Origin of the sequence: Acinetobacter bouvetii DSM 14964 = CIP 107468 (genome assembly GCF_000368865.1) — a bacterium.
GTDB lineage: Bacteria > Pseudomonadota > Gammaproteobacteria > Pseudomonadales > Moraxellaceae > Acinetobacter > Acinetobacter bouvetii.
The window spans coordinates 672,745-788,087 of sequence record NZ_KB849727.1; the positions used below are offsets into that span (position 1 = coordinate 672,745).

Consider the following 115,343-nt stretch of genomic DNA (forward strand, 5'->3'; position numbering starts at 1 on the left):
GCCGTGACTTGCAGTGTTTCGCCATTCTTTTGCGCAGGATTCAACGCTACTTCGAAATTGCCATTTGCATCCGCTGTGCCAGAGCCGATCACATTGCCATTGGCATCTTTGACTTCAATTTTAGAACCCGGCTCCGCCTTTCCTGTCACCTTAGTGCCGTCATTACTAATCAGAAGATTCTTTGGAGATTCAGGCGGAGTATGATCTCTATTATCACCATCATCACCAGAAGAAGATGATGAGTTTGCAGCAATTGCCGCCACACCACCTACAACTCCAGCGCCAATCAGCCACGGCTGTATGGATGAAGCAGTCTCGCCATACAGTAATGGCGTAATCTCATTTAAAGGATTATATACAATTGAAGGGGTTACATTACCTGCAGCATCTGTAAACTGAACCCAATAAAGTCCATCTTTACCCTCAAGTACAATACTGTTGGCATCAATAGAGCCATTGAAAAAATTTTCAATAACAATAGTTTCACCATTTTTCAGCTTGACTACGGCAGAGTTCCCATCACGTGTGATGCTTTCCACCAACTCTTTATCAACATTTATTTTTACAACTGAATTCTCCGTTAAGAGAACTTTATTATCGAGTGTCTTGTCCAAAACCTTATGGCTTTGCTTGGACACAACCTGAATATTAGCCATAAAAATACTCCCTCTGATTGTTATATGACTTTTATAAATTTATGAATTATGTTTAATCAGTTTTTATTAACGTTATATATTTAGCTATTTTCGTAAAGGGATTGAATTGCAAAAAAAATGAAGGCAATCAAACTCACAAACCACACACACCTTGAAAGCTATTGGAAAAAATAAGATTTTGTTAATTAATGATTTTTTTTAAAAAAACACACATAAAATAATTGTTATTTTATGTATACTTAATTGGTCGGAATATAAATCCACTATTTTTATTGTATCTTTTTACAAAAAATTGAATCTTATTAAAGGAAATATTATATAATCGGCGGATTATGCAAACAAAATCACAATATATTTAAAATATGCAAATATGGTCGATAATTATCCAAACTATTAACTTTTCCTAAAAAAATAATTAAAATTTATTTACAAAATTTAATTCATATTTTTTTTATGGTTTTTTTTAGATTGGTATATTTTGCCAATCGCATGCAGAGCCTGTCTGCGATAAGACTCAATCTAAAAAATATCTTATTGCCAATTGGACTTTTTACATGAGCAGCATGTCATGGAGAATTATAATTTGGTTTGACTCCTGTACTTGGTAGGTATGCAAAATTAAGGCAGGAAACTAGATAGAAATTAGACCTATTTAATGCAGTTTAATGATTAGTCACTGATAAGGATGACGAATACTGCTGCCTTTTTTTATATGGCATGCCCAAACAAATTTAAAACTAACACATTGTTTTTAATAAAAAATACAAAATAAATATCAGAATAAAACGTTTAAATGCTGTCTTTTTCAATCAATCCAACTCTTTTTATTCCGTGTAATGGTCAAGTAAAATCAGTCACATTAATAATTAAATTTTAATGATTTTTTCTAATTGAGCACGACATTATAACGGCTCAAATTTGAGTTATAACTCGGCTATGTGGTCTGCCTCATTCTGTAAATTTATTGAGGACTGCCCCTCATTCATGTACCTCATTCACCGGACTTCAAAAGTTCCTTGCGCTAAGCTTGCCGCTCAATAAGTTAATGCAATGCATCTTGGTTTCAACCAAGCTTCGCGCTGATAACCCAGTCCTTTTTTCCAGATTGCCCTACCTGAGAAGCGCCGCTTCGCAAAATTTATGGTCATAAAAAATTCATTTTGTTTAATAGAACTCGCCCTTGTATCTCTCTAAGGCTAAGCATCATCAGCTCCATCAGTATAGACAGAATCAATTCATTCATCTTGCGGAAGCTAATCAAGTAAATTTCCGAGTACTTGTGAATCACATACCTTATTCGCTGTGAGCCGAATTGCCTGTATTTGAAAGGTCTCTGTATCAATACCAATGTGAAATTTATGCCATTTCCAGCGAGATTCAGCTCGGTTGCGACAAGCAATATAATCCATCACATTACTTTTCTGGCAGCTAGCCGCAACAGCTATCTGCTTTTGTCCGCAGCAGAGTTAACAATCTGCTGCGGTCCGAGCAAGCCCACACAATTTAATCAAACTTTGAACAAAATCTGCGGCCATTAAAAAATTCAGAATACCATTACGAATACAGAACGTGTTTTGATAAGGGTTTATCCAAGGCAATAAAAAACCCTTAATTCTTTTTAAATTAAGGGTTTGAAAATCAGATAAAGCGATATAAGTATAAAATTTGGTGGGCCCAGACAGACTTGAACTGTCGACCAACGGATTATGAGTCCGCTGCTCTAACCAACTGAGCTATAGGCCCTATAGGCTGAACTCGTTATATATCAATAAGTTCAAGCGGAAAGAATAGTATCGGAGATTATTTTAAAATACAAGCATTTTTAAGACTGCTTGCACATTAAGACAACAATCCAAAAAAAATGGCCAATCTATAGCAAAAGAGTGAACAGCAGCCTTTTCAAAAATCAAAAAAAATGATGATAAATAAAGCAATAAACAATCAAGAAAAAAGATAAAAACCGCGGCCAATTGCAGCATTGATACTTTATAAGTATCAGAACATCACACACCAATAAGGTTGATTATTTCAGAAATAAGATCCGCGATTTAAATTTAAATCCCGCTGATCTCCAGAATTAGAGATCAAACTGTTCCTGCTTTTTTGATTCTGCATAAAACTCAACCAGCGACCATACCAGCACTAAAGCAAAAATTACTGATGCAAACAAAAAAGCAGTCAAATAAGTCATTTTTCTCAGCCTCTGCAGAATATTCATGACTTAAAAAATCATCGTACATTTTTCAAGCCCTACGACAAAAGTCTAATAAGAATTAGGCTGTCTGAATAGACATGAGGCATTTTTTTTAATACTCTTTTTCTATGTTTTGAGACTAATTTTATATCAATACAAATAGAATTATCGTTTTAAAGTCTTAGTTAGCTTCCTGCATCTCTATTTGCAATAGACTATAAAAATGCAAATGTATTTTATTTATCTGCTTTCGCAAATTTCCTATTGACTGTCCTCTGAAACAGGCAGAAATTAGCGCAGATTGCCTTTGCAGAAACTGTAATTTTGTATGTTGAAAAAATTTATCGGTGAAACCTCATTCAAATTGGCTGGCTGGACTTATGAAGTAAAGCCGGATGTGCTTGAAAATAAGCAAGTCATTGTCGGCTTTGAACACACCTCTATGATGGATGCGGTGCTGTCTCTAGCCCTCTTCCAAATTTATGACCTAAAAATTCATACCCTGATTAAAAAAGAACTGTTTAAAGGGCCTTTAAAGCCTTTTTTAACGGCGGTTGGCGGCATTCCTGTAGACCGCAAGTCGAGCAAAGATATTGTTTCACAAATGGTTGAGCATTTTGAAAAAAATGAAAAATTCAATCTGGTGATTGCGCCTGAGGCGACACGTGCAGAGCGCGGTGAAGCCCGAAAACCCATCCGCACTGGGTTCTGGCACATTGCTAAAGCGGCTGGCGTCCCCATTGTTTTAATGTATGCCAACTCTAAAACCAAGCAAGGCGGCATCTTTGGAAAAATTTATCCAACAGAACTCGACCATGACCTCGCTTTGATGAAAAAACTGTATAAAGAAAATGTTGGACTGGACATTATTATTCCAGAACCCAAAAATCAGGCATGATTGTTTAAAAACTCGAAGGCTAGCCCTTTATCAAAAAAAAGGGCTTATGGTAGAATTTGCACAATCTGATAGGCATAAAGCCAATCTACAAGGAGCATATTTCGCATGGCGGGTCATTCCAAGTGGGCTAACACAAAGCATCGTAAAGCAAAACAAGATGCGAGCCGCGCTAAAGTATTCACAAAATTTATTCGTGAAATCGTTACAGCTGCCCGTTTAGGCGGCGGTGATGTTGCGTCTAACCCACGTTTACGTGCTGTCGTTGAGAAAGCCTTAGTTGCAAACATGACACGTGACACCATCAACCGCGCAGTTCAGCGCGGTGTTGGCGGTGAAGAAAATGCTGATTTAAAAGAAGTCACTTACGAAGGTTATGGCGTTGGCGGCGTTGCGGTTATTATTGAAACAATGACTGACAACTTAAACCGTACAGTGCCTGATGTACGCCATTGTTTCTCTAAAACGGACGGTAACTTAGGTACTGCTGGTTCAGTGGCATATATGTTTACTAAACGCGGGGAAATTACGTTTGAAGATGTGTCTTTAGAAGACAAAATCATGGACGTCGCTTTAGAAGCCGGCGCAGAAGATATTGAAGTGGCTGAAGATGAAATTTTAGTCATCACTACACCTGAAACTTTTGGTGAAGTTCAAGATGCGCTTACAGCGGCAGGTTTAAAGTCTGACAATGCTGAAGTAGTAATGAACCCTTCAACCAAAGCCTTAATTTCAGATGTTGATCAAGCGAAAAAAATCGTAAAAATGATTGATATGTTTGAAGATTTAGATGATGTGCAAAACGTTTATACAAACGTTGAATTCACAGAAGAAGTTTTAGCTCAGCTTGATGAGTAATCTTTCAAAAAATAAAAAAACGCGCCTATAAGCGCGTTTTTTTATGCCTGCCTGTAATCAACAGGCTGATGATGATAAATGATGCTGATCAGCCGCTGCTTTTTTAAGCTTTGCTCAGCAAACCTGTGCAGTTAAATACATTGTATTCTTTAATCACAAAGCTCGAATGCAGCGCCACGACATGTTCAATTTTACCAATGCGCTTAAGCAGGACATCACTGTAATTTTCCATATCCTTCGCAACAACTTCCACAATAAAATCAGCCGACTGCCCCGTGACTAAAAATGCATTTATCACCTCAGGAATGCTTTCCAGTTCTTCTAAAAATTTTGCAAAGGTGTCTGTATCATGCTTACTCAGCGACACCTGCAAAAGCACATGCAGGCTAAACCCCAGCTTTTGATAATTCAGTTCCCGTTTCAGTCCAGAAATCACCCCCGCATCAATAAGATGCTTAATTCGGCGGTGCACAGAACTGACTGAAAGATTGATGCGTTCAGATAATTCATTCAGATTTAAATCTTCATGCGTTAAAATTTCTAAGATTTGCTTATCAAAACGATCCAATTCCATTTTTTCTCCAGTCACTGCCCGACGCATATGCATGTTTCAATGCATTGAATAAATAACTTTGAACAGCCGATGGGGATTCCCCCCGATCAAGGCCATTTAAATTATTCTTAAAATGCCTGACAGTTTTTAAAATTTATTTTCATGTATCCTCCATATATAAAAAATATATTTATATTTTGCAAATTATTTTGACTTATTTTTTCTTTTTGATTGCTGTTAACCGTAAAATTTCCTACTTTCAACCCGCTTATCCGTTCTGTGAATTTCACACCTCAAACTGTAGATTTTTTATACCGCTCATCCGCAAAACCTTATCATCCGATGAATATTTTTTTGTTTAAAAATAATTGATTATAAATAGGACCAAACCTAAAGAGAGACTTATATCACATTAAACTGCGGACGGATGTGTCATGCAAATTTTACTTTCCTTTAGAAATGCTTTAAAAAATTTCAGTTTGAAAAAGAACAATAAATCTTAAAACAATAAGGAATAAGTACACATGGCGATCAAGTCTCTTAGCGCTCTGACCTCTAAACTCAGTTCAGCTCTCAGTCCTGCTTTTCAGCTGAATTCAGCATCGGCGCAATTAAAGCTGAACAGCACGGCGCTCAGCAGCCTGCTAAACCCTGACAAAATCAGCAGCACCCTCTCAAACTTATTTAGCGCTGCCAGCGCACCTAAATCCAGTGCAATTGACCTAAGCAGCTTGACCAATTCATTGCCTAAAATTATGGATCTGATGCAAAGCATTCTCGCTAATCAAACTTCAAGCAGCAATTCAAATACACTGAATACGTTGATGCAGACCTTACAGCCGTTGCTTCAATCCTTGAACGGAACAGGCTCGGCACAGCAAGGCGAAGTGCTTCAGGCTTTGCCGGCTGTAGTCAGCAGCGTGCAGACGCTGATCAGCAGCTTTAATGGTCAAAGCAATCTGCCGGACAATCTTTCATCGGCCTTAACCGCCATTAAACCGCTGCTGAATGTGCTAAGCAGTGCGGCAGCAAATACCGATGCTGCGCAAATTATTTCAACATTGAATCAAGTTTTAGAACACGCGCAGCCTTTAATTCAAGCGGCCGGTTCAATCGCTGCTGGCCATACAGACTTAGGGGATATTGCTCAAGGCACAGCGCAGGCCCTAATGCCTCTGCTGGCATCAATTGATACAGGCAATACAAATATTGATATGGCCAAGCTGCAGCAAGCGCTTCCAGCGGTGATTGGCAGTGTGACAACTTTGATTGCCACGATGACCCAAGCCAATCAAGGCAATATTCCTGAAACCATTTCTGGCGTGATTAAGGGCATTAATCCCCTGCTTAAAATTTTGGAAAACAGCGGCGCCTTAGACAGCACCCAGGCGGATACAGTGCACAAAGTTTATGATGTCTTAAACAGCGTGAAAACTGTTTTAGACTTTGTCAATGATCCTTCCTTGCTGACGCTGTCTAAAGATTTAAACCAAGTGATCGACTCACTGAAGCCTGTCATTGCCATGATTGACCAAAAAGGCGATTTCAGCGCGCTGCTGGATCACATTGAAATTCCTGACTTAAGCGGCCTGCTGACCGGCGCCTATAAACCTGAGCTGTTAGCAGGCAGCACGAAAAGCGCATTAGGAGACCTGCTGAATGGAACAGAAAATCATCTTCCCAATATTAGTGACTTGTTTCAGAATACCAGCAGCCTAGGCACAATCAATTTAAGCGATCTCATTCCGCAAGCGCCTGCATCGGCTGTAGCCCCAAATACCGCTCAAACTGCGCCGCAAGACTATACGGCATTGCCGAATCCAGCGGTCCAGTTAGATCTTGAACAGGCCGCACACTACATTTGATTGCAGCTTGCTGCTTTAGCGCAATAAAAAACGCACCTTAACGTGCGTTTTTTATTGTGGCATTGAACGATTAAACCCCGCGCCAATCCACCCGTGAATTGCGTTCAGTCTGATAAATACGCAGCACATACTGGCCAAGCGGCAAATCCGTTAAATATGCTTTATAGGCTTTAAAATCTTCAGATAAATTGTCGGAATGCTCTTTTTCCCAAGGCGTTCCAGCAATTTCCAAAATCGGTGCGAGCATTGAACAAACCGCTATATCCGCCAAGCCTAAGCGGTCGCCAACCAAATAGCGGCAGCCATGCTGAATGAGCCGCCCATTTAATTCTTCAATAATGCCTTGCATCGCCTCTTTCGAGTGTTCAACCCGGTCAGAGTCTAATTGATACCCTTTCGAGACCAGCGCCTTAATCAACGGTTTTGAATATTTTTCAAATTGGCGCAAATAGCCCTTCTCGCCAATTAAAATATCTAAAGATTCTTCATTTTCTTTCAGCACATGCGACAGCGCCCAGCGGCGCACATGGCGGCCTAATTCAACAGATAGTTCATTGATCTCCAGCGCCTGCTGACGGAGGTCTGCATCCGCACGCAGCAAGGCATGTTCAGGATACTGTTCATCCAGATACAGCGCGATTTGGGTGGAGTCTGCAATCCACTGCTCCCCATCACGTAAAATAGGCAATTTGTTCTGCCCGGTTTTTAATTGCGCAAAGGCCCGGTGCACACCGGGCATCAAATTATGAGCGGTATATTCCAGTTCTTTGTAATCCAGCAGCCAGCGCGCTTTTTCACAGAAGTGTGATAACGGAAACTGGTATAACGTACGCATAAATGCTCCGAATTTATTGTTTTACACGACCCAGCATTGCTAAGTATTTTAGTGGGATACTTTAGACATACCGTTTTAGAAAAACAATGGACTTTTTACCTTAAATTAAATATTAAAAGCATTTGCTAATGAATACATTTATACATATTTAGCGCATGAATATATTAAAAGATGATATTAAATTTATAATTTTAATTTCAAATTAAATAAATTTAATATTTTTCATAATCTTAACATATAAAAATACAATACATATTAATCAATAATTCTCTAAAAGACATTTTTTGATATTTAAATCTGAATCCATCATTTAATTTTTCTACACTGAACAGTTAGCGTTTTGATATCTAGTACAGGTGTCATTATGTCTCGTTTAACTGCTGAAAATATTCATATAATCGAAAGCGATCAAGATGCCATTACGGCTGCCTATCATGTGGCAGATTTTGCCTTGGAAGGCCGCAATGGGCGTGATCAAAACCGTCAGCTTCCCTTTGCCGAAATTGATTTATTCAGTCAAAAAGGCTTAGGCGGCATCCGCATTCCGCAAGCATTCGGCGGCGCGTTTGTTAGCAACAAAACCCTCGCACAAGTCTTCCGTATTTTAAACAAAGCCGACTCCAGTGTCGGGCAAATTCCGCAAAATCAAATTGCCCTGCTGAACATGATTGACATCATAGGAACAGCTGAGCAAAAAACCTTTATTTTCAATGAAATTTTAAAAGGAAAGCGCTTGGCCAATGGCGGCCCTGAACGCAATACCAAAGATACAAAAACCTTAAGCACTTTTTTGCAGATTGAAGATGGCAAATATTTTATAGACGGTGAAAAATTCTATTCAACCGGCAGCAGTTTTGCGCATTGGCTGGCCATCAAAGCCATTCATCCTGAAGGCCATGTGGTTTTAACCATTGTTGACCGCCAGTCTCCAGGCGTATCTGTAATTGATAATTGGGATGGCTTTGGACAGCGCACAACGTCAAGCGGCACGGTTAAACTCAATCATGTTGAAGTGGATGCTTTTTTAATTTTTGATGAACGCAAACTGGCGTCGCAGCCGAGTTACCGCGGCGCTTTCTCACAGCTGCTTCAAGTTGCCATTGATGTCGGCATTGCCGAAGCGGCTTTTGCAGATACCGTTGCAGCCGTCAAAAAAGCGCGGCCTATTGCCGATGCGCAGGTGGAAAAAGCCAGTGAAGAGCATTACACCCTGCAGGAAGTCGGCAAATCTGCTGTGCTGCTGGATGCCGCCATCTTGCTGCTGGATGAAGCTGCTGAATATTTAGATGAGCTGGATCTGCTGAAAAATGTCAGTGATGAGCAGGCCGCCAAAGCCTCGATTTTAGTGGCGGAAGCCAAAGTCTATGCCAATGATGCCGCATTGCAGATCTCTGAAAAACTCTTAGAGCTGGGCGGCAGCCGCTCCAGCTTAAATGTGCACAATTTTGACCAGCACTGGCGCAACGCCCGCGTGCATACCCTGCATGACCCAATCCGCTGGAAACTGCATGCTCTAGGCGACTATTACCTGAACCATACCTTGCCCGCCCGCCACGCTTGGATTTAAGGAGAACACGATGACTTCATTTCAAAATATTGTGCCGTTTAAATCGGGTACTGCCTCTGAAACAGCGCATGCGCATATTATTCGCTCTGATGCTGAAGCTTTGGAAATCGCGCAGCGTTTGGCTGAAGAATTCAAACAGACCGCCGTGGCCCGAGATGCACAGCGCATTTTGCCGTTTGAGGAAATTGAAGCGTACAGCCAATCTGGCTTATGGGCCATTACCGTGCCGAAAGCATACGGCGGCGCCGATGTTTCCAGCTATACCGTCGCGCAAGTCATTGCGATAATGAGCGGTGCAGACGGTTCAATCGGCCAAATTCCGCAAAACCACTTTTATGCGCTGGAAGTGCTGCGCAATACCGGGACTGAACAGCAGAAACAAAAACTGTATGCAGAAGTGCTGCAAGGCGCACGATTTGGCAATGCCTTAGCGGAATTTAAAACCAAAAGCGCATCTCAAAAACAAACCGTAATTTCACCCAAAGCGGATGGCTATGAAATCAATGGCGAAAAATTCTACTGCACAGGCAGCCTGTTTGCGCACCGCATTCCCACATTAGTCAAAGATGCGGAGGGCAATGAGTTTTTAGCTTTTCTTCCGCGTGACAGCCAAGGCTTAGAACTGATTGATGACTGGTCTGGCTTTGGGCAGCGCACCACAGGCAGCGGCACAGTAAAGTTTCATCGTGTCCCCGTCGCTGCTGAAGATGTCATTCCATTCAGCACCGCTTTTTCTGAACCCACCCTGGTTGGCCCATTTGCGCAGATTATGCATGCGGCGATTGAAACCGGCATAGCCCGCGCCGCTTTTGAAGAAACCCTTGTCCGTGTCCGTCAAGCCCGCCCATGGATTGATTCTGGTGTCGAACATGCGGCCGATGACCCGCTGACCAAATTTGAACTTGGACGCATTATTGCCGATGTGCGCGCCAGCGAAGTGTTACTGAAACAGGCCGGACGCTCAATTGATGCTGCCCGCCCTCAGCCGACTGCTGAAAATGTCGCCAAAGCCTCTTTAGATGTGGCCAAAGTCCGCGCGCACAGCTCAGAAACTGCACTCAAAGCATCTTCCAAGCTGATTGAACTGGCAGGCAGCCGCGGCAGCCAGCGTGCAGACGGCTTAGACCGATTTTGGCGCAATGCCCGCGTGCATACCCTGCACGATGCCTCACGCTGGAAATATTATTTTATTGCCAATTATTTGTTAAACGGTGTCCTGCCGCCGCGCAGAGGGACATTGTAATGACAAATAACCACACTGCAGATACATCAAAACAAATCATCCTGAATGCCTTTGACATGAATTGTGCAGGCCATATCAATCATGGCCTATGGACGCACCCGCGTGATGAATCGCACCGCTTCAATGAACTCAGCTATTGGACAGACCTTGCCAAGACCTTGGAACAAGGCCTATTTGACGGCTTATTCATTGCGGACATTACCGGCGTGTATGACGTCTATCAGGGCAATATCGACCTGACGTTGAAAGAGTCCATCCAGCTGCCGAGCCATGATCCAAGTACTTTAGTCTCCGCGATGGCAGCCGTGACGGAACATCTCGGCTTTGGCGTCACGGTGAATTTAAGCTATGAAACGCCCTATCAATTTGCACGGCGCTTGGCCAGCTTGGATCATCTGACCCAAGGCCGCATTGGCTGGAACATTGTCACCGGCTATTTAGACAGCGCTGAACGGCTGATTGGACAAAAAGGCCTAAAAGATCATGACCTGCGCTATGAACAAGCCGAAGAGTTTCTAGAACTTTGCTATAAGTTCTGGGAAGGCTCTTGGGAAGATGATGCCGTGCGCAAAGACAAAACCCGGCGGATTTTCTCTGACCCGGCCAAAGTGCATGCCATTCAGCATCAAGGGCAGTTTTATCAAAGCCAGGGCGTGTTCCAGGTGTCGCCTTCTCTCCAGCGGACACCAGTACTGTATCAGGCAGGCGCTTCCCCGCGAGGCCTTGCATTTGCCACACAGCATGCAGAAGGAATGTTTATCGGCGCAGACAAGCCTGAAAAAATAAAGCAGCAGGTGGATAAAATCCGCGCCCAAGCGCTGGAACAAGGCCGTGACCCGCATGCCATCAAGCTGTTTGTCGGCATCAGCGTGGTAACGGCAGAAACCGATGAACTGGCGCAGGAGAAGCTGGCTGAATATATCCGCTATGCCAGCCCGGAAGCTGGCCTCGCGCATTTTTCCAGCTCGGTCGGCATGGACCTGAGCAAATTTTCAGATGATGAAGCGATTCCTTATCAGAAAACCAACAGCATTGCCTCAGTCAACAGCAAATTCAAAGAACAGAAAATCACACCAAAGGATTTAAAGGCGCAGCTCAAACTCGGCGGGCGCTACCCCCTGATTGTCGGCAGCGGCGCTTCGGTTGCCGAGCAGCTTATTGATCTATTGGATGAGACTGGAGTCGACGGCTTTAACCTCACCCGCACGGTTGCGCCAGAATCACATCAGGATTTTATCCGTTGGGTCATTCCAGAGCTGCAGCAGCGCGGGCGCTACAAAACTGAGTATGCGCATGGCAGCTTGCGCAACAAGCTGTTCCAAAACGGCAACCGCCTGTCTGCTCCGCACCCTGCTGACCAATACCGGTTGCACAGCGCAGCGCAAAAGCTGGCGCCGCAATCTGCCGAGCACACTGAATAAACACATTACACAGACTTAAAAATTTCGAGGAAACCTATGGCGCTTAATTCAAAATCCAAACTGACATTGATCGGCGCAATTGCAGCCGTCTTGATTATCGGACTGCTGGTTTGGAATCATCAGAAAAAATCAGTTGCAGATGAATTGGTGATTGGCATCAGCCCATCATTTGCCAAACCGCTGCAGGCGGCTGCAGAAGAAGCTAAACAGCAAGGGCTGAATGTCAAATTGGTGGAATTTTCCGATTGGAATACCCCCAATATTACTTTAGATCATGGCGATATAGACGCCAACTTTTTCCAGCATCAGCCATTTTTAGACAATGCAAAAAAAGAAACTGATTTTAAAATCAAAGCCTTTGATGTCGGCGCTGCCACACATGTGGGCCTGTATTCAAAAAAAGTTAAAAGCTTTGACGAACTTCAGCAAAATGCAAAAGTTGTCATTCCAAATGACCCTGTTAACCAAGGCCGCGCCCTGCAGCTGCTGCAGCAAGCCAAACTGATTACGCTGAAACAGCCGGATAACTTCCTGTCTGGTGTAAATGATATTGCTGAAAATCCGAAAAAACTGCAGTTTATTGAAGTTGAAGGCCCGCAAACTGCCCGCGCTATTGACGATGCCGACTTGGCTTTTGGCTACCCGCATTACTTGCGTCTGGCCAAAACGGCAGATCCGGAAAGCGCATTGCTGTTTGACTCTAATACTGACAAACGCTTTGCCATTTTATTTGCGGTGCGTGACGACTACCAAGACACCAACGGCAAGCTGCGCAAATTTGTTGATATTTACCAAAATTCTCCAAAAGTAAAACAGGCGCTGGATGCTGACTTTGGCGCAAAACTTTGGTTCCCAGGCTGGAAATAAGGGTTGCACGATGCCAAGTTTACTCCGCAAAAACCGTAAAATTTGGACAATCGCCATTGCGGCGGCTGTCCTCGCGCTCAGCCTCATTGCTTACCGCTGGTCAACGCAGCACACGCAGCGCAATACGCTGAAAATCGGCATTAGTCCGCCCTATGCTGAACTGCTGCAAAGTGTCGCGGATGACCTTAAACCGCAAGGCATCCATGTGGAGCTGATTGAATTCTCCGACTGGCAAGCGCCAAATGTTGCCGTGCAAAATGGCGATATTGACGCCAACTTTTTCCAGCAAAGCGTGTTTCTTGCCAATGCAGTGCAGCAAACCGGCTATAAGCTGCATGCTTTTGCCACAGGTAGCGGCAGCCATGTTGGCCTGTATTCCAAACACTATAAAACACTGGACGCACTGCCGCAAAAAGCGCGCGTGGTCATACCAAGCGACCCGGTCAATTCCGCCCGCGCTTTAATTCTATTGAATCGCGCCGGACTGATTCAGCTCAAAGATATCAAGAATGAACATTCAACCCTTGCCGATATTGTTTCCAACCCGAAACTGCTGCAGTTCCTTGAAGTTGAAGGCCCGCAAACTGCGCTCGCCTATGACGATGCCGATTTAATCTTTGGCTTTCCGCATTACTTAAACATGGCAAAAAAAGCGGACCCGCACAGCGCGCTGTTTTTAGACCCGATTGATAAAAAATACGCGATCCTTTTTGTCACGCGCAAAGACTATGCGGATGAAAACCAAAAATTGGCCGCCTTTGTCAGCACCTTTCAGAACTCTGAAAAAGTGAAAGCGATTTTAGACCGCGACTTTGGCAAAGGCATGTGGTTTGCAGGCTGGAAATAAGGAGAATGACCATGGTTAGTTTTGGCGCACATACGGAATTTTCCGTTCCCTATATTAAAATCCGCAACCTGAATAAATATTATACTGTTCAAGGAACACAGGTCCATGCATTGAAGGATATCAATTTAGATATTCCTAAAGGCTCCATTTTCGGCATTATCGGCAAAAGCGGCGCAGGCAAATCCTCCCTGATCCGCACACTGAATGGTTTGGAAAGCGTGAGTGACGGCAGTATTCATATTCACCAGCAAGATTTAGCTCAGCTCAATCACGCAGAGCTGATTCAGCTGCGTCAAAAAACCGGCATGATCTTTCAGCACTTCAATTTAATGTCAGCCAAAACAGTCTATGAAAATGTCGCGCTGCCGTTAAAAGTCGCGTCCTATCCGAAAGATCAGATTGATGCGCGTGTCAATGAAGTGCTCAATTTAGTTGGACTGAGCAATAAAGCTGACAGTTACCCCTCTCAGCTGTCCGGCGGTCAGAAACAGCGTGTCGGCATTGCCCGCGCGCTGGTGCATCACCCGGAAGTGCTGCTGTGTGATGAAGCAACCTCTGCGCTTGACCCGGAAAGCACCTCGGTTGTCCTGTCTTTACTGAAAGAAATTAATCAGACGTTAGGTATTACCATTGTACTCATCACCCATGAAATGCAGGTGATCCGTGAAATCTGCGATCAGGTCGTGGTGATTGATCACGGTGAAATTGCAGAATCAGGCCAAGTCTGGTCAGTGTTTTCATCACCGCAGCAAAAAATCACGCAGGAATTGCTGAATCTGGAACAGCTGGATCTTCCGATTGATTATCTGCCGGACATACAGCCAGACAGCGCTTACAGCATTTTAAAATTGCGCTATGAATCTGCCGTTGATCAATCCCCCAATTTAAAGACGATTTTTGAACAGTTTGATGCGCCTGTGCATTTACTGCAAAGCCATGTCGATACCATTCAAAACTATCTGATTGGTTCATTCATTATTGCTTTGAAGCAAACCGATGCTGATTTCAACGCATTGTCTGCCAAATTAAAACCGTCTATTGCACAGCTGGAGGTGCTGGGTTATGCAAAATCAGCTTATTGATTTATTAGTGACTGGCCTGATCGACACCCTCTTGATGGTTGGGTCTTCGGCCATTCTGGCGTTTTTAATTGGCCTGCCGTTGGCTATTCTGCTGGTTATCAGCTCTGAACATGGCATCTACCCATCTAAAGGCATTAACCAAAGCTTAGGATGGATCGTGAACGTAACGCGCTCTGTGCCATTTTTAATTTTGATGGTTGCGCTGATTCCCCTGACCCGCTGGATTGTCGGCACCAGTTATGGCGTTTGGGCCGCCGTTGTGCCGCTGACTTTAGCTGCGACGCCATTTTTTGCCCGTATCGCTGAAGTCAGCCTGCGCGAAGTGGATCATGGCCTGATTGAAGCCGCGCAAGCCATCGGCTGCAACCGCAAGCAAATTATCTGGCATGTGCTGCTGCCTGAAGCGCTGCCGGGCATTGTCGCAGGCTTTACCGTCACCCTCGTCACCATGATTAATTCATCTGCCATTGCAGGCGCAATTGGCGCAGGCGGCTTGGGCGATATTGCCTACCGTTATGGCTATCAGCGCTTTGATATGCACATCATGCTGGCGGTGATTGTGGTGCTGGTCATTTTAGTCATGCTGGTGCAGGCTGCCGGAGATACCATTTCCGCACAGCTGGATAAGCGCAAGATTTGAGCCTAACGTATTTGCCTGCTCCCGCAGCTCAACCAAGCCATGACTTTGTCATGGCTTTCATGTAAAATCATCGGCAATTTTTATATAACACTGTGTGAGTCATTTCATGGGTTTTAATTGCGGTATTGTCGGCTTGCCGAACGTTGGTAAATCTACACTTTTCAATGCATTGACTAAAGCTGCGATTGCTGCAGAAAACTTCCCATTCTGTACCATCGAACCAAACACAGGCATCGTGCCTGTACCTGACCCACGATTGGATAAACTGACTGCTATTGTTAAACCGCAGCGCGTCATCCCAACCACGATGGAATTCGTCGACATCGCAGGCCTTGTAGCCGGCGCATCTAAAGGCGAAGGCTTGGGCAACCAGTTCCTTGCAAATATCCGTGAAACCGATGCAATTGCTCATGTAGTGCGCTGTTTTGAAGATGAAAACGTGATTCACGTAAATGGCAAAATTGACCCGCTGGACGATATTGCCACCATCAACACAGAACTGGCGCTGGCTGACTTAGATACAATTACTAAAGCAATCACACGTTTAGCAAAATCTGCCAAAGGCGGCGACAAAGACGCGATTGCAACCAAAGCGGTTTTAGACAAGATCTTGCCTTTACTTGAAGAAGGCAAACCTGCCCGCGCTGCGGACTTAGACGATGATGAACGCAAGCTAGTACGCGGTTTCGGCTTAATGACTTTAAAACCGACAATGTACATTGCCAACGTGGCGGAAGACGGTTTTGAAAACAACCCTCACCTTGATGCTGTAAAAAAGTTAGCTGCTGAAGAAAATGCAATTGTGGTGCCGCTGTGCAACCAAATTGAAGCTGAAATTTCATTGCTTGAAGATGAAGACCGTGCTGAATTCTTAGAAGCTTTAGGTATGGCAGAACCAGGCTTAAATGTCGTAATCCGCGCAGGTTATGGCTTACTTGGCCTGCAAACATACTTTACGGCTGGCGTACAGGAAGTCCGCGCTTGGACAGTTAAAATTGGCGCAACGGCACCGCAAGCGGCTGGCGTTATTCACACTGACTTCGAAAAAGGCTTTATCCGCGCTGAATGCATAGCGTATGATGACTTTGTTCAGTACAACGGTGAAGCTGGCGCGAAAGAGGCTGGCAAATGGCGTTTAGAAGGCAAAACATATATCGTTCAAGACGGTGATGTATTGCACTTCCGTTTTAACGTTTAAACCCAATTGGAAAAGCCAGCGTTAAGCTGGCTTTTTTATTTTCAAAATTTTTGCATTGCCCATCTTTCATAAACGCTGCGATGCGCAGCATGTGCGTTCGTTATGCTAGATTCTTTTCTTTCTATGTTCTGCGGTATTTTGATTAAAATTCATAAAAAATGATGCTCTTTGATTAATTTTCTGATTGTTATTTTTTGATCAATACAAGCTTAAATCCTGCTTAAAATCTCAAAAAAACCCACAATTTCACTGCAGTTGATTGCGTTTCAGCAACCGCATTGCAACTGAATCATGAATCATATTTGCCTAATTTGGAAACAGGCGCTGATGCCTGTTTCCAAAGAATAACAGCAATGAAAAAACTCAGCACAATCCTGACTGCAGCAATCCTCACCATGCTTAGCGCAACAGCATTTGCATGCCCTAAAGGAACAACCGCTACCGGCGGCACAGGCCCCAATCATAAAGGCGGCACCTGTGTTCCAGCCAAAATGCATGCCGCTAAACCGCATGAAAAAGCCAAAAGCCAGGCTGCTAAAGAACACGCCAATATGATGAAACCTGCAGAGCAAAATATGCACAATGCCAATATGAAAATGAACAAGCCGGCAACAGATATGAATAAAACCCATACCGAGATGAATAAGACCAAACCATAAGGTTAAAAAAGCCGGTTCAATAAACCGGCTTTTTTATCATTCAGCTTTTTAAATTAAGAGATGTTCATGATTTTGGCATCCATCAATGCCCGCTGCTTTCTTGCTTCTTCCAGCATGCGCTGTTCTATCTCTTTTCTAAAGCCCAGCATAAACACCACTTCCGCTAACACAAATAACGGCCCTATGGCTAAGCCAATCACATCATCCATAAAGGCTGGTTTTTTCTTTTCATAAAAGTGCCCGATAAACTGAATAATCCAGCCGACAACAAAAAAACCGATGCTGGCAAGCAGCCATGCGGCCAAGGGCCATTGCGCAATTGAGTATGCCAGCGGATAAGCCAGCGCAAAAATGGCCAGCATAATCAGTCCGAAAATTTTATCCAGACTTAAATAATAAATAATGGTGATGGCCATAATCACTAAAGCCAGTGTTAATTCAAATCCAGACAGCATCACGCCCGCCCGAGCCGTTAAACACATGATAGAAAAAACAATCAGGGGAATACCGGCAAAATGGCTCACAATATTTTTGTGGTTCAAATGATAAGCCGCATACTGGCTCAGCAGCTGTTCGAGTTTAGTCATGGTGATGCATCCTTGTACCGATTATGCTTTCACTATATAAGAATAATGGTAAGCAAGATGTCGCTCAGCCGACAACTGAAGTCAAAAAATATAAATGGAATTTACCCTAATGCTCGATCCGCAATATTTGCCGCATTTAAAGAATAATTTCTGGTATGCGCAGCTCAGCCCAGCTTATCAGCACTATATTTTAGAACATGCTCAGCTGCTTCAAGTGCAAAAGGATCAAAATATTTTCCTTTCAGGTGATTCTTTTGATGGCTTATATGCAGTTTTGGAAGGCGCTGTACGCTTAGGCTACATTAATATTCACGGCAAAGAAGCGCTGGCTGCCATTGCAGAACCGATTATGTGGTTCGGTGAGATTTCACTGGTCGATCAGCGGCCCCGCTCACATGACGCCATTGCCATGCAAAAATCCACGATTCTGCATTTGCCCAGCAGCAGCATTCAGCAGCTTGTGACTCTGCATCCGCAATTTTGGTTTCATATCGCGCAGCTCACCAGCCAGAAACTGCGTTTCGCATTTTTAGAACTGATTTCCATACAGACGCAAAATATCACACAGCGTTTAGCGCAGCGCCTGCTGTTTATTTTAAATGGCTATGGCAATCACATTGAAATCGCGCAGCACAGCATACATCTATCACAAGAGCGGCTGGCGCAGCTGCTGGTATGCTCCAGACAGACGGTTAACCAAGAGCTGCAAGAACTGGAAAGGCTTGGCGTGCTGAAAGTGGCTTTTCGTAAAATTGAAATACTGGATGCTGCTCTGCTGCATCGGATTGCGCATGCATTGCCTCAAACTTAATGATTCAATTCTGAATTTGACACAGCATCTGTGTGCAATTTCAGTGCAGTATTGCGCACTCTTTCGGAACGATTTTTTTTTGTGATTTAAAACAGTGCTTTTAGTATGTCACTAGAAAATTTTAAGACAATAACTCGCAGACATTAACGCTATCAAAACCATTGGTACAGGCCGCTACTTCTTGGGAGCTGGAATCGGCTTGTCCTTTTGTATTTGCCTGTACATTTGCAGCTGCGGTCATAACGGCAAATAGAACTAGCATCACTAATGCTTTTTTCATATTAATCACCCATTCATCTTCTTTAAATTTACTGATACAACTCATCTTTTACGAGGATATTTTTACACATTTTATCAAATAGCGATAATTTTCATTTTTTATAATGTTATTGTATTTTTATATTACTCAGCGTTTTAAGATATTAAATAAAACCATTCCCACTTTAGGATTCATATTTTTTATATTGATAAATTAATAATTTAGACTAAATACAAAAGATAAAACAACGCTAACCAAGCAAGTTCATCATACTCATTAAGATGCAAGACTTATTAAATAAAAAATATTTTTAATATGAGATTTCTTAAATTAATGATTATCTATTTCTACAGATTTATTTTTTATGATGATTCAAAAAGCCGCAATGGAATTGCCTTTGCGGCCTGAAAAAAACTCAAACACCCACTTTTTTCGGATCTGTATTGCCTAAATCCGGGTTTTCAATTGCACCCTGGCACTGCTTTTTATCTCTCTCATAATCCACCTGCTTTTGTGCCGCTGTATCAGTCTGTTCCATGGTTTCCCTGGCCCAAATTTCCAAACTGGTCAGCGCTTTACGGCAAAGCGCATATTTGCCTTCAGTCACCGAATCCGTCATTTTGACATTAATGCGCCAGTCTGTGCTGAGCTTGCGAGCCGGCTTGCGGACGTGCTCTTCCAGCTGATCAAGCTTCTTGCTGTAAACTAGCCCGTCTACTTGATTAATGAATTTCCATGCTTCATTTGCATAAGTCGTTGCGTCATTGCTGAGTTTTGGTGCAGGCTTGATCACAACCTTTTCTTCTGCCTGATCTGACGGTTTGCCGCAGGCTTGCAGGAACAGCACACTGCTGGCCAAAATGACTGCTTTAAAAGCATTCGAAGTAAAGCTGAACATCTTAAGTTTACTCATACAAACATTTCGGCACTATGCTAGTAAATTCAGCTACAATACACAATCTTATTTGACCCATTGATCAACTCTCCCGCTAAGGTGTGTCGTGTCAGAGTACAGTCCTTCTCCAGTACAGCCTGCTGGCTTTTGGCAAGGCGCTAAAGACAGCCAAGCCATTATTTTTACCTATCTTCCTGTTTCTTTTGCCTTTGGCGTATCTGCAACCCAATTCGGCTTCAGCGCATGGGAAGCTTTGTTTCTCTCCTGTTCTATGTATGCGGGCGCCAGTCAATTTTTAGTGGTTGCATTATTGGGCAGCGGCACATCCATTTGGATGACGGCGCTTACTGTCATCGCGCTGGATATCCGCCATTTACTTTACGGCCCAGCCTTGCAAAACCTGATTCAAGACCGCTTAAACCTAAAGAAAACAGCCGTTTGGGCATGGGGTTTGACTGACGAGGTTTTTGCTTCCGGCATGATCAAGCTGTCACAGCGCCGTCAGGAATGGTCTGAATCATGGATGCTGGGACTCAGCCTTTTCAGCTGGATGTCATGGGCGCTAGGGTCTTTTTTAGGCGGCTTGTTTGCCGATCAAGTCAGCAATCTGCCTCAGTTTTTGCAAGCTGCACTGGATTTCCTGCTGCCAGCACTGTTCCTCAGCTTCTTATTGGCTGCCTTTGAGAAAAAGCATACCTTTGTCGTCGCAGTGACTATCATCGTTTCTGCCGTTGCCTGTTATTTTATCGATTTATCTGCCGCCATTTTCATTGGCATTTCATCGGGTATCTGTGCAGGATTATTTAAGCATTATGTGCTGAAACAACCAGACCCAGAGCATATTGGAGGCTAGGATGAGCTTAGAAATTATTTTAGTTGGCCTCCTGGTTGGCATTGCCAATTTTGCTTCACGCTTTGGACCATTTTATTTTATTCAAAAATTCCAGCAAGGCACTCAGCAGCGCGGCTCATTATGGCTAAAAATCGCTCTAGGATCGATTGGCATTTCAGCCATTAGCTCCATGCTGGTGGTTGCTACTTTACCCCCACTTTTAGAAACACCGAATAAAAGCATGGCGATGCTGGCGGGCTTTATCGTGCTTGCTGGCTTATATTTTAAATTCAAGAAAATTGTTCCCGCCACGCTGACCGCAGCACTCACCTATGGTTTGGTCTATACCTATGTGCCTTTCAATTTTTAAGCCTTTAACGCACTCGCATTATGCACAGCGCCTGTGATGATCATAGGCGCTGCGCGGCCATCCTTTCCCAGCGTTTCTTCATAAATAAAATTGTTGGACAATATCATTTATTTCTGTGAATCGGCGCTTAATCCATCAGTCAGTTCTGTTATGCTAAAAGCCCATAAAATCAAGCATGGATGATTCACATGAGCGTGACTATTGGTACCCCACTTCAATCTTCTGCTTTTAAGGTTTTACTTTTAGGCTCTGGCGAACTGGGTAAGGAAGTGGTGATTTCTTTGCAGCGTTTAGGTGTAGAAGTCCACGCTGCAGACCGTTATGAACACGCCCCAGCCATGCAAGTTGCGCATTTCTCTTATGCGCTGAATATGGCCGATCCAGTTGCACTGAAAGCGCTGATTAATCAAGTACAGCCCAATCTGATTGTTCCTGAAATTGAAGCAATTGCAACGCAGGTTTTAGTCGAAATTGAAGAGCAGAATATTGCCACGGTGATTCCTTCCGCCAAAGCGGTTAATCTCACCATGAACCGTGAAGGCATACGCCGCCTTGCTGCTGAAGAATTAGGCCTTCCAACATCTGCTTACCGTTTTGCCGATACACTGGAATCTTTCCGCGCCGCTTGCGACGATATTGGCTACCCAAATTTTGTAAAACCCGTGATGTCTTCTTCAGGCAAAGGCCAATCCCGCGTAAAAAGCTTTGCAGAAGTGGATGCCGCTTGGGAATATGCGCAAACAGGCGGACGGGTGAATCAAGGCAAAGTCATTGTGGAATCGCAAATTGATTTTGATTTTGAAATTACCCTGCTGACCGTGCGCGCTAAAAATGCTGAAACAGGTGAAATAGAAACATCATTCTGCGATCCGATTGGCCACCGCCAAGACGCTGGCGATTACGTTGAAAGCTGGCAGCCGCAAGCCATGGCACCTGCCGCTCTGGAAGAATCTAAACGCATTGCCAATAAAGTGACCGTTGCGCTTGGCGGCTGCGGCATTTTTGGCGTTGAACTATTTGTCAAAGGCGACAAAGTGTGGTTTAGTGAAGTATCCCCCCGCCCGCATGATACAGGCCTTGTCACGCTTGCCTCTCAATTCCAAAGCGAATTTGAACTGCATGCGCGCGCAATCTTAGGTTTGCCGGTAAATACTGCACGCCATAGTACAGCAGCCAGCGCGGTCATTTATGCGGGGGTTGATGACACGAATTTATCATTTTCTGGCTTAAATCTTGCTTTGGCAAATCCAAATACTGATTTGCGCCTCTTTGGCAAACCAGAAGGTTTTAAACGCCGCCGCATGGGTGTCGCAACTGCACGTGCAGAAACAACAGATCAGGCGCGCGAACTTGCCGAATTTACTGCGCAGCAAGTCAGTGTTCATCAAAACTAAGCTTGCAACACCATAACGGACCACTGTTCATGATCAATACTTTACCGCTGCTGAATTACATTAAAAGTAATCAAGACATTCAAGCAATCAATCAATGGCGCACAGATGTTGAAAATCAGCTGCAGGAATATTTTGACAATGGACAGTCTATCCGTGATGTGATTTTGGCGCGTTCCAATATTATTGATGAAGCGCTGCAATTTTTATGGACACATGCCCACTTAGACCAGACAAATTTAGGTTTGTTTGCAGTTGGCGGTTATGGCCGCCGCGAAATGCTGCCTTACTCTGACGTCGACATCATGATTCTGTCAGAAGACAGTATTTCTGAAGAAGATGAAAAACTGATTTCAACGTTTATCTCATCTCTTTGGGATGTCGGTAACTTCAAACCCGGCATTAGTGTGCGCACCATTGCTGACTGCGTAACACAAGCGACCAATGATTTAACCGTAGCAACAGCACTGATCGAATCGCGTTTAATCAGCGGCAATCAGCATTTAGCCAAATGGCCGCGTCGCATTGTTTCGCAAACATGGACAGACAAAACGTTCTATGATGCCAAAATGCAGGAACAGCTTAAACGCCATGCACAGCACAACAACACAGAAAGCAACCTAGAACCCGATATTAAAAATGCGCCGGGCGGCATCCGCGACATCAACCAGATTGGCTGGATCGCCAAGCGCCATTTCCGTGTTAACCGCATTTATGATCTTGTACATTTGGGTTTTATTTCCGAATTTGAACTGGGCGTACTAGAGGCGGCTGAAAGTTTCCTTTGGGAAATCCGCCATCATCTGCACCGTTTAACCAAACGCGATGAAAACCGCTTACTGTTTGATTATCAGCGTGAAATCGCAGCGAAATTCGGCTATGTGCGCGAAGAGGATAAATCGCCGAATTATCCAATTGAACAGTTCATGAAGCGCTATTACCGCAATGCGCAGCAAGTATCCACCTTAAATGAAATGCTGCTGGCGTATTTCAATGAATCGGTTATTACTCCGCGCCTGCCGGACTATAGCCGCAGCATTGAAGAGATTAACAGCAACTTTAAGCTGGTTGACGGCAAACTGGCTGTGCAGCATCACAAAATTTTTTCAGAAAATCCAAGCGCGATTTTAGAAATTTTCTATCTGCTGGCGAACCGTCCTGAAATTACTGGCATCCGCGCGCGCACACTGCGCCTGCTGACTTTGGCTGCAAAACGCATCAATCAAAATTTCAGGGATAACCCAGAACACCAAGCCATGTTTATGGCTATTATCCGCTCGCCTTACCGTCTGTATGACACTATGGTTGCCATGAAGCGCTACGGTGTTTTAGGCAATTACATTCCTGCTTTTGGGCAAATCATGGGGCTGATGCAGTATGATTTATTCCATATTTATACGGTTGATGCGCATACTTTATTGCTGATCCGTAATTTAAACCGCTTTAAAGAACCTGAATTTGCTAAGGATTTTCCTGTAGTCAGCTCAGTCTTCCAGCGCCTTGCCCGCAGAGACATTGTTTACCTCGCGGCTATTTTCCATGACATTGCCAAAGGCCGCGGCGGCGATCACAGCGAGCTGGGCGCAGCCGATGCGATTAAATTCTGCATGACGCATGGCTTTAGCGAGCGCGAAGCCAATCTTGTCGCCTGGCTCGTCAACAATCATTTGCAAATGTCGGTGACAGCACAGAAAAAAGATATTTCAGACCCTGATGTTGTGCGCACATTCGCAGAGAAAATGGGCGACATGGAACACTTGGATTATCTGTATGCCCTGACGGTGGCAGATATCAACGCCACCAATCCAACATTATGGAATACATGGCGCGCATCATTGATGCGCCAGCTGTACACCCAAGCGCGCGATGTGATCCGTTCCGGCCTTGGCCGTCCAGTCGACTATCAAATGCTGATTGAAGACACAAAATTTGCGGCCAGCGAACAGCTGGTCGAAGAATTCTCATTGGACGAAGTGGAAAAAGTCTGGCAGGAATTAGGCGATGAATACTTCATTAAGGAATCTGCTGATGAAATTGCATGGCACACCCGCGCGATTCTGAAACACGGCGATAATCCTGAACCGCTGGTACTGATGCGCGCGCACCGCAAATATGCGCAAGATGCCGTGCAGATTTTTATTTACACGCAAGATCAGCCTAACCTCTTTGCCACAACAGTGGCCATTCTAGACCGCATGAATTTAGACGTGCAGGATGCACGGATTATTACCGCATTAAAAGCATTCAGTCTGGATACCTATGTGGTCTTGGACCGTTTTGGCACCCTGCTGAATGACCCTGAACGGCAGGAAACCGTGATTCAAGCGCTGGTGAAAGCACTCAGCCAGTCTGATAAATATCCAGGCCTGATGCAGCGCCGCATTCCGCGCCAGCTGCGCCACTTTGATATTGAAAATACAGTAGATATCTCACTGAACGAAGCCTTGCAGCAAAATATGGTTGAAATTGCGACACTTGACCACCCTGGCCTACTTGCCAAAGTCGGCGGTTTATTTATGATGCAGGGGCTGGATATTCACTCTGCAAGAATTGCTACTTTAGGCGAACGCGCTGAAGATATTTTCTTTGTGACTAAAAAAGATGGCACGCCAATGAATGCTGATGAAGCCGAAACCTTCGCTGCTCAGCTGAAGTCCGCGCTGGACGAAGCCTCGCATTTAGTTTGCGGCCATCATTAACTTATTTGAACCGGTAACCATTCCATGAACTCTAGTTTGTCATTATTGCACCCATATCCATTCGAAAAGCTGAATAAGCTTTTTCAGGACGTTACACCTGCAGATTTGCCTTTGATTCCACTATCTATTGGTGAACCAAAGCATCCTGCACCTGAATTTGTGAAGCAGGCAATTATTGACAACTTCCAGCATCTCTCCACTTATCCAAACAGCAAAGGCTTACCAGAACTTCGCTGCAACATTGCCAACTGGCTAACACGCCGTTTCAAGCTCAACAGCATCAGTGCTGAAAATCATGTGCTGCCTGTTTCCGGCACACGTGAAGCCATCTTCTCGTTTGTGCAGGCTTTGGTAAACCGTGAAGATGCGCCTTATGTCGTGATGCCGAATCCGTTTTATCAAATTTATGAAGGCGCGGCACTGCTTGCTGGCGCTACGCCTTATTTCATCAACTGCACTGAAGAAAATAACTACATAGGCGATTTCGATGCCGTTCCAGCTGAAGTATGGGAAAAAACAGCCTTGCTTTTTGTCTGCACACCGGGCAACCCTACAGGTGCGGTATTGTCTAAAGAACAGTTTAAAAAGCTGATTGCGCTTTCTGACCAATACAACTTTGTTATTGCATCAGATGAATGTTATTCAGAGTTATGGTTTGATGAAGCGCCTGCAGGCTTATTGGAAGTTTGCGCCGAAATCGGCCGGGATGACTATAAAAACTGTGTCGTCTTTCACTCCCTGTCTAAGCGCTCCAACTTGCCGGGCATGCGTTCTGGCTTTGTCGCGGGCGATGCAGCGCTGCTGAAGCCTTTTTTGAAATACCGTACTTATCACGGCGCAGCTATGCCGGTGCAGCATCAAATAGCATCGATTGCAGCATGGGATGATGAAACCCATGTCGAAGAGAACCGTAAGCTCTACCGCGCGAAATTTGAATTATTCCAAACTGAATTAGGCCACTTATTACCGCTTAAAAAACCCGATGCTGGTTTTTATTACTGGCTCAAAGTAGACAATGATGAAGCTTTTGCAAAGATGCTGATGGAAAAAGCGCATATTAAAGTGCTTCCTGGCCGTTATTTGTCACGTGAAACACCTGAAGGAAATCCAGGTGAAAACCATGTCCGCATGGCATTGGTTGCCGATATTGCGCAATGTGATGAAGCCATTCAGCGCCTGAAAGCAATTTTGTAATGCTTTAAGATTCGCATTGACAGGCTGCTTTGACATTGTCGGAGCAATGCTTATGAAATGTGATCCAGATTAAATAAAACCCGCTTTACTCAGCGGGTTTTATTTTTTTAAACATCAGGCGGAAAGAAAATAATAAAGGCGCTTATGCGCCTTTAAATCTTATATTTGGAAAATTTTAACCAGCTAAAGCCTTTTCAATATCTTCCTGCAAGGCTTCCGGCTTGGTTGTCGGCGCATAACGGTTTAATACCTTGCCATCTTTGCCAATTAAAAATTTAGTGAAATTCCATTTAATGCCATTTCCCAATACGCCTTTAGAATTATTGGTTAAGTAACGGAAAATCGCATGCGCTTCAGGGCCTTTTACATCCACTTTGGCAAACATTGGAAAATCTACGCCATAGTTTTTTTGGCAAAAAGCGCCGATCTGATCATTGCTGCCCGGATCCTGCCCGCCAAATTGATTGCATGGAAAACCCAGCACCAGAAATCCTTGGTCTTTATACTGCTGATACAGTTTTTCCAATCCTGCAAATTGCGGGGTAAAACCGCATTTGCTTGCGGTATTCACAACCAGTAAAACTTTCCCTTCGTAATCTGCGAAAGATTTATTTTTACCGTCCAACAACTCAGCTTCAAACTGATAAATGCTTGTCATGGATAAGTTTCCTCGTCATTTTTTTCTTGTGTTTTTAAGTCTAATGAAGCCGAATTCACGCAATAGCGCAATCCTGTCGGCTGCGGACCATCTGGGAAAACATGCCCTAAATGTGCGTCACAATGATGACAGACAATTTCTGTTCTCAGCATGCCGTGCGATGTATCTTGATGCTCCTCAATCACTGTCCCATTTACAGGGCGGAAAAAACTTGGCCAGCCGCATCCGCTGTCAAACTTTGTTTCAGAAGTAAATAATGGCTCTCCGCAGCAGCGGCAAACATATGTGCCTTCTTGCTTAGTATTCCAGTATTTTCCCGTAAAAGCCGGTTCAGTTCCCTTCTGACGTGTAATGCGAAACTCTTCTGGCGATAACTCTCGTTGCCATTCTCTTTCTGTTTTATTGAGTTTTCCCATGATGACGTCCCTTTATATTGTGCTATTTAAAATAGGATAATCGTATATTTACGTCATTCAATCTTAAATTTCTAGTCTTTATTCAACAATTTACAAAATCAATATAATGCTCAAAAAAGCAAAAGGTAAGCAAATATAAAATCAAGGTAAGCAATTCTAAAAATTAAATGCTTTTTTGTGAGCAAATTTAGTGTTAGGCTTGGTCTGACTCTTGCTCAGGATTAAAAAATGTCGCAGAAAAAGAGCGTAATTTTTAAAAATCTGCTGCCCGTGATTAAACAATATCAACAGGCAGGGTTTACGCATGAAAAAATTGTTGCTTTACTCAGAGATGAACATCATCTCGATTTGGTAACAACCGAGACATTTAAAAGCTATTTATACCGTTATGCAAAAGTGACCTCCACTCTTTCCGAGAACATTAAAATGCCGAACACTTTCCACACCCCACGCGAAATTAAGAAATCGTCTAAGCTCGAGCATGTATGCTACGACATTCGCGGGCCAGTGTTGCGAGCGGCCAACGAAATGGAAGAGGCTGGACACAAAATCATTAAGCTGAATATTGGCAACCCTGCCCCATTCGGTTTTGAAGCCCCTCAAGAAATCATCAATGATGTTGCATTGAACCTGCCAAATGCGATTGGCTATACAGATTCAAAAGGCATCTTCCCTGCGCGTAAAGCCATTTGCCAGTATTACCAGCAAAAAGGCATTCTGAACATGCATGTAAACGACGTGTATGTGGGCAATGGCGTATCAGAACTGATTGTAATGGCGATGCAGGGCCTGCTGGATGACGGCGATGAAATGCTGGTGCCCATGCCGGATTATCCGCTTTGGACTGCTGCCGTTAACTTATCTGGCGGCACCGCCATTCACTACAAATGCGATGAAGAAAACTACTGGTATCCAGACATTGCGGATATGGAAAGCAAAATCACGCCCAATACCCGCGGTATTGTGATTATCAATCCAAACAATCCGACTGGTGCGGTATACCCTCGCCATGTGCTGGAACAAATTGTTGCCTTAGCCAAAAAATATGACTTAATTTTGTTTGCTGACGAAATTTACGACAAAATTATTTATGACGGCATTGAGCATGTATCCGTAGCAGCTTTAGCCGGTGATCAGCTGTGCATTTCTTTTAATGGTTTGTCCAAAGCGTACCGCATTGCAGGCTACCGTTCAGGCTGGATGGCCATCACTGGCGATAAATCCCGCGCCATGGATTATATTGAAGGTTTGGACATGCTGGCGTCTATGCGCCTGTGCGCCAACCATCAAGCGCAATATGCGATTCAAACCGCTCTTGGCGGTTATCAGTCTATTAATGATCTGATCCGCCCAGGCGGCCGTTTATACGAACAGCGCAACATTGCATGGGAAATGCTGAATGAGATTCCTGGCGTATCTTGTGTGAAGCCGGAAGGCGCAATGTACTGCTTCCCTAAATTAGACCCTGAAGTTTATCCAATTGAAGATGATGAAAAATTCATGCTGGATTTCTTAAGGGCTGAAAAAGTGTTGCTGGTTCAAGGAACGGGCTTCAACTGGCCGACACCGGATCACTTCCGCGTTGTCTTCCTGCCAGCAGAAAATGAACTTCGTGAAGCAATTACACGCTTAGGACGTTTCTTGTCTAAAATGCGTTAAGCCACAAAACTAAAAAACCGCACTGTTGTGCGGTTTTTTAGTTTTCATAATAAAGTTAAATTTAATGCAACTTAAGCGGATTGCCGAATTGCTTAATGTAGGCTAAGCCTAATTGCTGTGAACCTATATAATTTAGATGATTATCATCTTTATTTCGGTACAGCGGCACGCCATTTATATTGATGCTGCACAATGCTGCGCCACAAATTGAAGAGGCAGGACGGATAACCTTAAGCTGTGGAAACTGATGCTCTGCCCGCGCAACCATCTTATAAAACTGGATTAAATCCCGCTGAAACACTTGCCGGGAAACAGCGCAATTGACTCGTGTATTTAATATTTCATTTCGCACAATGCAATCTGCGGGAACATCATTCCGCATTAAACGCGGCATATCATCCAGCAGGATCACTTGGTCAGCAGATTGGGAAGCAATTGCAATTGCTTTCATCAGCCCTTTTTCAAAGATCTCTTCGCTGCTGTGTTCTGTGCCATCCTGCAATTTCCATCCCTGATGAAAATACGGATAGTACCCGCCAGCCAAGATAACCATAGGATAATGCTTATGCGCTAGATGTTCAGTAACAGCATCATTTCTTTGCTTCGTTTGTTCTAATTCTACCCACTTGCCATAATTCATTTGCAAGGTATGCACATCTGGCAAATAGAATGTTGAACTTTGTGTCACATCATAACCGCGCAACTGAGCATCTTTAGCCCAAACATCCAGCATGCCGCTATAACTATTGGCATGTGAATCACCAATCAGTAAAAAATCAATTTCATCTTTTTGCCGGCCCAATACGCAGTCTTCAGGTTTTGGCAAAGTGCTGGGATCTTCAGTATCCATGCATTTATAGCGGATCTCATGCGCAAAAGCATTCAAGGCCGCTGTTTGCGTATAGATCGCTTGGGGAAAACGCTGCGGATAGCCTTTTTCCAGCCACATCGAAAATGCCGCACTGGAAAATAGCAAGGCTGGCATTACAAAACCCGCTAAAATCACCGTCTTATTCGGCAGCATGACAAAGCGTTTCGAGGGCTTTTCAATGAATATATAAGTTATATATGCCAGTGAGATGGAAATCGCCAGAACCCAAAGCTGGTTAAGTTCATTCATCGGCCGCATATACATATAAAACAGAACAATAACCGGCCAATGCCAAAGATACAGCGGATAAGAAATTTTCCCCACCCATCGGCTAAAACCATTGCTGAGCAGCAAATTGTGCCGCGGCGCTGAACCGCCAGCATAAATAATCAGTGCAGCAGCCACGCAGGGAAACAGCGCCATTACTCCCGGAAATGGCGTTTTATGATCCATCAAGCATGCCGTAGCAAAAATAACCGCCAAACTAAACCAGACAATGAGCTTAGTTACAGCGGCCGGCAACTGAATTTTAGGCATAAAGCAGATCAATGCTCCGCAAAGCAGCTCGAAAGCCCGTACTGGCATGCTGTAATACGCTTTTTCTGCATTATCATGAAGTTCAAATTGCGCATAGGCCAAAGACACAATAAATAAAGCGCCAATCAGCCACAGGACATGCTTAAATCCCCATTTCTGAACAAAAAACAGCAGGATCAACGGCCAAAAAATATAAAACTGCTCTTCCACGCCTAAAGACCATAAGTGCAGCAAAGGCGTTTCGTGCACACTTTGACTAAAGTAATCTCCCACTTCCTTCTGCATAAAAATATTAGCCATTAAAAACGTTGCATACAGCACGCTTTTAAAGTAAGTCATAAGATCATCAGGTAAAAGCACATGCCAAGCGCAAAGTGATACAGCAGTCAATACCGTAAAATACGCAGGCGCTAATCGGATCACCCGCTTCTTATAAAAACGAGCTACTGAAAATTTTTCTGTCTGAATATCATGAATCACCGTCGTTGTTATCAAATAACCAGAGATCACAAAAAAAATATCCACACCAATATAACCGCCGGAAAAAAAAGTCCAGCCTATATGATTGAAAATGACCAATAAAACTGCAGCCGCTCTTAGACCGTCAATATCAGCGCGGTATGAAAGATTCATGATTTATGACAGTGGCAAAATAGTATCGCGATTGTATGCCTTTCTTTCGAAAATTCAATTTGCAAGCTTAAACGTTTTATTCACTGTACGCCTGAGTACAAGACAAACATACAAGCTGAGGATATGGGCCTCTTTTTTATCATTTTTTGTGATTTACAGTCCTACAAAACCTGCCTTATTCATGCTATTTTTTAAGCAAATGTAGAACCTAATGAGTACAGGATGTCCTCAACCCGCGTTAAATTAAGTATTTTTTTATGCCTATGCATGTGTTTAGGCATTGGCATTCTGCGTTTTTCCTATACCGCGCTTTTACCGACAACACGTGAATCTTTTGGCTGGACAGCTCATTTCGCCAGCATCCTCGGCAGTGCAAATTTATTGGGTTATTTAATGGGCGCATTTTGGGCGATGCGTTTGCCGCAAACCCGTGTCATGGCAGCCTATATTCAAGCCGCAGCCTTTGCTGGCATGTTCAGTTTAATGAGCTGCGCCTTTTCCGGCTTTCCTGACCTGTGGTATCTATTTTGGCGGGTTATTTCCGGCATCTGCGGCGGTCTGATCATGATTCTTTCACCCAGCATTGTGGCGCAGTGCTGCGAGTTAAAAGACCGTTTTAAAATCAACTTTATCGGCTTTAGCGGCATAGGCATCGGAGTTTTGCTGGCCACGCTGTTCCTGCCCTATTTGGACCAAATCGCAGTCCGTACCGCTTGGCTCATCTTAAGCGCATTTGCACTGGCGATCAGTGTCTGCTTAAGTGTGCTGCTGCAAGACTTTAAACCGCTGCTCAGCACCCGTTCGGTAAAACAGCATGAGCAAGTGCAGCTGAATACCGTATTTTTAAGCTTAATTGCAGTCTATGGCTGCAGCGCTTTTGCTTATGTGCCGCATTCATTATTTTGGATTGATTATTTAACCCAAGTGTTAAAGCTGGACTTATATTGGATGAATTTCAACTGGATTCTATATGGTTCCGGCAGCGCCCTAGGCGCATTCTGCTCTTATCTCTTAGCCAAGAAATTAGGGAATTTCAACACTTTAAAAATTCTTTACTGCACCTATGTTTTTGCTATTGCCGTGGCAGTACTTAACATCAGCCCATTCTTTACCTTTATGTCCTCATTTTTGACAGGCCTGCTCAACCCTGCCGTGGTCTTTTTAACCTCTTACACCATTTTGCAATTATACGGCAACGCCTATAAAAAGCTGTGGAGCATTGCCACACTGACTTTTGCCGCCATCCAATTGATCGGAGGGCTGAGCTTCAGCGCACTGCAGCATTTTGGCGTCAGCTATCATCAGCAATTCATGATTGCTTCTGCTGTTTTGCTGATTGGCACTTTGCAGTTATTTTGGGCAACACGAAGCAATGCACATATAGCGGCTCAGTAGTTCCGTGAGTTAAGCCTGTCATCCAGCAGAAAAGAATACTGCTATTGATGGCAAAAACAAACAGGCGTCAAATCCCTTGACGCCTGTTTGTTTTATAGCTTTTGCTATGGGTTTTATTCTTAGCCAAAACACTGTCTAATTCCAAAGCAATGCCTTGCCTATTGAGCCTAAATCTTTAAAAACTCCATATAAACACTGTCATTCGCAACTCAGCTGAAACTTTAGCGCTGCTGCTGATTGCGTTGATTTTTCTGGTTGTGCTGCTGTTTGCCAGATTTCTGATCTTGCTGCGGTTGCTGTTGCTGTTGTTGATTCTGCTGGTTTTGCTGTTGCTGATCCTGTTGCTGCTGGTTTTGCTGTTGCTGCTGATGACGGGCCATTTCATGTAACTCCTGCTCTGTGAAATGAAATCAATGCATACACCTAAAGCCATGTATCCATCTGTGATAAAAATACCGCTTTGTTCAGCTTTCCTTATTCAACATCTTGGCAATAACCACTTTAGCCCAGTTATCCGTGTTTCCAAGCCCTGAGCTGTTTCAAAATGCTTCAATGTAATGACACTTTAAATAAAATGAATAAATTCAGCAGCCCGATAATTTAATATTTACGGAATTAACGCTACTGCTAACGATGCAAACTTAATTAAACACAATCTTCAGCAGAGTAAAAATTTTTCCCGACTGTACTGCAAATACTGAGCCTGCATAGCCTCATGCCGCAATAGATCTGAAAATCATCTGATGCAGCGCTGGGCTATCTATCCCTTCAGATCATGTCCCAAGCTGCAGGCCAAACAATCAGGATGTGCATCACTTATGCGAATAATAATCCCGCAAAAAGCGGGATTATTATTTGACGGCAATTAGGCACTATACAAACTTGCTTTAAGCGCTGCTTTCAACACTGAAGGCCTAGCGCTCTTTCGTCATTTTGTAAGCATCTTGCGCAATGGCTAAACTTTTCTTTTTGCCTTCGTCTGTATCAGCAATTTCATTCGTTGTGCCATTTTTTGCTTTAGGCTGAATGGGAGCACGGGTTTGGCCGTATAGCCGCCGCTGCTCTTGCTGAAAATTGGCATCTGCTGTCGCACCCGGACAAGGCTTGGACTGATAGATGATTGAACCTTTAAGATTGCATTTATACACTGCGCCAGCCTGCGCTAAACATGGCATTCCCAGCAAAATTAAAATTGACCAGTAAAGCTTCATTTTTTATTTCCCTTATAATTTCCGTACAAAATATCATCAAGTTTTTTAAAATTCTAGCTTTTACAAACAAATAACCCGCAATATATGCGGGTTATTCGAAACTGGATGGAGCTTCTTGCCGGCAGCTATTCCATATTATCAATAATGGCTTGGCCAAATTCAGAACACCGAAGCAGCGTTGCATCCGGCATTAAACGCTCAAAATCGTAAGTAACGGTCTTGGCCGCAATTGCCCCGGAAATGCCTTTGATAATTAAGTCAGCAGCCTCTTCCCAGCCCATATCGCGCAGCATCATTTCGGCAGAAAGAATAATGGAGCCTGGATTTACCTTATCTTGACCTGCATATTTGGGCGCAGTGCCATGTGTCGCTTCATACACCTGAACCGCACCGCCAATATTCGCTCCCGGAGCAATGCCAATACCGCCAACTTCGGCCGCCAGCGCATCTGATATATAGTCGCCGTTTAAGTTCAGCGTCGCAATTACGGAATAGTCGGATGGACGCATTAAAATCTGCTGCAGGAATGCATCAGCAATCACATCTTTAATAATGATGTCTTTACCTGTTTTAGGGTTTTTAATTTTAACCCAAGGGCCACCGTCAATCAGTTCGCCGCCAAAACGCTCCAGTGCCAGTTCATAGCCCCACTCTTTAAATGCGCCTTCGGTATATTTCATAATGTTGCCTTTGTGAACCAGCGTCACAGACGGCTTATTGTTATCAATCGCAAATTGAATGGCTTTACGAACCAGACGCTGAGTGCCTTCCTTAGAGACCGGTTTAATGCCAATACCGCAGTTCTCTTCAAAACGGATCTTGGTGACGCCCATTTCTTCTTTTAAAAATTTGATGACTTTTTTCGCTTCCGGAGAATCCGCTTTCCATTCAATGCCTGCATAAATATCTTCAGAATTTTCACGGAAAATCACCATGTCGGTCTGTTCCGGATGCTGCACAGGAGACGGCACACCTTTAAACCAGCGCACTGGGCGCACGCAGACATATAAGTCAAGTTCCTGACGCAGTGCAACATTAAGCGAGCGGATACCGCCGCCTACGGGAGTTGTCAGCGGGCCTTTAATCGATACAACATATTCGCGCAGCGCTTCCAAAGTTTCATCCGGCATATAAGTGCCGTAAATTTTATTGGCCTTTTCACCGCAATAAACTTCCATCCATTCAATAGAGCGCTTGCCGCCGTAAGCTTTTTGCACAGCCGCATCAACCACGGCTTTCATGGCTGGGGTAATGTCAACGCCAATGCCGTCCCCTTCAATAAAAGGGATAATCGGCTGATTAGGCACGTTTAATGACAAATCTGAATTTACGCTTATTTTACTGCCATCCACGGGTACGGCAATTTTCTGATAACCCATTTTCTGTAATTCTCCTTCTTCTTTATCTGGCAATCTAAAAAATATTTGCCAATTCACAATACTTTCATTCTATCTTCACGCATAATAGATTAATCGAATTCAAACATCTTTGAGATTTATAAGGGAAATAGCCTTATTTCCCGCTTAAATAAAACTCGATGTTTCTTTTATTTATATTAGTGAAGAAGCTATTTCATATGAAAATCGTCATTCTCAATAAGCCTTATGACGTGCTCTCCCAATTCCGTAAAGACGAAGCGCACTTGACCATGTCCGACTTCGTAGACGATCCAACTTTGCGTTTGGCTGGCCGTCTAGATATGGACTCCGAAGGTTTAGTCTTCCTAACCGATCACGGCGGTCTAAACCAATACATTACCAACCCTGCCAATAAAAAGTTTAAAACTTATTTGGTTCAGGTTGAAGGTGATGTCACTGAAGAAGCACTTGAGCAGCTTCGCAAAGGCGTAGAGCTAAAAGACGGCATGACACTTCCTGCCAAAGCGGACAAAGTTGAACAGCCTGAATGGTTGTGGGACCGTGATCCTCCTGTACGTTTCCGCGCCTCTATTCCTACATCTTGGGTTGAAATTTCAATCTGTGAAGGCCGTAACCGCCAAGTGCGCCGTATGTGCGCTGCTGTAGGTTTCCCAGTTTTGCGCTTGATCCGCACTCAAATTGGCGGAATCAGTCTGGTTCAAATGGACTTAAAGCCAGGTGAAACAAAAGAGATTGAACCGCTGCTTTACCCAGACTTCCAAAATATTCCTGCGGAAGAGCCTTACCGTTCACGTTCTTATGTGAAAAAACCAGGCGGTACGGGCGGTAAGCCAATGGTGCGTAAAAACAAAGATGGCTCTGTGAAGAAGTCTGGTACAAAGCGTATTTGGCAAATGGATGATAGCGAGAAGCCGAAACGCCGCACCAACGGTACGACACGCCCAAATACTAAAGCGCCACGCGGCCGCGGACGTAATGGCCGTTAAGATTTAAGAATATTAAAGCTCACGTAAGTGGGCTTTTTTATGCTTCATACTTTAATTCTTTATCCAAATGCATGTTTACGTGAAAAAATGGTGAATTTACGTTTCTTGGATATAATTGCATGAATAAATCTCTTTGAATTTCAAATCCATTCTTACATTCGTAAGACACATTGAAGAGTTCTTCTAACTGTTTATTCAAATTTAATTGATCAACTAATTCTGTTGATAGATGAAGTTTCATTTCTGCTTTATCAGATCTCTTCAAAAGATCTATATTTTCTAAACACTCTAATGTCTTTTTTTCAATAATTTTAAAGTGATAGGCATCTTCACCTAAGTTTTCTAAATTAAAATATATAGTAATAAAAACTGCATTATCGTAAATGTATTCACCTGAGCTATTGTCTGCCGACAGATTATTACCGAAAGCAGCTCTTGCTTGAAAATCTGAAATGAAAAGTTTCGGAAATAACAGCTGCCGCTGTTCCGACTGCTGCTCTTTTTGTGTTTGAACCAATTGTCTTTGCTGCTCTATTCCTTTTTGCATCTCATCAATTTGCAACTGAAGCGCTCTTTCTTGCTGTTCCAAAGCTTTGGTATTTTGATCTAATTGCTTACCTTGTTGGACATAACCCATAATCAGCCAAAGAAATGCAATGGGCGCGACAATTCCTGCTAATGCATCACCTAATTCATTTAAAGATGATGGAGATTTCAATCCTCCAAAAAACCAAACAATAATAATTACAGTCAACCAAATGCCTGTAATAGCAATACCCCAATTTAAACTTTTCTGATTCATCTTTTTCTAATAAAAAACCCATACCTAAGTATGGGTTTTACCTTAAAATTAAAGGCTTATCAAATTAAGCTTTCAGCCATAAATCCGCTTTGGCCTGATCTACAACTTTCAGTTCAACTTCACTCAGTTCAGAACCTGCAGCCTTCACATCAAAAGACATCAATTCATCACGGCGGAATGCAAGTACAGTATAACTGCCCGCTTGCTTGGCATACTGTTCAAGCAGTTTGGCTGTCGCCTTCAAGCCATCAACAGCAATAATGATGTCATTTGCAGATAAGCCTGCTTGAGCGCCAGTACCATTACGGCGCGCAGACTGAACCAGAACGCCTTCAGGCTTATCGGCAAGCTTTAAGCCAAATGGCAATGTTTTGTCATTTTTCAGGCTATAGCTTAAACCAAACTCTGGGAACAGCTGGTCTAACGGCAATTCATCTGTGGTATTGATCAAATGATTAATCTGTTCCAGCCAGCTGTCACCCGTCAGTTCTTTACATAAATCGAAAATGGTGCGTTCATTGACTTGAATGCCATTTTGCGCATTTTCATACAGCTTACGCATTAACGCATCCAAGCTCGAACCGCGCATCCGCAAGCCCAAATCCAAGCACAGCGCCACTAGACAGCCTTTGTTATAGTAGCTCGTACCCGCATTATTTGAGTTTTCATCCTGACGGTAAAACTTCACCCATGCATCAAAGCTAGACTCAGACACTGACTGCACGAAACGTCCAGGGTTTTGCAAATAACGGTCTATTTGCGCTTTCAGCAATGTCAAATATGAATCCTGATGAATCACGCCGCTGCGCAGTAAAATCAGGTCATCATAATATGAGGTAAACCCTTCAAAGATCCACAGCAAAGAAGTATAGCCTTCTTTGTTCAGGTCATAATTGACGAAATTTTCAGGGCGGATAAATTTCACCAGCCATGAGTGGAAATATTCGTGACTGCATAAGCCCAAAAAGCGCTGATAGTCCTTTGACGGCTCTTCCGGTTCATCGGCTTTTGGCAGGTCATCACGCGGTGTAATCAGGCTCGTACTGTTTGGATGCTCTAAACCGCCATAGCTGCTGCCAGTCGCCATGGTCATAAAGGTATAGTCCGTGAACGGCGCTGCACCAAACATTGAAATTTCAGTACTGCAGATTTTTTCAATGTCCTGCTGCATGCGCTGCGCATTCATGGCATGTTTGCCAGACACCACAAACTCATGCGGAATGCCATCGGCTTCAAAGCTAAACCGTGTTTGATCTGCAAGCTCAAAAGGCGAATCAATCAGCTGCGCATAATTGTCGGCATACAGGGTGTAACGGCCTTTCACCAAAGTTTTAGACTTTAAGCCGGTGGCAATTTGGAAATGCTTCAGCTCTTCAGGCAAGAAAATTTCTGCTTCAATGGCCTTGTGTTCCTGCCCTTCCAAACCTAAACAGGCGCAAGCTGGATTCACATATAAACGTGACTGGTCAACATAAGCGCCGCGCACTGACAAATCATAAGCATAGACATCATATTCAACCGTAATCAGCTCATGATCGGTGTTAAATAAGCGCCATTTATTCTTTTCAAATTTTTGAATCTGCAGCTGGCGCCCGTCTTCATCGTAAGCGCGTACCGCTTCAATATGTTTTGAAAACTCGCGGATTAAATAGCTTCCCGGTATCCAAGACGGCAGTGACAGCACTTGCGTAGGATCTGCCAAAAAACGCGCAGTGACATGAATAAGGTGCTGACGATAATCGTCAAATTCGATTTGATAATGCAGCATAATGGGCAATACAAAATAAAAAAAGATAACTTGGCAATAAGCTTAACATTTTTTGACACAACGGTGCGCAACAGTCTTAATTGTCTACAATTAAGACTAGTCAGCGGAAAAAAAAAGGCATAGCATTCCTTAAATTTTTTGTATTTTCGGCCTACGGAAAGGCTATAAGGAATCTCATTGAAACGCGTAATTTACTTCATCGTGGCGCTATGCGCTTTATGCTCCACGGTAGCAAATGCTGCACTGCTGAACATCAATCCAGAAACGGTAGAAGCTGAAGCTTGGACTATTCTAGATCCGCAATCTGGACAAGTGATTGCTGAACACAATAGCCATGTACAGCGCGCTCCTGCCTCTTTAACCAAAATGATGGTGGCCTATATTGCCCTGAAAGAAATCAAAGCGGGCCATTTGAATAAAAATGAAGTTCTGACGGCGACCCCAGTGGTCAATGTGGTTCAGTGGGATGAATCGCAAATGTATTTAAAGCAAGGCGAGCAAATTACGGTTGATCACCTGTTGGCAGGCCTAGTGGTTATGTCCGCTAATGATGCGGCGGTCACTCTGGCAGAGAAAATTTCCGGCGGGCTTCCGCAATTTATTGAGCGCATGAATAAAGAAGCCAAAGCGCTCGGCATGAATGACACCCACTTTCAAAACCCGGCAGGCATTACTATGCCGGAGCACTATTCTTCCGCAGCAGACCTCGCGCGTTTGGGCCGCGCCTTAGTGCAGGAAACACCGGACTATCTCAACTATTCCAAACAAACCAGCTTCAGCTATAACAATCATTTTCATAAAGCGACCAATATCCTGCTGAAGCAAGACCCGACAGTCGATGGCATGAAAACCGGCTTTACCAAAGCGGCTGGCTATAACCTGGCCTTAACTGCCAACCGCCCATCTGGCCTGCATAATGTGCCTGACCGCCGTTTAATTGTAGTGGTTATGGGCACTAAAAGCGGGCTGAAGCGCGCTGAAGTAGCCCATAAGCTGATGAACCTTGCTTATGTCTATACCCGCAATGAAGTTGCCATAAAAGACAAACAGCTGATTGCCGAATTGCCAGTCATTAAGTCCACTCTAAAAATGTTTAAAGTGGAAACAAAAAAGCCGCAAATTATTACCACATCATTATTTGACCCTGCGCTGACCATTGATATGAACACCTTTGATCAGCCGCATCAGCGCATCATGCTGGATACCGGCAATGGCTTAATGCAAGGCATTGAACCGCTGCAGCAGACTCAAACGCATATGAATATCGAAGTGAATGAGAAATTGCTCACGGCACCTTTGGCTCAAGTGATGAAATTAGTCACTGTAAATGTGTATCAAAACAACCAGCTGATCAACACCATTGATATTGAAGATGACGTAAATATTGATGAAGCCAATGTTTTCGAACGCTTCCTATTTTGGCTTAAAAGTGTTTTCGGTATTTTCTCATCAGATTCAGGCGCTGTAAAAACCTACCCATTGCAGCAATAATCGGCCTGCAGAATTCTTATCGGTGAGATAATGTAACTTGTAAGACAATTCAAAAAACACCCATAAAAAGAAGATGGCATACTCCTGCCATCTTCTTTTTTTACAATAAAAATAGGCATTTCAATGAATCCTGAAAAGAATAGTGATCTGCACCGGATTGTCATTGTCGGCGGCGGCGCAGGCGGTCTGGAGTTAGCCACACAATTAGGCGGCAGTCTTGGAAAATCAGGCAAAGCGCATATTACTTTGGTTGATATGAAACTCACCCATGTCTGGAAGCCGCTGCTGCATGAAATTGCAGCCGGCACCATGAATATCAATGAAGAAGCCACCAATTATTATGCCCATGCCGCCAAGCATTCTTATGAGTTTGTTTTAGGCTGTTTGGAAAACATCATTCCTGCAGAAAAGCGCATTGTTCTGAACCGGAAACCATTGGGAAAATACGGCAGTTCAGACGAAAATTTGATGCTGCATTACGACACCCTTATTTTAGCTGTAGGTTCTGTTTCCAATGATTTTGGCACAGCTGGCGTATCCGAGCATTGCCATTATTTAGACAGCCTGCAGCAGGCTGAAATTTTTCAGCAGGATCTGCTGCGTCTGTACTTGGATGCGCAAAACAGCAATGAACCCCGCCAGCTGAACATCGGCATTATTGGCGCTGGCGCGACTGGCGTAGAGCTTTCTGCCGCGCTGACAGAAGCCAAGCACAATTTTTATAAATTCGGGCTCAATAAAATCTTGCCCCAGAATGTGCAAATCACCTTAATTGAAGGCGCTGACAGAATTTTGCCCGCCTTGCCCGAAAAACTGGCCGATCATGCATATAAACAGCTGGACCGCATGAAAATTGATGTGCTGACCTCTAAGCGCGTCGCAAAAGTCGATGCTGACAAAATTTACTTTGATGACGGCAGCAGCATTCATGCAGAACTCAAGGTCTGGGCAGCAGGCATTAAAGCCCCGCCAGTCATTGCCAGCCTGCCAGGCTTTGCCAAAGACCGTATGGGCCGCATAGACGTTTATGCTACCCTGCAGACCAAGGCAGACCCGAATATTTTTGCCTTTGGGGATTGTGCGCATTGCCAGCCGCGGGCCGATGAGCCTGTACTTGGCCCGCGGGCGCAGGTTGCAAGCCAGCAGGCGTCTTTTTTGGCAGAAGCCTTAAAAGCCCGCCTGAACGGTCAGCCGCTGCCCATGTTTAACTTTTCAGATAAAGGCTCTTTAGTTTCACTCAGTAAAAATAAAGCCGTCGGTGAATTATTAGGCCAGGTTAATGTGCAGGGCTTTATTGCAAAATCCATATATGTGTCTTTATACCGCATGCATCAAGCCGCCATTTACGGCTATGCGCATGCAGGTTTACTGACCGCTAAAGATTTTGTGAGCAGAAAAATCTCGCCAAAAATAAAAATGCATTGAAATTTTAATATTCACCCCGATTAATGAAAAAACCATCATCTGAATAGTAAAAGTGCAATTTTTTAGTAAATTTAGTCTACAAAAAAGCAATTTCACTTTATGATGTACCCTTAAAAAATTGAATGGATCAATAACATGACTGCTATTGCAAATAACCTTGTGGTTTCTTTCCACTACACATTGACTAATGCTGAAGGTGAAACACTTGACCAATCTCAAGGTGAACCACTTGCCTATTTGCACGGCGCTGGCAACATCATCCCTGGCCTAGAAAAAGCATTATTAGGCAAAACAGTTGGTGAAAAATTTACTGTAACTGTTCCTGCTGCTGAAGGTTATGGCGAATACAACCCAGACCTAGTACAAGAAGTTCCAGCTCAAATGTTCCAAGGCGTTGACAATATTCAAGCTGGCATGCAATTCCAAGCTCAAACTGATGACGGCGTTCAAATCGTAACTGTTAAAGCAGTTGAAGGCGACAATGTTGTTGTAGATGCAAACTTCCCGCTTGCTGGCCAAGATCTGACTTTTGCCGTTGAAATCATTGAAATCCGTGAACCTTCTCAAGAAGAATTAGATCACGGTCACGTACACGGTGCCGGCGGCCACCACCACTAAGATCTTATGATCTGACGTGCAAAAGGCAAAGTTTTTACTTTGCCTTTTTTATTGCTGATAAATGACAAATGATATTCCGCACCCAGCGCAGTTTCGGCTATTCATCCGGCTTTAGATCATTTCATACTGCAGCACAGTTTATTGTTAAACTTATATGTGAACACCCAATCATTCTCTAAGCGCCTGCACTAGCGCTAAAAAAAGCGCATTATAAAACCCGCTGTGGCTATTGAATAGATAGCTAAATCGGGATGAATGACTTCAAATCCTGCTTAGCTAGCATGCAAGTGCCAAGGTACACATCATCATCTGAATAAACATCGGCCTTAAAACAACGTCTCCGTTTAACTTAAAAATTAGATCGCATAAAAAAGCAGAGCATAGGCTCTGCTTTTTTATCGGAATTTATATCCTGCGCATGTGTTTTAAATTTCTTTATCTGCGTTGGTTGTAAATCTGCTGCGCAGCCGGCAGGTTTTTACGCATGGCATCAATCCGCTGGCTATTTGACGGGTGAGTCGACAGGAATGATGAACCGCCAGCGCCTTCAAGCTTATTCATTTTTTCCCACAGCGTAATTGCAGCCTGAGGATTATAGCCTGCCCGCGCCATCAGCATTAAGCCGCCCTGATCCGCTCGGCTTTCCAAACTGCGTGAATAGGGCAAGCCAATCCCAATTTGGCTGCCCAATTGCGCTGCCGCTGTTCCTGTCTGACCGACACCCGCTGCGCTTAAGCCAATGCCCAGCGCCAAATCTGTCAGCGCCTGCGCGCCAACTTTATTCTTCGAATGCTCTTCTAGGGCATGCACCATTTCATGGCCCATCACCGCGGCAATTTCAGCATCTGTCAGGTTCAGCTTCGTGACAATCCCTGTATAAAATACAACTTTACCGCCTGGCGCCACATAAGCATTGACTTGCGGCGATTTCAGCACTGCAAGCTGCCAGTCAAATTTAGTCCCGGTTTGGTTCATTTGATCGGCATAAGGCTTAAGGCGGGTAAACACGCTGTAAATACGCTTATAAGTCGCAGATGAGGTGTCTAAAGTATTGCTGTTGCGCGCTTCAGTGACCGTTTTATTAAAACCTTGAGTCGCTGCCGCGTTCAGTGTTGCGGTATCCGCGCCAGCCATATCAGCCACAGTTGTACAGCCAGAAATTGTTACAGCACCTGCTGCACATAAGCTCATTAATATTTTTTTATTCATTATTCAGGACTCCAAACCCGCAATCTAAACAGCATGAATTATAGCAATTATATTCTTCAAATTTAGGAGGTTGAATGAAGTTAAAGCACATTATGATAGGATTTATGTAAAATATGTTCATCCAATAAACTGAATATAAAGCCAATAGAGCAAACAGCAGGCATTCAAAAATAGATACAGCTTGCACAGCGGCTCGACCTTTGTCTCAAGTGTTTCACTTTTACGTTTAAAAAATAGAAATGCATTTTGAATCAATATAATTGGCACTAAAATACAGGCAATCATGGCCGATAATCCAACGAAAGCTGTATAAATAATTTCAGGATTTGAGGTTTGCGCCCGAATAATCATCATCGCAATTGTGGGCGCACCGCCCATGGCAAACAGCAAAGAATAAAAGATGGTTCCTGATATGTACTTCTGCATCCTGCAGCGCCTGAAATATGAAGTGAAATGCATTTTAGCAACTCTGCTGACGCTGTACAGCACACTGGACTGCAACTTTAGTATCGGCTAATCCAAACTCAGATTTTATTCAGAGACTGAGGCTTCGCAGAAACGGCTTTACAGATTTGATCAGATTCGGCTTAGGCATTCCGTTGCTGTTTACAGCTGTAAAAAAGCCCCGCTTTTGCGGGGCTTTTTTTGCATCATATTCTAAGCATTAAGCTTGGAACGGGTGACGCAGAATCATCGTTTCTTCACGGTCTGGACCTGTAGAAATGATGTCGATTGGACATTCAATCAGCTGCTCGATACGCTTAATGTAGTTGATCGCATTTTGAGGCAATTGATCTAAAGATTTTGCACCAAAAGTTGACTCAGACCAGCCTGGCATCGTTTCGTAGATTGGCTTTAAAGTTTCAAATGCAAGCGCATCAGAAGAACCCACACAGCCCGAATCTGCAGCTTCATAACCCACACAGATTTTCACTTCTTCTAAACCGTCAAGAACGTCAAGTTTAGTTAAGCAAATGCCTGAAAGCGAGTTGACATCTACAGAACGGCGCAGTATTTCAGCATCAAACCAGCCGCAGCGGCGCTGACGGCCTGTAGACGCGCCAAATTCTGAACCGATTGTACCCAAGTGTTTACCAATCGCATCGCCAACATCATTGGCAGCATCGTAAACAAGTTCAGTTGGGAATGGTCCAGCGCCGACACGGGTAGTGTACGCTTTGGTAATACCCAAAACATAATCCAGGTGCAATGGGCCAAGGCCTGAACCAGAGCTTACGCCGCCAGCAGTAGTATTTGAAGAGGTTACATACGGATATGTACCATGGTCGACGTCAAGAAGTGAACCTTGCGCGCCTTCAAACATAATGTTGTCGCCGTTTTTACGGTAGTTGTGAAGCTCTGTTGTTACGTCAATAACCAGCGGAGCAACGACTTTACGCCATTCATCACACAGTGCAATCACGTCATCAACATTCACGGCGTCAACGCCGAAGAATTGAGTCAATTGGAAGTTGTGGTATTCAAGAAGCTCTTCCAGCTGCGCCTTAAGATGCTCACCGCCGCGTACCAAGTCAGCAACACGGATTGCACGGCGTGCAACTTTATCTTCATACGCTGGGCCAATACCGCGGCCGGTGGTGCCAATTTTTGCATTGCCGCGCTTAATTTCACGCGCCTGGTCTAACGCAATGTGGTGCGGAAGAATCAATGGGCAGTTTGGAGAAATACGCAGACGCTCACGAACTGGCACACCTTCTTTTTCAAGAATGTCCATTTCTTTAATCAGCGCTTCCGGTGAAAGTACAACACCATTACCAATTAAGCACAGTACGTTTTCACGCAAGATGCCAGATGGAATGAGGTGTAATACAGTTTTCTTACCACCAACTACGAGAGTATGGCCAGCGTTGTGACCGCCTTGATAGCGAACAACCGCAGCCGCTTGATCTGTGAGCAGGTCGACGATCTTGCCTTTGCCTTCGTCGCCCCATTGGGTACCAAGTACCACAACATTCTTGCCCATAATAGCCTCATTACATCATGCTGTTAAAATTGAGAGTAAAGCTGAATGACATGAACATTCAGCCTTGCCATTAAACTGTTTCGATTAAACCGCTTCGACTTTCCACTCGCCTGCAACATTCACCAATTGATGCGTTGCATTTGGAACTGATTTTAAATCATCGTTCCCAAGTAACTGAATTACACTTAAGCCTTGTGCGCGGACGTCCGCAATTGCGTCAAGCAATGCCTTGTCTGTGCCTTTAGGCGCAACAACTTTTTGAATCTGCTTAAATTGACCCGCACATAATGCATAAAGGTCACAAGAGAAGCCTGTTGCTGGACGCGCGCGTCCAAAGTGCTGGCCAATCCCGTCATAACGTCCGCCTTGAGCCAGCGGCGCTGCACGGTTTGGCGCATATACGGCATACATTAAACCAGTGTGATAGTGATATGAACGTAGCTCTACAACATCTATACCAATATGCAGCGCTGGCCAGCGCGCCTGAATTTCTGACTGGGTTTGCTTAACAGCATCAAATGCCTGCTTAAACTCAGGATTTTCAAAAATCTCAGCACTTAAATTCGCCTGCAGCGCATCTAAATCGCTTGCATAACGGCCTAAATTATAAAAATCTGCACCGAATTTTAATTCTTGAGTAAATTCAGCCAGTTCAGGCAATGCTTTGCGCTGATATAAATCAGAAAGCTGACGCTCAACTGCTTTCGATAAGCCTGCATGCGCCACTAGGCTGCGGAATAATCCGACATGGCCTAAATCCAGATGAATGCCATCAGCCAAACCAGCTGTTTGAAGCAAGCTCAGCATCACATCGACCATTTCAACGTCGGCATCAATGCTGTCTGAACCAAATAATTCTGCACCCAGCTGCAGCGGCGCGCGTGTGGTATTAAAACCCTGTGGTTTAGTGTGTAAAACCGTGCCAGCGTAGCAATAACGCGCTACGCCTTCGACTGGATGTACATGCGCATCGATACGGGCCACTTGCGGTGTCATATCGGCACGCACACCAAGCAACCGGCCAGACAGCTGGTCAATCACTTTAAAAGTGGCTAAGTCTAAATCTTGATTCGATTCGGAGAGAGAAGAAAGAGATTCGATGTATTCGATAAATGGCGTGTACACCAGCTGATAACCTCGAGTTGCGAGGAAATCCAATGCTTCACGGCGCAAAGCTTCAATCACTTGCGCTTGTTCTGGTAATACATCAGCTACACCATCAGGTAATAACCATGTCTCTGAAATGGGCATGTTGTAAACCTAAATACTTGTCAGCGCGGAAATAATCCGCATAAAAAAATCGGGAACACACCCGATTTCTCATAGTGTAGCACGTTCAATTTAGCCATGCATCAGACAATTCAGGAAAATTTCATTTATCGTGTTAAAGCCGTACAGGCAGGCTTAGAGCCGCAGCCTCAATTGCACAGGCAGGCAGCAGCTCCAAATTTAAACGCGTTGAAAAAAGTGACGCTCCGCCCCATAGGATTTATTGATTAAATTTATTTAAAACATGATTTTATCCTTAAATTTCAATTATAAAAAGAATGGTTCAGGCCGCTAATTCATCTATACTTTTGTTCAATTCAGCATCAACAACAAGTCCAGCCGAACATTTATTCAATGCTTTGATTACGCAATTTCACTTTGGGGAAAAGATATGGAATTACATAGCAATTTGTATTACAGGCATGCAGATGCTCAAATAATGTCAAAATTAGACCGTTTATTTGAAGAGCACCGTGGCGATTCAGATAAATTTATCGCCCTCGCCTGTGACATTAATCCCGAAAATGGCGCTGAGCTGGCTAGAGAAATTTTAGATACTGTGGATAACATTGAATTTGATCTGGGACCAGAACTGCTGTACCCGATCGAAGGCTATTCAATTGCGCATTTTGTGCATGGCTCGTCAGGCGATGAATTTATTGAAGCGATTTTATTTTTTCTAAAGGCGCTGGCTCCGTCTATCCGCGCTCAGGCTTGGGGATGCGGTGATGATGATCCTTGGGAATTTTGGTTCAAATTTGAGGGCGATGAACTGCTCCGTGAAGATGATGAGCCATTCAATGATCCGGAAGAAGACGAAGAAATTAAAGCCAATATTTATACTTGGTGGCATGCCGGCCTGCCTCAGCAAATCAAAGAAGGCTTTTTAAACGAAAACGTTGAGCAGTAAAAGCTTTGAACACCTGAAAACCCGCAGCTTGAGGCGGCGATTACGCCTCTCAGGCGGCAGAGAGCAATACATAAAATCTGAGTATCATTTGTGCTCTAAAAAATACTTCCGCATCGTTACAGAATAGGCAATGCGGTAGTCTGCTTGATTTTCTGCAGCGGAATTTCAGTCTTCACATTTTGAATACTGGAAATTTTATTCAAGCGCTGAATTTGAAACTGGCGGTAGGCATCCAAATCCGCCACCATAATTCTCAGGAAAAAATCACAGTCTCCTGCCATCAGCTGGCATTCCACCACTTCATCCATAGACTGAATCGCCTCTACAAAGGCATTGACCGTTTTCTCATCCTGTCCTTTTAGCCAAATTCGGGCGAATACGGTCAGCCCTAAATTGATTTTTTGCGGATTCAGCAGCGCCACATATTTTTCGATAATGCCGTCATCTTCCAGCTGTTTGACACGGCGCAAACATGGCGATGGTGAAAGCCCCACTTTCTGAGCCAAATCGACATTCTGCAGCTTGCCATTGCGCTGAACCTCCCAAAGAATCCGCTTATCAATAAGATCCATCTTAAACCCCAGCAGTTCATGCTAATTTTTTATACATTTAAAGCATATTGTGCCAAAAGTAAAAGCATATAAATTAAATTCAGCGCCAAATGCTGCAGTGAAGCTTTTACAATGTTTCTCTTTGTAATTAAAAGATTGGAAAGCCTCATGTTGACCTTTCGGACTGCCGCAGATGATACCCCAACCTCAGAAAAGCTTTCAGAATTCAAACGCGGTCTGAAAACATCCATTCCCCTGCTGCTCGGCATTATTCCCTTTGCTTTGGTGCTTGGCGCGCAAGCCACTCAAAAAGGCTTATCATTTGCAGAAGTTTCATTGCTGACTGGCTTAAACTTTGCTGGCGGTTCTGAGTTTGCCATTTTGGAAGTATGGACTAATCCGCCAAACATTATCATGCTGATTTTCATCACTTTCCTTGTGAATAGCCGGCACTTGTTAATGGGCGCAAGTCTGGCGCCCTATTTACGGCATTTGCCAAACCGCACAGCGTTTTCCGCCCTGTTTTTTATGTGCGATGAGAGCTGGGCTTTAAGTTTAGCCGACGCGCAAAAGAAACAGCACTATTTAGGCGTGCAGCGCGCATTCAGCATGCTGTTCTACGCAGGCCTTTGTTTTGCGCTTTACCTCATGTGGATTGGCTTCACCACACTCGGCGCAATAATTGGCCCCGTGCTGGGAGATGTCAGCCGTTTCGGTTTTGATATGGCTTTTCCTGCTGTCTTTTTGGTGCTGCTGCGCGGCATGTGGAAAGGCATACGCGCTGCCCGCCCATGGCTGGTCAGCTTAGTGGCCGCAGCATTGGCTTATTTATATTTGCCTTCCGGCTGGCATGTGCCTATCGGCGCGGTTTGCGGAATTATCTCTGCTGTATTCTTAACAGGAGATGAAGCATGATTCACGCATCCACAGTCATCGCGATTTTATTTATTGCCTTCACCACTTATCTGACCCGCGTCCTTGGCTATGTTTTGCTGAAGCATAAAACCTTAAGCCAAAAACAGCGCCAGATTTTGGAGGTTGTGCCCGGCTGCGTGCTGATTTCTGTGATTGCGCCTTATTTTGTAAAAGACAACCCTGCAGACCTGATCGCAATCGTTATTACCCTGCTTGTTGCATCGCGTTTTTCATTATTGCCGACCGTGGCCATCAGCATGGCATCCGCTGCATGTTTGCGGCTGGTGCTGGTTTGACCCCACAGCCGCGCAAAAAATAAAGCCTCCCATGTTCATCACAGAGAGGCTTTTGTAAATAGGATTATGCTTTCGCGCTTAACTCTCAATCTTTAGGCGCCATGACTTTCGCCAGCAAATTCACCAGCTCTGCATTTTGCAGCTCAACCTGCTGCAGCTTTTGCGATGTTTGATCCATCGTCTCCTGCTGCACATGCATCTTTTTCGCTAAATCCTGCATAATTTCTAAGGTTTTCTTCAAATTCGCTTCTAAATGGACGATTTTTTCTTCCAAGTGCAAGCTTGCTTGAACTTCTGCATTGTCATCTTGATTTTTAAACTGCAGCCATATCAGAAAGATCACTGCCATCGACAGTAAAAAAATAAATCCCCACAATAGAATCATCAGCTTTGCTCTTTTTAATCATTCATTTGTTTCATCTTACCTAATTTTTTAAAGGTTTTTTTCAGAAAAAACAGTTATTTCATTACTTTTACGATCAATGATGCAATTCCAGCGATCAAAACAAGGCTATTTCACTTTCAGTTCGAATAATCCAGCGCCTTTAGGCGCTTTAAACTGATAGCGTCACGTAAAAGATTCGCAAAGATCCAGCAGGCGGTTGGCATAGCCCCACTCATTGTCATACCAGGCAAAAACTTTGGCTTGCCGCCCGACAGTCATGGTTTGACTTAAATCGACAATTAAAGAATACGGCGAATGGTTAAAATCGCTGGAGACCAGCGGTTCATCTGTCACCGACATAATTGCAGCGTAATCATGCTCAGCAGATTTCACCAAAACCTCATTCAAGCGATGCTGAGTGATGGGCGACTGTGCGATAAACGTCAGATCAATTGCCGCCACATTAATGGTAGGCACTCGAATAGAAAAACCGTCGATGCGGTCTTCCATTTTTGGCATTACACGTTTTAAAGCGCCTAAAGCAGAAGATGTAGTTGGAATGATGTTTTGCCCTGACGCACGCGCGCGGCGCAGATCCCGGTGCGCATGATCTAAAACCGACTGATCCGCGGTGACCGCATGAATTTCAGTCATCAGCGCAGACTCTATGCCAAAAGCATCATCAATAATTTTCACCAAAGGCACTAAGGCTTGAGTCGTACAGGACACACTGGAAATAATCTGATCGTGCGCTTTGACATCATGATGATTCACGCCGTACACAATAGCGGCATCCACACTGTCAAAAGGCGCCGCACCAATGATCACGCGTTTCGCCCCAGCATGAATATGCTGAGTGGCCGCTTCTCGCGAACGGAATAATCCTGTGCACTCTAAAACTACATCAACATTCAAGGCTTGCCATGGCAGTAAAACCGGCTCTGCGCTGCGCAATACCTGAACCCGCAGCGCAGCCTCGCCGGCCCGTATGCTTAGAAATTGCTTGCCATTTTCGGTTTCTATTTGCACTTCGCCCTGAAACCGGCCATGGGTTGAATCGTATTTGAATAGGTGCAATAAAGTTTCGATGTCCGCAACATCGTTAATGGCAATAATTTCGAAATGAAATTGTTTAGGATTTTCAAACCAAGCTCTGAGAACATTGCGCCCAATTCGCCCAAATCCGTTAATTGCCACACGTTGCATCATTATTCCTTACAATTGAAACAAGGGTTTTCACGCTTATGTTATCGGATTTCTTAGCTTTTACGGAGAATATTTGTCAAAATTAGCGAGAAATATTTACATTAAAAATAAATGCCATATATCCAATACTTTGTGAAAAATAAAATGAATCCATTTAAGCAAATTTCGAAATTATGTTTATGTCTTTTCGCCTTCTATAGTGCTGAACTATTAGCCACACCGCTTTATTCCTCTTGTGCGCCAGAACAGACAGCTAAACTGATTCAAGAGCTAAAACTACTTACAAGCAAGACATTGAAATCTGATGAACTGCAAGAGCGTTCAGATTGTATTTATTTCGATGCCAACACCTTGCTTATTGCAACTGCTAACCTCACCCCAAATAAAGAAAATATTTATCAAATTCAGCTTTACCTGCTTAATCCAAATCACAAAAAAATCTTGTTCAAATATATACATCCACAAATGATTTCTGAGGGAAATGGCAGATTTTCATCGATTAAATTTGATCGTGTTCCCTACTCTAGTTTACCAAATGAAAATGTGGTTGGACTCAATACCCATCATTTGAACAATGGCTACTTTAGCTATGACTTGGATAAATTCAATTTATTTCGCGTTCAATCCAATCCAAATTCTCAAAAATACAATATTCAATGGGTGCTTAGAGATATCCAGACCAATATCCAAACCAATTGGCGTCCTGCATATGGCTGTGAAAATGGAACAAATGACGATATTAAAAGTATTTTCATTCTCCAAAATAGTCAAAGCCATCAACTGCAAGATATTCTTTTAAAACAAATTAAGAAATCAGAAGATACTGATGAAAAATGTAAAGCGATGCACTCCAAGAAAGCTGAACAACAACTTTTAAAATTTAATGGGGAATATTATCAAATCAATAAAAAGCAACTGTTAACATCGGAAGATATCAGAGATGAATAAATCAAATTTATGAAAAAAATCTATTTAAAGTCTTCCCCTTGGGTCTCCCTTTATTTTCTTAAAACGCTAGCGCCGCTCCCATACCTGAGCCTAAATGCAAATCAAAAACTGCCCGCCATTAGTAACTCTATACAGTTAAAAGAAGACGTTTCGGATTATTATTTAAAATTGTTTTCCATTGATGTTCATCTTTATAAAATTATGAAAAGCTATAAAGAATCGTTCAGCACAGCTTCCGAAGCCTCACACTTTGAAATATCCGGTTTGATATCACCCCTTTTCACTTTCACATCAACGAAAACTGGCAGGTCTTCGATATCAACATGGACATTATCCAAAAGACATGTGATACATTTAAACCCACATATCACAAATGGCTTACAAGATATAATATTAACGGAATACAAACCTCGACTGATTTTTGATGATCTAAATCAGGACAACATTAAACCTAAAGCAAAAATTTCAAAAGAGACACACGCCTTCAAGGCTAATACTCAACAATATCAAGTTGATGCAAAAAAGCTTTTCATGCTACATGAATAAAATACCGAGCTGAAAAATAAAATAACAATGACCATGCATACTCAAATTTAAGGGGCAAAATTACATTTTCCATAAATCACAATTTTTGCAGTTTGATGGCTTTTGAATCTTTTAGATTAACCAGTGCAACGAATTATAAAAAATAATAATTCACCTTAAAATCATTGGTGCATACAGCATTTTCCGTTATAATTTGTCGTTTTAAAATTTTAAGCCAGCATATCAAGTCAGCTTGAATCAATAAGTAAGACTCGCTTGTTATGCTATCCGCCAAATACAAAATTGAGGAGTGACTTGGTTGTGAGTACTCGTTTTATGACAACTGCTGAAATACGTGAAGCATTTTTGCGCTACTTTGAATCGCAAGGACATACACGTGTCGCGTCAAGTTCACTTGTACCTGCCAATGACCCTACTCTGCTATTCACTAACGCAGGGATGAACCAATTCAAAGACTGTTTCCTCGGTCTTGAAAAACGTGACTATGTCCGTGCAACAACATCACAAAAATGTGTACGTGCAGGCGGCAAACACAACGACTTAGACAACGTCGGTTATACCGCACGTCACCATACATTCTTTGAAATGCTGGGCAACTTCTCATTTGGCGATTATTTCAAACATGATGCCATCCGTTTTGCTTGGGACTTTTTAACAGGCGAAGAATGGTTAGCGCTGCCTAAAGATAAATTGTATGCCACTGTTTATCACACCGATGACGAAGCATTTGATATCTGGAACAAAGAAATTGGTCTAGATGCAAGCCGCATTATCCGCATTGGCGACAACAAAGGCGGCCAATACGCATCAGACAACTTCTGGGCAATGGGCGATACAGGCCCTTGCGGTCCATGTTCTGAAATCTTCTTTGACCATGGCGACCACATTTGGGGCGGCTTACCGGGCACGCCTGAAGAAGACGGCGACCGTTTCATTGAAATCTGGAACAACGTATTCATGCAGTTCAACCGCACTGCAGATGGCGTGTTGCATAATCTTCCTGCACCTTCTGTCGATACAGGCATGGGCTTGGAACGTATTTCTGCAGTTTTGCAGCACGTCAACTCGAACTACGAAATTGATTTATTCCAGCACTTGCTCAAATCAGCGGCTGAAATTATCGGTGTAGATACGGCTGAAGCTGAAGCAGCGGCCAAAGAATCAGGCAAACCTGTTGAATACCCAGCTTCACTGAAAGTGGTTGCGGATCATGCGCGTTCTTGCTGCTTCCTGATTGCAGATGGCGTGAACCCTTCTAATGAAGGCCGTGGCTATGTATTGCGCCGAATTATCCGCCGCGCAGTGCGTCACGGCAACAAACTTGGCGCAACAGGTGCATTCTTCTACAAAATGCTGCAGCCGCTGATTGACGTAATGGGTCAGGCTTATCCTGAACTTGAAGCGCAAAAAGCTCGTATCGAAGCGCAATTGCTGAAAGAAGAAGAACAGTTTGCAAAAACACTTGAGCAAGGCTTGAAATTGCTTGAAGGCGAATTGGCAAATCTTAAAGGTTCTGTCATTCCAGGTGAAGTCGTATTTAAACTTTACGACACGTATGGCTTCCCTGCTGACTTAACGGCTGATATTGCACGTGAACGTGATTTAACCATCGACGAAGCTGGCTTTGACGTTGAAATGGCAGCACAGCGTCAACGTGCTCGTGATGCCGGCAAGTTTGCAATTGATTACAACTCAATTGTAAAAGTTGAAGGCGAAACTCAATTTGATGGCTATGATGCAACGCAAGGTCAAGGTCAAATCATTGCAATCTATAAAGATGGCGAGCCAGTTGATGAAGTCGTTGAAGGCGATGAAGCGTTCATCGTATTGAACCAGACCCCTTTCTATGCGGAAAGCGGCGGTCAAATCGGCGATACAGGAATCTTCAAAAACGATACCGGTATTTTCGAAGTTCAAGATACCAAAAAATCTGGGGGCGCATTTGTCCACCAAGGTATCGTGACCATGGGCAGCTTAAAAGCCGCTCAAAATGTTGAAGCGATTGTCAAAGCTGATCTTCGTGACGCAACTGCACGCAACCACTCTGCAACGCATTTACTGCACGCTGCTTTACGTCAAGTTCTTGGCGAGCATGTGCAGCAAAAAGGTTCATTGGTTGCCTCAGAAGTTTTACGTTTCGACTTTGCCAATGACCAGCCTGTTTCATTTGAGCAATTGCAAGAAATTGAACGTATTGTCAATGCTGAAGTGATTGCCAATACTGCTGTTTCGACTGAACTTTTAAACATTGAAGCGGCCAAAGAGAAAGGCGCAATGATGTTGTTCGGCGAAAAGTATGGCGATGAAGTCCGTGTGCTTGCGATGGGTACGACAAAGGATGAGAAAAACTTCTCAATCGAACTTTGTGGTGGTATCCATGTGAAACGTACGGGTGATATTGGTTTATTCAAAATCACTTCTGAAGGCGGTGTGGCTGCCGGCGTCCGCCGTATCGAAGCGGTAACAGGCACGAAAGCGCTAGAAGCGGTTCAAAAAGTTGATGCGGATATCGTCCACATCAATGATTTGCTCAAAGCTCAAAAAGACCAAACTGTTGAGAAAGTTGAAGCTACTGTTGAAACAGCACATCAATTGCAAAAGCAAATTGAGCAGTTGAATCAAAAACTGGCGAACTTCCAAGCGTCTGAACTGATGAATCAAGTTCAGGAAATTGCTGGCCGCCAAACACTGATTGCCGCAGTTCAAGGACAAGATGCGAAATCACTTCGCCATCTGCATGACAGTGTTAAATCTAAATTAGACCATGCTGTGATTGTACTGGCAGGTGCTGAGGGCGACAAAGTCAGCCTGATCGCTTCTGTTGCGAAAGACTTCACTTCAGCAGTAAAAGCGGGCGACATTATCAAGCATTTAGCCACTGAGTTGGGCGGCAAAGGCGGCGGTAAACCTGATCTCGCTCAAGGCGGCGCGCCACTCAATGAGAAGTTTGAATCCGTTATGGCCGATTTAACCGCTTGGCTTGCACAGAAATAAGCCGCAAGTATTTCAGGTACAAGCTGGCCATGCTGTTGGCTTTTACCTTCCCCAGTTCAGCTTATAAGATGCCGTGTTAAGCCACGCGGTTTGGAACAGCATCGCTTAAGCGGATAAAGCAAGCGTCAGACGCTGCAAATGATATTTATGCTGAAATCACACAATGACAGCCGCTGAATAATCAAGATGGAACCTGATGACTGTTTTGTGCAGTATCAGGCGTAAAGTATCCCGATAAATTGCAATTGCAGATTGCAATTTAGGAGCTGCGTGGTATTTTGGGGCTGCTCACTGCAGTGAGCTCCAAATATGTGTAAGTGCTTTAAGTCTTTAGACTTATTTACTTGGTAAGGATAGTTATGGCATTAATCGTTCAAAAATATGGCGGTACCTCTATGGGTACTCCCGAGCGCATTTTAAATGTAGCTCGTCGTGTAAAGCGCTGGCATGATCATGGTCACAAAGTGGTTGTGGTAGTTTCAGCAATGAGTGGAGAAACCAACCGCTTATTGGCTTTAGCGAAAGCCATTACCGAAACCCCTGATCCTCGTGAACTAGACCAAATGGTGTCTACGGGTGAACAGGTAACGATTTCAATGTTAGCAATGGCGCTCAATTCGATTGGTGTTGAAGCTAAGTCACTTACAGGCCGCCAAGTTGGGATTAAAACCGACAGCGCATTTACCAAAGCACGTATTGAATCGATTGATACCGATGTAATGTCGGGGCATTTAGATGCAGGCCGTGTGATCGTGGTTGCTGGTTTCCAAGGTTTTGATGCTGAAGGAAACATCACAACTTTAGGCCGTGGCGGTTCTGATACTTCAGGTGTTGCGCTTGCAGCAGCGCTGAAAGCAGATGAATGCCAAATTTACACAGATGTAGACGGTGTATATACCACTGACCCGCGTGTTGCGCCTAAAGCGAAAAAAGTGGATCGCATTTCTTTTGAAGAAATGCTGGAAATGGCATCTCTTGGTTCTAAAGTTCTTCAAATTCGTTCAGTTGAATTTGCAGGCAAATACCAAGTGCCTTTACGCGTATTATCAAGTTTTGATAATGACAATGATGGCGCATTCGACGAAAACTTTAAACAAAACGTCGGAACACTAATCACCACTGAAGCGGAAGATAATATGGAACAGCCAATTATTTCAGGTATCGCGTTTAACCGTGACGAAGCAAAATTAACCATTTTAGGTGTGCCTGATGTTCCTGGTATTGCCTCTAAAATCTTATCACCTATCGGCGCTGCAAACATTGAAGTGGATATGATTATCCAAAATGTTGAAGAAGATGGTACGACTGATTTCACCTTTACAGTGAACCGTGGTGACTTTAAAAAAGCCAAAGCAATTTTAGAAGCGACTGCTCAAGCAATTGGCGCGCGTGAAGTTGCAGCACGTGACGACATTGTAAAAGTATCTATCGTAGGCGTAGGCATGCGCTCTCATGCAGGCGTTGCAAGTAAAATGTTTACTGCTCTTGCTGACGAAGGCATCAACATTTTAATGATCTCAACATCTGAAATTAAAATTTCAGTCATCATTGAAGAAAATTACCTGGAACTTGCAGTGCGCGCATTGCACACAGCATTTGGTCTTGACCGTGAACACGGCGAATCAAGTGCACGTGCGTAATAAATGTATCAACAATTGTCATTGTTAGACAGTATTTGAAAAACATTACAAATAAACTAGAGCCACTATAGTTTTTCTTATAGTGGCTCTGTTATATTAAGCCTGAGGATTTTTAGAAACTTTATTAGAATTAAATCTGTAACAACGATGGTTACTGTTATCTGGTGAATTTTCTTTGCTTTTTCAGGTTGTGTTTTTACATTCTAGATCAATTGCAGGTTTAGCGTTTTGCAAGGAGATAAACATGCTGATTCTGACTCGACGTGTCGGAGAAACATTGATGATTGGGGACCAGGTCAGCGTGACTGTGCTTGGGGTTAAAGGCAATCAAGTGCGTATTGGCGTAAATGCTCCAAAAGAAGTATCCGTTCATCGTGAAGAAATTTACCAACGTATTCAACATGAACGAGCTATGCACGAGCATCTTCAACATCTCGATCAAGATTATCAGCCTTCTTTTGAAGATGATAATTTTTCACAGAACAACTTCAATCGCTAATATTGACGTTGTTCTGTGAAAATAAAGCGGCTACCTAGCCGCTTTAAACTTTTTAAGCATCTCAATTTTTACTTTTCTGCTTTTATTTCCCGCCCTGCTCAACAATCACTTTGCGCACCGGTCCAAAACTTCGGCGATGCTCATCAATCACACCATATTGCGCAATTGCTTCAAAATGAGCTTTGGTCGGATACCCTTTATGCTTAGCAAAACCATATTGCGGATATTTTGCATCCAGTTCCACCATTTCACGGTCACGGGTCACTTTTGCCAAAATACTGGCTGCTGAAATCTCAGGATGCAGCGCATCACCGCCCACCACCGCATCACAGCTCATGCTTAAGCCTTGGGGCACTTTATTGCCATCCACCAGCAAATGTTCCGGCTGAACTGAAAGCTTCTCTACAGCACGGCGCATCGCCAGCAGTGATGCCTGCAAAATATTGTATTCATCAATTTCAGCAGCAGAACATTCCGCAATTGCCCAAGCTAAAGCCTTTTCCTGAATTTCAATAAATAACTTTTCCCGTTTTTTTTCACTGAGCTTTTTTGAATCGTTCAGTCCTTCAATCGGATTATTCGGATCCAATATCACAGCAGCAGCGACCACCGAACCCACCAAAGGTCCGCGTCCCGCTTCATCAGCACCTGCAATTTTCATCATTACTACCTTTTTAATATCATAAAAATAGGCTGAACCGGTCAGCCTATTTTCAAACTGCTATTTCATTTCAGCCATATTGAAAACAGCATTCGAATAGCGGCAAATCACTCATGCTTAGCTAACAGCTTCCTGCACACATGCATTAATTGTTTTAGACACAACATTGCTGACGATTGTAGCACGCGCATTCGGATCAAGCGCAGCCGTTGCCAAATCAACAGCCGTGACGCTTTGCGGCGCTTTTTCACTGACACAGCCGCAAATCTCGGATTGAATATTTTGCTTTTGTGTTGAAGTCATTACTTTAGTGGCGGTTTGCCATGCTGGAAGCGTATTTAATTCAGTTGTGCATTTTGCGTTAATCGCAATTTTGATCGCAGCCATTCCCAGCTGCTGTGTCGCAGTCTGTGCGCCAGTTGAAGTCGTCGATGTGCCGGTTGCTGTACAAGCCGAAAGAACGATTGCGAGTGGCGCCATAACAGCAAGAAGTTTTTTCACTGCGTTTCCTTATCATGTTTATAAAATTCAGCAGCGCTATTTTGCCCAAAGTTGAAATTTTAAGAAATAGCTGCAATACAAATACACGGCAGATGTATATTAATAAAACATTATTGAGCGTTGCAGATTTTCAACGCTATGTTCTTAAATTTCACTTTCTTCCCGCTCAGATATAAAATAGGATCTATCAACCTCAAATAGCTTGATGCCAAAATGAAAAATACAACTGGATACTACACGCGCACAGCACAGCTGCTGCATTGGCTTATGGCAATTATTTTTATCGCCGCATGGCTCATTGGATTTTACAGCGGCAATTTTTTAAGCTATGAAACAGATGGCAGCTTTAAAGGGGAAGTGATTACCCTGCATAAAAATATTGCAACTACCATCATCTTTTTAGTAGTCATCCGGATTTTCTGGCGCTACACTCACCCCGCGCCGGAGCTGCCTGCAAGCATGTTGCCGCTGATGAAAAAATTGGCACATTTGGGCCATTTAGCGCTTTATTTAGTTTTACTTGCACTACCGATTACCGGCTGTCTGTTCAGCTGGAGCGCAGGCCATCCCGCCCCTGTACTGTATTTATTTGATATTCCGCGCTTAGTGCAGGAAGATCCGGATATCCTCGCGATTGTTAAACCGCTGCATATTTATATCTCATGGGCTGCTGGCCTGCTGCTTGCGGGTCACATACTGGCGGCTTTAAAGCATCACTTTATTGATAAAGACAACGTCTTAAGAAGCATGATCCACCAAGGCAAATAAACCGCAATTTCACCCTAACACCCATTAAAAGCGCCTTAAGGCGCTTTTACTTTTTCTGCTGTATGACACAGTTTTTTACCGTATTCAGCACAGCTGTTTTAATCAGCTGATTTTTAGCCTCAGCGCTTACTGCGGCATGCGCCAATTCTGACGCCGGCACATCATTCAGCGCATTGGCACTGACACAGCTGCAGACATCCTGCTCAAATTGCCACTTATTGCCTGCTGTCATTAAAAACGTAGAAGCTTTCCATAAGTTAGAATCTTTCAATTCTAAAGCGCATTGATGTTCAATCACGGGATTCAGCATTTTCTGCATTGCAGACTGGCCGGCTTCTGCACTGCAAAAATAGAGCATGCTGCAGAAAAATACAGATGCTTTGGCACATACATTCATTTTTGATGTCGATTCAATTTTCTTGATTTAAAAAAAGGGCAGCTGATGCTGCCCTCTATTCGCTCAGCGCTTAGTGCAAGTTTTCAATCTGCAGCTTCCATTTCTGCTTTTCTTCAGCAGAAATAAATGAAGCTTCAAATGAATTAATTGCCAGCTGCTTCAGCTCCTCATTGCTTAAATCCAATGCTTGAGCAATCGCTATGAAATTGTCATTCATATAGCCGCCAAAGTACGATGGGTCATCAGAATTGACCGTGACATGCACGCCCTGCTGCAGCAAGCGGCGGATGTTATGCTCTGCCATATCGTTGACCACACACAGCTTTAAGTTGCTGAGCGGACAGACTGTTAACGGCATTTTTTCAGCAATCAGGCGCTGCATCAGTTTCGGATCTTCTTCCGAACGCACACCGTGATCAATGCGGTTTACTTTCAGCAAATCCAGCGCTTCCCAGACATATTCCGCTGGCCCTTCTTCGCCCGCATGCGCAACAATCAGAAAGCCCTGCTCACGCGCTTTGGCAAAGACACGTTCAAATTTTGCCGGCGGATGCCCCATTTCACTGGAATCCAAGCCTACGCCAATAATTTGATCTTTAAACGGCAGCGCCTGCTCCAGCGTTTCAAAAGCAGCCTCTTCACTTAAATGGCGCAGGAAGCACATGATTAAATGCGATGTAATGCCCAATTTCGCTTTTGCGTCATCACAGGCGCGCTGCAGGCCATTGATCACTGTTTCAAATGCGATACCGCGGTCGGTATGTGTTTGCGGATCAAAGAACATTTCTGTATGAACCACATTGTCTTCTGCGCATTTTTCAAAATACGCCCAAGCCAAATCGTAAAAATCCTGCTCATGAATGAGCACATTCGCGCCTGCATAATAAATGTCTAAAAAAGACTGTAAATTATGAAAGTTATACGCTTGCTTTACTTCTTCTACAGATTGATAAGGGATTGCAATTTGGTTGCGCTGCGCAATTTCAAACATTAACTCGGGTTCAAAAGTCCCTTCAATATGCACATGCAGCTCTGCTTTAGGCAAAGCGCGAATCAGCTCAAGTTGATCCATCTCTTATCCTCATAAAAATAAAAAAGGGTGTAAACTGAGTTTACACCCTTTGACTTGCCTGGCGAATTAACCGCCAAACATCGCAAATTTCAATGCCCAAAGCGCAGCAATAATCCATACCATATACGGTACAGTTTTCGCTTTGCCAGTAAACAATTTAATTAATGCATAGCTGATGAAACCCATTGCAATGCCGTCTGCAATTGAATAGGTAAACGGCATAAAGACAATGGTTAAGAATGCTGGAACTGCTTCCGTAATTTCATCCCATTCAATATGCACAATCCCCTGAATCATCAGTACGCCAACAAACAGAAGCGCTGGCGCTGTGGCAAAGCCAGGCACCGATTGCGCTAATGGCGCTAAAAATAAGCACAGGACAAACAGGATAGCGACAACGACAGCAGTCAATCCTGTACGGCCGCCTGCAGCAACACCGGCAGAAGATTCAATATATGGCGTCGTAGATGATGTGCCTAATGCAGCGCCGGCAACAATCGCTGTCGAATCAGCGAATAAGGCTTTTTTCAAACGCGGCAGTTTGCCATCTTTCAACAGGCCTGCACGGTGTGATACACCAACCAATGTCCCTGTTGAGTCAAATAAATCGACCAAAAAGAATACAAAGATGACGCCAATCAGACTCGCTTCAAACAAGCCTGAAAAATCCATTTGCATGAACGTTGGCGCAATTGAAGGAATTTCACCGACTACGCCTTGGAACTGGTTATAGCCTAAAGCAGTAGAAATCGCTGTAATCACCAAAATACTGATGATAATTGAACCGCGGACTTTAAACTGATGCATGATCACAATTAACAAAAAGCCCAGCAGCGCTAACATTGCAGGAGGCTGACCCAGGTCGCCCAAGCCCACCAAAGTTGCATCATTTTTGACAATAATGCCTGCATTTTTCAATGCAACCAGCGCAAGGAACAAGCCAATACCGCCGCCAATCGCCAGTTTCAGCGACATTGGAATTGCATTGACAATTGCTTCTCGGATTTTGAACATGCTGATGGCAATAAAAATTAAGCCTGACACAAAGACTGCTGCCAAAGCCGTTTGCCAAGGCACACCCATGCCTAAACACACTGAATAAGTAAAGTAGGCATTCAAGCCCATACCCGGCGCAAGCGCAATAGGATAGTTTGCAACCAGCCCCATTACCAAACAGCCGATGGCTGCTGCAAGACAAGTTGCAACAAAGACAGCGCCATGATCCATGCCTGTTTCAGACAAAATCATTGGATTCACAATAATGATGTAACACATCGTAAGGAATGTCGTTACACCTGCTAATACCTCTGTTCTAAAGCTGGTTTTGTTTTCACTCAGCTTGAACAGGCGTTCAAGTATATTTTCTGAAGATGGATTAGGAGTCGTCATGACCTAGCCCCTATTGAGTAAACTTTATGCCCTAAGCACTCCACAAAATTAATCACAATTGAAATATCATTAATTTTGTGGATGTTCTAGCAATCTGTATGCCAGCATTTTCATACTGCAAGAAAAAAATATTTATGCAATCAACCAATTAAGCGATATATTGCAAACAGCTAAACGGTCATCAACAAAAAAGCTGCATAGTCTTATGCAGCTTCATTTACCTGAATTAAATCAGAAGCTTAAAAAGCAATAAACCGATCTAATTTTACATGCCGCAAATTATAACACATTGATTTTTATTGTTTCTAAATTTTATTGCGCTGATAAATTTATTATATTTAAGATATTGGTTTTATTTAAAAGAAATTCGATTTTCTAAAAAAGTTAAGCTTTTTATCCTGCCGGCTATTTTTCTGCAGTTTGAGCAGGATTAAGCGCAAAAGAGCTGTCCATCTCTTCCACGTTTTGGGTCTGATTGACTTCATTCATCAGCTCATTCAGTTCCTGCTGCCTCTTGACCTCTGTATCTTTATAGACCACAAATCCCAAGATGCACACGAGCATAATAAAAAATGGAATGATAAGACTTTTCATAACTGGCTTTTATTGTTTACTTAACTTTTTATTATAATAACAAAACTAAAACACAAAGTGTGATTCAAATCACGTTTCATTTGATTAATTTACTATTTTTATCTTATTTATCAGAAAATTTATAATTTATTTTAAAAATAAACTTACTTATAGTTACTGGCTAAATAAAAAATAGCCACCTGCTTCAGGCAATATTCTATTTTTAATACAGCCGAAGTGAAGTACATACATTTCCTTTTTGCTGAGCATGCGGCACACCATTCAGCAATACGTATTCCCGGTAAAATGTATTGCTGAAAATATGATTCAGGACTATTCATAATTTGCCTGGCGCTTTATCGCATGAGCCAATAAAGCGCCATTCAGGCAAAATTAAATTAAGGCTTTAAGCGGCCTGCTCATCACGCTTAAACACCAATTCGCTTTGGGATGAGCTATCTGCATCAAAATAGTACCCTCCCGTATTAAATGACTTTAAGTCTTCAGCCCGTTCAATTTTATGTTCAAGCATATAGCGCGCCATTAAACCGCGGGCTTTTTTGGCATAAAAACTGATGACTTTATATTTGCCATTTTTCTGATCCAAGAACACAGGCTTAATAATCTGAGCTTGAATCCCGCTTTCCTTGACCGACTTGTAATACTCATCTGAAGCGATGTTTAGCAGAAGCTCAGAGCCGGCTTCCGCCAAGTCCTTATTAATCATTTTCGTGATGTGGTCGCCCCAAAATTCATAAAGATTATGGCCGCGCGGGTTTTGCAGTTTCGTTCCCATTTCCAAACGGTACGGCATCATTAAATCTAAGGGGCGCAATAGTCCATATAAGCCCGAAAGCATGCGCAAATGCTTTTGCGCATAATCGATTTGCTGATCATTCAGGCTATATGCATCTAGACCCGTATACACATCGCCTTTGAATGCAAACAGCGCCTGCCGCGCATTAGAAAAATTCAGGTCGGACTGCCAATCCCGAAAGCGCGCTGCGTTTAAAGTCGCGATTTTCTCACTCACACTCATCAAATTGGCGATATCTGAAGCGGAAAGCTTACGACTTACGTCGATAAGCGCTTGTGAATGATCCAGCAATCTTGGTAATGTGTTTAGATCTGTAGGCAATGCAGTTTCATAATCCAAGGTTTTGGCAGGAGAAATTAAAGCGAGCATAAATAACTTGATTAAAATTTAAGTAAACAAACTATAACAGTAGACTTATTTTATTTCCAATCTGTGTTTTTACTGAGCATTATCGGTAGAATAGTATATTCTCCCGCCATTTAATCTCTCCTTATGTCTGAACAGATTTTCCTTCAAGGCACAGCCGGCCAAATTGAAGTTTTTGTAGATTATCCACAGGGTGAAGTGAAAGGATTCGCGGTAGTTACCCACCCCCACCCGCTGCAAGGCGGCACGCCGCAGCACAAAGTCCCTGTACTTTTAGCGCAAATGTTTTTAGAACGCGGCTGTATTGTATACCGCCCTAGTTTTCGCGGTTCTGGTCAAAGTGCCGGTATACATGACGACGGCAACGGTGAAACCCAAGACACCATGGATGTCATTCAATACGCGCGCAGCCAACATGCCGATTTGCCGTTTTATGCAGGCGGCTTCAGTTTTGGCGCAAATGTAATGACCAAATGCTATGCCCTGCTTCCTGTTGACTTACAGCCCGTGCAAACGATTTTATGCGGTTTACCGACCACAACAGTCGCAGGTGTCCGCCACTATGTAACACCGCATATTAAAGGTGACATTTTATTTATTCATGGCGAAGCCGATGATGTAACTCTGCTGTCCGACTTAATTCAATGGGCTAAACCGCAGCGCCATTTAATTACAGTTTTACCTGGCGCAAATCACTTCTTTACAGGCTATTTAAAGCAACTGCGCATTGCAATTAGCCGTTTTTTAATTGTAAGTTGATTTTTTCAATCTATTGAATAAAAAAAGCCATGAAGATTATGGCTTTTTTTATTCATAGCATTTTATATTTCAGCCGAATTCACGCATCACCAGCAGGTTTTCAGACAAAATAGAATACTGGGAAAATCCGTCCCCAATTGCTAAAAATTAAGCATTATTGCAATTCATATAATAAACTAATAAAAATACAATCAACTACTTAGCCAATATTGGCTTTTAGACTTTATATGGAACTTCTTTCATACTTACAGGGATACTATGAAAACATTCATTGGGATAATGAGTCTTGCTTTGCTATGTTCTTCTGCAATGGCGCAAAATATTACAGGAACATGGCGTTACATGGATGATAAAACAGGCGAAGCTAAAGGGCTGGTAAAAATAGAACAGCAAGCCGATGGAACTTATGCCGGCACTGCTCTAAAAGCCACTCCACGCGCGGGCTATATACCGAAAGAGTTCTGTACCAATTGCCCTGCACCCTATACCAATAAGCCAATTATCGGCATGCAAGTCATCACAGGCTTAAAAACATCAGATCAAGTGAATTATACCGATGGGCGAATCATCGACCCTGTTTCAGGAAAAATCTACCGCTTAAAAGGTAAATTAAACTCTAGCGGGAAAAAATTATTTCTGCGCGGCTATATTGGCGTTGCTGCGGTAGGACGCAATCAAACGTGGCTGCGTGTGGAATAAAATGCAACTCAGAAGCACCCATTTATGCATGACAGCTATTGATTAACCGCTTAAAAAAACAGCATGGGAGACTGCGTATTACCGCTATCTGCCATGCAAACTATAAATTTATTTTTCTCTAAACATTCAGAGCAGCAAAATCAGCTTTTCCACTGAAACTGACTAAATGACTCATCTTCTTTCAGCGTATTTTCAACCGCCTGCGCCAATTGATTCAATAAACTCTGCTCTGCAATGCGGTCTAACCAATCCTGATCTTCATCCGGATATGATGTAATTTCACATACCAAATGGCCATCTACATTATGTCCTTGGCACGTTACTGATAATGGCAAAGCATGATTGTCTACACTCACCGCAATTTGATCGCCGCTTTGAGATAAGGTTTGAAAACCATATTGACTCAGTTTAGCCGCCAATAAATCAGCCACTTGTTTTTGCACGACATTATAGTCATCTACTTTTGGCTGATGGGCACAGTTCGCCGCAAATTGTAATTTTCTCATCGTGTTATCCAAAGGCATTTTTGTTGTATGGTTTTAGAATAAGCAATTAAAACAGAACAGCCAAGCTTTTGCTTGGCTGTTGTCTAACAAATGTACAAAATTAGACTAATTATTCACTGACTTGAATCGTTAAGCCCGCCTGATTTGCCAATGCGGTGAATGTTGGGAAGCTTGTCGCCACAGTCTCAGTGCCAACAATTTTGATCTCGCCAGAAGTCCGCAGTCCAGCCATAGAAAAACTCATGGCAATACGGTGATCGTGATGCGACTCAATTTCACCGCCAGTGAATATTGCGCCCCACTCGCCTGCTTTGCCTTTTCCTTCAATGATGATGCCATCATCGGTTGGCGTGCAGTCAATGCCCATAATTTTCAGGCCGTCCGCCATCACTTGAATACGGTCAGATTCTTTTACGCGGAGTTCCGCAGCGCCTGTCAAAATGGTTTGGCCTTCGGCACAGGCCGCAGCGATAAACAATGCAGGAAATTCATCAATGGCCAACGGCACTTGATCTTCCGGCATATGAATGCCTTTCAATGTCCGCGTTCCGCGGATACGGATGTCTGCAATCGGCTCACCGCCTGCAATGCGCTCATTTTCCACAGTCAGGTCAGCGCCCATCTGTTTTAAAATTTCAATGACACCCGTACGCGTTGGGTTAATGCCCACAGCTTCCAGTGTTACATCTGAACCTTCAGTAATGGCAGCGCCCACCATAAAGAAGGCCGCCGATGAAATGTCAGATGGCACTTGAATATCGGTAGCCATTAGCTTGCCGCCGCCTTGCAGTGAAATACGGTTGCCTTCAGTTTTCACCTCATAGCCAAAAGCGCGGAGCATGCGTTCTGAATGATCCCGCGTCGGTTCTGGTTCAGTAACCGCTGTTTCACCTTCAGCCCAAAGCCCTGCCAATAAAATACCTGATTTCACTTGTGCAGACGCCATTGGCAAATCGTATTGAATCCCTTTTAAAGGCTGATTGCCCGTAATTGATACAGGCGGTGTTCCGCGCTCACCCGTAGTCTGAATATGCGCGCCCATTGCACGCAGGGGCTTGGCAATACGCTCCATTGGGCGCTTAGACAGTGATGCATCACCGGTCATGACAGAATCGAATTTCTGTGCAGACAGCATGCCTGCAAGCAAGCGCATCGATGTGCCTGAATTGCCCATATACAGCGCGCTGGCCGGTGCTTTCAAACCATGCATCCCCACACCGTGAATGGTCACTTCGCCATTTTTAGGGCCTTCAATGCTCACCCCCATATCCCGGAAAGCCTGAAGTGTTGCAAGCGCATCTTCGCCTTCCAAAAAGCCAGTCACGTGCGTTGTGCCTTCAGCAATGGCGCCAAACATGATGGAGCGGTGTGACACAGATTTGTCGCCTGGCACGGTAAATTTACCTTGGAAATTTTTCTGGCCCGGTAAAATAGTAAATTGCTGTGTCGTCACTTTGTTTTTCTCCATCAAAGGTTTGTTGGCAAGCATATGGTTAAAATGCTGGCGGGCTGCCTGTGCATGTCCCAATACACCCATGAGTGCTTGAGAATTTTCATCTTCAATCAATTGACGCAAAGTCTTAAGCTGTTTTTCAAAGCCGTCGACCGCATTTAAAATTGCTTTTTTATTGGCAAAAAAAATGTCATGCCACATTTGCGGATCACTGGCTGCAATTCTGGAAAAATCGCGGAAGCCGCCAGCGGCATAACGGAATATATCTAAATTATCTTCACGGTTGGCCAATTGCTCAACCAAATTAAAGGCCATTAAGTGCGGAAGATGGCTGGTATGCGCAAGCACTTCATCATGCTTTTCAACATCCATGCAAATCACTTCCGCCTTGGCGGCTTGCCACAGTTGAATCAGTTTTTCTACCGCCCAGTCTGCACTGCTTGGCAGCGGCGTTAAGATCACTTTATGGTTGGCAAATAAATCGACCTTGCCTGCATGCACGCCTGTATGTTCTGCACCTGCAATCGGATGGCCCGGTACAAACCCAGCCGGCAAATGTTCACCATATACCGCTTTAGCAGCATCAACCACATTGCCTTTGGTGCTGCCGACATCGGTCAAAATCACATTTTCTGACAAATAAGGCTGAATGGCTTCCAGCACCTTTTGCGTCGCACGGACCGGCAATGCCAAAACCACTAAATCTGCACCTTTGACGGCTTCAATCGGGTCACTATAGCCTTCTTGAATTAAACCCAAGGCTTTTGCATCTTCCAGCGTCTGTTTAGACCGGGTCGATGCGACGATTTGTGTTGCCAAATTTTCAGCAATCATCACGCGGGCAAGGCTTGAACCAATCAGCCCAAGCCCGATAAAAGCTACTTTTTCAAACAGTGGTGCAGACATAACTTATGCAACAGCCTCTAATTCCAGCACTTTTGCCAAAGCTGCTAAGAACTTCGCATTTTCTGCTTCGGTGCCAATAGATACACGCAAATGATTTGCAATGCCCACCGGACGCACAATGACGCCTTCTTTCAGCAGGCCATTGAATGTTTGCGCAGGATCTGCCTGTACATCCACCAAAATAAAGTTGGCGCGTGAAGGCACATAGTTTAAGCCCAGCTTTTCAAAACCCGCCTGCAGCTGCGCCATGCCTGTTTTGTTCACTTCGCGAGATTTTGCAATAAAATCTTCATCTTTTAGGGCAGCAACCGCAGCCACCATCGCCAAGTGGTTCACATTGAATGGCTGGCGGATACGGTTTAAATAATCAGTCACTTCTGCAGATGCCAAAGCAAAACCGACGCGCAGCGCTGCCAAGCCATAGCATTTAGATAATGTGCGGCTGACAATCAGGTTTGGATACTGTTCTAAGAATTTCAGGCTGTTGAAGTTTTCCGGGAAATATTCCACATAGGCTTCATCCAGCACCACAATCACATCAGCGGGCACTTTTTGCATGAAAGCATCAAATTCAGCTTCTTCAAACCAAGTTCCCGTCGGATTGTTCGGGTTGGCAATAAAAATCAGCTTGGTATTTTCTTTTACCGCCGCAGCCATTGCGTCTAAGTCATGCGCAAAGCCTTTGGCTGGCACTTCGATTGCTTCTGCATTAATGGCTTGCGTAACTAAGCTGTACACAGCAAAAGCATGCTGGCTGTACACCACAGAATCGCTTGAAGATACGAATGCGCGGGCAAACATTTCCAAAAGGTCGTTTGAACCGTTGCCCAGTGTAATACGGTCATGCGCAACACCAAACTGCGCTTGCACTTGGTCTTTTAAAATAAAACCGCCGCCGTCTGGATATCGCCCAATTTCAGCCAACTCTGCTGCAACCGCTTCTTTCACCTTATCTGAACAGCCCAATGGATTTTCATTTGAGGCTAATTTGACAATATCAGTAATCCCCAACTCGCGTTCAAGTTCACTGATCGGCTTACCCGGTTGATACGGCTTAAGTTTTGCGATGCCTTCATTGGCTGGGACAAACGTCATTTTACACTTCCGATGATTTCAAGTGATACATGCACTGAACCTCAATGAAGATTCAGTGCCTGTGATTTATAAAACGGCAATAGGATATGAACCCAATACGCGAAGCTCTTTCACCAATGGGCGGATTTCTTCCAGAGCAGCTTTGACATTGTCCTGCTCGACATGGCCTTCCAAATCAATGAAGAACACATAGGCCCATTTTTCAGGCAGCGCTGGACGGGTTTCAATACTGGTCAAACTGATTTTATGCTTAGCGAACGGCGCCAAGATTTCCAGCAATGCGCCAGCGCGGTCATGTGCTGAAATTAACAAAGAGGTTTTATCATTGCCGCTTTGCGGAATTTTTTCACGGCCAATCACCAAGAAACGTGTGGTGTTTTCTGGGTTGTCTTCAATGTTGCTGTGCAGAATTTCCAGGTTATAGATATTGGCAGCCACTTCTGACGCAATCGCGGCAGAATGCCATTCATTGCGGATACGGCGCGCCGCTTCTGCATTTGAGCTGAGCGCTACGCGTTCCACACCCGGATAATGCGCATCCAGCCAGCTGCGGCACTGCGCCAACGTTTGCTGATGCGCATAAATCTGCTTAATGCTGTCTTTGCGGGTATTTTCAGAAATCAAAAATTGGTGATGAATGGGCAATTCAACTTCGCCAATCACATTTAAATGCGAAGTTTTAAAGCAGTCCAATGTATGGTTAACCACGCCTTCAGACGAGTTTTCCACCGGCACCAGACCATAATGCGCACTGCCCGCTTCAACTTCACGGAAAACTTCATCAATCGTCGGCAATGGGCGGATCACTGCATCCTGACCAAAATGCTTTAACACGGCTGAATGCGTATACGTGCCGACTGGGCCTAAAAATGCAATGCTTTGCGGGGCTTCCAGCGCCAGGCAAGCCGACATAATTTCACGGAATAAGCGCGCCATTGTAGCGTCTGACAGCGGACCTTCATTGCGCTCCATAACTTTGCGTAAAACTTGCGCTTCACGTTCAGGACGGTAAAACAGCGGGTTCTCTTCAGCAGCAAATTTCGCTTTAGCAACGGCTTCTGCCAATTTTGCGCGGCGGTTTATCAGCTGTTGAATCTGCATATCAACCGAGTCAATGTCCTCGCGGATTTGAACTAGGTCAAGAGAAGCCGTGGTGTTCTGATCGTCATTGATCATTGTTATGTCGCCCTTCAAAATCATGGTTGCAAACAGTATAACAATAGTTAGGTTTCAAATGTTGCGCAATACGACATTGATTGATTCAGCCTTAAAAACATACAGTTGTTTAAACCATCAGCAGTGCTGAAAAACCTCATCAAAAAAACAAATATAAGGACTGGAATAAACAAAGCGGTTTAGCAATCCTGTTACCTCCATTGTATGCGAAGCGCCAAGCCGCTGATGCATCATTTCCCGATGAGCACAGATGTTTTATCTATAAAGAAAACCATGCAAAGTGATAGTTTTTTAAGCAAAAGTCATTTAGATTTGAAGATCAAGGCTTTTCCGCCGCAACCAAAATCCATCTATTTAAAACTGAATACATTTTACTTTTAGCAAATGTTTTCAATAACATTATTAGACCAATATGCTGCAAAGCAATCACAGATTTTTAATATTTTTCCTATAGTCTTTTAGAATGCAATACTGGAACAGGAATTTCGCTCATGCGCAAAAGAATCGCGGTACTGGTCACTCATGATTTTGAAGATTCAGAATATGCCGAGCCGGTTGAAGCATTCCGCGCAGCCCGGCATTGCATTTCCAACATTGAGCATCGCGCCGGCAATATTGTCTATGGGAAAAACAGAACCTACGCCGTCACTATCGACCAAAGTATAGACCACGTTTCAATTCATGATTTTGATGCGTTGCTGATCCCTGGAGGGCACTCACCCAGCTTGCTGCGCAGTGATGAGCGCTATGTGGAGTTTGTCCGTGATTTTGCCGGCGCCTACAAGCCGATTATGTGCATTTGCCACGGACCGCAGCTGCTGATTAATGCGCAAGTGGTGAAAGGCCGCAGAATGACCTCGATTGAACCTATAATGATTGAACTGCAGAATGCAGGCGCCGTCTATTTTGACAAGCCGGTCGTGAATGACAATAATTTATATATTACTTCCCGCGCGCCGGCAGACCTGCCTGAATTTATCCGTGAAACGCTGCATGTTCTCAGCCAGTAAGCCGCAATAAAAAAGAGCGCGGAAGCTCTTTTTTATTGCCTGCCTGCAGCCATTAGCGGCCTAACATGCCGCGCGCGACAATTTCTTTCATAATTTCATTGGTGCCGCCATAAATGCGCTGAATCCGCGCATCGACAAAGAAGCGTGAAATCGGATATTCAGTCATATAGCCGTAGCCGCCAAACAGCTGCAGTAAATTGTCTGCAATCTTCATCTGCATATCTGTTGAGAAACTCTTTAAGGCAGCTGCGGTTTCTACATCTAATTTGCCTTGCATATACAGTTCAACATTGCGCTCATAAAATGCTGCTGTAGCCAGTTCATCTATTTTGGCCTGCGCCAAGACAAAGCGGGTATTTTGGAACTGGCCTACCGCTTGGCCAAAAGCCTGACGCTCTTTGACATATTGAACAGCCAAATCAATAGAGCCGCGGATGGCGCCTATTGCCGTTGATGCGATGGCAGTGCGTTCACGCGGCAATTCCTGCATTAAATAAGCAAAACCTTGGCCAGCCTGCCCCAAAAGCTGTTCTTTGGGAACTTTAACATTGTCATAGAACAGCTCCGAAGTGTCCTGTGAATGCAGGCCAATCTTGTCGAGGTTTGTCCCCTTCTTAAAGCCGTCTAAATGCGTATCTACCAGCAGTAAAGAAACGCCTTTTGCGCGCGCTTGCGGATCTGTTTTCGCCGCCAGCACCACTAAATCTGCATGCTGTCCATTGGAAATAAAGGTTTTAGAACCATTCAGCAGATAATAATCGCCTTGCAAAATTGCGCTGCTGCGCATGGATTGCAAATCTGAACCTGCCCCCGGCTCGGTCATGCCAATTGCGCCCACGACTTCACCGCTGACCATTTTCGGCAGCCAATATTGCTTTTGCTCTTCTGAGCCAATGTGCAGAATATACGGCGCAGCAATTTCTGAATGGCATGAAATGCCTGTCGACAGCGCACTGAATCCCGCACGGGCAGACTCTTCCACCAGCATCAGAGAATAGTGTGTCGGCACCCCATATCCGCCATATTCTTCTGGCACATCTACGCACAGGAAGCCATTTTCACCTAAAGCAGTCCAAACCGAACGCGGCATAATACCCTCACGCTCCCATTGCTCATAATGCGGCGCAATCTGTTCCTGCATAAAGCGGCGGAAATTATCTCTAAATAATTCTAAATCTGCATCATAAGCCAGCATGGCGCATTTCCTTGTTCACATTGTTGTTTTGATTCACACCATCCTATTCGAGTTTTTTGCATGCGTCATGAAAGAAAACCTCAGCGTTCAAATTTCGCGGCCGCTGAATCATGTAGCCCACAGCGGACATAAAAAAAGGAAGCCGAAGCTTCCTTTTTAACAGCAAAACAAATTAAGCATGCGCCTGATTGTTTTCCTCAAGCATTTTGCGGTCAACTTCTGCAGGATTATTCAATGCATCATTCAGCTTATCAGTATCTAACTGGCCAACCCATTTTGCTACCACAATAGTTGCCAAAGAGTTGCCGACCAAGTTGGTTAATGCGCGGGCTTCTGACATGAAACGGTCAATACCTAAAATCAATGCCAAGCCTGCAACAGGAATATGGCCGACAGCAGACAATGTCGCCGCCATGACAATAAAGCCTGAACCTGTTACGCCAGCAGCGCCTTTAGATGAAATCAGCAGCACCGCTAAAAGCGTAATTTCATGCGCTAAATCCAACTGTGTATTAGTCGCTTGCGCAATAAAGATTGCGGCCATTGTTAAATAGATGGATGTACCGTCTAAGTTAAATGAGTAGCCGGTCGGAATCACCAGACCCACAACCGATTTTTCACAGCCGGCAATTTCCAGCTTTTTCAGCATGCGCGGCAATACAGATTCAGAAGATGATGTGCCCAGTACAATCAGCAATTCTTCACGAATCATGCGGATCATTTTTAAAATACTGAAGCCGCTGAAACGCGCGATAGAACCCAATACAATAAAAATAAACAGCAAGCACGTGATATAGAAGCAGATGATTAATTGCGCCAATTGAGCCAAAGAACCAATGCCGTATTTACCAATCGTAAATGCCATTGCGCCAAATGCGCCAATTGGAGCCAGCTTCATGATCATGTTCACAATGTTAAAGAATACATGTGAAATTTGGTCAATAAATTTCAATACCGGCTTGCCTGCATCGCCTAATTTATGCAGCGCAAAACCAAACAGCAGCGCAAACAGCAGGACTTGCAGAATTTCGCCTTCCGCAAATGCGCCAACAACGGTATTTGGGATAATATGCAGCAAGAAATCAACTGTCGATTGCGAAGCGCCAGATTCTACGTATTTAGAAATGCCCGATACATCTAAAGTCGCAGGGTCGATGTTCATGCCCACACCCGGCTTGGCGATATTAATCACCAGCAGGCCAATAACCAATGCCAGGGTCGACACGACTTCAAAGTAAAGCAGCGCGATACCGCCGGTTTTACCGACAGACTTCATGCTTTCCATGCCGGCAATACCGCTGACAACTGTACAGAAAATTACAGGCGCAATGATCATTTTGATGAGCTTAATAAAAGCATCACCCAATGGTTTCAGCTGCTCACCCAATCCAGGTACGCTTTGTTTTACGCCGTTTACTATTTCAGTGGAACTTGGTGAGAAATGCCCCACCAGAACACCCAAAATAATAGCAACAATAACCTGAAAATACAGCGACTTATAAATTGGTTTTTTCGTCATGAGAATACTTCACGATCAGCTTCCGTTTCCAGAAAATTTCCATTTTTATGTTTATTTCCTAAGAAATAAACAGCCCAAACTCATTTGCCGCTGACAAAAGAGCACTATCGTATTGAATATCATCCAATACTTAAAAAATCTTAAAAAGTGTGAGTGTGATTTTTAAGGGGAAAAAAACCACGTCAAGCCAACATTACATGCAGTAAATGCTCAGGAGATAAAGAACACACAAGAATACGGTTAAATTTTACCAATTTCTTAAGCCGATTTTTTGCCTTAAATGTTAAATTTGATCAATAAACGCTCATTTTTTATTAGACTATAGTCTAGCATCTACTAAATGGTCATAAAAAATTGGCTGAAAAATACCAAATGAAAACGTAAACTGAAATGTTTGCCTATACTTTTAAAAAATCCCGTCCCATGAATACCAAACGAAATATTTATAAAGATGCTGAACATCCATTTGCCCAATTTATCCGCATTATCGGCAAAGGGAAAAATGGCGCCCGCTCATTAAGCTATGACGAAGCCTATCAAGCCTTCAGCATGATTTTGAAAGATGAAGTCCTGGACGTGCAATTAGGCGCATTTCTGATGCTGCTGCGGGTAAAAGAAGAATCGGTAGATGAACTGGCCGGTTTTGTACAGGCGACCCGTGATCAATTAAATTTTAAATCTTTACAGGTCGATTTAGACTGGTCTTCATATGCAGGAAAACGCAAGCACTACCCGTGGTTTTTACTTGCGGCGCTGACTTTGGCAAAGCATGGCTATAAAGTGGTGATGCATGGCGCATCAGGACACACAATTAACCGCCTGTATACCGAGCAGGTTTTAGAATACCTCGGTTACCCAATCTGCAGCAGCGATACTGAAGTGGAAGCACAGCTGGCTGAACGGAATTTTGCTTATCTGCCTTTGCATGCCATTTCTCCAATCCTCAGCGATTTAATTGCCCTGCGCAATGTGATGGGGCTGCGTTCCCCTATTCATACTTTGGCGCGATTGATTAATCCATTTAATGCCAAAGCCACGATGCAGGCCATTTTCCACCCGGCATACCGCAGTTCACATCAGCAGGCCGCTTTTAAACTGGGTTATCAGAACAGTGCTGTCATTAAAGGCGAAGGCGGCGAGTTTGAGCGCAATCCAGATGCAAAAACCTTAATTTGCGGCATTCAGGATGGCGAGATGTATGAACATGAATTGCCAAAACTGACGGTCAACCGCAGCCCAGTCGAAGAAGAATTGGATTTAGCGGTCTTTAAGGCGGTTTGGGAAGGCAAACAAAGTCATGAATATGGTGAACTTGCAGCTGTAGAGACCATGGGCATCGCGCTGTATGCCATGGGCGCCGTCCGCAGTTTTGAAGAAGCAATGCCGCTGGCTCAAAACCTATGGCTGAAACGCGGCGCTGCATCTGGAATTGCGGAATAAATTGCTGCAAGATTAATACAGAGCAAGATGAGATCCGCTAGGCATAGCGGATCAGCCATGCTAATTTACTTATGTGCATCCGTTATCATAAATAAAATAAAGAGGGACCCACATGGCAATATCAATGCATACCCGCGCTGCGGAAAAAGAATCGCAGGCCCGCAACGCCTTATTTGACGCCATTAGTTTTAGAAACTCATTTACCCAAGTGGTCATGCAGTTTATCCAGCATCATTTAGACACCATCCCTGACGCATATTGGACTGCGCATTTTGGCAGCCCTAAACCAAGCACAGAACAAATTATTGATAAATTGGAACTGGATGACCATTACGCGCTAAATGCCGATGATTTGACCGATGATGAAATCCTGTTTCATGAAAATCATTTAGATTTTGTACTGCCTGCAGATGTCAGCATCTACGCGCTGTGTGTCAGCTTTGAAAATGGCAAAATGTACAGCATCAGCATTGCCAATTAAAAAGCCAGCATTATGCTGGCTTTTTAGAAGCTGTGCCGAAATCAATCACACAAAACGAATTGGCTTGAACTCTGGCTCTTCAACATGAGAATCACAATGTTCATCTTCTTCTTTGGTTCCGCGGTCTATGTAGCCGCTGCGCTCAGTTTCCGGTAAATTCTTAATTTCCCATGCATAGACCGCTTGCATGCAGGTTTTACGCTGTTCTGGCGTAAGCGCCACGCCATTGGGCCATTTTCCAATTTCAATTGCTGTCTTTAATCGTGCAACAATTTCAGGATCGAGTACAGCAAGCATTTGTTCAATATTCATGGGCTAATCCTGTTTAAATGAGTCAAAGTCTTGATTCCAGCCAAGCTTGGTACGGCAAGCCATATAGAAGTCATAACCTGGCGGGTGAAGCAAATTTAGTTTAAATGGGTGCTTACGGATGTGTAAGCTGTCGCCGACACCCAGCGTTACACTGTTTTGGCCGTCCGCGCTGACCATGGGCAGCACGCGGTTTTCACGGATGAAAATCTTAATTTCACTTTGGCCGCCCACCACAATCGGGCGGGATGACAGCGTATGCGGATGCATCGGCACTAAAGCTATCGCATCCATGCTGGGATGCACAATTGGCCCGCCGCCAGACAGCGCATAGGCTGTAGAACCGGTCGGTGTAGAGACAATTAAGCCATCACTATGCTGGCGGTAAACATACTGACCGTCAATATTCAATTCAAAGTCAATCATGTGCACCGATTTGCCTGAATGCAGCACCACATCATTTAAGGCAATCGCGTCATAAATAGTTTCGCCTTTTGAGCGGATTTCAATTTCCAGCAAAAAGCGCCGATCTTGCTGAAACTCACCTTTCAATACTTGATCCAGCTTAAAAATCACTTCTGTTGGCTTGATGTCAGTTAGAAAGCCTAAACGTCCGCGGTTGACCCCGATGACTGGGGTATTGAACTTGACCAGTGACCGCGCGGCATGCAGCAAAGAACCGTCACCGCCGACAACGATGACCAAATCCACGACTTCACCCAGCAATGCCTTGCTGACCGTTTGGGTATTGCTGTAAGGAACCAGCTGTGCTGTTTCCGTATCAAAAACCGGATGCAGCCCTAAACTCAATAAATGATCATGTATCAGGCATAAGGTTTCAACCACTGACGATTTGTCAGGACGTCCAATTAATCCGATATTACGAAAAGCCTTATGTGAAATATGCACCTGCGCCATTGCTCCGCTACGCCTCATGCTTATCATAGCATTAACGCTTTTGATTTAAAAAAACTTTGAATTGCAAATTAATCAGACCTCAAACTTCTTATTTTGCATAGTTATACAGTTTAAATATTGCAAATTACGCAAAAGCTTCGCATGATTAGCAAAATTTCTCAGGATCTTATAATAATTTATGAAGTCTGAACGCGGCATAGGCGCTATCGCATTTATTTTCTGTATTTTGGTCATTGGCGCATTCGTCGCTTTCAGTGTGTATCTGATCAAAATTGATAATGTGGTAAGGGCCAAATTTGAAGGACAGCGCTGGGACATTCCTGCGAAAGTATTCGCACGCCCAATGGAAATCTTTACCAATGCGCCTGTCAGTCAGGATGATATGCAGGAAGAGCTGAAAATGCTCGGCTACAAAAATGCTGAAAGCTATGCAAAGACTGGCAGCTATGTTACTTCCGGCAACGAAATGTATGTGCATACCCGCGGTTTTGACTTCGGCGACAGCCTTGAGCCTGAGCAAGTCTTAAAAATTTCATTTGGCAAAGACACGGTTACCGATGTCAGCGCAACCAAGCCGTCATCAAATGGCATTGCCCGTTTAGAACCTTTATTGATCGGCGGCATTTATCCGCAGCACAATGAAGACCGCGTGCTGATCAAGCTGAAAAATGTGCCTAAGCCGCTGATAGAAGCCTTAATTGCCACCGAAGACCGCAATTTTTATCACCATCATGGCGTATCCGTGCGCGGCACTGCCCGCGCGATCGTCAGCAACGTGACAGGCGGCAAGCGTCAGGGCGGTTCAACTTTAACTCAGCAGCTGGTCAAAAACTTTTACTTAAGTCCTGAGAAAACACTTAAGCGTAAGGTCAATGAAGCGCTGATGGCGCTGCTGATTGAGCTGCATTACGATAAAGATGAAATTCTTGAAGCGTATTTGAATGAAGTAAATTTAGGCCAAAACGGCAACTATTCGATTAATGGCTATGGCTTGGCATCGCAGTTTTACTTTGGCCTGCCTTTGCGTGAGCTGAATATTGCCCAGCAGGCTTATCTGGTCGGGTTGGTGCAAGGGCCAACACTGTATAATCCTTGGCGCAACCCGGAAGCGGCTATAAAGCGCCGCAATATTGTGCTGAACAATATGCTGGTGATGGGCTACTTAACTCAGCAGCAATATGAAATAGAATCTGCGCGTCCGCTCAATGTTATTGCAAAACCGACCCTTGGCCCTGCCCGCTTTCCGGATTTCTTAGATATTGTCCGCCGCCAGCTGCGTACAGAATATCAAGAAAGCGACTTGACCAACCAAGGCCTGAAGATTTTCACCACTTTAGACCCCTTGGCGCAAACCCGTATTCAAAACAGCTTTAAAGAAACTGTAACGCGTTTGAGCAATGCCAACCCAAACCGTTTGAAGGAACTGCAAGGCGCAGTGCTGATTACTCATCCTGAAAATGGCGAATTAGTCGCGGCTGTCGGCTCTACGCAAGATTTTACCGGTTTTAACCGCGCTGTAGATGCCAAACGCCAAGTTGGATCTTTGCTGAAACCAGTGATTTACCTGAGCGCAATTGAATCTGGACGCTATAACTGGGCCAGCCCAATCGAAGACAGCGCCATCAGCATTCAAAGCGAAGGAAAAGCCTGGACGCCGAAAAACTACAGTGGCGGCGAACACGGCGTTGTTCCAATGGTGCAGGCGCTGTCACAATCCTATAACCTGGCGGCAGTGCGCTTAGGTCAGGAATTTGGCATTTCAACCTTCATTAACCATCTGAAAAAATTTGGCGTCACCTCAAATATTCCCAGCTACCCATCCATTTATTTGGGGGCGGTCGATATGTCGCCAATGGATGTCATGAGCATCTATGGCAACTTTGCAACAGGCGGCTTTAAATATCCAGTAAAGTCAATCCGTTCAGTTGTAGATAACAATGGACATACGCTGGAACGCTACAGTTTATCCGTGCAGCCGACCATTGACCCTGCTGCGGCCTATGTCTTGAACTATGGCTTGCAGCAAGTGATGAATTCAGGCACTGGCCGCTCAGCCTACAGCACTCTTCCGACTTCACTGGAACTGGCTGGAAAATCAGGCACCACCAATGATACCCGCGACTCATGGTTTGCCGGTTATGCTGGCAACTATGCTGCCGTAGTTTGGCTGGGTCTGGATGACAACAAAATTACCGGATTAACTGGCTCTTCAGGCGCATTGCCGGTTTGGATCAATGTGATGAAACAGCTGCGCCTGAAGCCGGTTAATTTACGCCAGCCTGCCGATGTGCAATGGCATTGGCTGGACAGCGCTACCGGTGAACTGTCTGCATCCGGCTGCGCAGGCGCTATTCATATTCCGCTGCTGCGCAGTTCTATGCCTAACCGCGCAACGGCATGCGGCCAGTCACAATATGAAGTGCAGCCGCAGCCTTACACAAGCGATACTGAAACCCCTCAAGAAACTGCCCCGCAAAATGATAGTTTAGACAACTACATCCGCGAGAGTGATTCGGGTACAGAGCAAGACTCATCTGATAATCCGCGTGTCATTTCCAGCGGCAGTTTTAACAACTGAGGTTAACCATTGATTTTAAGAAAGACGCTGATCAGCGCAATTGTATTGGGTCTTGCAGGCTGCCAAAGCCTGCCGGCTCCTGAGCAGAATGCGCCAGAGAAAAAAGTACAGAAAGAACCGCCCAAAGAAATCCGCGATCCTTCCGGCGTTATGATTCATCCTTATGACCGCCCTGACATTGAGCGCAAGCGCCTTGTGATTCCGGAACAGCAGGAACGCGTTCAAAGATTTGAAGATGGCCGCAACCTGCCAGCCTTTAAAAAGCTCATGCAGCAGACACAAGCGTTTTATGCCAAAGGGGAACTGAATAAAGCTGAAGATAGCGCAATGCAGGCACAGCGCCTGGCGCCGCAATCAGCTGAAACCTTTATGTACCTGGCAATGATTGCCAGCCGCAAAAATCAGCCAGCCAATGCCGAAGCCTTGGCGCAGCGCGGTTTAAGCTATGCGCAAAGCGGCCCGATGAAAAAGCAGCTCTGGAAAATTATTCTGCAGGCTGGACAAAAGCAAAAGAAAACCCAAACCATTCAAAAAGCACAGCAAGCATTAAAATCCCTTTAAAGGGCTTTTAATGCTGAAGGCTGGAATTTTTATAGAAAGCGCGCACCTGCAATGCCATAGCCATGATGATGCTGCACATCAGTTAAGCGCTCTGGCGTCATCCCGCCCAATGCAAATACGGGAATATCCAATTGCTTTGCTATCTGCGCAAACTGTTCCCAGCCTAAAGGCCGCGCATCCGGATGTGTTGCTGTCGGCAAAACAGGGCTGAGCAGAATGGCATCACAGCCTATGGCCTGCGCGTGCAAAGCAGAGATTAAATCATGACAGGCTGCAATATGGCGGCAGCCAATTTTTAAATCACCTGGCTTCAAGTGCATCAATTGCGCCTGCTTAAGGTGAATTGCGCCTATATTCTGCTGCTGAATGCTGTTCAGCTGCTTCCAGAGTTCTATATTGATGATCAATTTATCCAGCAGATTAATATTGCATGCCGCCAGCGCGATCAAATTTTCCTGATTCGCCTCAACCCGCCAATACATCAGCTGCTGCGCATTCAGCTGCTCCACTGCAGACAGATCACTAGAAATCTTGATTTGATGCTGCCAATGCAGGCGCTTCAGCATTGCTTTATTGGCTTTCGGAAAATTTAAACCCAGCAATTGATCACGGCTGTACCATGTCCACGGCTGCTGAATTTCATTCAGCAGTTCATCAGGCACTGCGGCTTGAAACACATGCAGATTCACCACGACATCATCATATTCATGGCGGATAAAATCGAACGCTTGCCAATTGTTCAGCCCTATGCCGACCTCTTCATATATTTCACGGCGGCAGGCTTCGGCAGGTGTTTCGCCATCTTCGACTTTTCCGCCTGGAAATTCATGCTTATTGCCCTGATGCTGCGATGCTTCACGCCAGCCCACCAAAACTTTCCCCTGATGCAGCAAAATGCCGATCGCTATATGCAGATTTGGCTTTGACATAAAACCGGTTCCATTTTGTTAAAATTTTACTGAGTGTAAGCAAATTTGAGTTTTTTATAAAATATTATCATTTACCGTTGACAGGTCTATTCGATAATGATTATCATTTAAATCACTCAAACACACCACGGAGTCAACGGAATGAACGCACCATTTAGCTTATTTACACGCCACACAGAATCTCATCATGCATTGCCAATGCTGCACTCGAATAACTTATTTGCATTAGGCCGTGAAATCCGAATCATGCACGCGGGTGAAGAATACCGCTTACGTTTAACGCGCAACAACCGGCTGATTCTCACAAAATAATTAAAATAGCGAAAGAATAATAAACGTGGGAATAAGCAGTATGCGCTACTTCATACTGCTTTTTTTAATGCCGCTGATTATATTAAAAAATGAAAGCGCAAAAAATCAGCTGATCCGCTCTGCCTGAGGCAGCAGAATTTGCACTTGCAAACCGGCCATGGCCGACTTTGAAAAGACCACTTCGCCTTGATGCAATTCGATAATTTTTTTACAAATGGATAAGCCGAGCCCCGACCCTTGAGTTTGCGTACCCAAAGCGCGGTAGAAACGTTCACCTAAGCGCGCTAAAATCTCCTCAGTAACCTCTGTGCCATTATCCTCAATCTTCCACTCCACCTGCTGATTCACTTCTGTCATCTGAATCTGCAGCTGCCCATTGCGGCTGGCGTAGCGCACGGCGTTATCCACTAAATTGCGCAGGCAGGTAAACAGAAGCTCTGTATTGCCAAAGACCTGCAACGGACTCGCGTGCACCGCTACATGGATTTCTTTTTGCTGTATAAATGGCGCGAGCGCCTGCAGCACCTCATGTGTGACGTCGGCCAAATCAATGCGTGTTTTGATTAAATCATTTGGCTTGGATGGATCCAGCCTTGCTAGCAGCAGCAAGTTTTCCAGCACTTGCGTGCCACGGCTGACGTCCTGCTGAATTTGCAGCAATTCTGCCGGCAATTGCGGATGATCCTGATATTTACGCTTTAAAACCTGCACCCGCATTTGAATGGCCGACAGCGGAGAACGCAATTCATGTGAAGCATCTGCGGTAAAACGCTGCTCTGCAAGCAAAGCCTGCTTGACCCGTTCCAGCATATGATTGAGCTGCTGCACCATCGGCTGCAGCTCAGCCAATTCAGGCTCAGGTGAGTTAATCGGTTCTAGATCATCAGCGCTTTTTTCTGAGATTTGCTGTGATAGAGCATGAATATTTTTAAATTGCCGCTTTACAGACAGATGCACAATCAGCCATTGCAAACACCACAGCACCGCTAAAACCGCCGCATAACCCGCCGCCGTAGAAATGATCTCTGCAAAACGCACGTCTAATGGCTGCACGGCATACAGCGTCATCCCTGATTCATTTTGAACATAAGTCCGCCACAGTTCCCCTCTATGCCACATGATGGAGTAGCCATGTTCAGAATGATGCTGCGCCAAATACTGAAAAACTTCATTTTGCGCATCTTCAGACTGGGTCAGGGTTTGCCCCTCATAAATCAGGCGGTAATGAATATCAAACTGGTCACTCAGCTCATCAATTTGATGTCCCGAACTATGCGCTATATCAGTCAGCAGCAGCATATCTGAGATTTCATCCATAATCTCATCCTGCAAATGCATGGTCTGATACACTGAAATGCCCAGCAGCAGCAGCAGGGAAATTAAACCCGCAGCAATCGAGCTGAAAACCGAGGTTTTGACCAGCCGATGCTGCAGCGAAACCGCCTGTTTTTTCTGCATGCCTTATTCCTGCGGCTGATTCATGCGGTAACCCAGGCCGCGTATCGTTTTAATGTACTGACTGCCAATTTTTTTGCGCAGCTGGTAAATAAAAACTTCAATGGCGTTGCTCTCAATTTCATCGCCCCATGCATACAGTGACTCTTCTAGCTGTTCCCGGGTAATGACATGTTCTGGCTTTTGCATGAGTTTATAGAGGATTTGAAATTCTTTGGCCGTCAGTGTCAGCGTTTCATCATTTTGAATGACAATTTTTGCCTGCGTATCCAAAGTTAAATCTGCGAAATGGATTTGCTGGCTATTCACACAATGCTTCTGGCGCATTTGCGAACGCACACGGGCCGACAGCTCTTCCAGGCTGAACGGCTTAACCAAGTAATCATTGGCGCCTAAGTCCAGACCTTCTACACGGTCTTGCACACTGTCCCTTGCCGTTAAGAAGATCACTGGCGTATTCAGCTGCTTCTTCCGCAGGGCTTGAAGAATTTCATCGCCTGTTGCCTTCGGCAAGCCGCGGTCCAGCAGTACGCAATCATATTGATGCTGCTCAATCGCAGAGATGGCAAAATCGCCACGCTCCACCCAGTCAATGCTGTAGCCATCCATTTCCAGCCAAGTTTTTATACTTTGCGCCTGAGAGGCATCATCTTCTGCAAGTAAAATTCTCATAAAGCCTCTGCCTATTGATTGCTAATCTTTGATTCATGATACTGCTTAAATTTCTTTACAGCATTGTTATTGCACAAATAAAAACAGCATGCCTATAGCAGTAGCGGCATGCTGTCCTTTGATTCAAAGCTGCTGTTCATTGGCCTATGCGCGGATTAGAACTTGACTGAATCCACATCAATGCTGACACGTTTTGCCGGCTTATAATCAATATCAATTTCGCCAGTGATGGTTACCGGTGTTTTGGCCAAGACTTTTTTGCCATGCCAAAGCTTGTCGTCAATTTCTACTGTAATGGTGCCAGTGCTGTCGCGGAACTGATATTTTTCATCGCCCAGCGACTTGACCACATGGCCTTTTAATTCAACTTTGGCATCATCTTTCATTGCCAGCGCCTGCTTCACTGTAACGGCCTTGGCAAAAGAAGCATGATTGACCGCTTCCTGCCCTGCATGCTCCGGCATTGCAGGCGCCTTTGCCGTATTCGCCATAGACACCGCTGATACAGCAGTAAAACCAGCAGCCAAAATGACTTTAGTGAACTTATTCATGGTCTAGCCTCATAGTTGTGTTGTATTGCGTTAAAATCATTTAAACAATTGCAAATGAACTGAACCTTAAGAGCGCATTGCCGGCTGAAAGCGCTACCGATCTTAATTCAGCGGCACAACCCTTAGCACCTCTTCTAAGGTGGTGATGCCGGCAACCACTTTACGCGCGCCCGCAATCCTCAGCGGCTCAATGCCTTCCTTGCGCGCCTGCAAACGCAGCTGGGCCAAGTCGGCATGGGCGCCAATCAAATGCTTAGCCTCCAAACTCAAGGGCATGAACTCATAGATGCCGACACGCCCTTTATAGCCGGTATGGCGGCAAGCCTCGCAGCCGACTGCTTTAAACACAAATTCAGGTGTTTTTACATTGTAGTCGAAGGTTAAATGTTTCCATTCCTGATCATTGATAAAGGTTTCTGCCTTGCAGTGCGGACATAACTGACGCACCAAACGCTGCGCTAATACCCCAAGGATTGTTGCTGCGGTTAAAAATGGCTGAACACCCAAATCATGCAGGCGGGTTAAACTGGACGGCGCATCATTGGTATGCAGTGTCGACAACACCAAATGTCCTGTCAATGCAGCCTGAATCGCCATATTGGCGGTATCCTGATCCCGGATTTCCCCGACCATAATAATATCCGGGTCTTGACGCATCAGCGCGCGCACACCGTCAGCAAAGCCAAGGTCAATGCCTGTATTGACCTGCATCTGGTTAAAGCTCGGCTCCAGCATTTCAATCGGATCTTCAATAGTGCAGACATTGACCTGTTCTGTCGCCAGCTGCTTCAGCGATGAATACAGCGTGGTGGTTTTGCCTGAACCCGTAGGGCCCGTCACTAAAATGATGCCGTGACTGTGGCTGGTCAGCTGATTCCATGATTCCTGCAGGCGGCCTTCAAATCCGAGCTGCTGAAAGCTTCGCACCAGCACGTCTGGATCAAAAATACGCATGACCATTTTTTCACCGAAGGCTGTCGGCAGTGTCGATAAACGCAGCTCCGTTTCCTGCCCTTTTGGCGTTCGGGTTTTTAAGCGCCCATCCTGCGGCTTGCGCTTTTCCGCAACATTCATGCGGCCTAAAATCTTGATCCGGGAAATCACCGCGGTCAAAGTATTCGCAGGCATGTTGTAAATGGTATGCAGCACGCCGTCAATACGGAAACGCACCTTGCCGGTATCCTTGCGCGGCTCTAAGTGAATATCGCTGGCGCCCTGCTCAAAGGCAAACTGCAGCACCCAGTCCACCAGCTTAACAATATGCTGATCATTGGCATCCGGGTTTTGCGAATCTCCCAGCTGCAGCAGCGCCTCAACTCCTTTATTTTCACGCTCATAAGACGATGATTTCTGCGATGAATTCACCGCACGGCTGACTTGGTAATATTCCACCAAATAACGCTGCAGCTGATCTGGGCTAAGCAGCACACGCTTAATCTTTCTTGGGAGCACTGTCCGCTCTAAATTGCCCACCCACTCAGATTTATAAGGCTGATCGGTTGCAATTAAGACATATTCATTTTGCAGCTCTACCGCCAAAATCTTATTGCGCATGGCAAATTCTTGCGACATGACACTGGTCAGCGCCTGAACATCAGCTTTTAAAGGATCAATAATATAAAACGGCAGATCGGCTTTTTCTGACAGCCACTGGCACAGCCGGTTCAGCGTTAATTTGCTTTGCGGATGGCTCAAATCGGCTAAATTGAAATTGGCAATCCACTGCAAAGGATGCCATTTCAGCTGATCACGCTGACGGTGCGTGGTTTGCACCAGCATTTTTTCACGTTCTGTAATGCGGCCGTCTTTTTGTAATTGCTCTAAACACCAAGAGGTGTCAATCTCAAAATTAAATGTCATTTGTTCATGTCCCCAAACATGGCCCAACTATAGCAAGTTTTCACAGCGCTGTTGCACTATAAAAAGGACTTATCTGCCGCTCACTGGCCTCCATATAATCCAATCTCAGAAAAATACTGTTAATACCCTATTATTTTTAAGGATTAGTGAATTTAAGCTGATTTTTGCTTGATCACCCCTGAACGCATCGCCTATATTTTAGACTCATATGCTCTTTTAAACTTAGGGGGTAATGCTTGGATTTTTCAATGCTTTCAGTCAGTACAGGTAATTTTCAGGAACTGCTTGCCATGTTTGCCTCTGCATTGGGATGCGGACTGCTGATTGGCTTAGAGCGTGAGCGCAGCAAGCAGCGGGAAAATCAGCACAGTTTTGCAGGACTGCGTTCTTTTGCTGTCTGCGCGCTGCTGGGCGCAATGTGCTTTTTATTGGGCCCTGCGGTTGGCATTACCGGCGCAATTATTGTTGGCGGCATTGTAGTGTTATCCCTCAAAAATCAGCCGGAAGATCCAGGCATTACCACTGAGCTTGCCTTTGTTATGACGTATTTTATTGGCGCTATGTGCCTTTGGAATGCGCCCTTAGCCGCAGGACTGTCGGTATTTTTGACTGTTATTTTAATGGCAAAACGCTCGATGCACAGCATTGCTGGAAAATGGATCACTGAAGCTGAATTCAGAGACGGCTTGTTCCTGCTGGCGCTGATTTTAATTGCGCTGCCTTTAACCCCCAATACGCCGCTTTGGGGAGCGGTGCTGAACCCCTATGTCATTTTAAAACTGCTGAGCCTGATTTTAGCGGTGCAGTCCTTAGCGCATATTGCTAAACGCCTGCTGAGCTCTAAAAATGCCATGATTTTGTCTGCTGTCGCGTCTGGCTTTGTATCCAGCACCGCAACGATTGCCAGCTTAGGCATGGAAGTCCGCGCCGGACGTGCAGATGCCAAAGCCAATGCAGGAGCCGCACTGATGTCCTGCGTCGCCACCTTGCTGCAGCTGCTGATTATTGTCGCCGGCGTCAGCATGCTGTGGCTGAAAACAATTATTCTTCCAACCATAATTGCCGCCGTGATTTTAGCCTGCTGCGCGTATTGGCTGCTGCGTACAGCGGCGCCGGCAGAGCAAATGATGCAGACGGATACCCGCATGTTCAGCCTAAAAGAAGCAGGCATCATTGCCTTAAGCTTAACGCTTATTCAAGCTGGCGTTTACGGGCTGAATCTATGGCTGGGAGACGCAGGCTTAATCGCAGGCACGCTGCTGGCTTCTTTATTTGAAATTCATGCGGCTATGGCGACAGTCGTCATACAAGGAACACCTGCGGATCAAGCGGTATTTTGGGCCTTCATTTTAGGACTGGGCGCGCACGCTGCGGCAAAGTCAGTCAATGCCTTACTGACCGGCGGCTGGAAGTTCTTTCTGGCCTTCGCGCCTGTGCAATTTTTCCACATGGCCGTGCTGATCGCCCTTTTATGGTGGACTGTAAAAATGTAATTACTTCGTGCACACAGTCAGACCAGTAATATGCACCACATCTGCTTCAACTTTAAATGCCGCATCGACGGCAGCAAAACGCAGCTTGTACACCCGGTCAGCATCGTCCTGATACGCAGGACGCGGATCCAGAGACAGCACTTGCTCCAACTCTTCAGTCATTTGCGCTGTGATATGCGACTGTTGCATCAAATACAGCTCATGTTGCTGCGCATCACTGGTCCAAAGCACCTGTTTGCGCTTCGGTTCTTGCTGCGCATAGCCGCTGCGCGCATCCAGCACCGCATCTGAATAGCGGATATACGGCTTGATATCAATAATCGGCGTTCCATCCAGCAAGTCACTGCCTGTGACATAAACCCGCACAGATTTACCAACTTTTTTTACTTCCTTCAGCTGCACCACCGAAAGTCCTACCGGTGCAGGACGGTACATGCTGCGTGTTGCAAATACACCGATTTTTTTATTGCCACCTAAACGCGGCGGCCGCACTTGCGGCCGGAATGCAGCCTGTTCCTGCTGATTTTTATTGTCATGAAATTGCCACAGCAGCCAAAGATGACTGAATTCATCAATCCCCTCAAATGCCAATTCATCATTATACGGCGCCTGCATTTCAATATAGGACTCTACCTGCACTAAATTGGGCTGGCGCGGAATACCGAACTTTTCTTTGTAGGGAGAATTCATATACCCAATAATTGGCAGATTTAAGCCGGTCATAATCACTTTTTCTGATAAGTTCAATTAAATATATTCAGTTTATCGAGAATGTTTTTAGATTAGAATAGCAAGCTGTTCTAATTTGATAATTTATTGAGACCTTTAATGGCTGCTTTCAACGTCGAAAAGATTACTCACGTACACCACTGGAATGACACTTTATTCAGTTTTAAAACCACCCGCGATACTGCGCTGCGTTTTAAAAATGGTCAATTTGTGATGATTGGTCTTGAAGTGAATGGCAAGCCTTTAATGCGCGCATATTCGATCGCCAGCGCAAACTACGAAGAAGAGCTAGAGTTTTTCTCTATTAAAGTGCCAGATGGCCCTTTAACGTCTATTTTGCAAAAAGTAAAAGTGGGCGACGACATTCTTGTCTCTAAGAAACCTACAGGCACATTAGTTCTTGACGACCTAAACCCAGGTAAAAACCTGTACCTGCTTTCTTCTGGTACTGGTCTTGCACCATTCTTGTCTACGATCCGCGATCCAGAAACATACGAACGCTTTGAAAAAATCATTGTCGTTCACGGTACACGTTTTGTTTCTGAATTGGCATACCAAGACCTGATTGAAAACGAAATCCCAAATCACGAATTCTTCGGTGAGTTAGGCGCTAAAGAAAAGTTAGTTTACTACCCTACTGTTACTCGTGAAGACTTCCACACTCAAGGCCGTGTAACCACTGCTATTGAATCTGGCCAGCTCTTTGAAAAAATCGGCCTGCCGCGTTTCAATCCAGAAACTGACCGCGCAATGCTTTGCGGCTCACCTGCATTCCTTGATGATGTTGCAGCGCTTCTTGATCAGCACGGTCTAAAAGAATCTCCTAAAATGGGTGTTCTAGGCGACTACGTGATTGAACGCGCATTCGTAGAAAAATAAGATCTCCTGAATCTTTAAAACCGAGCTGAGACAGCTCGGTTTTTTATTGCGCAAACGTTATTTCTCTTTTTTAAGTTTGAATTATCAAATTAAGAATATTGAATAATGAAAATCCATAAAAAGCTTAAATATTAAACAGCCTTTTCTCTTTTTTTTACTAAGTGTTATAATATTTTCACAAATCCCCATCATCATTGATGAATTCTTTACCCAAGAGTAAATCAATCACTGACTTTGTTACATAGACATCTATCCGATGTGAATTGACCAAGCATTTACCTTTCTCAGTTTACTTTTCTTGCCTATGCAACCAAGCCATTAATTTAATAGGCATGGTATGAGCACAGAAACACCCTCCTCTCCAGAGCGCACTGGAGCTAAAGTCTATCGGTATTTTTTTATCGTTTTGACTGTACTCATTGCGTTATTTCTTATTATTCAAGGCTCTAAATTACTTAGCCTTGGCGGTACAAGCTATTATCTCATTGCCGGCATCGCGTATTTTGCGGTCGCTGTTTTATATGCAATGAAAAAAACAGCCGGCTTGCAGCTTTCTATTGTCACATTGATCGCCACCGTTCTTTGGTCTATTGCCGAAGTTCAGGCACTCGATTTTTGGCAATATATCCCGCGTTTAGTCGTGCCAACCATTTTGTTTGTGCTCAGCCTTTGGGCCAGCCGCAGCCTTCCCGCTTTAAAAACAGGCAAAGTAAAAATCGCCAATGCTGTTGGCTTTGCAGGTTTTGCTGCCTGTGTGATGGCTTTAATTGCCATGTTCTTCCCGCACGGCAAAATTTTGAACCCGATTGATATTGTTCAAGACCCTGCATTAGCAAAACCCAATGCTGAAAACTCAGATAACTGGGAATACTTTGGCCGCAACGGCAACGGCACGCGTTTTGCGCCTTATAGCGACATTACCCCCGAAAATGTCAAAGATTTAAAAGTGGCCTGGACGTATCACACCGGCCGCGATACCAAAGCTGGGGTTGATGAAAATACCCCGATTCAAATCGGCAGCACGTTATATTCGTGCACACCCACCAATATTATTGCTGCAATTGACGGTGACAGCGGCAAGGCGCTTTGGAAATATGATCCTAAAGCAAAAACTGCTGAGCACATTACCTGCCGCGGTGTCGGTTATTATGACGCAGCGAAGGACCAATCTTTAACTGCTGCGGATTTAGCATCTCCAGCGTTAAAAGCGTGTCCACAACGCATTTTAACGTCTACTGTTGATGGCCGCTTAATTGCCTTAAACGCTAAAACGGGCGCACTTTGCCCTGGGTTTGGTGTCAATGGCCAAGTCGATGTCTTGCATGACATGGGGCCTACCGAACAAAGCAAGCGTTACCACCCAACCTCTACACCGCTTATCGCAGGCCATGTTGCCATTCTTGGCGGCTGGGTCCGCGATATTGTGCATGGTGAACCGTCTGGTGTGGTCCGTGCTTATGACGTGCGTACCGGCAAACTCGCTTGGGCTTGGGATGTGGGTAATCCTGAACTGACAGGTGAGCCGAAAGATGGCAAAAGCTTCAGCAAAGAAACCCCCAATATGTGGACAATTCCGACATATGACAAAGATTTAAACCTTGTTTACCTGCCTACAGGTAATGGCCCTCCTGACTATTGGGGCGGTGACCGCAGCGCAGCCAATGAAAAATTTGGTTCGTCAGTTGTCGCAGTCAATGCGTCTACAGGTAAAACGGTTTGGTCTTATCAAATGGTGCACCATGACGTCTGGGACTATGACATTCCGTCACAGCCCGTGCTTTATGATGTCACCAATGACCAAGGCCAAAAAATTCCTGCATTAATTCAAACCACTAAAATGGGCATGATCTTTGTTCTGGACCGCCGTACCGGCAAACCCATCACGAAAGTGGAAGAGCGCCCTGTCGATACCCATGGTGCTGAAGGTGAAAAACTCTCTCCGACTCAGCCGTTCTCTGTCGGCATGCCGCAAATTGGCAACACCACACTGACTGAACAGGATATGTGGGGCATTTCTACCTTTGACCAATTGGCTTGCCGTATTGACTTCAAAGACTCGGTCTACAAAGGCATGTATACAGCGCCGGGTGAAAAACCCTATATTGAATGGCCAAGCTTGCTGGGCGGCATGAACTGGGGCGGTATGTCGATTGATGAATCGACCGGCATCATGTATGTCAACGATATGCGTATGCCGCTTCGGATGTCTTTAGTGCGTAAAGAAGACGCGGCTAAATACAAAATTTCGACTGATGAAGTGCCTGGATTCATGGGCACCATTCGTCCGCAATATGCAGGCGCTTATGCAGGTATCAAAATTGATATCATGCAGTCTAAATTAGGCGTTCCATGCAACAAACCGCCCTTTGGCACCATGACTGCCATTGACTTGAAAACCAAAAAAGTCATCTGGGAAGTGCCAATGGGGACAGCCAAAGAATTAGGTCCATTGGGTGTAAAAACACACATGCCAATGCCTTTAGGCATGCCGACTTTAGGCGGCCCAACAACAACGGCTTCCGGTTTGGTGTTCTTTGCCGGCACTCAAGATTACTACTTGCGTGCACTGGACTCTAAAACAGGTAAAGAAGTCTGGAAAGCGGAACTTCCTGTAGGCGCCGTTGCAGCACCGCTGATTTATAAATCACCGAAAACCGGCAAACAATATGTAGTCATTTCTGCAGGCGGCGCCAGCCACTCTAAAGATGTCGGTGACTACATTATTGCTTATGCCTTGCCCGATCAAAAGTAAGCTCAATTTTTAGAATTGCTTTCAGACCGAAATAAAAACCGGAGCTCAGGCTCCGGTTTTTTATTGATTAAGCATTAAAACAGGATCATCTTTCATAGTTTTTTGGCAGTGAATGGGCATCCCTGAAGGCATTGGGGCAACCGGTAAAAATACCAATGAACTGCCGGATAAGCTCAACATCTGATTCTCAGCCCAATCAAATTTCTGGAAAACTTCCTTCAGGCGGGCAGCATAGGCTGGATCATCAGACTGAACAGCCTTCAGCTGGATTTGGCTCAGCCGGATTGTATTGCCCTTTAAAGACCAGCCCGCCTCCACGTGAATGGAAGATTGCCTTTCACGTTCACCCTGCCGTATTTGTGTGACACTTTCAGAACGATAGGTGCCATCTGCACGGTACTCATCCCGCGTATTGGTTTTAATTTGATACTCGGCAATCTCAGAACGGCAGTGCCATTTTCCAATCAGTTTGAGACGGTTCTGACTTTCCATCTGGGTAAAGGCGGTTTCTGCAGATACCGCAGCCAGCGCATGCTGAGCACTGACAAATATCAGTGCCAATAAGCCTATTTTTAGAAGAGTTAATTTTTGCATTTTTTTAAATGAATTATCAGCTTGCTGGCATATTAAGCAATAAATGGCATTAAAAGATAGTCCTTTAAAAAAGCGCACGGTTCTTTTGGAGAATACCGCATTCAATGCATCTTTCCGTTCTGCAGCAACATCCGCACCACATGAGCGTCTAATTCCCGGCCAGCCTAAAAGCCATAAAAAAACTCCAAAAATAGCTTATAAACTTATATTTACTCTGATTTTTATTTTGCCTAAACTTCATTTACAACGATAAATTTAAAAAACAGCACGTTATGACGTTTCCAGAACTCAAGTTTAAAGACTTTTTACACCCGCGCCCGCAGCCCAAAGGGCTTGATGTGCAATGCAAGCTGCAGCATTTTGCCTTAGTCACCTATGCCTTAGACCCTGAGCGCTTTACCCATATCATTCCTGAACGCTTTAAGCTGGATACCATTCATTATCAGGGCAGAGAACAGGCGTTAATGTCGGTTGTTCCTTTTATCGATGTGGATTTTACCTCTGCGGTTTATCCTTTTCCCAAATTCCGAATGGGGCAAACCAATTACCGTGTTTATGTGATTGATCAGGAAACACAGGAACGCTGCGTCTGGTTTATTGGCACCACGCTGGATTCCTGGACGCTGATCGTGCCCCGCTATGTATGGCAATTGCCCTGGCATGCAGCCGAGTTTACCTTTGACTGTCATCAGGATGCTTTAGGCTTCTACAGCCAATATGAAATGCAGACCCGGTCGGCTTGGGCCGCAGCTGAATTAAGCCTCAGCCAATCTGCAAATGATCCGTGGAATTTTGAAGGCTTTCCAGGCTTAGAAAGCTATCAAGTTTTTTTAACTCATCCTTTAGCAGGTTTTTATCACCGCAGAGATGGAAAATTAGGCACTTACCGGGTCTGGCATGACCGGCTGCAGCCTAAACCGGCAAAACTGCTGCATGCGCGTTTTGAACTATTGGCGAGACTGAATCTAGTTTCATTCGAAGAGCAATTAAAGCCTTATAGCGTGCTTATAGAACCGGTCAATGAATTTACAATTTATCTGCCTCCAGCACTAATCAGCAAATGAATAAGCAAAAAAAGGCATATTTTGTAAATTTTCAGCACAATTGTAAAAAAAATGAACAAAAATAGATAAGCTTTTGTTGTTTTTTAAATCAGAACCCTTATAATTTAGCAAAACAGACAAGTCTGTCTACTTTGCTGCTAAAAACCGAATGAATTAAACATTCAGAGGGTACAAAATAAATACAAGAAGATGCTTTAAGCTTCTCATCCCCAGTGTGTTCATTGTTGCTGCAATGGTGAACACACTGGAACATAAAACTATTTATCAGCAGAGCGTGATTAACCCAGTTAATCACGCTTTTTTATTTTCAGTACTGCCCAGCTAGAGCGAAGATCTCAAGATGGCCGCAGCGCAACCGAAATTTATGGGCTTAAGCGTCATTATGCTTAAGCTAATTCCAGCTGAATCAAGGTTTCCACCCGTTTCCAATAGTCGTCTAGATGAACTTGCGCGGAATCAATTTGCGCCTGTATGGTCATTCCATCCAAAATACTGGATAAAAAAGTGGCCAGCTGTTCCGGCTGCCGAATGCCCAAATGCTGCAATGCATTGCTCAGCTGCGCTTTCAGCCATTCCTTATAATCAATGGCCGGCTGCAATGAAGATGGATAAATTTTTGAAATTTCTTCTACCGCTTTCTGGAACATGCATCCGTTAAAATCGGCGGCGCGAAACCAAGCGTCATACCACACAAATATGGTTCTAATATGAGACAGGTAGTCATGCGAATCACATTGAGCGATTGCAGCATCTAAAGACTGCTGCAAATTCTGATTTCTGGTCACCAGACATTCTTCAATTAATTTTGCCTTAGATGGAAAATATTTATAAAACGTCATTTTAGCAACGCCAGATTCGCTGATGATCCGGTCTATGCCAATAGAATTATAACTATGGGAGTTGAACAGATTCAGCGCCGTGTTAATGATGTCTTGTTTTTTTGACATTTATTTTACCTGATGTACAAAACTTTAAAATTAAAATTAAGCCATTGGGATGTAAGAACAGCACATGAATAAAAAGTGCATCGAAAATATTATATGAATTATATCTTAAATTTAGAGCAATACTGTTTTTTTATAAAAAATACTGTGTATGCAAAAAAGCAAGACATTGAAATATAAGTAATTAAATTACACAAAAAACTGGCAGAATGCAAAAAATTTTACTATGATAAAAAAAGATGAAAATTAAAATTTAATGCCGTATATGAATACATTCTCCTTTACTCAATCTGAACAGACCCGCACAGAACTTCTGCATTTTATTCAGAATTCCTTAAATGCTGAGTTATGGAAAACCAATACGCAGGCAGTCAATGCATTAAAGCAGTCTATCGCTGACCATGCTTTATTCCAGCACCCTATGCTGCAGAAACTTCATCAATGCCAGCTCAGCCTAGAACAGCTTAAATTTATACATCTCAACTATTTTACTGCAATTGTTAAAAATTTTACGGATGCGTTGAGCATGGCCATTTATCAGGCATGCGGTTTAGAAAAATGCCCGAATATTGATGCCGGAAAACGCATAGCATCCAAAATTTATGCCCGTTACTTACTGTCGCTGAACTTGATGGATGAGCTGGGGTTCAATACCCACCAGCTGGAAAAAAGTTCGGCGGCCAAATCGCATTTAGTTTATTTTTTAACCTTACTGCAGCAGCTGAACTTAGACCCAGCAAACCATCAGCACACAGAACCAGAAGCATTTGCACTCGCGCAGTTTATTCAAAAACATATTAATTCATATGCTGATTTATTGCTGATTTTGGCCTGCACAGAGCTTCAGGTGATAAAATTCAGTGAAGCATTGCGAAATAATATGTCTGTGTATGACCGCCTTTTTACTGAAGGCTACTATGCCTGCCACGGCATTGCTGAACAAGGCAGCGCAGAGCTCGCCAACGATGACAATCATGAAGATGATATTTGGGCCCTGCTGACGCAGTGCTATTCTCAAGAAAATGAACTGCATTTCACGCAACTGCAGTCTGAATATTTAGAACTCTGGAATCATTTTTGGAGCAAAATGCAGCCGCATGCAGCCTCACTTGAAACACTCTAATCCCGGCTGCAGCCAGCAATACGCCTAGCTGCAAGTCTGCTTTAACACAAGTGAAAGGCGTTGCGCTGATTTTGCCGACAAATCAGCTGTATTCATGCGAACACTAAAAAATCAGTCATTGTGAATGTCGTAATGGGATCACAAATTTTCATTCAAGCGCCTGTTTTTCCAAAGGGTTATTTCTGCGCTCCTGCAATGCATTGAGGATCACTTGATAACCGCTCGTTAACCCCAGCACAGCCATAATCACAGCGACAATAATATCCGGCAGCAGGCTGCCTGTGCCAAAAACTCCAATGGCGGCCAAAATCACCGCCGCATTGCCAATCGCATCATTACGGCTGCAGAGCCACACCGATTTCATATTGGAATCGCCATCGCGGAAAGCATATAAAATTGCCGCAGATGTGACATTTGCAGTCAGCGCAAGCACGCCAATTGCGCCCATAGTCATTGCTTCAGGCGGAAGGCCTTGGATGGCGGCATAAACGACTTTAGCCATGACAATTAAGCCAAACACTGCCATGACCAGCCCCTTCGCTAATGCAACCGTTGCACGCCAATACAGGCTTGCGCCAAACACGGCCAAAGAAACGGCATAATTGGCTGCATCACCCAAAAAATCCAGTGCATCTGCCCATAAGGATGAAGAATGCGCATAGGCGCCGCCAATCAGTTCAACGAAAAACATGGCAATATTAATGAATAATGCAATCCACAATGCGGTTCTGAATTTGCTGTCCGGCTTTTGCGGCGCCGGTGCATGACTGCAGGTACAAGCCATTTAAAAATCCCCCTATTCGTATTATGCTTATTCAAAACTATGGACTAACTCCAAGGTCAAGCCCTATGAACCCAAATAGCGCTGCTGGATATTTAATTAAAGATTTAGTGCGGAAAACTGGGCTAAGTGCCGATACCATCCGCTTTTATGAAAAAAAGCAGCTGATACAGCCCAGCTTTCGGGGTGCAAATAATTACCGCTATTATAATGACGATGCTTTGCGCAGATTGGTTTTTATTCAGCGCTGCCGCGCATTGGATATGACCTTAAAAGAAATTCAACGGCTGATTGAACTGGAGCAGAACCCTGAACAGGACTGCCGCGCCGTCAATGATTTAATCGATGAGCATTTGCAGCATGTGCGGAACCGCATTGCGGAACTGCATAAATTTGAAGCGCAGCTGCTGCAGCTGCGCCAATCCTGCACGTCTCAAAGCACAGTTGATGACTGCCAAATTTTAAAGCAGCTCGAGTCTTTCAATTAAATAAGCGAACTTGGCCAATGACTAATGCATAACAAGGCAGAACGCTTTAAATCGCGCGCTGATTGACCCGTTTCGACAGCGCTTCAGCGGATTCCATACGCTCTGAATAGCGGTCGGTTAAATACCCTGCCTGCCCTCGCGTCAGCAGCGTGAACTTGTACAGTTCCTCCATCACATCCACAATCCGGTCATAATAGCTGGACGGTTTCATGCGGTCATTTTCATCAAATTCCAGAAAGGCTTTGGGCACAGATGACTGATTCGGGATGGCAATCATGCGCATCCAGCGCCCCAGCACACGCATTTGATTCAAGGTATTAAATGACTGTGAACCGCCGCAGACCTGCATTAAAGCCAAAGTCTTGCCTTGTGTGGCGCGGATTGCTCCTGCTGCCAGCGGTATCCAGTCAATCTGCGCTTTCAAGATAGAGCTCATCGCGCCGTGGCGCTCTGGCGAACACCACACCATGCCTTCCGCCCATGCCAAAAGCTCATGCAGCTCCTGCACTTTCGGATGTGAAGCTTCCGCATCTTCCGGCAGCGGCAGGCCTTTAGGATGGAAGATTTTCACCTCTGCGCCAAACTGCTGCAAAATACGCCCAGCTTCCAGCACCGCCAGACGGCTGAAAGAACGCTCACGGTTTGAACCATACAGCAGCAAAATGCGCGGCGCATGCGCCAAAGCTTTGGCCTGCACCTGTTCAAATTCAGGTGTTTCCAGCAGTTCTAAATCAATATTCGGCAAACTCATATTTAACTCTCTATTAAGTGCATCTAGCCCACCCATATATCTCCCATACTGATGAGCAATAGGTGTATGGAATATGGCTGAGACAGTGCAAATTAATCCATTGGTGATGGATGCGCCGTTAAAAAACTTTTTTGCGCAGCCATAAGGACACACTGACCAAAGCAATCAGCACAGGCACTTCAACCAAGGGTCCAATAACTGTGGTAAAAGCTACAGGTGACGCCAAACCGAAGGCGGCTATTGCGACTGCCAAAGCCAGCTCAAAGTTATTGCCTGCAGCTGTAAAAGAAACGGCGGCAGTTTTCGCATAATCATTGCCGACCCATTTGCTCATATAAAAGCTCAGGAAGTACATCAGCACAAAATAAATGCTCAATGGAATTGCAATTCTGAACACATCCATGGGCAGGCTCAGCACTTCCCCGCCTTTTAAACTGAACATGGCTACAATGGTAAACAGCAATGCCAACAGGCTTACAGGACTGATCTTTGGAATAAACTTTTGCTGATACCAATCCAGCCCCTTGCGTCTGACTAAAATGTTCCGCGTCAGGAAACCCATTAAAAATGGAATGCCCAAATACACCAGCACTGCCTGGGTAACTGTCCAGTAACTGACATCAATGACTTGAGCTGCCACGCCCAGGTATGGCGGCAAAACCGTCAAAAACAGCCATGCATAAGTGCTGAAAAACACAATTTGAAAAATGCTGTTAAACGCAACTAACGCCGCAGCATATTGATTATCGCCGCCAGCCAGATCATTCCAGACTAGAACCATTGCAATACAGCGCGCCAAACCGATTAAAATCAGACCTGTCATATACTCTGGATAATTCTGCAGAAACACGACAGCAAGGATAAACATCAGGCATGGGGCAATGAGCCAGTTCTGAACCAAAGATAAAATCAGCGTACGCTTATCCTGAAATACCGCAGGCAAAGCGTGATAATCGACTTTGGCCAAGGGCGGGTACAACATTAAAATTAAGCCTATTGCAATCGGCAGATTGACAGATCCGAGGCTGAATTGATTCAAATGTTCTGGCACTTGCGGAAACACTGCTCCTACGGCAATGCCAAACGCCATGGCGATAAAAATCCAAAGTGTTAAATTACGGTCTAAAAATGATAGTTTTTTAGCAGTCATGTCAGACTCAATTATGCAATTTCAGCAATTTTTTCAATTTCTTTGTTTAATTCTTGTTTCGTTAAATGGGCAAAATCCAGCATAAAAAATGTATCCAGACGGCGGTTAATATGGTCTGCCGTGGCCTGAAAGGCCGCCAATTTTTCAGTTTCAGGCAGGTCTAAATGCGAGGGATCTTCCAGCCCCCAATGCGCTTTCAACGCTTTGCCCAAATACAGCGGGCATGGTTCCTGCGCCGCCGAACTGCAAACGGTAATGACAATTTCCGGCTGAAACGCTTCACAATCCTGCATGCTTTTGCTGCTAAAACGGCCAGTCGAAATTCCTAAACTCTGCAAAGTTTTAATGGTTAAGGGATGCACCTGCCCTGATGGCTGGCTGCCCGCGCTGCAGGCACTGAAACCTTCAGGCGCGCGCGCATTGAATAAGGCTTCCGATAAAATGCTGCGGCAGCTGTTTCCTGTACATAAAAATAAAAATTTCATAATATTTACAATAACCTGAAAAAAATTAGTCGCAGCAGCTACTATCTACACATGCTTTCTGTTGAAAGCCAGAATGCGCTCCTGCCGAAGCCTGCAAAACGTCATGGCACCAGCCGGGCAAACTGTCATGCAGGCGGTAATATACCCATTGCCCTTGGCGCCGATCTTGCAAAATCCCCCCCTTGCGCAGCAGCGCCAAATGACGGGAAATTTTTGGCTGGCTCATGCCCAGTCCGGCAGTTAAATCACAGACACAGCGCTCGCCTTCCTGCACGATCATCATCACGATATCCAGCCGCGTACGGTCGGCTAAGCATTTAAAAAATTCGTCTTGATTCATAGCATATATGCATATCTGTATTTCCATATATAATAATACAGAAATTGTTTCATTTAAAGGGCTATGCAACTTTTTTGAGCAGCAATCCCGAGCTTTTTACTGGGTTGAATCCTTTTTTTTTATCCCTAAAATAAAGCCATAAATTTTTTATGCCTTTAATGACATGACCATTTCACACGTGACTGAACTCCTCTCTCCTGCCGGTTCGCTGAAGAATATGCGCTACGCATTTGCTTATGGCGCAGACGCCGTATATGCAGGTCAGCCGCGTTACAGCCTGCGTGTGCGCAACAATGCTTTTGATCATGACAATCTGCAAATCGGGATTTCCGAGGCGCATGCGCTGGGCAAAAAGTTTTATGTGGTGGTGAACATTCAGCCACATAATTCTAAGCTGAAAAACTTCATCCGGGATTTAGCACCTGTGGTGGCCATGCAGCCTGATGCGCTGATTATGTCTGATCCTGGCTTAATCATGATGGTGCGTGAACACTTTCCGGATGTGCCTGTGCATTTGTCTGTACAGGCCAATGCGGTCAATTGGGCCACTGTAAAATTTTGGAAAAACATGGGCCTGACCCGTGTGATTTTGTCGCGCGAGCTGTCTATGGAAGAAATTGAGGAAATTAAGCATAACGTGCCGGATATGGAAATTGAAGTTTTCGTACATGGCGCGTTATGCATGGCTTATTCCGGCCGCTGCTTACTTTCCGGCTATATGAACAAACGTGATGCCAATCAAGGCGCTTGCACCAATGCGTGCCGCTGGGACTATAAAATTCACGAGGCAGCTGAAGATGAAACTGGCGATGTTATACCAGTAACACAAATTGAAGAATCATCATGCTGTCAAAACAAAGATGCCGACGAGCAGCACGCCATACAACAACACCAATTTGGCGAGCCGGTTTTATTACAACGCAATGAAGAAGAGATGTTTTCAGCCGAAGAGGATGAGCATGGCACTTACTTCATGAACTCAAAAGATCTGCGTGCCGTGCAGCACGTGGGCCGTTTGACTCAAATGGGCATTCATTCGCTGAAGATTGAAGGCCGAACCAAATCTTATTTTTACTGCGCCCGCACAGCGCAAATTTACCGCAAAGCCATTGATGATGCTTTAGAAGGCAAGCCTTTTGATCCTGCGTTAATGTCACAGCTGGAAGGCTTGGCCAACCGCGGCTATACCGAAGGCTTTTTACGCCGCCATGTACACAGTGAATACCAAAATTATGAAACTGGTTCATCGCGCTTTGACCATCAGCAGTTTGTCGGTGAAGTTTTAGAGCGCAATGATGGTTACCTCAAAATTGAAGTCAAAAACCGCTTCATTGTTGGCGACTCGCTGGAACTCATGACCACTTCAGGCAATATCACGTTTACGCTAACGGAAATGAAAGACAAAAAAGGCAATCTGATAGAAGATGCTAAAGGCTCTGGCCATATTGTCGATATTCCTGTTCCGGCGGATGTTGATATGGCTTATGCCCTGCTGATCCGCAATTTGCCTAATTCGGCTGCCGATATTTCTGCAGCGTCTTTGGCTTATCAGGCTTAAAGGCTTGCTATGGCATTGCTGATTACCGACAAGTGCATTAACTGCGACATGTGCTTGCCTGAATGCCCGAATGAGGCCATTTATGAAGGTGAAAAAGTCTATGAAATAGATGCAGAGCGCTGCACAGAATGTGTGGGTTTTTATGACCACCAAACCTGTGTTTCAGTCTGCCCGATTGAATGCATTATTCCGCATCCTGAACATGTGGAAACGCAGGAACAGTTAATGAAAAAATTCGAGGGTTTAAATTTATTTAGCAAATAACCTTGGGGAAGGCAGGATAAGAGGAACAAAGCGGTTAGAAAGTTCCCAACAATAATAATATGTACAATGAAAACAACATCTAACACACTGTGTTAAGAACAAGCCAAAGTAACTGGGGATACTTTGGCTTGTTCTTTTCTATTGGACATAAAAAAAGGAACTTTGGTGTTAGCATCCAAAGTTCCCAAGAGGTGAAATCTAAAGCGTATTTACATTCATATTTTACTGATTGCGCTCAAATGCGGGCATCTGAGCGCAATAGCATATTCACTGTACAGGCTTACATTCCTGAACGGATAATGTAATCAAAAGCGGACAATGATGCTTTCGCGCCTTCACCCGTTGCAATGATGATTTGCTTGTACGGCACGGTGGTGCAGTCACCGGCTGCAAATACGCCTTTTACATTGGTTTCATTGCGTTCGTTAATTACAATCTCGCCGCGGCTGGAAAGCTCGACACCCGTTCCTTTCAGGAAATCCGTATTCGGCAGCAAGCCGATTTGAACAAAGATCCCTGCCAGCTCGATGGTTTTGATTTCATCTGTTGCGCGGTCTTTGTATTTCAGCGCAGTCACTTGTGAACCGTCACCCACCACTTCAGTTGACAAAGCATTTAAAATCACCGTGGTGTTTGGCAGGCTGTTCAGCTTGTCCTGCAGCACTTGGTCTGCGCGCAGCTTGGTATCAAATTCAACCAAAGTCACATGCTCTACAATGCCCGCAAGGTCAATCGCCGCTTCCACACCGGAGTTGCCGCCGCCTATCACCGCAACACGCTTGCCTTTGAACAGCGGGCCGTCACAGTGCGGGCAGTAAGCCACGCCGCGGGTTTTATACTCTTTTTCGCCCGGAACATTCATCTCTCTCCAGCGCGCGCCAGTCGACAGAATCACAGTTTTGGACTGCAGTTTTGCGCCGTTCTCTAAAGTCACTTCCACCAGGCCGTTTGCTGTTTGGTCTGCGCCTTTAATGTCAGTTACGCGCTGCAGGTTCATGATGTCTACACCGTATTCACGCACGTGCTCTTCCATCGCCGCTGCGAATTTAGGGCCTTGGGTTTTTTGAATAGAGGTATAGTTTTCAATATCCATGGTATCCATGACCTGACCGCCCATGCGCTCAGCCACAATCCCGGTTTTAATGCCTTTACGCGCCGCATAGATCGCAGAGGTGTTGCCTGCTGGGCCGCCGCCGATCACCAGCACATCAAATGCGCCTTTGGCATTTAATTTCTCAGCATCTTTGGCTGCTGCGCCGCTGTCCAGTTTGGCAATGATTTCTTCCAAGGTCATGCGCCCTTGGCCGATATGCTCGCCGTTTTGGAAAACCATCGGCACCGCCATGATTTTGCGTTCTTCCACTTCGTCCTGAAAGAAGGCGCCGTCGATCATGGTTGCAGTGGTGCCCGGGTTGTAAATCGCAATCAGGTTCAGCGCCTGAACCACGTCAGGACAGTTATGGCAGCTTAAAGATACAAAGACGTCAAAGTCTGCAGTCAAGTTCAGGCCCTTGATTTGCGCCAGCACCTCATCAGACACTTTTGGCGCATAGCCGGAAACTTGAAGCAAGGCCAGAATCAAAGAGGTGAACTCGTGGCCCATCGGCAAGCCAGCAAAGTTGACACGCGGCTGCTCGCCTTTTTTTGCAATGCCGAAGCTTGGCGCACGTGAATTTGTGCCGTCAAAGCGTGCAGTCACCAAATCAGAAAGTGCGGCAATTTCAGTCACCAATTCTTTGATTTTGTCTGATTTGTCAGAAGCGTTTAGGGTAGCCACAATTTCGATTGGGCTTTCTAAACGTTCAAGCAGAGTTTTTAATTGAGCAGAAGTATTTTGATCCAACATTGCTAACGCCTCCAAAGGAGTCAATATTTATTTGATAAATGAATAATAGGAGATTTTAATAAATAGGTAAAACAGTTTGTTTTTATAACAATGATCGAATTATTAAATCAAAGTAAAAAAACAAACTGAATAACAACAGTTTATATATGGGTATCAAAGAATATTTTTCAATATGCCTGAACCAAAACATGAAAATTAATCTTTTAATTCACGCTTATTTCAGCTGAAATGATGAATAGAGCCCAACGAGTCACTGGATACGCTGTTCAATCCGTACAGTCCTATTTTTAATCTGCCGAGCCAATGCATATAAAATTAAACTCAGCACAGCGGCCAGCGCAATAACAAACATCAGCACCCATCTTAAAGCACTGTTTAGCAGTTCAGCCTGCGCCGCCTGCTTACTGACGCTCTGCGCCATAGGCGTCATGGTTTTTTGAAACAGCTGATGCTGCATCGTCCACAGCTGCTCAGGCTTAAAGCCGTATTCTAAAAACTGCGGGTCATTTTTTTCTGCCTGAATTAAAGCTTGAACTTGAGGTATTGCCGCAGCGCGGTCAGCAGGATGATGCAGCAGCGCCGTTTGCGCCAATAAATAACTTTTCACTGGAGCAGGAAAATCTGAATCGGTCAAATAATGGGATATTTCACTGTCCTGTATATTTTTGTCATATTGAACCAGCTGCTGATATTCTTGGTTCTGACCGCTGTTCCAGTCGTACTGAACATAGGTTAAAGCGCCCCAAATCAGCATAAATGCAATCAGCCAGCCCACAAATTTAAGGACAAAAGACTGAAAGCGCACATAGAAAAACCGAATTTTCCTAAGCAGATGCACAGCAATAAATGCCCCGACAAAAGCAGCAAACAGCTTTAAAAACAGCCAGCCGAACCATGACAGCAAATTAATAAAATAATCGGATTGATGGCCCAAAGACGCAAAATCTCCAGCAATGCTGCTGGGCAGATGCAGCTGCTGGACCTGCGTGGTCAAGCCAAAGAAACTGTAGACAAATTCCTGCTGCACAAACAGTCCAATCACTGAAGCAATGAGCGCTGCAGCAGATGCGGCGGTCAGCAGCATCAAATTGCGCTGACGTTTTTTTAAAATCTGAAGACCATTTTGCAGCTGCTGCGGATTGAGCGCATAGTCATCTAAGGGAGGCAAATAAGTTCTCCTGAACGGTTTTTAAACGGCCTCCCTAAGCACATGCATAAGATGACTTAGTTCGGATTTGACCCGCTTGAGCTGGACTCAAGAACCAAATGATTCAAATTATCCTGAAGGGTGCGCAAACGGCTGGCCGCTTCGTCACGCTTCTGCATGCCTTCTTTCTGGATTTGGATGACATCATTTACTGTTTTAATGAGGGTATTCTGCACATGTTCAAGTGTTTCAATATCAATCACTGAACGCTGATTGGCTTTGGCGGTATCTACCGAGTTCTGATGCAGCAGATCGGCATTGCGTTTCAGCAGCTCATTGGTGGCATCATCAATGCTATTCGCCAGCTGTACGCTATTTTTTTGCTCTTGCAGTGAAATCGCCAAGCTGATTTGGTTTTTCCACGCCGGCAGCGTAATGTTTTTAATCGCGTAAAATTTATCAACCAGCATTAAATTATTGGATTGAATAATCCGGATCATCGGCAAAGTCTGCATAGCGGACTGCTGCAGCACCTGCAAATCACTCACCCGCTTTTCCAAATTATTTGCCAAATGATTCAGGTCATATATCTTTTGTGTGGTGGACTGATCCTGCTCTTGCGCCGTCAGAACCGCAATTTCCTGCTGAATCTCCTGCTCTTTCAGCTTGCCCGCAGCCACATAAACCCCCAGCTGCTTGTATTCTTCCTGAACGCCGCCAAACATTTTATCCAGCGTATTCACCCGCGCTTTCAAGCCATTCTGCGAGGTTTCAATTTCTTTTACCAAAGCATCAATCTGCTCTTTGGTGGTATTAAAGTGCTGATCAAAACTGTTTTTAGCGCCTTTAAATTTGCTGAAGATGCTGCCAAAAAAGCCTGAGTTCTTCGATTTATTTAAAATGCTGCTGGTATTCAGCTGCTGCGCCACCTGCACGACCTGATTCAGCTTTTGCCCTGTGGCATCCAAATCTTTGTTTTGGACCAAATTCAGCAGCTCATCGGTATAGCTGGAGGTTTTAGTCGCAATATTTTTGCCATATTCAGCCACTGCATTATGATTTATTTCCGCCAGCTCTTTATGCGCCGCCATAACATCCTGAAAATCAGCGGGCTGCAAACCAATGCTTTGCAAATCCAGCTGCTGGAATTTTTGCTCCACCTCGGCAATGCCGGTATTTGGAGTTTCCTTCAGTTCAATGTCAGCCTGTAATTGGGTATTTTCCGGATGTGTCATAGCGCACCTTGTACTGATTATGTTTTAGAGGGTTTCTCTAATGATTTTTTTAACATTTTAATAAGTTTATCACGGCTATTATCAAGCCTTTCCAATGAACTTGTCGAGCCGCTTTGCTGGCTTTGTTGCACATGATGCTGCCATGCCGGTATCAGCACCTGCTGCGCCTCTTTATATCTGTCCAGCAAGGAAAAGGATAACTGCTGCGACAGATGCATTTGCATCATGGCAATATCATTGCTGGCCTGCAATGTTTTTAATGTTTGGATTTTCTTAGAGAGCCTTTCAGCAAAACTGTCCAATGGCAATGGCTGCTGCGCAAAGCTGGGATATTCCTGCAAAAACTCCTCTGCAGCCTGAATATATTTTGCCATTTGCTCGCGCAGCCCCTGCAGCTGATTAAACCGTGACTGCGCTTTTTGGATCTCAATCTGCAGGCGCTGACTCAGATGATTGGCTTCATCTAAATTGCGGTCTATATTTTTATAATATTCCACTTGATTAGAACCGAATTCTAAATCCAAGCCCAGCCATTTCTGCAGCCCATTAAATTTACGCTTTTTTAAATATTTTTTTGAATCCGATAACAACTGAATCAGATTTTCTATCACTTGGCTCAGCCGCTGCGTTAATTGCGGGTCAATCCCCTTCAGCAGCGCTGACTGCGCTTGAATCAACTGATCCGCATAATGATTCAGGCGGTAAGGATCATTCAGCAAGGGCAGCAATTCATTGCGCTTAATCGCCAGCGCATCTTCCGGATGTACTGGAATGTCAGCAATAGCCACCAAAACTTCAGTTGAACTCATAAACAATTAAACTCAATAAAATCATTTTTATACTACGTCTTTCGGTCAGCTTTTCATGTATTTTTTTGCAATGCAAATTTAAAAATTCCAATCAAAACGCTGTTAAAGGCCTCACCAAATTTCGAAACTAAGAATGTCGAATACTGATTTTGCTGCAACCAGCAATCCACAATACTACTTTATTGTGCTTTTTCAAATTTTACATGCAGCTCCGATACGCTCAACCTCATACCTGCAGACAAGATTTATTTTTCGATAAAAATATCAAAAAAGATCGTTTTAATATTTAAAAATTCCAGCGCCCGCTTCTAGCAGCCTGTCCGCCGCTTATTCTATACTCAGACAACAATAACATTAAAAGAATCATCATGATAACCAATTATTTAAAAAATGAATCTGCTGCTCACACATCAGCGACACAGCGTATGCAAGACATACGTCAGCGCTTTAAAAATGCAGATCATCAATATGAGTTTTATATTGCAAATGCATTTAATACCGTCAATTTTGATCAAAGCTTTGAAAGCTTCCAACGGCTTGATCAATTATTTACTGCTTTCAAAAATCAAATTGGTGTCTTAGACATCCGGCATGATGCTGACCCGAGCCAATCAAATAGTTTAATGCTGATTGCCAGCCATTTAGGTCAATTTTTAGCAGAACGCACTTCTACACCTGAGCAGTGGTTTTCACGCGAAGAATTAAAACAAAATTTGCCGCAAAATAATGTGTCATTGCCTGAATCTTTTTTATATGACTATGCCCTCGTCTTAACCAATAAAATTGTTTTCCCACTCTTGGTCACGCATCAATACTTTAAACAAGCAGATAATGCACAGCCTTTTAGTCAGCACATTGAAAGCGAAATTTTGAATCATCTGATTATGAGCGGCGAAGAAAAAAATAAAATTGCTGAAGAAATGCATGCTTTGCAAAATATGTATCAAAAGAATTACACGCTGAATTGTGGCAGCGCCTTTCTAAAATTGGTTGAAATTTCTAATTTGGACTATTCCCTGCAGAGTCTAGACCGCTTAGATGAATTAATGCGTGAACTGCGTCAAAACTATATTGCCTCTGCCGAAAAGTTTCTTTCAGATCAAAGCAACTTTTACTTTGTCTTATTCCTCAGCGGTTACTTAGGCCGTGTCATTGCTCAGCATGCAGGGACATCTCTAAGATGGCTTAATCCACAACAAGTCAGCCAAATGATTGGCAGTGAAATTGCGCCGCAATTGCAAACTTGCCGTGTTGCACAAATTCACAATCAAGTGTTTTTTACGACAGGCCATATCGCTGATTTTCTATTTGCACCCGTGATTCAAACCAGCTCATTGCAATATGCCAAACAAATCATCAATGATATTTTAAAAGTCCGCACACCGCTCTATTTGGCGCATCCATCAAAAAGTTCAACTTATCAAACCTCTGTCTTTCATGATGTTTTACATCAGGCTGGCTTTTTACTCGGCTATGTTTTTCAATTTATTCATGGTGTCATGCCTAGGCACGATCCAAATGCCAGTATGGATCCGACCAGCTTCCCGCCAGGGAATACCTTTATTAAACATATGGATGGGCCAGACGCCGGCTTAAAACAGCTCGAACTTAACCCGCAAGATTATCCTTATAATGTAATGGCTTATGAAATGTATGCTTGTTTGCCTCACCTGAGAACCGATGCGATTTCGTTGCATATACGCCAGTATGGAGAACATGCAATCAATTTACACGTGGTTGTACCTTATTTTCCTGTTTTCGACTACCGCGGTTTTCAAATTCTTCAACCTTATTTAAGTGCTTGCGATAGTAAGACGGAACAGGAAATGCCTTTGATTTTAGAAAATATGCAGGCTTTTTTTGATGGCATTCATACCTTTGAAATGCCGCTTCCAACTGAACGAAAAGTTTGGGCAGCACATTACAAGCCGGCATCACATCCTTACCCGCAAAATTTTAGTCAAAACTAAAATATAAAAAACTCCAGATTGGGTTAAATCTGGAGTTTCTTATCAATAATTTACCTATTACGGCGCAGTGCTTACCACTTGCTGTAATTATAAATAATTGCCTTCACGCTCTGGCTGATATAGCACTTTTTCGATTTTAACTTTCATAATATGGCCATCCGGCTGCGGCCATTCAATTTCTTGACCTTCAGATAAGCCTAGAATCGCGGCACCCACAGGCGCCAGCACATTGACTTGGCCTTTCTCTCCGATGAATTCATGCGGATAAACCAGCGTGATTTCCGTCGGCTCAATAGCAGGCGCAATCGTAATTAAAACTTTCGCATTCATGCTGACAACATTGGCTGGCACATCTTGAGGCGCCACCACCTCTGCACGCGCCATTTCTTCTTCCAAATGCTCCATGGTCGGCGTCAACTTAGATTGATGTTCCAGCATGGTTTCTAATCGATGCAGGTCTTGCTCAGAAAGAATGATGTTCGGTTTTGTCATCTGCATTTTCCTTTGAATCTTATCTACCCGTCAAAATAGCAGCAGTCTAATTATAAAGTTATAAGTACTTTCATTCTGTTATAGCAGAATTTCATGAAAAGCAGCTAGTAAATACTTTTACTGCGGCCATAAAAAAAGCCCCTTGAGGGGCTTTTCTCAAGTCAAACTTATTTCGCGTAAACTGGGAATTTCGCGCAAACCGCTTCAACTTTTGCTTTCACAGTATTGATCACGGCTTCATCGCCTTTCGCATCCAAAATGTCTGCGATCCAGCCAGCCAAGTCACGCACTTCAGCTTCGCCGAAACCGCGGGTGGTTACTGCAGGCGTACCGATACGGATGCCTGAAGTCACAAATGGAGAACGCGGATCGTTTGGAACAGAGTTCTTATTCACAGTAATGTGAGCTGCGCCTAACCAAGCGTCAGCTTCTTTACCAGTGATGTCACCTTGTTTGATTAAAGACAACAAGAACAGGTGGTTTTCTGTGCCGCCAGAAACAACGTCATAGCCGCGTGCAATTAATACTTCAGCCATTGCTTTAGCATTTACGACAACTTGCTTTTGGTATTCTTTGTATTCAGGCGCCATCGCTTCTTTAAAGCAGATTGCTTTCGCCGCTACAGCGTGAACCAAAGGACCGCCTTGGTTGCCAGGGAATACAGCTGACTGTAATTTTTTCTCAATTTCTTCGTTTGCTTTCGCAAGGATTAAGCCTGAACGCGGGCCGCGAAGTGTTTTATGAGTCGTTGTAGTCGTTACGTCAGCAATTTGCACTGGGCTTGGGTATACGCCAGCAGCAACAAGGCCAGCAACGTGAGCCATATCTACAAACAGGTAAGCGCCAACTTTATCCGCGATGTCACGGAAACGCTGCCAGTCAACGATTTGGCTGTACGCAGAGAAACCAGCAACGATCATGCGCGGTTTGTGTTCTTCTGCTAAACGTTCAACTTCTTCGTAATCGATTTCACCCGTTTCTGGGTTCAAACCGTATTGAATTGCATTGTAAGTTTTACCAGAGAAGCTGACTTTAGCACCGTGAGTCAAGTGACCGCCGTGAGCCAAGCTCATGCCCAACACTGTATCGCCTGGGTTAAGAAGCGCTAAATAAACCGCTGAGTTCGCTTGCGAACCTGCATGCGGCTGAACGTTTGCATAGTCAGCGCCGAAAAGTTCTTTAGCACGGTCAATCGCTAATTGTTCAATTACGTCTACATATTCGCAGCCGCCGTAATAGCGTTTGCCTGGGTAGCCTTCCGCATATTTGTTAGTGAGTTTTGACCCTTGAGCTTCCATTACTGCTGGTGAGCAGTAGTTTTCTGAAGCGATGAGTTCGATGTGCGCTTCTTGGCGGGCATCTTCTTGAGAAATTGCTTTCGCGATTTCTGGATCAAATTCAGCAATAGAGATGTTGGCAAACATTAGCGAGGTCCTATTAAATTAGGGCTTTTAAGCCGTGCTAAGATTGGCGCGTATTGTAGCATGAAGTTTATAAATTTTGAGAAGGATGTTTGCTCAGTTTTAAATAAAAAAATGCCCATCTTCGTCAGAAAGATGAGCATTTTATTTAAATCAAGTTATTGAATTGGCATGAAAGATTTTACATCCAGTACAATTTCATCCCAATTGTCTGTATAAACTGTTCCATGATTCCATTTTGGGTCAATTGAATTATCACTATCAGTGACGTAATTAATGTTGGTTCCTTTTGCTTTTGCAGCCTGTACGAGAATATCTGTCACTTGCTTTGGCACAGTATCATCATTAGAACCCTGATAAATGAAAATTGGAGTATTCAATTTTATCAGTAAAGGCTGTGAATCATTTTCTAAGAATTTTTTAACCTCTGGAATAGCCGTCATAAAGTTTGGCTGTGTACGCGGATAATTATCTAAAGTCCCATATTTGGTTTTATATAGCATCATTGCACCACCTAGCTTCTGGCCAAGAACATCATAACAAATGGTTTCAGCCTCAGCCGCCACCAGATCTGTTGGTGATGCAAATACTTCACTATATTTCAAAGTTGGATGCGGATTTCTTAATCCAGCAGTAATCAGGGCTGTAAATGTATCTAAAGGGGCAAGAATGCTGATTTTAGTGTCTAAGTCAGCTTCAAGTGCGGCTTTTTGCTCACCGCCATTTAAAATTGAACTTAAATAAGACGCAGGCGCTACAGCAACTGTGCCTTTATAAGTTAACTGAGCACGAGAGGCATATTGCGCTGCTCCCAGTGCCGCCTGCCCGCCCTGAGAATGCCCAACAACAGCCCATCTTTTTTCAGTCGTATTACCCAAGTTTTTACTGGCAGCGACCACGGCATCGGTAATGGAATATGCCTCACTTTTTAAATTTAAGAAAGGATGCAGCTCTTTACCGCTTGGCTCACCTAAACCTTCATAATCAGGCGCAACTACGGCATATCCAGCGGCTAAAAGTTTCGCAATGAAATATTCATTGCCCTTCAGACCTTGCTGACTTGGCGCACAAGCATCCGCTACACCCGTTGTACCATGCGCCCAAGCTACTATTGGCCAGCCTCCGGCTGGTTTTATTCCTTTCGGCGTAAATACAAGCGCAGTAGCTTGAGTCTCAGTTCCATTCACGCCCAGCATTTTATATGTCATCAATGTACGAGAAGCGCTTGCACTATCTAATACTGTATTTGTATTTGCGTTGGCATCAACATAAACCTGTGTTTTCACCACAGGATTTACAATATTATTTTTTGGGATTCCATCATCCACAACATATGTCGAATCTCCCCCATCGCCGCTGCCGCAGGCCGTGAGCAAAAATGCGCTGCTGATTAACACCGTTAAGACATGTTTTTTCATTTTACGTTCCTTCGCCATTTGCTTGTTATTAATTTTGATTTAACAGTATGTATTACCTGTTATTTCGACTGAACACAATAGCTTTTAAGATCGATGGTATCGCAATCCTAAATTTTCTTATATCACATTGTTTTTAATATTTTTATTTAAAACACAATGACAAAATTAATCCAATCCGCTGGCCGCAGCACAATTCTGCCAAATACGTGAACGTATGATGTAAAGCCGCAGATCGCTCATCAACAAAGCAAATTGCTTTAAGCCTGCCCATTGGCTGATCCCCGCAGTAAATCCGCAGCAATCAATCAGGGCTAAAAAATTTGAATACAATCGCTTGATCAAAGATTCTAGTCCGACAGAAGTATCAAAAAAACTAAAGGCTCATAAATGCACAATCTTTAATGCGCTGATGACATAAAGCCCCGCTAATTCTTTAACTACGGTTTGTCAATAACTTAGGCAAATGATAAATTGAACGTTTTAATACACTCTCCTGATGGAATAGGTTATGCAAGCCATAATTCTCGATACCGAAACTCATACTTTAAATGGCCAGCCGATTGAAATTGCATATGCGCCTATTCAAATTTCAAACCACAAAATTACTTTAGATAAGTCCCAGCTTTTTGATCAGCTGTATAGCGTTGATGAACCCATCTCATTTGCAGCCATGGCGGTGCATCATATTCTAGAATCTGATCTAGAAAATAAGCCCCATTACACAACCTTCAAGCTGCCTGAAGATACGCTGTATATTATTGGCCACAATATTGATTATGACATCCGCGCTTTAGAAAAATGCGGGGTAGATTCAACCCGCATTAAAGCCATCTGCACGCTTGCTTTAGCACGCTTAGTCTGGCCGGATGCCGAAGCGCACAATATATCCGCGCTCATTTACATGATCAGCAAAGGCAGCGAAAAAGCGCGTGAAATGATCCGTAAAGCGCACCGTGCCGACATGGACATCATTTTGACAGCAAATATTTTAATGCATATTGTTCATCACTTAAAAATCAACAGCATTGAAGAACTGTATGCAGCGTCTGAAGATGCCCGCATTCCGCGCAGCATTAATTTCGGCAAACACCGCGGCACAGCCATTGCTGATTTGCCGGCAGATTATGTGCAATGGCTGATGCGTCAGGAAGATTTGGACCCTTATCTGCGCAAAGCGCTGGAAAATACAGCAATCACAACGCTTTAATGATTTAAAGTCCTCAACGGCATTGTCATAAAAGCTTCATGCAAGTGTAATTTTCACACAATATGATGGGCCTTAATTTATTGGGGAATAAATTAAGGCATGGATACATTTTATAAAACTGAATTGGGTTTCCGCACACTCAAGCTTCGCGATCTGCCGCTGAATGCCAGACAGCGGAGGCTGCTGGTGCTGATCGGCACAGATGATTTTTCGGCTTTGAATACAGCCATGAAGCATCGCATTGCAGAGCCTGACTTACTGCAGCAATTGATTGATTTGGGTTTAATTTTTAAAGAAGAAAATCAGGCCGAACCGCTGCAGAAACAGGAAGAAGCATCCGTTGAGCCGCAGCCCCAAATTTTAACGCAGCCTTCCGAAATTCATACGGCTTTAAATGTTCCATCCTCTACAGCAACTGAGGATTATTCTTTTCAGCTGGAAAAGGCTCAACCTGCAACTGGGCCAGCGCAGCCCATCAGCGCTGCAGATGGGCCAATCGAACCTTTAAGCCCTTTGGCTTTTGATGAATTGAAGCAATTTATGATGCAGCACCTGCAGCAGTATTGCGGCTTAATGGCCAAACAGCTGATACTGAATATTCAAGCGGCGGAGCAGGTTTCACAGCTGAAAATGTGCCAAATCCAATGGATTACCCTGCTGCAGGAATCACGGATTGTGCCAAAATTGCTGAATCATGCTTTGCAGCAAGTGAATCTGAGCATGCGCAAGCTTCAATCCGCTTGATTTTTGCCGTTGCAAAACATTTCGAACTAAGAGTTATTTCATCGGCTCTCATTCAAAAAATGACTTAATAGCTTATTAAATTTTTACAGATAAAATCTTATCTTCATGAATTTTATTTCTTTTTAGCAGTTCAATTTAAAACTCCCATTTTATAATTTTTTTACTACGACTTTGTTTTAATGGTTTATTTGAGCCATTCAGAGCATATATAGGCTAGAAGATATTTTTGGGGGAGCATTTGGAGTTATGGCGTATTATTTGCAGTTTGACACGTTTGATAATCCTATGCAGCTCAGCAAAGTGGGCAATTGGATTATTACATTTTTAAGCCCTCAAGATGACTTAGCCCATATTCAGCTGGCCATTACGCATGTGCTGCCGCGCCAAGTATGTGATCATCTGCAGCCGCGTCGTCTCATTATGCACAACAGCCCGGCCGACAATTTTTGGAAAATTGAGAATATTGAATGCTTTGACAGCAGCTTAAATCAAGAACTGGTTTTTTTGCCTGAATCCCCGCAGGCACAGACAGTTATACAAACCATCTTAAAAGAATTTGAGCGATATGATGTCTGTGTCAATATTAAGCAAGACGTTAACCTATAGGCAGTCAATTGTTATCGAATGCCGGCCTAAAAGACCCTTCAGACATTGAGGCAATAAAAACTGAATTGACGGCAGATTGGAAAATAAAAAAACTCACCTGTTGAAGTGAGTTTTTTTTAACATCGTATCTGATTGAATTAAGCTTCAATCACTTTGTAAATGCTGGATGAATTTTGGCTTTCGAATAACAGCTCAATACTCGGTAAAATCACTTCTCCATCTACCACAATATGTTCAATTCTTTTAATCATATCCTGAGTTTCAGACGCCGAATTTAGCAAGGCTTGGGCATCGACAATTTGGCTATACTGATTCTTCACTTTAATATCAATCATATTGGTCATAGTCATTACTCTATTTCTTTGAATTAGCATTTTTATAGCACATGCCCCGATCTTCACCTTCGCAAAAAATGTTAGATTTCTTGGCATTGTAACTGAATAAAAATTTAATTAACTATAAATCAATAAGATAATAAATCACTCTGTAAATTGTATGACAATAAC

Annotated in this window: 111 protein-coding genes, 1 tRNA gene and 1 pseudogene; 54 read left to right on the forward strand and 59 right to left on the reverse strand. The window is 44.2% G+C overall.

What is annotated here, in order from left to right; translation table 11 throughout:
* From F941_RS10195 to F941_RS10205, 3 genes and pseudogenes are all read right to left on the reverse strand, one after another.
* Positions 1-656 (reverse strand): BapA/Bap/LapF family prefix-like domain-containing protein (locus F941_RS10195; RefSeq protein WP_005010852.1); only part of this gene is annotated, 656 nt, incomplete at its 3' end.
* A 978-nt stretch (positions 657-1,634) separates the two neighbouring features.
* A pseudogene (locus F941_RS16910) lies at positions 1,635-2,008 on the reverse strand (transposase); the annotation flags it as partial.
* A 314-nt stretch (positions 2,009-2,322) separates the two neighbouring features.
* Positions 2,323-2,399 (reverse strand) — tRNA-Ile (locus F941_RS10205).
* Between the two features lie 779 nt (positions 2,400-3,178).
* Between F941_RS10205 and F941_RS10210 the strand changes: the two genes are divergently transcribed.
* A complete protein-coding gene (locus tag F941_RS10210; RefSeq protein ID WP_005010855.1) occupies positions 3,179-3,748 on the forward strand; it encodes a 1-acyl-sn-glycerol-3-phosphate acyltransferase in 570 nt (189 codons plus the stop codon).
* A 105-nt stretch (positions 3,749-3,853) separates the two neighbouring features.
* On the forward strand, positions 3,854-4,603 hold the full coding sequence (locus tag F941_RS10215) for a YebC/PmpR family DNA-binding transcriptional regulator (RefSeq protein WP_005010856.1): 750 nt from the start codon (positions 3,854-3,856) through the stop codon (positions 4,601-4,603).
* 103 nt (positions 4,604-4,706) lie between these two features.
* Here the strand turns inward: F941_RS10215 and F941_RS10220 are convergent, their stop codons facing one another.
* A complete protein-coding gene (locus F941_RS10220; protein WP_005010857.1) occupies positions 4,707-5,177 on the reverse strand; it encodes an Lrp/AsnC family transcriptional regulator in 471 nt (156 codons plus the stop codon).
* Positions 5,178-5,680: 503 nt separating this feature from the next.
* Between F941_RS10220 and F941_RS10225 the strand changes: the two genes are divergently transcribed.
* Positions 5,681-7,021: a hypothetical protein gene (locus tag F941_RS10225; RefSeq protein ID WP_005010858.1), complete on the forward strand. Its 1,341-nt coding sequence runs from the start codon at positions 5,681-5,683 to the stop codon at positions 7,019-7,021.
* A gap of 70 nt (positions 7,022-7,091) precedes the next feature.
* On the opposite strand, the gene F941_RS10230 is transcribed toward F941_RS10225, so the two are convergent.
* On the reverse strand, positions 7,092-7,856 hold the full coding sequence (locus F941_RS10230) for a glutathione S-transferase family protein (RefSeq protein ID WP_005010862.1): 765 nt from the start codon (positions 7,854-7,856) through the stop codon (positions 7,092-7,094).
* Positions 7,857-8,220: 364 nt separating this feature from the next.
* Between F941_RS10230 and F941_RS10235 the strand changes: the two genes are divergently transcribed.
* From F941_RS10235 to F941_RS16840, 9 genes are all read left to right on the forward strand, one after another.
* The gene (locus F941_RS10235) at positions 8,221-9,423 is read left to right on the forward strand and encodes an SfnB family sulfur acquisition oxidoreductase (RefSeq protein ID WP_005010863.1); all 1,203 of its coding nucleotides are present in this window, start codon (positions 8,221-8,223) and stop codon (positions 9,421-9,423) included.
* A 10-nt stretch (positions 9,424-9,433) separates the two neighbouring features.
* Complete coding sequence (locus F941_RS10240) at positions 9,434-10,666, forward strand: SfnB family sulfur acquisition oxidoreductase (protein WP_005010864.1); 1,233 nt, start codon at positions 9,434-9,436, stop codon at positions 10,664-10,666.
* On the forward strand, positions 10,666-12,087 hold the full coding sequence (locus F941_RS10245; protein WP_005010865.1) for an LLM class flavin-dependent oxidoreductase: 1,422 nt from the start codon (positions 10,666-10,668) through the stop codon (positions 12,085-12,087). The genes F941_RS10240 and F941_RS10245 overlap by 1 nt, the downstream gene beginning before the upstream one ends.
* A gap of 36 nt (positions 12,088-12,123) precedes the next feature.
* On the forward strand, positions 12,124-12,954 hold the full coding sequence (locus tag F941_RS10250; RefSeq protein WP_005010866.1) for a MetQ/NlpA family ABC transporter substrate-binding protein: 831 nt from the start codon (positions 12,124-12,126) through the stop codon (positions 12,952-12,954).
* Between the two features lie 10 nt (positions 12,955-12,964).
* Complete coding sequence (locus F941_RS10255; RefSeq protein ID WP_018572587.1) at positions 12,965-13,801, forward strand: MetQ/NlpA family ABC transporter substrate-binding protein; 837 nt, start codon at positions 12,965-12,967, stop codon at positions 13,799-13,801.
* Positions 13,802-13,812: 11 nt separating this feature from the next.
* A complete protein-coding gene (locus F941_RS10260) occupies positions 13,813-14,883 on the forward strand; it encodes a methionine ABC transporter ATP-binding protein (protein WP_005010873.1) in 1,071 nt (356 codons plus the stop codon).
* Positions 14,864-15,523 carry a methionine ABC transporter permease gene (locus F941_RS10265; RefSeq protein ID WP_005010874.1) on the forward strand — a complete coding sequence of 220 codons (660 nt, stop codon included), beginning with the start codon at positions 14,864-14,866 and terminating at the stop codon, positions 15,521-15,523. Before F941_RS10260 ends, F941_RS10265 begins: the two co-directional genes overlap by 20 nt.
* A gap of 106 nt (positions 15,524-15,629) precedes the next feature.
* On the forward strand, positions 15,630-16,721 hold the full coding sequence (gene ychF, locus F941_RS10270; protein WP_005010875.1) for a redox-regulated ATPase YchF: 1,092 nt from the start codon (positions 15,630-15,632) through the stop codon (positions 16,719-16,721).
* Positions 16,722-17,074: 353 nt separating this feature from the next.
* On the forward strand, positions 17,075-17,380 hold the full coding sequence (locus tag F941_RS16840; RefSeq protein WP_026253351.1) for a hypothetical protein: 306 nt from the start codon (positions 17,075-17,077) through the stop codon (positions 17,378-17,380).
* Between the two features lie 53 nt (positions 17,381-17,433).
* On the opposite strand, the gene F941_RS10280 is transcribed toward F941_RS16840, so the two are convergent.
* Entirely contained in the window at positions 17,434-17,967 is a 534-nt protein-coding gene (locus F941_RS10280) for an Mpo1 family 2-hydroxy fatty acid dioxygenase (RefSeq protein WP_005010878.1), read from the reverse strand.
* A 109-nt stretch (positions 17,968-18,076) separates the two neighbouring features.
* Here F941_RS10280 and F941_RS10285 point away from each other — a divergent pair, with 109 nt between their 5' ends.
* Positions 18,077-18,778 (forward strand): Crp/Fnr family transcriptional regulator, encoded by a 702-nt coding sequence (locus F941_RS10285; RefSeq protein WP_005010879.1) that lies wholly within the window; start codon positions 18,077-18,079, stop codon positions 18,776-18,778.
* 121 nt (positions 18,779-18,899) lie between these two features.
* On the opposite strand, the gene F941_RS10290 is transcribed toward F941_RS10285, so the two are convergent.
* Positions 18,900-19,058: a hypothetical protein gene (locus tag F941_RS10290; RefSeq protein WP_228128316.1), complete on the reverse strand. Its 159-nt coding sequence runs from the start codon at positions 19,056-19,058 to the stop codon at positions 18,900-18,902.
* Between the two features lie 394 nt (positions 19,059-19,452).
* Positions 19,453-19,935 (reverse strand): hypothetical protein, encoded by a 483-nt coding sequence (locus F941_RS10295; RefSeq protein WP_005010881.1) that lies wholly within the window; start codon positions 19,933-19,935, stop codon positions 19,453-19,455.
* Positions 19,936-20,038: 103 nt separating this feature from the next.
* On the opposite strand from F941_RS10295, the gene F941_RS10300 reads away from it, so the two are divergent.
* The 5 genes from F941_RS10300 (at position 20,039) to dapC (ending at position 26,418) form a co-directional block, all read left to right on the forward strand.
* Positions 20,039-20,785: an AzlC family ABC transporter permease gene (locus F941_RS10300; RefSeq protein ID WP_005010883.1), complete on the forward strand. Its 747-nt coding sequence runs from the start codon at positions 20,039-20,041 to the stop codon at positions 20,783-20,785.
* A 1-nt stretch (position 20,786) separates the two neighbouring features.
* Complete coding sequence (gene ygaH, locus F941_RS10305) at positions 20,787-21,134, forward strand: L-valine transporter subunit YgaH (protein WP_005010885.1); 348 nt, start codon at positions 20,787-20,789, stop codon at positions 21,132-21,134.
* A 179-nt stretch (positions 21,135-21,313) separates the two neighbouring features.
* Entirely contained in the window at positions 21,314-22,528 is a 1,215-nt protein-coding gene (purT, locus tag F941_RS10310) for a formate-dependent phosphoribosylglycinamide formyltransferase (RefSeq protein WP_171065514.1), read from the forward strand.
* A 29-nt stretch (positions 22,529-22,557) separates the two neighbouring features.
* Positions 22,558-25,224 carry a [protein-PII] uridylyltransferase gene (gene glnD / locus F941_RS10315; protein WP_005010889.1) on the forward strand — a complete coding sequence of 889 codons (2,667 nt, stop codon included), beginning with the start codon at positions 22,558-22,560 and terminating at the stop codon, positions 25,222-25,224.
* Positions 25,225-25,248: 24 nt separating this feature from the next.
* Positions 25,249-26,418 carry a succinyldiaminopimelate transaminase gene (gene dapC, locus F941_RS10320; RefSeq protein ID WP_005010891.1) on the forward strand — a complete coding sequence of 390 codons (1,170 nt, stop codon included), beginning with the start codon at positions 25,249-25,251 and terminating at the stop codon, positions 26,416-26,418.
* A gap of 175 nt (positions 26,419-26,593) precedes the next feature.
* On the opposite strand, the gene F941_RS10325 is transcribed toward dapC, so the two are convergent.
* Both F941_RS10325 and msrB read right to left on the reverse strand, forming a co-directional pair.
* Positions 26,594-27,076: a glutathione peroxidase gene (locus tag F941_RS10325; protein ID WP_005010893.1), complete on the reverse strand. Its 483-nt coding sequence runs from the start codon at positions 27,074-27,076 to the stop codon at positions 26,594-26,596.
* Positions 27,073-27,492 carry a peptide-methionine (R)-S-oxide reductase MsrB gene (gene msrB / locus F941_RS10330; protein ID WP_005010896.1) on the reverse strand — a complete coding sequence of 140 codons (420 nt, stop codon included), beginning with the start codon at positions 27,490-27,492 and terminating at the stop codon, positions 27,073-27,075. Before msrB ends, F941_RS10325 begins: the two co-directional genes overlap by 4 nt.
* Positions 27,493-27,720: 228 nt before the next feature.
* Here msrB and F941_RS10335 point away from each other — a divergent pair, with 228 nt between their 5' ends.
* Positions 27,721-29,151, forward strand: a complete 1,431-nt coding sequence (locus F941_RS10335; RefSeq protein WP_005010899.1) for a pyridoxal phosphate-dependent aminotransferase — start codon at positions 27,721-27,723, stop codon at positions 29,149-29,151.
* A gap of 61 nt (positions 29,152-29,212) precedes the next feature.
* Here the strand turns inward: F941_RS10335 and F941_RS10340 are convergent, their stop codons facing one another.
* The gene (locus F941_RS10340) at positions 29,213-31,192 is read right to left on the reverse strand and encodes an acyltransferase family protein (RefSeq protein ID WP_005010901.1); all 1,980 of its coding nucleotides are present in this window, start codon (positions 31,190-31,192) and stop codon (positions 29,213-29,215) included.
* 222 nt (positions 31,193-31,414) lie between these two features.
* Between F941_RS10340 and F941_RS10345 the strand changes: the two genes are divergently transcribed.
* A complete protein-coding gene (locus F941_RS10345) occupies positions 31,415-32,587 on the forward strand; it encodes a YbfB/YjiJ family MFS transporter (RefSeq protein ID WP_005010903.1) in 1,173 nt (390 codons plus the stop codon).
* Between the two features lie 221 nt (positions 32,588-32,808).
* Here F941_RS10345 and F941_RS16640 read toward each other — a convergent pair whose 3' ends face one another.
* From F941_RS16640 to icd, 3 genes are all read right to left on the reverse strand, one after another.
* A complete protein-coding gene (locus F941_RS16640) occupies positions 32,809-32,967 on the reverse strand; it encodes a hypothetical protein (protein ID WP_005010906.1) in 159 nt (52 codons plus the stop codon).
* 534 nt (positions 32,968-33,501) lie between these two features.
* Positions 33,502-33,798, reverse strand: a complete 297-nt coding sequence (locus tag F941_RS10350) for a hypothetical protein (protein ID WP_005010909.1) — start codon at positions 33,796-33,798, stop codon at positions 33,502-33,504.
* A 125-nt stretch (positions 33,799-33,923) separates the two neighbouring features.
* On the reverse strand, positions 33,924-35,177 hold the full coding sequence (gene icd / locus F941_RS10355; RefSeq protein WP_005010911.1) for an NADP-dependent isocitrate dehydrogenase: 1,254 nt from the start codon (positions 35,175-35,177) through the stop codon (positions 33,924-33,926).
* A 197-nt stretch (positions 35,178-35,374) separates the two neighbouring features.
* On the opposite strand from icd, the gene F941_RS10360 reads away from it, so the two are divergent.
* The gene (locus F941_RS10360) at positions 35,375-36,163 is read left to right on the forward strand and encodes an rRNA large subunit pseudouridine synthase E (RefSeq protein WP_005010913.1); all 789 of its coding nucleotides are present in this window, start codon (positions 35,375-35,377) and stop codon (positions 36,161-36,163) included.
* 37 nt (positions 36,164-36,200) lie between these two features.
* On the opposite strand, the gene F941_RS10365 is transcribed toward F941_RS10360, so the two are convergent.
* Together F941_RS10365 and F941_RS10370 are read right to left on the reverse strand one after the other, a co-directional pair.
* Positions 36,201-36,965 carry a hypothetical protein gene (locus F941_RS10365; protein WP_005010915.1) on the reverse strand — a complete coding sequence of 255 codons (765 nt, stop codon included), beginning with the start codon at positions 36,963-36,965 and terminating at the stop codon, positions 36,201-36,203.
* Between the two features lie 64 nt (positions 36,966-37,029).
* Positions 37,030-38,733 carry a M61 family metallopeptidase gene (locus F941_RS10370; RefSeq protein ID WP_005010917.1) on the reverse strand — a complete coding sequence of 568 codons (1,704 nt, stop codon included), beginning with the start codon at positions 38,731-38,733 and terminating at the stop codon, positions 37,030-37,032.
* 177 nt (positions 38,734-38,910) lie between these two features.
* Between F941_RS10370 and F941_RS10375 the strand changes: the two genes are divergently transcribed.
* The 3 genes from F941_RS10375 to F941_RS10385 all read left to right on the forward strand — a co-directional run bounded on the left by F941_RS10375 (position 38,911) and on the right by F941_RS10385 (position 42,267).
* Positions 38,911-40,224, forward strand: a complete 1,314-nt coding sequence (locus F941_RS10375) for a D-alanyl-D-alanine carboxypeptidase PBP6B (protein WP_005010919.1) — start codon at positions 38,911-38,913, stop codon at positions 40,222-40,224.
* A 123-nt stretch (positions 40,225-40,347) separates the two neighbouring features.
* Entirely contained in the window at positions 40,348-41,649 is a 1,302-nt protein-coding gene (locus tag F941_RS10380; protein ID WP_005010924.1) for an NAD(P)/FAD-dependent oxidoreductase, read from the forward strand.
* Positions 41,650-41,784: 135 nt separating this feature from the next.
* Positions 41,785-42,267 (forward strand): FKBP-type peptidyl-prolyl cis-trans isomerase, encoded by a 483-nt coding sequence (locus tag F941_RS10385; RefSeq protein WP_005010926.1) that lies wholly within the window; start codon positions 41,785-41,787, stop codon positions 42,265-42,267.
* A gap of 435 nt (positions 42,268-42,702) precedes the next feature.
* Here the strand turns inward: F941_RS10385 and F941_RS10390 are convergent, their stop codons facing one another.
* The 4 genes from F941_RS10390 to F941_RS10405 all read right to left on the reverse strand — a co-directional run bounded on the left by F941_RS10390 (position 42,703) and on the right by F941_RS10405 (position 46,711).
* On the reverse strand, positions 42,703-43,476 hold the full coding sequence (locus F941_RS10390) for a M48 family metallopeptidase (RefSeq protein WP_005010932.1): 774 nt from the start codon (positions 43,474-43,476) through the stop codon (positions 42,703-42,705).
* 117 nt (positions 43,477-43,593) lie between these two features.
* Positions 43,594-43,902: a hypothetical protein gene (locus F941_RS10395; RefSeq protein WP_005010937.1), complete on the reverse strand. Its 309-nt coding sequence runs from the start codon at positions 43,900-43,902 to the stop codon at positions 43,594-43,596.
* A gap of 238 nt (positions 43,903-44,140) precedes the next feature.
* Positions 44,141-45,460 carry an adenylosuccinate synthase gene (locus tag F941_RS10400; RefSeq protein ID WP_005010938.1) on the reverse strand — a complete coding sequence of 440 codons (1,320 nt, stop codon included), beginning with the start codon at positions 45,458-45,460 and terminating at the stop codon, positions 44,141-44,143.
* Between the two features lie 84 nt (positions 45,461-45,544).
* Positions 45,545-46,711, reverse strand: a complete 1,167-nt coding sequence (locus F941_RS10405) for an ATP phosphoribosyltransferase regulatory subunit (RefSeq protein WP_005010939.1) — start codon at positions 46,709-46,711, stop codon at positions 45,545-45,547.
* Between the two features lie 409 nt (positions 46,712-47,120).
* Here F941_RS10405 and F941_RS10410 point away from each other — a divergent pair, with 409 nt between their 5' ends.
* A complete protein-coding gene (locus tag F941_RS10410) occupies positions 47,121-47,639 on the forward strand; it encodes a hypothetical protein (protein ID WP_005010944.1) in 519 nt (172 codons plus the stop codon).
* A 116-nt stretch (positions 47,640-47,755) separates the two neighbouring features.
* Here F941_RS10410 and F941_RS10415 read toward each other — a convergent pair whose 3' ends face one another.
* Entirely contained in the window at positions 47,756-48,211 is a 456-nt protein-coding gene (locus tag F941_RS10415; RefSeq protein ID WP_005010946.1) for an Lrp/AsnC family transcriptional regulator, read from the reverse strand.
* 147 nt (positions 48,212-48,358) lie between these two features.
* Between F941_RS10415 and F941_RS10420 the strand changes: the two genes are divergently transcribed.
* Both F941_RS10420 and F941_RS10425 read left to right on the forward strand, forming a co-directional pair.
* Entirely contained in the window at positions 48,359-49,105 is a 747-nt protein-coding gene (locus tag F941_RS10420) for an AzlC family ABC transporter permease (protein ID WP_005010947.1), read from the forward strand.
* Entirely contained in the window at positions 49,102-49,401 is a 300-nt protein-coding gene (locus F941_RS10425) for an AzlD family protein (RefSeq protein WP_005010949.1), read from the forward strand. Before F941_RS10420 ends, F941_RS10425 begins: the two co-directional genes overlap by 4 nt.
* An 85-nt stretch (positions 49,402-49,486) precedes the next feature.
* Here the strand turns inward: F941_RS10425 and F941_RS10430 are convergent, their stop codons facing one another.
* Both F941_RS10430 and F941_RS10435 read right to left on the reverse strand, forming a co-directional pair.
* Positions 49,487-49,786, reverse strand: a complete 300-nt coding sequence (locus tag F941_RS10430) for a hypothetical protein (protein ID WP_005010951.1) — start codon at positions 49,784-49,786, stop codon at positions 49,487-49,489.
* A gap of 183 nt (positions 49,787-49,969) precedes the next feature.
* The gene (locus F941_RS10435; protein ID WP_005010952.1) at positions 49,970-50,992 is read right to left on the reverse strand and encodes a type I glyceraldehyde-3-phosphate dehydrogenase; all 1,023 of its coding nucleotides are present in this window, start codon (positions 50,990-50,992) and stop codon (positions 49,970-49,972) included.
* A 144-nt stretch (positions 50,993-51,136) separates the two neighbouring features.
* Between F941_RS10435 and F941_RS10440 the strand changes: the two genes are divergently transcribed.
* From F941_RS10440 to csrA, 5 genes are all read left to right on the forward strand, one after another.
* Positions 51,137-51,940, forward strand: a complete 804-nt coding sequence (locus F941_RS10440; protein WP_228128317.1) for a hypothetical protein — start codon at positions 51,137-51,139, stop codon at positions 51,938-51,940.
* Positions 51,941-51,949: 9 nt separating this feature from the next.
* Positions 51,950-52,486 (forward strand): hypothetical protein, encoded by a 537-nt coding sequence (locus F941_RS10445; protein ID WP_005010954.1) that lies wholly within the window; start codon positions 51,950-51,952, stop codon positions 52,484-52,486.
* 300 nt (positions 52,487-52,786) lie between these two features.
* Positions 52,787-55,480 carry an alanine--tRNA ligase gene (gene alaS / locus F941_RS10450; protein WP_171065515.1) on the forward strand — a complete coding sequence of 898 codons (2,694 nt, stop codon included), beginning with the start codon at positions 52,787-52,789 and terminating at the stop codon, positions 55,478-55,480.
* 359 nt (positions 55,481-55,839) lie between these two features.
* Positions 55,840-57,120 (forward strand): aspartate kinase, encoded by a 1,281-nt coding sequence (locus tag F941_RS10455; RefSeq protein ID WP_005010959.1) that lies wholly within the window; start codon positions 55,840-55,842, stop codon positions 57,118-57,120.
* Between the two features lie 244 nt (positions 57,121-57,364).
* Positions 57,365-57,619, forward strand: a complete 255-nt coding sequence (csrA, locus tag F941_RS10460; RefSeq protein ID WP_004989721.1) for a carbon storage regulator CsrA — start codon at positions 57,365-57,367, stop codon at positions 57,617-57,619.
* 82 nt (positions 57,620-57,701) lie between these two features.
* Here the strand turns inward: csrA and rnhB are convergent, their stop codons facing one another.
* Together rnhB and F941_RS10470 are read right to left on the reverse strand one after the other, a co-directional pair.
* Positions 57,702-58,280 (reverse strand): ribonuclease HII, encoded by a 579-nt coding sequence (gene rnhB / locus F941_RS10465; RefSeq protein ID WP_026253352.1) that lies wholly within the window; start codon positions 58,278-58,280, stop codon positions 57,702-57,704.
* Between the two features lie 117 nt (positions 58,281-58,397).
* Positions 58,398-58,781 carry a hypothetical protein gene (locus F941_RS10470; protein WP_005010963.1) on the reverse strand — a complete coding sequence of 128 codons (384 nt, stop codon included), beginning with the start codon at positions 58,779-58,781 and terminating at the stop codon, positions 58,398-58,400.
* Positions 58,782-58,994: 213 nt separating this feature from the next.
* On the opposite strand from F941_RS10470, the gene F941_RS10475 reads away from it, so the two are divergent.
* Positions 58,995-59,549: a cytochrome b gene (locus tag F941_RS10475; RefSeq protein ID WP_005010965.1), complete on the forward strand. Its 555-nt coding sequence runs from the start codon at positions 58,995-58,997 to the stop codon at positions 59,547-59,549.
* 46 nt (positions 59,550-59,595) lie between these two features.
* Here F941_RS10475 and F941_RS10480 read toward each other — a convergent pair whose 3' ends face one another.
* The 5 genes from F941_RS10480 to yaaA all read right to left on the reverse strand — a co-directional run bounded on the left by F941_RS10480 (position 59,596) and on the right by yaaA (position 64,166).
* A complete protein-coding gene (locus F941_RS10480; RefSeq protein ID WP_005010966.1) occupies positions 59,596-59,946 on the reverse strand; it encodes a hypothetical protein in 351 nt (116 codons plus the stop codon).
* 70 nt (positions 59,947-60,016) lie between these two features.
* Positions 60,017-61,018 (reverse strand): adenosine deaminase, encoded by a 1,002-nt coding sequence (locus F941_RS10485; protein WP_005010968.1) that lies wholly within the window; start codon positions 61,016-61,018, stop codon positions 60,017-60,019.
* A gap of 66 nt (positions 61,019-61,084) precedes the next feature.
* A complete protein-coding gene (locus F941_RS10490; RefSeq protein WP_005010972.1) occupies positions 61,085-62,407 on the reverse strand; it encodes an NCS2 family permease in 1,323 nt (440 codons plus the stop codon).
* A gap of 405 nt (positions 62,408-62,812) precedes the next feature.
* Positions 62,813-63,001: a hypothetical protein gene (locus tag F941_RS10495; RefSeq protein WP_005010974.1), complete on the reverse strand. Its 189-nt coding sequence runs from the start codon at positions 62,999-63,001 to the stop codon at positions 62,813-62,815.
* A 385-nt stretch (positions 63,002-63,386) separates the two neighbouring features.
* On the reverse strand, positions 63,387-64,166 hold the full coding sequence (yaaA, locus tag F941_RS10500; protein WP_005010979.1) for a peroxide stress protein YaaA: 780 nt from the start codon (positions 64,164-64,166) through the stop codon (positions 63,387-63,389).
* A 123-nt stretch (positions 64,167-64,289) separates the two neighbouring features.
* Here yaaA and F941_RS10505 point away from each other — a divergent pair, with 123 nt between their 5' ends.
* Entirely contained in the window at positions 64,290-64,922 is a 633-nt protein-coding gene (locus F941_RS10505) for an alpha/beta hydrolase (protein ID WP_005010980.1), read from the forward strand.
* Between the two features lie 258 nt (positions 64,923-65,180).
* Positions 65,181-65,621, forward strand: coding sequence for a DUF2147 domain-containing protein (locus F941_RS10510; RefSeq protein ID WP_005010982.1), 441 nt, complete (start codon positions 65,181-65,183; stop codon positions 65,619-65,621).
* A 140-nt stretch (positions 65,622-65,761) separates the two neighbouring features.
* Here F941_RS10510 and F941_RS10515 read toward each other — a convergent pair whose 3' ends face one another.
* From F941_RS10515 to pheA, 4 genes are all read right to left on the reverse strand, one after another.
* A complete protein-coding gene (locus F941_RS10515) occupies positions 65,762-66,127 on the reverse strand; it encodes a hypothetical protein (protein ID WP_005010983.1) in 366 nt (121 codons plus the stop codon).
* Between the two features lie 109 nt (positions 66,128-66,236).
* The gene (locus tag F941_RS10520; RefSeq protein WP_005010984.1) at positions 66,237-68,486 is read right to left on the reverse strand and encodes a bifunctional prephenate dehydrogenase/3-phosphoshikimate 1-carboxyvinyltransferase; all 2,250 of its coding nucleotides are present in this window, start codon (positions 68,484-68,486) and stop codon (positions 66,237-66,239) included.
* A gap of 3 nt (positions 68,487-68,489) precedes the next feature.
* Complete coding sequence (gene hisC / locus F941_RS10525) at positions 68,490-69,581, reverse strand: histidinol-phosphate transaminase (RefSeq protein WP_005010986.1); 1,092 nt, start codon at positions 69,579-69,581, stop codon at positions 68,490-68,492.
* Positions 69,582-69,647: 66 nt separating this feature from the next.
* Positions 69,648-70,757 carry a prephenate dehydratase gene (gene pheA, locus F941_RS10530; protein WP_005010987.1) on the reverse strand — a complete coding sequence of 370 codons (1,110 nt, stop codon included), beginning with the start codon at positions 70,755-70,757 and terminating at the stop codon, positions 69,648-69,650.
* Positions 70,758-71,248: 491 nt separating this feature from the next.
* Between pheA and F941_RS10535 the strand changes: the two genes are divergently transcribed.
* Positions 71,249-71,767 (forward strand): type 1 glutamine amidotransferase domain-containing protein, encoded by a 519-nt coding sequence (locus tag F941_RS10535; protein WP_005010988.1) that lies wholly within the window; start codon positions 71,249-71,251, stop codon positions 71,765-71,767.
* Between the two features lie 52 nt (positions 71,768-71,819).
* Here F941_RS10535 and F941_RS10540 read toward each other — a convergent pair whose 3' ends face one another.
* Positions 71,820-72,962, reverse strand: a complete 1,143-nt coding sequence (locus tag F941_RS10540) for an acyl-CoA dehydrogenase family protein (protein WP_005010990.1) — start codon at positions 72,960-72,962, stop codon at positions 71,820-71,822.
* Positions 72,963-73,134: 172 nt separating this feature from the next.
* Positions 73,135-74,481 carry a dicarboxylate/amino acid:cation symporter gene (locus F941_RS10545; RefSeq protein ID WP_005010993.1) on the reverse strand — a complete coding sequence of 449 codons (1,347 nt, stop codon included), beginning with the start codon at positions 74,479-74,481 and terminating at the stop codon, positions 73,135-73,137.
* A gap of 423 nt (positions 74,482-74,904) precedes the next feature.
* Between F941_RS10545 and F941_RS10550 the strand changes: the two genes are divergently transcribed.
* Complete coding sequence (locus F941_RS10550) at positions 74,905-75,921, forward strand: glycosyl transferase family protein (protein ID WP_035361876.1); 1,017 nt, start codon at positions 74,905-74,907, stop codon at positions 75,919-75,921.
* 112 nt (positions 75,922-76,033) lie between these two features.
* Positions 76,034-76,402: a hypothetical protein gene (locus F941_RS10555; protein ID WP_005010996.1), complete on the forward strand. Its 369-nt coding sequence runs from the start codon at positions 76,034-76,036 to the stop codon at positions 76,400-76,402.
* A gap of 45 nt (positions 76,403-76,447) precedes the next feature.
* Here F941_RS10555 and F941_RS10560 read toward each other — a convergent pair whose 3' ends face one another.
* Both F941_RS10560 and F941_RS10565 read right to left on the reverse strand, forming a co-directional pair.
* On the reverse strand, positions 76,448-76,714 hold the full coding sequence (locus F941_RS10560) for a YeaC family protein (RefSeq protein WP_005010997.1): 267 nt from the start codon (positions 76,712-76,714) through the stop codon (positions 76,448-76,450).
* Positions 76,715-76,717: 3 nt separating this feature from the next.
* On the reverse strand, positions 76,718-77,656 hold the full coding sequence (locus tag F941_RS10565) for an NAD(+) kinase (protein WP_026253353.1): 939 nt from the start codon (positions 77,654-77,656) through the stop codon (positions 76,718-76,720).
* Positions 77,657-77,807: 151 nt separating this feature from the next.
* On the opposite strand from F941_RS10565, the gene mrcB reads away from it, so the two are divergent.
* Entirely contained in the window at positions 77,808-80,207 is a 2,400-nt protein-coding gene (gene mrcB, locus F941_RS10570; RefSeq protein ID WP_005011003.1) for a penicillin-binding protein 1B, read from the forward strand.
* Between the two features lie 9 nt (positions 80,208-80,216).
* Positions 80,217-80,768 (forward strand): hypothetical protein, encoded by a 552-nt coding sequence (locus tag F941_RS10575; protein WP_005011005.1) that lies wholly within the window; start codon positions 80,217-80,219, stop codon positions 80,766-80,768.
* A gap of 29 nt (positions 80,769-80,797) precedes the next feature.
* Here F941_RS10575 and F941_RS10580 read toward each other — a convergent pair whose 3' ends face one another.
* Entirely contained in the window at positions 80,798-81,697 is a 900-nt protein-coding gene (locus tag F941_RS10580; protein WP_005011007.1) for an NUDIX domain-containing protein, read from the reverse strand.
* 141 nt (positions 81,698-81,838) lie between these two features.
* On the opposite strand from F941_RS10580, the gene hemP reads away from it, so the two are divergent.
* A complete protein-coding gene (gene hemP, locus F941_RS10585; protein WP_005011010.1) occupies positions 81,839-82,009 on the forward strand; it encodes a hemin uptake protein HemP in 171 nt (56 codons plus the stop codon).
* A gap of 105 nt (positions 82,010-82,114) precedes the next feature.
* Here hemP and F941_RS10590 read toward each other — a convergent pair whose 3' ends face one another.
* The 4 genes from F941_RS10590 to F941_RS10605 all read right to left on the reverse strand — a co-directional run bounded on the left by F941_RS10590 (position 82,115) and on the right by F941_RS10605 (position 86,547).
* Positions 82,115-83,467: an ATP-binding protein gene (locus F941_RS10590; protein WP_005011012.1), complete on the reverse strand. Its 1,353-nt coding sequence runs from the start codon at positions 83,465-83,467 to the stop codon at positions 82,115-82,117.
* A 3-nt stretch (positions 83,468-83,470) separates the two neighbouring features.
* On the reverse strand, positions 83,471-84,136 hold the full coding sequence (locus F941_RS10595) for a response regulator transcription factor (RefSeq protein WP_005011014.1): 666 nt from the start codon (positions 84,134-84,136) through the stop codon (positions 83,471-83,473).
* A gap of 155 nt (positions 84,137-84,291) precedes the next feature.
* On the reverse strand, positions 84,292-84,687 hold the full coding sequence (locus tag F941_RS10600; protein ID WP_005011015.1) for a NirD/YgiW/YdeI family stress tolerance protein: 396 nt from the start codon (positions 84,685-84,687) through the stop codon (positions 84,292-84,294).
* Positions 84,688-84,789: 102 nt separating this feature from the next.
* Complete coding sequence (locus F941_RS10605) at positions 84,790-86,547, reverse strand: type IV pilus assembly ATPase TfpB (RefSeq protein WP_005011021.1); 1,758 nt, start codon at positions 86,545-86,547, stop codon at positions 84,790-84,792.
* Positions 86,548-86,795: 248 nt separating this feature from the next.
* Between F941_RS10605 and F941_RS10610 the strand changes: the two genes are divergently transcribed.
* Positions 86,796-88,040, forward strand: a complete 1,245-nt coding sequence (locus tag F941_RS10610; protein ID WP_005011022.1) for an MgtC/SapB family protein — start codon at positions 86,796-86,798, stop codon at positions 88,038-88,040.
* Here the strand turns inward: F941_RS10610 and tsaA are convergent, their stop codons facing one another.
* Complete coding sequence (gene tsaA, locus F941_RS10615; RefSeq protein ID WP_005011023.1) at positions 88,041-88,763, reverse strand: tRNA (N6-threonylcarbamoyladenosine(37)-N6)-methyltransferase TrmO; 723 nt, start codon at positions 88,761-88,763, stop codon at positions 88,041-88,043.
* A gap of 105 nt (positions 88,764-88,868) precedes the next feature.
* Between tsaA and F941_RS10620 the strand changes: the two genes are divergently transcribed.
* Positions 88,869-89,648 (forward strand): ferredoxin--NADP reductase, encoded by a 780-nt coding sequence (locus F941_RS10620; protein WP_005011025.1) that lies wholly within the window; start codon positions 88,869-88,871, stop codon positions 89,646-89,648.
* Between the two features lie 337 nt (positions 89,649-89,985).
* Positions 89,986-92,400 (forward strand): membrane-bound PQQ-dependent dehydrogenase, glucose/quinate/shikimate family, encoded by a 2,415-nt coding sequence (locus F941_RS10625; RefSeq protein ID WP_005011028.1) that lies wholly within the window; start codon positions 89,986-89,988, stop codon positions 92,398-92,400.
* Between the two features lie 60 nt (positions 92,401-92,460).
* On the opposite strand, the gene F941_RS10630 is transcribed toward F941_RS10625, so the two are convergent.
* Positions 92,461-92,994, reverse strand: a complete 534-nt coding sequence (locus F941_RS10630; protein WP_005011031.1) for a hypothetical protein — start codon at positions 92,992-92,994, stop codon at positions 92,461-92,463.
* Between the two features lie 43 nt (positions 92,995-93,037).
* On the opposite strand from F941_RS10630, the gene F941_RS16555 reads away from it, so the two are divergent.
* The gene (locus F941_RS16555) at positions 93,038-93,247 is read left to right on the forward strand and encodes a hypothetical protein (RefSeq protein WP_154649286.1); all 210 of its coding nucleotides are present in this window, start codon (positions 93,038-93,040) and stop codon (positions 93,245-93,247) included.
* A gap of 19 nt (positions 93,248-93,266) precedes the next feature.
* Entirely contained in the window at positions 93,267-94,058 is a 792-nt protein-coding gene (locus tag F941_RS10635; protein WP_005011033.1) for a DUF2071 domain-containing protein, read from the forward strand.
* A 386-nt stretch (positions 94,059-94,444) separates the two neighbouring features.
* Here F941_RS10635 and F941_RS10640 read toward each other — a convergent pair whose 3' ends face one another.
* On the reverse strand, positions 94,445-95,005 hold the full coding sequence (locus F941_RS10640; protein ID WP_005011036.1) for a TetR/AcrR family transcriptional regulator: 561 nt from the start codon (positions 95,003-95,005) through the stop codon (positions 94,445-94,447).
* A 262-nt stretch (positions 95,006-95,267) separates the two neighbouring features.
* Here F941_RS10640 and F941_RS10645 point away from each other — a divergent pair, with 262 nt between their 5' ends.
* Positions 95,268-96,125, forward strand: coding sequence for a hypothetical protein (locus F941_RS10645; RefSeq protein WP_005011038.1), 858 nt, complete (start codon positions 95,268-95,270; stop codon positions 96,123-96,125).
* 148 nt (positions 96,126-96,273) lie between these two features.
* On the opposite strand, the gene F941_RS10650 is transcribed toward F941_RS10645, so the two are convergent.
* Positions 96,274-96,909, reverse strand: coding sequence for a cation efflux transmembrane domain-containing protein (locus F941_RS10650; RefSeq protein ID WP_005011039.1), 636 nt, complete (start codon positions 96,907-96,909; stop codon positions 96,274-96,276).
* 65 nt (positions 96,910-96,974) lie between these two features.
* Between F941_RS10650 and F941_RS10655 the strand changes: the two genes are divergently transcribed.
* The gene (locus tag F941_RS10655) at positions 96,975-97,394 is read left to right on the forward strand and encodes a Cd(II)/Pb(II)-responsive transcriptional regulator (protein ID WP_005011042.1); all 420 of its coding nucleotides are present in this window, start codon (positions 96,975-96,977) and stop codon (positions 97,392-97,394) included.
* A 46-nt stretch (positions 97,395-97,440) separates the two neighbouring features.
* On the opposite strand, the gene arsH is transcribed toward F941_RS10655, so the two are convergent.
* The 4 genes from arsH to F941_RS10675 form a co-directional block, all read right to left on the reverse strand.
* A complete protein-coding gene (arsH, locus tag F941_RS10660; protein ID WP_018572609.1) occupies positions 97,441-98,145 on the reverse strand; it encodes an arsenical resistance protein ArsH in 705 nt (234 codons plus the stop codon).
* Between the two features lie 118 nt (positions 98,146-98,263).
* Positions 98,264-99,295, reverse strand: a complete 1,032-nt coding sequence (gene arsB / locus F941_RS10665) for an ACR3 family arsenite efflux transporter (RefSeq protein WP_005011045.1) — start codon at positions 99,293-99,295, stop codon at positions 98,264-98,266.
* An 11-nt stretch (positions 99,296-99,306) separates the two neighbouring features.
* Entirely contained in the window at positions 99,307-99,780 is a 474-nt protein-coding gene (locus tag F941_RS10670) for an arsenate reductase ArsC (protein WP_005011046.1), read from the reverse strand.
* Positions 99,781-99,805: 25 nt separating this feature from the next.
* The gene (locus F941_RS10675) at positions 99,806-100,120 is read right to left on the reverse strand and encodes an ArsR/SmtB family transcription factor (RefSeq protein WP_005011048.1); all 315 of its coding nucleotides are present in this window, start codon (positions 100,118-100,120) and stop codon (positions 99,806-99,808) included.
* A 163-nt stretch (positions 100,121-100,283) separates the two neighbouring features.
* Between F941_RS10675 and trhP the strand changes: the two genes are divergently transcribed.
* Together trhP and F941_RS10685 are read left to right on the forward strand one after the other, a co-directional pair.
* Entirely contained in the window at positions 100,284-101,678 is a 1,395-nt protein-coding gene (trhP, locus tag F941_RS10680; protein ID WP_005011051.1) for a prephenate-dependent tRNA uridine(34) hydroxylase TrhP, read from the forward strand.
* 9 nt (positions 101,679-101,687) lie between these two features.
* On the forward strand, positions 101,688-101,942 hold the full coding sequence (locus F941_RS10685; RefSeq protein ID WP_005011054.1) for a YfhL family 4Fe-4S dicluster ferredoxin: 255 nt from the start codon (positions 101,688-101,690) through the stop codon (positions 101,940-101,942).
* A gap of 280 nt (positions 101,943-102,222) precedes the next feature.
* On the opposite strand, the gene ahpF is transcribed toward F941_RS10685, so the two are convergent.
* The 4 genes from ahpF to F941_RS10705 all read right to left on the reverse strand — a co-directional run bounded on the left by ahpF (position 102,223) and on the right by F941_RS10705 (position 106,979).
* Positions 102,223-103,788 carry an alkyl hydroperoxide reductase subunit F gene (gene ahpF / locus F941_RS10690; RefSeq protein WP_005011058.1) on the reverse strand — a complete coding sequence of 522 codons (1,566 nt, stop codon included), beginning with the start codon at positions 103,786-103,788 and terminating at the stop codon, positions 102,223-102,225.
* Between the two features lie 250 nt (positions 103,789-104,038).
* Complete coding sequence (locus F941_RS10695; protein WP_005011060.1) at positions 104,039-104,956, reverse strand: hypothetical protein; 918 nt, start codon at positions 104,954-104,956, stop codon at positions 104,039-104,041.
* A gap of 56 nt (positions 104,957-105,012) precedes the next feature.
* Positions 105,013-106,170: a toxic anion resistance protein gene (locus F941_RS10700; RefSeq protein WP_005011068.1), complete on the reverse strand. Its 1,158-nt coding sequence runs from the start codon at positions 106,168-106,170 to the stop codon at positions 105,013-105,015.
* A gap of 17 nt (positions 106,171-106,187) precedes the next feature.
* Positions 106,188-106,979 (reverse strand): hypothetical protein, encoded by a 792-nt coding sequence (locus tag F941_RS10705; RefSeq protein ID WP_005011071.1) that lies wholly within the window; start codon positions 106,977-106,979, stop codon positions 106,188-106,190.
* Positions 106,980-107,404: 425 nt separating this feature from the next.
* Between F941_RS10705 and F941_RS10710 the strand changes: the two genes are divergently transcribed.
* Positions 107,405-108,949, forward strand: a complete 1,545-nt coding sequence (locus F941_RS10710; RefSeq protein WP_228128319.1) for a hypothetical protein — start codon at positions 107,405-107,407, stop codon at positions 108,947-108,949.
* A gap of 87 nt (positions 108,950-109,036) precedes the next feature.
* Here the strand turns inward: F941_RS10710 and rnk are convergent, their stop codons facing one another.
* The 3 genes from rnk to F941_RS10725 all read right to left on the reverse strand — a co-directional run bounded on the left by rnk (position 109,037) and on the right by F941_RS10725 (position 112,280).
* Entirely contained in the window at positions 109,037-109,441 is a 405-nt protein-coding gene (gene rnk / locus F941_RS10715; protein ID WP_005011074.1) for a nucleoside diphosphate kinase regulator, read from the reverse strand.
* Positions 109,442-109,608: 167 nt separating this feature from the next.
* A complete protein-coding gene (glyA, locus tag F941_RS10720) occupies positions 109,609-110,865 on the reverse strand; it encodes a serine hydroxymethyltransferase (protein WP_005011075.1) in 1,257 nt (418 codons plus the stop codon).
* A 155-nt stretch (positions 110,866-111,020) separates the two neighbouring features.
* The gene (locus F941_RS10725) at positions 111,021-112,280 is read right to left on the reverse strand and encodes an alpha/beta hydrolase family protein (protein WP_005011076.1); all 1,260 of its coding nucleotides are present in this window, start codon (positions 112,278-112,280) and stop codon (positions 111,021-111,023) included.
* A 508-nt stretch (positions 112,281-112,788) separates the two neighbouring features.
* Between F941_RS10725 and F941_RS10730 the strand changes: the two genes are divergently transcribed.
* The 3 genes from F941_RS10730 to F941_RS10740 all read left to right on the forward strand — a co-directional run bounded on the left by F941_RS10730 (position 112,789) and on the right by F941_RS10740 (position 114,837).
* Entirely contained in the window at positions 112,789-113,487 is a 699-nt protein-coding gene (locus F941_RS10730; protein ID WP_005011077.1) for a putative quorum-sensing-regulated virulence factor, read from the forward strand.
* 99 nt (positions 113,488-113,586) lie between these two features.
* Positions 113,587-114,231, forward strand: coding sequence for a hypothetical protein (locus F941_RS10735; protein WP_005011079.1), 645 nt, complete (start codon positions 113,587-113,589; stop codon positions 114,229-114,231).
* A gap of 246 nt (positions 114,232-114,477) precedes the next feature.
* Positions 114,478-114,837: a hypothetical protein gene (locus tag F941_RS10740; RefSeq protein ID WP_005011081.1), complete on the forward strand. Its 360-nt coding sequence runs from the start codon at positions 114,478-114,480 to the stop codon at positions 114,835-114,837.
* 137 nt (positions 114,838-114,974) lie between these two features.
* Here the strand turns inward: F941_RS10740 and F941_RS10745 are convergent, their stop codons facing one another.
* Positions 114,975-115,181 carry a hypothetical protein gene (locus F941_RS10745; RefSeq protein ID WP_005011084.1) on the reverse strand — a complete coding sequence of 69 codons (207 nt, stop codon included), beginning with the start codon at positions 115,179-115,181 and terminating at the stop codon, positions 114,975-114,977.
* Between the last annotated feature and the right edge of the window lie 162 nt (positions 115,182-115,343).

What these genes read in the sequence shown, in the direction of transcription:
- F941_RS10390 (WP_005010932.1), bottom strand. Translation starts at nt 43,476, where the DNA reads ATGAATAAAAAAATATTAATGAGCTTATGTGCAGCAGGTGCTGTAACA.
- F941_RS10540 (WP_005010990.1), bottom strand. Translation starts at nt 72,962, where the DNA reads ATGCTGGCTTATGATGCAGATTTAGAATTATTTAGAGATAATTTCCGC.
- F941_RS10445 (WP_005010954.1), top strand. Translation starts at nt 51,950, where the DNA reads ATGAAAAAAATCTATTTAAAGTCTTCCCCTTGGGTCTCCCTTTATTTT.
- F941_RS10290 (WP_228128316.1), bottom strand. Translation starts at nt 19,058, where the DNA reads ATGAAAAAAGCATTAGTGATGCTAGTTCTATTTGCCGTTATGACCGCA.
- F941_RS10340 (WP_005010901.1), bottom strand. Translation starts at nt 31,192, where the DNA reads ATGAATCTTTCATACCGCGCTGATATTGACGGTCTAAGAGCGGCTGCA.
- F941_RS10620 (WP_005011025.1), top strand. Translation starts at nt 88,869, where the DNA reads ATGGCTGCTTTCAACGTCGAAAAGATTACTCACGTACACCACTGGAAT.
- arsB (WP_005011045.1), bottom strand. Translation starts at nt 99,295, where the DNA reads ATGACTGCTAAAAAACTATCATTTTTAGACCGTAATTTAACACTTTGG.
- F941_RS10370 (WP_005010917.1), bottom strand. Translation starts at nt 38,733, where the DNA reads ATGCTGCATTATCAAATCGAATTTGACGATTATCGTCAGCACCTTATT.
- F941_RS10435 (WP_005010952.1), bottom strand. Translation starts at nt 50,992, where the DNA reads ATGCAACGTGTGGCAATTAACGGATTTGGGCGAATTGGGCGCAATGTT.
- F941_RS10365 (WP_005010915.1), bottom strand. Translation starts at nt 36,965, where the DNA reads ATGAATCAGAAAAGTTTAAATTGGGGTATTGCTATTACAGGCATTTGG.
- F941_RS10630 (WP_005011031.1), bottom strand. Translation starts at nt 92,994, where the DNA reads ATGCAAAAATTAACTCTTCTAAAAATAGGCTTATTGGCACTGATATTT.
- ychF (WP_005010875.1), top strand. Translation starts at nt 15,630, where the DNA reads ATGGGTTTTAATTGCGGTATTGTCGGCTTGCCGAACGTTGGTAAATCT.
- F941_RS10425 (WP_005010949.1), top strand. Translation starts at nt 49,102, where the DNA reads ATGATTCACGCATCCACAGTCATCGCGATTTTATTTATTGCCTTCACC.
- F941_RS10245 (WP_005010865.1), top strand. Translation starts at nt 10,666, where the DNA reads ATGACAAATAACCACACTGCAGATACATCAAAACAAATCATCCTGAAT.
- F941_RS10410 (WP_005010944.1), top strand. Translation starts at nt 47,121, where the DNA reads ATGGAATTACATAGCAATTTGTATTACAGGCATGCAGATGCTCAAATA.
- hisC (WP_005010986.1), bottom strand. Translation starts at nt 69,581, where the DNA reads ATGACGTTTGTCCCAGCCAATGAAGGCATCGCAAAACTTAAGCCGTAT.
- F941_RS10625 (WP_005011028.1), top strand. Translation starts at nt 89,986, where the DNA reads ATGAGCACAGAAACACCCTCCTCTCCAGAGCGCACTGGAGCTAAAGTC.
- F941_RS10350 (WP_005010909.1), bottom strand. Translation starts at nt 33,798, where the DNA reads ATGAAGCTTTACTGGTCAATTTTAATTTTGCTGGGAATGCCATGTTTA.
- F941_RS10345 (WP_005010903.1), top strand. Translation starts at nt 31,415, where the DNA reads ATGTCCTCAACCCGCGTTAAATTAAGTATTTTTTTATGCCTATGCATG.
- F941_RS10505 (WP_005010980.1), top strand. Translation starts at nt 64,290, where the DNA reads ATGTCTGAACAGATTTTCCTTCAAGGCACAGCCGGCCAAATTGAAGTT.
- ahpF (WP_005011058.1), bottom strand. Translation starts at nt 103,788, where the DNA reads ATGTTGGATCAAAATACTTCTGCTCAATTAAAAACTCTGCTTGAACGT.
- trhP (WP_005011051.1), top strand. Translation starts at nt 100,284, where the DNA reads ATGACCATTTCACACGTGACTGAACTCCTCTCTCCTGCCGGTTCGCTG.
- F941_RS10510 (WP_005010982.1), top strand. Translation starts at nt 65,181, where the DNA reads ATGAAAACATTCATTGGGATAATGAGTCTTGCTTTGCTATGTTCTTCT.
- F941_RS10705 (WP_005011071.1), bottom strand. Translation starts at nt 106,979, where the DNA reads ATGAGTTCAACTGAAGTTTTGGTGGCTATTGCTGACATTCCAGTACAT.
- F941_RS10565 (WP_026253353.1), bottom strand. Translation starts at nt 77,656, where the DNA reads ATGATAAGCATGAGGCGTAGCGGAGCAATGGCGCAGGTGCATATTTCA.
- glnD (WP_005010889.1), top strand. Translation starts at nt 22,558, where the DNA reads ATGATCAATACTTTACCGCTGCTGAATTACATTAAAAGTAATCAAGAC.
- glyA (WP_005011075.1), bottom strand. Translation starts at nt 110,865, where the DNA reads ATGTTTGCCAACATCTCTATTGCTGAATTTGATCCAGAAATCGCGAAA.
- F941_RS10430 (WP_005010951.1), bottom strand. Translation starts at nt 49,786, where the DNA reads ATGATTCTATTGTGGGGATTTATTTTTTTACTGTCGATGGCAGTGATC.
- F941_RS10495 (WP_005010974.1), bottom strand. Translation starts at nt 63,001, where the DNA reads ATGAAAAGTCTTATCATTCCATTTTTTATTATGCTCGTGTGCATCTTG.
- F941_RS16640 (WP_005010906.1), bottom strand. Translation starts at nt 32,967, where the DNA reads ATGGCCCGTCATCAGCAGCAACAGCAAAACCAGCAGCAACAGGATCAG.
- F941_RS10420 (WP_005010947.1), top strand. Translation starts at nt 48,359, where the DNA reads ATGTTGACCTTTCGGACTGCCGCAGATGATACCCCAACCTCAGAAAAG.
- F941_RS10260 (WP_005010873.1), top strand. Translation starts at nt 13,813, where the DNA reads ATGGTTAGTTTTGGCGCACATACGGAATTTTCCGTTCCCTATATTAAA.
- F941_RS10265 (WP_005010874.1), top strand. Translation starts at nt 14,864, where the DNA reads ATGCAAAATCAGCTTATTGATTTATTAGTGACTGGCCTGATCGACACC.
- F941_RS10250 (WP_005010866.1), top strand. Translation starts at nt 12,124, where the DNA reads ATGGCGCTTAATTCAAAATCCAAACTGACATTGATCGGCGCAATTGCA.
- F941_RS10515 (WP_005010983.1), bottom strand. Translation starts at nt 66,127, where the DNA reads ATGAGAAAATTACAATTTGCGGCGAACTGTGCCCATCAGCCAAAAGTA.
- F941_RS10520 (WP_005010984.1), bottom strand. Translation starts at nt 68,486, where the DNA reads ATGTCTGCACCACTGTTTGAAAAAGTAGCTTTTATCGGGCTTGGGCTG.
- F941_RS10725 (WP_005011076.1), bottom strand. Translation starts at nt 112,280, where the DNA reads ATGAAAAAACATGTCTTAACGGTGTTAATCAGCAGCGCATTTTTGCTC.
- mrcB (WP_005011003.1), top strand. Translation starts at nt 77,808, where the DNA reads ATGAAGTCTGAACGCGGCATAGGCGCTATCGCATTTATTTTCTGTATT.
- F941_RS10580 (WP_005011007.1), bottom strand. Translation starts at nt 81,697, where the DNA reads ATGTCAAAGCCAAATCTGCATATAGCGATCGGCATTTTGCTGCATCAG.
- F941_RS10610 (WP_005011022.1), top strand. Translation starts at nt 86,796, where the DNA reads ATGCTTTCAGTCAGTACAGGTAATTTTCAGGAACTGCTTGCCATGTTT.
- yaaA (WP_005010979.1), bottom strand. Translation starts at nt 64,166, where the DNA reads ATGCTCGCTTTAATTTCTCCTGCCAAAACCTTGGATTATGAAACTGCA.
- purT (WP_171065514.1), top strand. Translation starts at nt 21,314, where the DNA reads ATGATTCACATGAGCGTGACTATTGGTACCCCACTTCAATCTTCTGCT.
- F941_RS16840 (WP_026253351.1), top strand. Translation starts at nt 17,075, where the DNA reads ATGAAAAAACTCAGCACAATCCTGACTGCAGCAATCCTCACCATGCTT.
- F941_RS10255 (WP_018572587.1), top strand. Translation starts at nt 12,965, where the DNA reads ATGCCAAGTTTACTCCGCAAAAACCGTAAAATTTGGACAATCGCCATT.
- F941_RS10655 (WP_005011042.1), top strand. Translation starts at nt 96,975, where the DNA reads ATGAACCCAAATAGCGCTGCTGGATATTTAATTAAAGATTTAGTGCGG.
- F941_RS10480 (WP_005010966.1), bottom strand. Translation starts at nt 59,946, where the DNA reads ATGAATGTATGTGCCAAAGCATCTGTATTTTTCTGCAGCATGCTCTAT.
- F941_RS10385 (WP_005010926.1), top strand. Translation starts at nt 41,785, where the DNA reads ATGACTGCTATTGCAAATAACCTTGTGGTTTCTTTCCACTACACATTG.
- F941_RS10215 (WP_005010856.1), top strand. Translation starts at nt 3,854, where the DNA reads ATGGCGGGTCATTCCAAGTGGGCTAACACAAAGCATCGTAAAGCAAAA.
- F941_RS10670 (WP_005011046.1), bottom strand. Translation starts at nt 99,780, where the DNA reads ATGAAATTTTTATTTTTATGTACAGGAAACAGCTGCCGCAGCATTTTA.
- F941_RS10740 (WP_005011081.1), top strand. Translation starts at nt 114,478, where the DNA reads ATGGCGTATTATTTGCAGTTTGACACGTTTGATAATCCTATGCAGCTC.
- F941_RS10645 (WP_005011038.1), top strand. Translation starts at nt 95,268, where the DNA reads ATGAATACATTCTCCTTTACTCAATCTGAACAGACCCGCACAGAACTT.
- F941_RS10545 (WP_005010993.1), bottom strand. Translation starts at nt 74,481, where the DNA reads ATGACGAAAAAACCAATTTATAAGTCGCTGTATTTTCAGGTTATTGTT.
- F941_RS10650 (WP_005011039.1), bottom strand. Translation starts at nt 96,909, where the DNA reads ATGGCTTGTACCTGCAGTCATGCACCGGCGCCGCAAAAGCCGGACAGC.
- rnhB (WP_026253352.1), bottom strand. Translation starts at nt 58,280, where the DNA reads ATGAAAATTGCAGGTGCTGATGAAGCGGGACGCGGACCTTTGGTGGGT.
- F941_RS10455 (WP_005010959.1), top strand. Translation starts at nt 55,840, where the DNA reads ATGGCATTAATCGTTCAAAAATATGGCGGTACCTCTATGGGTACTCCC.
- F941_RS10685 (WP_005011054.1), top strand. Translation starts at nt 101,688, where the DNA reads ATGGCATTGCTGATTACCGACAAGTGCATTAACTGCGACATGTGCTTG.
- F941_RS10605 (WP_005011021.1), bottom strand. Translation starts at nt 86,547, where the DNA reads ATGACATTTAATTTTGAGATTGACACCTCTTGGTGTTTAGAGCAATTA.
- F941_RS10590 (WP_005011012.1), bottom strand. Translation starts at nt 83,467, where the DNA reads ATGCAGAAAAAACAGGCGGTTTCGCTGCAGCATCGGCTGGTCAAAACC.
- F941_RS16555 (WP_154649286.1), top strand. Translation starts at nt 93,038, where the DNA reads ATGGCATTAAAAGATAGTCCTTTAAAAAAGCGCACGGTTCTTTTGGAG.
- ygaH (WP_005010885.1), top strand. Translation starts at nt 20,787, where the DNA reads ATGAGCTTAGAAATTATTTTAGTTGGCCTCCTGGTTGGCATTGCCAAT.
- F941_RS10225 (WP_005010858.1), top strand. Translation starts at nt 5,681, where the DNA reads ATGGCGATCAAGTCTCTTAGCGCTCTGACCTCTAAACTCAGTTCAGCT.
- hemP (WP_005011010.1), top strand. Translation starts at nt 81,839, where the DNA reads ATGAACGCACCATTTAGCTTATTTACACGCCACACAGAATCTCATCAT.
- F941_RS10360 (WP_005010913.1), top strand. Translation starts at nt 35,375, where the DNA reads ATGAAAATCGTCATTCTCAATAAGCCTTATGACGTGCTCTCCCAATTC.
- icd (WP_005010911.1), bottom strand. Translation starts at nt 35,177, where the DNA reads ATGGGTTATCAGAAAATTGCCGTACCCGTGGATGGCAGTAAAATAAGC.
- F941_RS10640 (WP_005011036.1), bottom strand. Translation starts at nt 95,005, where the DNA reads ATGTCAAAAAAACAAGACATCATTAACACGGCGCTGAATCTGTTCAAC.
- F941_RS10730 (WP_005011077.1), top strand. Translation starts at nt 112,789, where the DNA reads ATGCAAGCCATAATTCTCGATACCGAAACTCATACTTTAAATGGCCAG.
- F941_RS10295 (WP_005010881.1), bottom strand. Translation starts at nt 19,935, where the DNA reads ATGTTCAGCTTTACTTCGAATGCTTTTAAAGCAGTCATTTTGGCCAGC.
- csrA (WP_004989721.1), top strand. Translation starts at nt 57,365, where the DNA reads ATGCTGATTCTGACTCGACGTGTCGGAGAAACATTGATGATTGGGGAC.
- F941_RS10240 (WP_005010864.1), top strand. Translation starts at nt 9,434, where the DNA reads ATGACTTCATTTCAAAATATTGTGCCGTTTAAATCGGGTACTGCCTCT.
- arsH (WP_018572609.1), bottom strand. Translation starts at nt 98,145, where the DNA reads ATGAGTTTGCCGAATATTGATTTAGAACTGCTGGAAACACCTGAATTT.
- pheA (WP_005010987.1), bottom strand. Translation starts at nt 70,757, where the DNA reads ATGATCAATGACGATCAGAACACCACGGCTTCTCTTGACCTAGTTCAA.
- tsaA (WP_005011023.1), bottom strand. Translation starts at nt 88,763, where the DNA reads ATGACCGGCTTAAATCTGCCAATTATTGGGTATATGAATTCTCCCTAC.
- F941_RS10595 (WP_005011014.1), bottom strand. Translation starts at nt 84,136, where the DNA reads ATGAGAATTTTACTTGCAGAAGATGATGCCTCTCAGGCGCAAAGTATA.
- F941_RS10535 (WP_005010988.1), top strand. Translation starts at nt 71,249, where the DNA reads ATGCGCAAAAGAATCGCGGTACTGGTCACTCATGATTTTGAAGATTCA.
- F941_RS10550 (WP_035361876.1), top strand. Translation starts at nt 74,905, where the DNA reads ATGAATACCAAACGAAATATTTATAAAGATGCTGAACATCCATTTGCC.
- F941_RS10325 (WP_005010893.1), bottom strand. Translation starts at nt 27,076, where the DNA reads ATGACAAGCATTTATCAGTTTGAAGCTGAGTTGTTGGACGGTAAAAAT.
- F941_RS10735 (WP_005011079.1), top strand. Translation starts at nt 113,587, where the DNA reads ATGGATACATTTTATAAAACTGAATTGGGTTTCCGCACACTCAAGCTT.
- F941_RS10230 (WP_005010862.1), bottom strand. Translation starts at nt 7,856, where the DNA reads ATGCGTACGTTATACCAGTTTCCGTTATCACACTTCTGTGAAAAAGCG.
- F941_RS10710 (WP_228128319.1), top strand. Translation starts at nt 107,405, where the DNA reads ATGCAAGACATACGTCAGCGCTTTAAAAATGCAGATCATCAATATGAG.
- rnk (WP_005011074.1), bottom strand. Translation starts at nt 109,441, where the DNA reads ATGACAAAACCGAACATCATTCTTTCTGAGCAAGACCTGCATCGATTA.
- F941_RS10405 (WP_005010939.1), bottom strand. Translation starts at nt 46,711, where the DNA reads ATGCCCATTTCAGAGACATGGTTATTACCTGATGGTGTAGCTGATGTA.
- F941_RS10395 (WP_005010937.1), bottom strand. Translation starts at nt 43,902, where the DNA reads ATGCAGAAGTACATATCAGGAACCATCTTTTATTCTTTGCTGTTTGCC.
- F941_RS10380 (WP_005010924.1), top strand. Translation starts at nt 40,348, where the DNA reads ATGAATCCTGAAAAGAATAGTGATCTGCACCGGATTGTCATTGTCGGC.
- F941_RS10560 (WP_005010997.1), bottom strand. Translation starts at nt 76,714, where the DNA reads ATGAATATTGAACAAATGCTTGCTGTACTCGATCCTGAAATTGTTGCA.
- F941_RS10280 (WP_005010878.1), bottom strand. Translation starts at nt 17,967, where the DNA reads ATGACTAAACTCGAACAGCTGCTGAGCCAGTATGCGGCTTATCATTTG.
- F941_RS10745 (WP_005011084.1), bottom strand. Translation starts at nt 115,181, where the DNA reads ATGACCAATATGATTGATATTAAAGTGAAGAATCAGTATAGCCAAATT.
- F941_RS10600 (WP_005011015.1), bottom strand. Translation starts at nt 84,687, where the DNA reads ATGAATAAGTTCACTAAAGTCATTTTGGCTGCTGGTTTTACTGCTGTA.
- msrB (WP_005010896.1), bottom strand. Translation starts at nt 27,492, where the DNA reads ATGGGAAAACTCAATAAAACAGAAAGAGAATGGCAACGAGAGTTATCG.
- F941_RS10235 (WP_005010863.1), top strand. Translation starts at nt 8,221, where the DNA reads ATGTCTCGTTTAACTGCTGAAAATATTCATATAATCGAAAGCGATCAA.
- F941_RS10415 (WP_005010946.1), bottom strand. Translation starts at nt 48,211, where the DNA reads ATGGATCTTATTGATAAGCGGATTCTTTGGGAGGTTCAGCGCAATGGC.
- F941_RS10700 (WP_005011068.1), bottom strand. Translation starts at nt 106,170, where the DNA reads ATGACACATCCGGAAAATACCCAATTACAGGCTGACATTGAACTGAAG.
- F941_RS10210 (WP_005010855.1), top strand. Translation starts at nt 3,179, where the DNA reads ATGTTGAAAAAATTTATCGGTGAAACCTCATTCAAATTGGCTGGCTGG.
- F941_RS10490 (WP_005010972.1), bottom strand. Translation starts at nt 62,407, where the DNA reads ATGACGACTCCTAATCCATCTTCAGAAAATATACTTGAACGCCTGTTC.
- F941_RS10675 (WP_005011048.1), bottom strand. Translation starts at nt 100,120, where the DNA reads ATGAATCAAGACGAATTTTTTAAATGCTTAGCCGACCGTACGCGGCTG.
- F941_RS10220 (WP_005010857.1), bottom strand. Translation starts at nt 5,177, where the DNA reads ATGGAATTGGATCGTTTTGATAAGCAAATCTTAGAAATTTTAACGCAT.
- F941_RS10440 (WP_228128317.1), top strand. Translation starts at nt 51,137, where the DNA reads ATGAATCCATTTAAGCAAATTTCGAAATTATGTTTATGTCTTTTCGCC.
- F941_RS10555 (WP_005010996.1), top strand. Translation starts at nt 76,034, where the DNA reads ATGGCAATATCAATGCATACCCGCGCTGCGGAAAAAGAATCGCAGGCC.
- F941_RS10335 (WP_005010899.1), top strand. Translation starts at nt 27,721, where the DNA reads ATGTCGCAGAAAAAGAGCGTAATTTTTAAAAATCTGCTGCCCGTGATT.
- F941_RS10485 (WP_005010968.1), bottom strand. Translation starts at nt 61,018, where the DNA reads ATGGATCAACTTGAGCTGATTCGCGCTTTGCCTAAAGCAGAGCTGCAT.
- F941_RS10285 (WP_005010879.1), top strand. Translation starts at nt 18,077, where the DNA reads ATGCTCGATCCGCAATATTTGCCGCATTTAAAGAATAATTTCTGGTAT.
- F941_RS10635 (WP_005011033.1), top strand. Translation starts at nt 93,267, where the DNA reads ATGACGTTTCCAGAACTCAAGTTTAAAGACTTTTTACACCCGCGCCCG.
- dapC (WP_005010891.1), top strand. Translation starts at nt 25,249, where the DNA reads ATGAACTCTAGTTTGTCATTATTGCACCCATATCCATTCGAAAAGCTG.
- F941_RS10475 (WP_005010965.1), top strand. Translation starts at nt 58,995, where the DNA reads ATGAAAAATACAACTGGATACTACACGCGCACAGCACAGCTGCTGCAT.
- F941_RS10400 (WP_005010938.1), bottom strand. Translation starts at nt 45,460, where the DNA reads ATGGGCAAGAATGTTGTGGTACTTGGTACCCAATGGGGCGACGAAGGC.